This window comes from Acinetobacter sp. 24-47-47 (assembly GCF_057737035.1).
Genome location: NZ_CM173216.1, coordinates 57672 through 173014 on the forward strand (window position 1 = coordinate 57672; position 115343 = coordinate 173014).

Consider the following 115343-nt stretch of genomic DNA (forward strand, 5'->3'; position numbering starts at 1 on the left):
CTGGTGATTGCTGTCCGAGCTCAAGGAGTAGTGTCGAATTGTTTAAGCCAATTGGCGATAGGTTCTGTTGTGGAAATTTCTCAAGCGCAAGGTGAATTTACGCTTGAGCCGACTCAACAGCCAATTGTGTTGTTGGCATCGGGGAGTGGCATTACCGCCATTTATGCATTGCTTACGAAGGCTTTAAACACATTATCTGTACCTATCTATTTGATTTATTTCTGTCGAGATGACGCGTTCCACGTGAAACTACAACACCTCGCTTCAAAACATGATCATTTTAATTATCACTATTTTAATACACGCCAACATAAACAATATCTGACAGTGGCGTTGTTAGAGCAGTTAATGTCAAGTTTTAGGCAAGCACAGATTTATGCATGCGGTGCAACTTCGATGATGCAAGCTGTAAATCAAATTTGTCATGAAGAGGGGATCAGCAATCAGCTCAAACAAGAGTTTTTTCAAATCCGTGTAGATGAAGAAATTGAAAAACAATCTGTCACGTTTATCCGCAGTCAGAAATCGTTTGAAGCTCAAAAAAGTTTATTGGTGAGTGCTGAAGAGGCTGGATTAAGACCAGCTCATGGATGCCGAATGGGTATTTGTAATGCATGTGTCTGTAACAAAGTCAGTGGCGCTACTAAAAATATGCTCACAGGTGAAATTGAACATGAGCCAAATCGACAAATTAAATTATGTATTAGTCAGGCAGTAAGCCCTGTTGTGATTAATTTGTAATTTAACGGTATCGTATAAGACTGGAGAAAAATAATGAATATGTCACTTAATACAACATGGCAATCAAAATCTAAACATCTGACCGCTGAGCAAATTGAAGCATTTGGACAACGCGTTGAGCAGATTCGACTCAGTATTATGAATGATTTGGGTGAACAAGATGCCAAATATATATATAAGATTCGCAACTTTGTTCGCTATAGCGAGATTGGCTCACGTGCATTGCTGATGTTTGGTGGTTGGATTCCACCTGTTTGGTTGGTGGGTACAGGATTACTGGGCGTGTCCAAAATTGTTGAAAATATGGAGCTTGGACATAATGTGATGCATGGTCAATTTGACTGGTTGAATGATCCAAGTTTAAACGGTGCGACATATGACTGGGACACCATCTCAACAGGCGATGACTGGAAATATACCCATAACTATGTACATCACACCTATACCAATATTGTGGGTATGGATCATGATGTAGGTTATGGTCTACTTCGTGTTTCAGCATCTCAACCGTGGGAACCAAGATTTTTGTTTAATATTCCATTAGCAATTCAATTGATGGTGTTTTTTGAATGGTATGTCGGTGTTCAAAACCTACACTTGGAAGACGCGCTTGTTTATAAAACCAAATCTTGGAAACAAGTGTGGAAAGATGCTGAAAAATTAAGAAAAAAAGTACGACGTCAGGTGGTAAAAGATTATGTCTTTTTCCCGATTATAGCTGGTCCAAATGCGCTTCCTGTCTTCGTAGGCAATGCAGTTGCAAATGTGATTAGAAGTTTATGGTCATCTGCAGTGATTTTTAATGGTCATTTTACTGAAGATGCAGAAACATTTGAGATGGATAATACCGAAAATGAAACGCGAGCAGAATGGTATTTACGTCAAATTCGAGGTTCAAGTAACTTTACGGGAACATCATGGCTGCATATTTTGAGTGGTAATTTGAGTCATCAAATCGAGCATCATTTATTCCCTGATATGCCTGCAAATCGCTATGCAGAAGCTGCGCCAAAAATTAAAGCATTATGTGAGGAATATGGCATTCACTATAATGAAGCTAACTTTATGAAACAATTCTGGAGCGTTTGGGTTCGTTTAGCTAAATGTTCTTTACCAAATGATAAGACAGCTAAAATTTCTCAATCTATAAGAAAATTAAGAGGAATATTTGCTTGAGTACCACTATTTAGTTTAATTCATGAAAGGCATGGAGCATTGATCAAAGTTTTAAGCGTGGAACGTGAAGAGTCAACAAAAAAGCCCGATTGGTGAGGATCGGGCTTTTGAATCAAATAAAGGTACTTAAATTAAAAAATGGGTATTACGTTAATTGTAAGGAATCTAAAGTTACTCAGAAGACAAAAATATTATTCCAACATCTAGTTGTTCTAACTTACTAGGATCAGAATTAGAAACTTGTTCCTGAAGTTTTTCAGAATAATCATATATTTTCGTTCTATAACCAGGAAATTGAATATAAATATGTGCAGCACTCATATTCCAATCTTTTAAACTTGGTTTTATCAAATAATATTTTAGTGTTTCAGGAGAAATTTTAAACTTACCTTTGCTATCGGTTGTAATAGAATTATGACTATCTCTAGCTGTATCATATCCAATATAACCATGATAATTGGCAATAGGTTTTTTGCTTTCAATACTATATATATAGCCTGTAGTTTCAGGAGTTAAATATAAAGTCTTTTGAGTGCAAGCTACTAAAAAAGTGGATATAAATATTATAAGCAAATGACTAAAAAAAAATTTCATTTTGTAATTCCAGAAATAAATAAAAGCCCAGCTACGTCTTCTTGACTTGCTACAGATCGTTCATGAAATAGAGTTATATTATTTTCATTTTCATCTGCATATTTCATTAAATCAATTTCTCCACTTTTTGGATAAGTAGTACCTGCTTTTGGACTTTGATTAATAATTCCAGAGGTGGATTTATGCCCTTTTGAATGCTTTTGACCGCTATAAGCTAACAATAATTCATGTCCCATTTCATGTGCAAATGTAAGTCTAAATTGTTTATTTGCTTTTGATGCATCCCAAAATTGCCATATAGCCCCTCTCGATGTGTTAAATAACATATAACCAGTATTATAAAATGTACTCCTGTAAAGCTCCCAATTAGCACTTCTACTTGGACGCCAATTAGTAGCAAATATTAACTTCATCATAGGCATCATATTTACTGTTGACTCTTGAGCAGTTAGAAAAACCTCATAATTTTTTCCATCTAACAATATACTTTTTCCAACTGGATGAGAGCCATTTCGACTCCAGTAATATTTCATTCCATCTAAAGCCATTGTTTTTAATTGTTCATAGGAAACATTCCTTGACCGATATGGAGGTTTTCCTATGAGAATCTGATTTGGTGGGATATATTTCCAAGAATCAATACCTTGTTCCCCCCCATCTGACAGACCAACTCTTAATGTAATTGCTATCTTTAAGGTTTTTTTATTAATTAAAATGTCTATCCAATCTTTATCTTTATACTTAAATTTTACATTTTTAGTCTGACTACATTGCTCTTTATCAAAGGCATAGCCTTTTATTCTAAAATTAATGCCATCTTTTGAAGTAAATTTTTTGCTATCATAGATATCATTTACGAACCCGTCCCAATCAACTTTTATTTTTTTTCCTGGGTGATGTGGGCCTGAAATTCTTTTTATTAACTGATATTTCCCAGGTTCCATCTCTATCTCTAATTTTAGATATTCAAAAATTCCAGCCTTAATTTTGATTTCATAATCAATTTTATCATTTGATTTTTTTCCTTGATAAGAAGGAACACCACAAGGTATAAATAAATCTGTTTTAATACTGATTTTACTCAACTCAATATCGAAATTATTTTTGTCAGACAAAAAGTTATTAGTAAGTTGGTTATTAGTCGTTTGCAAATTAGAAATGGTCGAACTACTAGAACCATTTCCACTTGTCCCAACAACATGAACTTGTTTTGGCATCAAAGTAGCACCACACGTGAACTTATCACCGACATAAGCGACTGCTTTACCATCAAAAATTACATGGTCATTACTCTTAATCAAAGTTGACCACGTTTTACATTTTGGACAAGCAAAACCATCTCCCGCACGAAGAAATAGGTTTCCCATTTGAGAACTTCGCGATTGAGTGGATAACACTGTTCCGCCATGACTTGTTGTAGAACCATGTATGCCAAAGCCTTTAGACACTTTTTGATCCTCCAATCATCGAAATCATGAAATCTTTGGGTAAAGCGGCATCATGATACAAACGTAAGACATGAGCGGTTATTGGACTATCGATAATTTCATCACCATTTTCTAATAGGGAGCCAATAAGTGCTGCGGCTCGATTATGAACAGTGATGGCACTACCAGCACCAGAGATAATTTTTGCTGTTGAAGCATCAGTGTAGATCGCTTCATCACCTACTAAAGCTAAAGAAATACCTTTGACCTTATAGGTATCAGTAGAGGCTCTTACTAAACCACCTTTTTTCGTTTTAGAACCATTAAATGCAGCATAAACTTTGGTATACGGCTTATTATTCCAGTAGAGTTGCTCTGCTTGGTGAATCTTTTGAATATCATCTTGGGAAAGCTTTTTTAGCTGCTCTTCTGGCAGTTCATGCAAAAAAATAGGGCTAGTCATGCTAGATCCAATTATTCTAATTTAATAAAGAATAACAAAATACAGAATGAAGAAAAATTTCAAAATGTAATCGCACATTATCAAGAATAGTGATCATTATACATATGGGCGTTAAACGAAGTCTGATCATTTTTTATTTCAACTCAGTTCAAACCAATGTATGTTTTTAAATGAAACTGCAATTTTAAAACACGGACTTATAACAAAGTTAGATGCCATCAATCTGCTATAATGTGCCCAATCTTTTTTTAAGTAAAAATTAGGACGTATTATGCGTATTGACCAGCGTGCATTAGACCAGTTACGTGATGTTAAAATTACTCGAAACTATACACGTTATGCAGAAGGTTCAGTTTTAGTTGAATTTGGTCATACCAAAGTTCTTTGTACTGCCAGTGTTGATAATTCAGTACCGCGCTTCTTGAAAGGAAAAGGCCAAGGTTGGGTGACTGCTGAATATGGCATGTTGCCACGTTCAACCCATACACGCAGTGACCGTGAGGCAGCTCGTGGTAAACAAAGTGGACGTACTCAAGAAATTCAACGCTTAATCGGTCGTAGCTTACGTGCTATGGTGGATTTGAAGAAATTGGGTGAAAACACGATTACAATCGACTGTGATGTTATTCAAGCTGATGGTGGTACACGTACTGCGTCTATTACAGGTGCTGCGGTAGCCTTGATTGATGCTATGAATTCATTACTTGAGAAAAAGAAAATCAAACAAGATCCACTCAAAGGATTGGTGGCTGCAATTTCTGTTGGTATCTATCAAGACGAAGTACTACTCGACTTATGTTATGAAGAAGATTCAAACTGCCAAACAGACTTGAATGTGGTGATGACTCAGGCGGGTGAGTTTATTGAAATTCAAGGTACTGCGGAAGATAAACCGTTCACGCGTACGCAATGTAACGCAATGCTTGAAATGGCTGAGAAAGGCATTCAAGAGTTAATTCAAAAGCAACAACAAGCACTAGGCTGGTAATGCATTTGTTAGCATGCGTTGATTGTAAAAAAGCACCTTGATAGAGGTGCTTTTTTTATTTCATAGATTTGCAATTGAAGCTTCATTGCAGCGTCACGAAAAAAGCGTATCACTGAGTTCGCATAAAACGAGAAGGATAACTACATGCGAGCTTATTTTTTTATACTCATCCTTACACCGAGTATTTTGTTAACAGCTTGTGGGGGAGATGATGATAACCAAACATCCAAACCGCAACCTTCAGATCCAAGCTGTGAAATCCACTGTGCTCCATAACCATAACAAGAATAAAAACAGGATAATTGTATGAACCGTCGTGACTTTATTTTAAATTCGACCAAGACATTATTGGGTGCATCTGCATTAGCGAGTTTTCCGCTGAGTATTCAAAAAGCTTTAGCAATTGATGCAAAAGTGGAAACTGGCACTATTCAAGATGTGAAACATGTGGTGATTTTGACTCAAGAAAATCGTTCTTTTGATAACTATTTTGGAACATTCAAAGGAGTACGTGGTTTTGGTGATCGATTCACCATTCCATTGAGTGGTAAAAGAGCGGTGTGGGAACAGTATGATGCCAACAAAAATAAAATTTTGCCTTATCACCTAGACAGTTCATTGGGCAATGCTCAACGTGTTTCGGGCACACCTCATTCATGGAAGGATGGTCAAGCCGCTTGGGATTGTGGGCGTATGGGCAATTGGGTGGAACATAAACAACCTCAATCCATGGGTTATTTTAAGAAACAAGAACTCGAGTTCCAGTTTGCGCTGGCGGAAGCATTTACTTTATGTGATGCCTATCATTGTGCCATGCACGCGGGAACTAATCCTAATCGTAAATTTATTTGGACGGGGACCAATGGGCCAACTGCTGCAGGTGTCGCGAGTGTAGTCAATGAGTTTGATAGTATTGGCTCATCAATGATCGGTTACGACTGGACCACGTATCCTGAACGATTACAGCAGGCTGGGATTAGTTGGAAGGTTTATCAAAATATGCCCGATAATTTTACGGATAATCCTTTGGCTGGATTTAAGCAATATCGTAAAGCCAATGAATTATCTGGTAAGCCGGTTAGCCATGCCAATATTTTGTCGCCTGAATATGATGAGCGTATTGATCAACGGCAATCTCTCTATAAGGGTATTGCCAATACGATGCCTAAGGACGGCGGTTTATTAGGAAAATTTAAACAAGATATCTTAGAGGGTAAATTGCCACAGGTGAGCTGGGTGGTCGCACCAGCAGCGTATAGTGAACATCCGGGACCATCAAGTCCTGTTCAAGGCGCGTGGTACATTCAAGAACTGTTAAACACTTTAACGGCAGATCCAGAGTTATGGAGTCAGACGGTTTTACTGGTCAATTTTGATGAAAATGATGGTTTCTTTGATCATGTACCATCGCCATCTGCACCATCAAGAGAAATCAATGAAGCAGGTGATATCGTTAAAGTTCATGGTAAAACCACGTTATCAGAACAAGAGATATCATATGAATATTTCAATCACCCACGTGTATCAGGTTCGACAGCACAGCCTGAATTAAAATTTAAAAATGGTAAGAATGAAAACTTCTGGCATGGTGTGTATGGTCCAGGAGTACGTGTTCCTATGTATATCATTTCACCATGGAGTCGTGGGGGATGGGTCAACTCTCAGGTATTTGATCATACCTCAATTATTCAATTTCTTGAGCAACGTTTTGGCGTGCAAGAGCCTAATATTAGCCCTTATCGTAGAGCGGTCTGTGGTGACCTTACGTCGGCGTTTGACTTTAAGACACCTAACTTTAATATTCTGCCAACACTCAATGGGCAAAGAACAAAACAAGAAGCTGACAATACGCGTCATTCGCAAGAGCAACTGAGCAAGGTTCCAGTCCCAGCAAATCAACAATTTCCTGTGCAAGAATCTGGAATACGTCATTCTCGAGCATTACCTTATTTATTACATACCAGCGCGCGCGTACAGGTTGCAACCCGAAACATACAATTGATTTTCGCAAATGGTGGAGAACAAGGTGCGGTTTTCCATGTCTATGACAAACTAGATTTAAATGCCATTCCTCGACGTTTTATGGTGGAGGCAGGCAAACAGCTTGAGGATGTTTGGGAGCTAGTAGATGATCAATATGATCTTTGGGTACTTGGACCAAACGGTTATCATCGAGCATTTAAAGGAAATCTTCACCATCAAATTGAAAGAAATCATTTGCCAGAAATTCGAATTTGCTATGAAGCTTGTCAACCTAAAATAATTTTAAAAATACGGCATGATGGTACTGAAGCCGTGGAGATGATGGTCAAGGACAATGCGTACTACAATCAAAAAATGTGGACTGTCAAAACTCAATCGAATGAGGCTGAACTTCATCTCGATTTAACGGAGTCTTGGGGATGGTATGATTTTAATGTTGTGATCGCCCAACAGCAGAGAGAGCAGGCTTATGAACGTCGATTTGCTGGACGTATTGAAACAGGGCAGCACACATGTACTGATCCTATGATGGGATTATTGCAACCTAAACCTTAAACACGAAGTAAAAAAAGCCGTGAATGTTCACGGCTTTTTTCAGAATTGAAAAATTCAGGTATTAAGACAGTTGAAATGAATTAGAGATCCAACCCTTCGGAAGTTGAGGCATTATAAGCTCCTCAGGGCGATTTGGATCTTCATCCAGTTGCTTACCACCGTAAATGACATCATTGTTCTGTCCATTTTGATTTTGATACGTTAACCACGGATAGGTTTTACCAAACCCAACAGGATCTTGGGTGTAATCACAAACACCATCTGGAAAAACTTTTTGTAATCGAGTCCATTGCTCATCTGTAAAGTTAATATTGGGGTAAAGACGACGTGTGAGTGGTTGTAGTTTACATTTATTGGCGTAGGTACTAATTTGATCACCTGCTACCATTCGCGGTGTTTTATAGACCGGTACACGAAGGTTATTGCAGAACCCAGATCTTCGAATCGTTCCTAATGTGATACATGAGTCGTTAAGATTTACTTTATTGCGAGTGAGTTTCTGTGGCAGAGGTAAATTGCTTGTATCATTTTTTACGCGATCCAACCATTGGTTCATATCATCGAAACTGATTTCTAAACATTTAAGATCGCCAATCATAATGGTATCACCTCCATAAAGAAGCTGATTGTTATGATGTCCGTGTGCTTTGTCTAAACGTGCTCTAATCGCGAATGCTCGGTAAGCATCATGGAAGATCGCTGGATCTGGACCACGACAATCAATAATCGCCACTTGATCTAAATTATTGGCAACATTGATTAAACCAGTTCGATAAGCATTTTTTAAACCTTGCTCCGTGGCATATAACCGTTCGGGAATTGGATTAATATCAATATCAACTCCACCGAGGCGTTCATTTAATAAAACAAATTTTTCAGCATTGATCACACCATCAAATAAGGTTTGAAGCCCGTATTGCACACCGACATTATCAATTGGTAGGTTAGCAAACCCAATATTTCGCTGGTTTTCGACAGGACTCCAAATTTGTCTAAGCTGTTGTGTATTTGGATCAACTTCAGTTGGATTTCTGAGACCCAACAAATTTACAGCAGCCTCTTGAATTGAACAGCGTGTCCCATTCGGATTTGAGGTGGCATTGTACAGTTGTGTTTCTGATATTCCGCTACAAATTGTATTTGGTCGAGCAACATCGAATTGCGCAAGTTCACTGACATAACCATTAATCTCAGAAATATGACCTTGAATATGGTTAATTTGATGAGGGAGGAAAGAGCGGCCTTCTGCTGTTTTAAAATAATTGATCATAATATGATAATCAGCAAACTGAGACGCTGTACTCCATGCATCAGGGAAGGAGCACGTTACTAACAAACCTTGGTATACACCTGGATAAGCGTTAGCTACCCATTGAGATGCGAGCGCGCCACCTGAGCAGCCTTGTCCAATGGTGTAGTCTAAAGTGCCGTATTGTTCGATAAAACGTTCTTTGGCCATAATGATTGATTCAGCTTGAACAGCCAAATTACAGTTATGTCCACTGTTGGATAGCGCCGTAGACATGACGCCATAACCTTTGCCCAAAGCCTTAATGGTAATATCTGGCAAAATAGAAGTTGATGTCGCAACCACGGTAGGTGCAGTTGCAGACTGATAATCATTTCCGCAACTTTGCCCATGGGTTACTAACAGCTTATTATTAAATTGGGGTTGTGGATTCAGCGCAGTCCAAGGCTGATTAGGATTAAACAATACAGCAAACCGATATTCATCACGATTTTGATAGCCAACCTCCTCTCTAATGATAAATGGCACTTCTACGCCTGTATCGGTCTTAACTTTGGAAATTAGACCCGCCGAAGGTGGTTTCTCAGGATTATAGGTTTGTAAAGTTCCGACCAAATTCCGATAGTAGTAATTATATTGAACAGGTTTACGACAAAATAAATCAGTCGAGCCGTTGGTACAGGTCCATGGATTAATTTGAGGTCCAGATAAAAGAGGGCCTGTGGTACTGAAATTTTTTAAATATAAATTTTGAATTTCATTTGGTGTTTCAATTTTAAGTAGATTTTCCCCTAACTGTAATCCATCTAATAGCACTCTATTCTGAGCATTAGAAAAGCGAGATTTGATGTCCTGTCCATTTAAATGAATGCTTATATTTGAGTCATTAAAATTAATCGATGGGTCTAATTCGATTAATACATCATTATCTGTCACAAGATCGGGGCGAGTTGATAAAACAGTCACGAATTCTTTTTCAAGTTTATTCGTTGGATTGTCAGGATCAGTTGGATTGGTCGGAGTTGGCTGTGATCCATTACCACCGCCTGAATTCCCCCCAGATTCGCTGGAGCTTTTACAACCGACGAGTAAGCTGCTACTAATCGCGACGCTTAGAAGCGTATAGATCATTTGCGTTTTCATGTGATTTCCCTAATGTACAACATGGTGGATGCAATCGATCCGATGACTGCATTTCTTTTTATTTATTCACTGACATTCAGCATGGTCTATGCGTTGACATCCTCCTGTTATTTAGACAATGCGAACTCATGGGTTTAATTGTATTTATTGGCTTCACTATGAATGAAAATCGAGCTGCATTCCATGACAGAAAATTGAATAATTGTAAAATTAAGGCGAATAAATAGTTGAAATTTAATGATTTACTTTGCATTCTATGGATTTAGCATGATTTTGATTAAAAAATAATCTTAAAGCGTGGAAGGTATCAACTAGAACCATATAAATTCAAATTTTTTTGTATTCTTGCGATAAAGTTAATGTAGCATCACAGTTTTAAGCATATAAAAAAAGGAGCAAAGCCCCTTTTTTATTGAGAGATAGGATTGAATCAATTAAGCGTTAAAGCGCATAGATAAATCGATGGCTTTGACATCTTTAGTCAGTACACCCATGGAAATAAAGTCGACGCCTGAAGTAGCAACTTCACGTAAGTTGTCGATGGTAATATTACCTGATGCTTCTAATTTACAACGACCAGCTACATGCTTGACTGCCTCAATCATTTGTTGTTGGCTGAAATTGTCTAACATAACGATATCGGCACCAGCATCTAAAGCTTGGTTTAACTCATCCCAAGTTTCAACTTCGACTTCCACAGGTTTACCTGGTGCAATGGCATGTGCTTTGTCGATTGCTTGCTGAATGCCACCTGCAGCCATAATATGGTTTTCTTTAATTAAAAAAGCATCGAATAAACCTAAACGATGGTTTTGACCACCACCTACACCCACCGCATATTTTTGCGCAATACGTAAGCCTGGTAATGTTTTACGTGTATCCAGTAGTTTGGTATTTAAACCTTCTAAATGTTTCACATATTCAGCCGTTTTTGTAGCAACAGCAGAAAGGGTTTGTACAAAATTAAGTGCTGGGCGTTCAACGGTTAACAGACTGCGTGCTGAGCCTGCAAGTTTTACAAATACCTCATTGGCTTGAACTTGATCGCCATCTTGCTTTAACCAAATCACATCAACGCTTGGATCATAGGCTTTAATTAAAGCATTCACCCACGGTTGCCCTGCAAGAATCATCGTTTCGCGACTGATAATGGTTGCTGTTGCTTGTTCATCTTCAGGTGTCAGCAATGCGGTGATATCACGCTCACCAATATCCTCTTGCAATGCTTGTTGGATATTGATTTGAATTGATTGTTCAAGCAAAGATTGCGGTATGCTCATAAAATCCCTATTGTAGGCACCAGAAAAATGAGCAATATATTACCATTGCACTTAAAGTAATGGTGCTGTTTTTTTCGTCCAAAAGTAATGGTGCTGTTTTTTTCGTCCAAGTCTTTTTCAAAGATGAGCGTGGATGAATTGTCATAAGTTGCAAACACGGATTGAGATCACACATGTCGAATGTACCCAAGCTTCAAGTGGTAGATGGTTTATTACAAGGTGCAAGATTTATTGCTTCACCAAATTTTAATCAAAGACCAGACCATACTGACATTCAACTGGTGGTCATCCACAATATTAGCTTACCGCCCTCACAGTTTGGAGGAGGCTATATTGAGCAGTTTTTCCAAAATAAATTAGATTGGGATGCACATCCTTATTTTAAAACCATTGAAGGGATGCAGGTCTCAGCACATTTGTTGATTTTAAGGTCAGGCGAAATTTTACAGTTTGTTAATTTTAAAGACCGTGCTTGGCATGCAGGACGCTCTACGTACATGGCAAATCCAGAATGCAATGATTATTCGATTGGCATTGAACTCGAGGGTAGTGATGATCAAGATTTTACGGAACAACAATATCAAGCTTTAGTTGAGGTCGTGGCAACACTTCAACACGCTTATCCTAAAATTAAAAGTCATATCGCAGGGCATTCAGATATTGCACCTGGACGAAAGACCGATCCAGGACCGCATTTTCAATGGTCTTATTTTAGAGATCAATTAAAACAACGAAAAATATGATGCTTTGTCGAATGAAATAACAATTTAAAAGCGAAGTTTTATTACAATATCGTCAATCTTTTTAAGTGGTGAATATGATGGCGCTTTGGCGATCCACCTTTATTGTTAGTGCAATGACCATGTTGTCTCGTGTCATGGGACTTATTCGAGACATGGTGCTGTTAAATGTGTTCGGGGCAGGTAAAGACTTCGATACTTTTGTCGTAGCGTTTCGTATTCCCAACTTTTTTAGGCGTCTTTTTGCCGAAGGTGCATTTTCCCAAGCATTTATTCCTGTTCTCACAGAATATAAAACCACCAAACTCCATGCTGAAGTTCAGATCCTAATTAGTCGGGTATTTGGATGTTTGCTTACCGTGATGACTGCATTAACTTTGCTGTGTATGATTGTTGCACCTGCGATATTGTATGTTTATGCGCCAGGATTTCATGCCGATGCAGCCAAATTTGATTTATCAGTCGACTTATTCCGTCTCACCATTCCCTACCTGATGTTTATGTCGCTGACGGCATTTGCCAGCAGTATCTTAAACAGCTATGGCTCATTTACCACACCCGCATTTGCGCCAGTGTTGTTGAATATTGCTATGATTGCAGGGGCTTTGTGGTTATCTCCATATATGGAAACACCCATTATGGCATTGGGTTGGGCAGTGGTGTTTGCTGGCATTTTGCAATTAGCCCTACAAATTCCGGAACTGTGGCGCAAAAAACTCCTGATTCCACCCAAAGTTGATTTTAAGCACGAAGGTGTCGAGCGTATTTTAAAATTAATGTTGCCTGCACTGTTTGGGGTTTCAGTCACACAAATTAATTTGCTGCTCAATACCATTTGGGCGTCTTTTATGCAAAATGGTTCTGTGTCATGGCTTTATACTGCAGAACGGATGACCGAATTGCCTTTGGGCTTAATTGGTGTAGCCATCGGAACGGTGATTCTGCCTGCACTCTCTGCGCGTAAAGCCGAACAGGATCAAACTAAATTTAAGGCCATGTTAGATTGGGCTGCACGTGTCATCGTATTTGCTGGTATCCCAGCCAGTATCGCTTTATTTATGTTGTCTACACCGATTATTCAAGCCTTGTTCCAACACGGTGCTTTTGATGCAAGAGCGACAGAAATGACTGCTTTGGCATTACAATGTATGAGTGGTGGTGTATTGGCATTCATGTTGATTAAAGTCTTTGCTCCTGGATTTTATGCGATTCAAGATACCAAAACCCCAGTACGTGTCGGCTTAATGGCAGTTGCAGCCAATGCCATCCTTAATGTGGTTTTTATTGGTATCTTTAAATGGATGGGCTGGGAAGAACTCCATATGGCATTGGCGTTGTCATCTACAGGTTCTGCTTTAGTCAATGCAGGGATGCTATATTTCTATTTACACAAGCGTGAAATATTCCGATTCGGTCCGCATTGGAAAAAATTATTTTTCCAATTTATGGTCGGTAACGCCGTGATGATCGCAGCTTTATGGTATGGTCTAAGCTGGTATAACCCAGATGTAGCACCGTGGATGCGTGTATTTGAAGTGCTTGGTCTCTGTGTATTAGGTGTGGTTGCCTATGTAATGGGTTTATTTGCGACTGGCTTTAGACCAAGACAGTTAAAACACGGCTAATGCTTCAAACAGACTCTCAATAAAAACATAAAAAAACATCGCTTCCGCGATGTTTTTTATAAGTCATGTGAACATTAAGGCAAAACTTTTAAAAGTTCGACATCAAAGATTAAGGTGCTGTTCGGCTCTATCGCATCGCCTGAACCGATCTCACCATAGGCCAAATCAGCAGGAATAAAGAAGCGGTATTTAGCACCTTCCTTCATGAGTTGTAAGCCTTCAGTCCAACCCGGAATGACTTGACTCACTTGGAATTCCACCGCTTGATTACGTGCGATCGAACTATCGAATACCGTCCCATTGATCAAACGCCCTTCATAATGAACTTTCACTTTAGACGTCGCTTTAGGTGTTTTGCCTTGACCTTGCTGAATCACTTGATATTGCAGCCCTGTTGGTCGTGTGACAATACCTGCTTTTTTGGCATTCTCTTGTAAAAATTGCTGCCCAGATTTTAAATTTTCTGCAGCCAATTTTTGAAATTCAATCAGCTGTTTCGATTCGCTTTGCTTTTTGTATTTGGTTAAAGCCTGCGCCATTTCTTGATCGGTTAAACTCGATTTTTGACCGGTTGAGCCTTGTTTCAATCCTTCAATAAAGGCATCCAAATTAATATCTTTTAATGTATCCGCATTAGTGCGTCCCATCACATAGCCATAGCTATATCCGAGCTGATCTTTCTCAGTACTTTTATTGCTAATGTTTGCCGCAAATGAGACAGAGCTGAGGATCAGCAGACTGCTTAATATAGAGATTTTTTTCATCATTCAAATCCAAAAAAGGAGAGCTGAAGGCTCTCCTTTTGATTAATTTATTTGACTTCGATTAATTCAACATCAAAAATGAGCGTGCTGTTTGGTGGAATCGTACCAGGAACACCCTGTTCACCATAAGCCAGATTTGATGGAATATATAAGGTTGCTTTACCGCCTTCCTTCATCAATTGTAGTCCTTCGGTCCAACCAGGGATGACCTGATTCAACGGAAATTCAATCGGTTCACCACGTTCAACCGAGCTATCAAAGACTTTGCCATCAAGTAATTTACCGGTGTAATGCACTTTAACCACGGAGTTTGCAGCAGGTTGTTTGCCTGTACCTTCTTTGCTGATGAGATACTGCAAACCAGAAGCAGTTGTTTTAACATTCGGTTTTTTTGCATTCTCAGCAAGGAAGCTATTGCTTTGTGCATTGGCAGCTTTAGAGTCTTCGACTTTCTTTTCTTCTAATTCTTTTTGTAAAGCCACATAGGCAGTTTGTAGTTCTTCATCGGTATAAGCACGTTCTTTTTTAGCATGCGCTTCACGGACACCGACAATAAACGGATCAATGGCAACTTCAGGAGGAGTTTGGCTGGCAACTTCATAACCCAGTGCATAACTGATTTTATCAATCGGTTTTGCATCAGCAGTCATACTAGAAACTGTCGCAGATGTTGGATGTTGACTTGCATAATAAACAGGGACGAGCGCAGCACCGCCTAAAACGACAGCAACAGCGATGGGTAAAGCTTTACTCATGAGATTTCCAATTTTTTTCAATTATATGTGCGACATTCTAAAATCGCGGAACCAAAACAGCATAGCGTCAATTCACTTTCAGCGATATAGAATTTCAATGAAATCAACAAAATTTCACAAATATACAGTGCTTGATCGGCATAAAAAAAGCCTGAATAGATCAGGCCTTTATTCAACAATAATTAATCATTGTCCTTTGAGGCTTTATACGCATACGCATAGTTATAACCATAGCCATAACCCGCTGCATTACGTTGAATGTCATTTAAGATAAAGCCATTCACTTTCACACCGGCTTGTTCGAAACGATTGACTGTGATTTCGAGTTCTTTCATTTGTGTCTTCGCATAGCGAGCAATGACCAAATTCACACCTGCATATTGCGAAATGATAATACCGTCAGTCACCGCAAGTACAGGTGGCGTGTCAATGATCACATGATCAAACTGTGTTGAAAGCTGTTCAAGCAACTGTTTGAATTTTTCAGAACTCAACATCTCAGATGGATTGCTCGGACTCTTACCACGGGTGATCACACTTAAACCAGCGACTTCAGTGTCACGAATAATATTTTGTAGAGAGTGCTGATCTGTCATGTAATCAGTCAAACCTGGCTGTGTTTCAATATTGAAATATTTGTGTAGATAACCACGACGTAAGTCAGCATCAATAATTAAAACACGTTTGTCAGCTTGCGCTAATATCGTTGCTAAATTGGTTGAAATAAATGATTTACCCACTTCAGGTGCAGGACCCGAAATCATAATCACATTATTTCGAGCTGAACTCAGCGCAAAATGAATCGCCGTGCGCATACTGCGTAAACTTTCAATCGCAATATCATCGCTATTCTTAATGGCAAGAATTGGGATTTTCTTATGCTTTTTCAGCATCTTAATTCGGCTTTCTTGCACTGGAGAACGCGGTACCGTTGCATAAACCGGCAGATCTAATTCATTTTCAATTTGACTAGAATCTTTAATACCTGAACGCATCATATTACGTAACAGCGCCAGAAGCGTCCCGAGGAAACCGCCAAGGAAAATGGACAAAATTAAAATCTGTAATTTTTTAGGCTTAATTGGTTCAATCGGTTCTACGGCAGTATCAACAATACGAACATTACCAATTTCCCCCGCTTTCGCAATGCGAAGTTGTTGGTACGAATTGAGTAAAGCTGTATATAACTGTTGTTTGACTTCAACTTCACGGAATAACTGTAGATAGCGACGTTGCAAGTCAGGTAGTTGTTTTAATGTGCCATCTAACTCATTGATTTTTTTATTGATCGCGCCAAGTTGAGCGTTCATCTGTTGCATGATCGGATGTTCATTGGTGTATTTCGCACCCGCTTCAGCCACTTTTTGCTCAAGTTCTGCTTTTTGTGTTTCTAAGGCAACACTTTGCGTTAAATACAATTCGGATTCTTTGGTGACATCAACCGTATTAAAGCCTTGACGGAATTTGTTAAATTCACGTTCGGCGACATCCAATTGTTGTTTTAGTTCTGGGAGTTGTTCATCCAAGAATTTGAGCGTTTGCGCAGTTTCGGCAGAACGACGTTCTACATTTTGCTGACTATACGCATTTAGAATCGTATTCAGAACTTTGGTAATATGCTCTTTATCTTGACCTTGATAGTTTAATCCTAAAACACCCGTCATTTTCCCTTTTTCAGCCACTGAATAGTTGGCCAAAAGTGATTTCATTGCAGCAGGCAAAGACTGTTTGGTGATGAGATAGCGGTCATTCAATTGATCTTGTGTGCGAATCTCAACTTTCCATACGCCATCACGCGTAGAGATTTGATTGAGTTGGTTTATTGAACCTTTTAGCACCACTTCTTCGGTTTTTATATCCGTCAGGGTAAATTGTTTCTCAGTAAAATGAAGTTCTAATGCACGGTCACGAAATTTCTGAGGAACATGGAAATGTGGAATAGCAAAAGATTTTTCGTCATCGTTAAAAATCACAGATTGACGTGAATAACTGGTTGAATAGTCATGTGGTGAAAATAAACGATCAAAGAAAGAGTTTTGCGTACCGGACACTCTAAGATCTAGATTTAAATTCTCAATCACTGAACCGAGGACTAATCGAGATTTCAAGATTTCAATTTCTGCTTGAGCGGGTTGTTTCTGCTCAATCATACTTGAGAGATCGCCCAAAAGTGCAGCTGATGTACCTTTACTTTCTTCAACTTGGACCAAAGCATCAACAGAGTAGGTATCTGGTGTTGTACGCAAGTAGAGTAGGGCACAGACCAGACTCAAAATCACACACAAGGCAATCAGTTTCCATTGTGCGATTAATGAAAAAAATAATTCTTTTAAATCAATTGTATCTTCGGTATTCGCGGTTTGACTCATAATCTTTATTCAAAATATTAAAGGTGTTTTTTCCAATCAGCGATACAATCCTGAATCAACTGACAGGTGTCATTAAAGAATGCTTGATCGTGTTGGTAAGGATCCGCAATATTTTTTTCACGCCAGTGCCCCAAGCGAAAGGTTTTTCCTTTTGCGTATGGCCATGTTTGTTCGATATGCTTCTGTTGGTTCTGGCTCATGACAAGAATCAAATCCGCATTTTTGACCAATTCAGCATTCAGTTTGCGCGCCACATGATCTTGCATATTTATACCGAAATTTTGCATACATTGTAATGCTTTATCATCTGCAGGATGACCAACTAGACCAGAAATCCCAGCAGAGTGAATTTTTCGATTTGGGTATGCATCTTTTAGGAAATATTCTGCCATGGGGCTTCGACAGATATTTCCAATACATACCACTAAAATATTTTGAAAATTCATCAATTCCCCAAACGATCTAAATTATATAATGCATTTGAGAAAGGAATAACCTGGTTGACCACACGTTGCCAGCGCGTTAGACCCGTTGCATCGACATAGACAATATCATTACTTTGCATTTTAAACTGATTGGCGAGACCAAAATTGGCAATGCTAGACAGATCCATATGGAATATTTCAGTCATTGGAGAGTCAGCTTGACTTCTGACGACGTAAATTTTACTACTGCTTGCTGACAATGGATTCAGGCCTAAGCTCTCCCCAATCACATCACTCAAAGTCATGCCTTGATCACGCATCGGTAGGGACTGGTTTTTACCTGACTCACCCATGACATAGATTTTTTGGTTTTCGCGAGAGTTGACATAAATCGTATCGTTAGCTTGCACCAAAAGATTGTGTAGCGAAAACCCTGCTTTCTCAAGTTCAATCGAATTTAAATTATAAGTTTGACCATTTCGAACGAGGCTAATCGATGTATTCGCACCAAATTGTGTGTTGACGCCACCAGCTAAGCCAAGCGCCGTATAGATACTGGTGGGTTGATCATTTAGTGTATATTGACCACCTTTCATGACATTGCCCTGTACTGAATAACGTTGACCTTGGTAAGACAAAACTCGAGCGATGACATCAGGTGTTTTTAAATAACGGGCAAGTAACTGACGAAGTTCTTGATTCACTTGATCTAAACTTTTGCCAGCCGCTTTATAACGTCCAATAATCGGAAATTGAATATACCCACGAGAGTCGATTTGATAGCCATTGGATTTAATGGCTTCTTCATTATTAATGGTATTGGTGGGCGGTGTAATTTCTGGATATGCCCATAGATAAATGGATAATACGTCACCAGCACTGAGTAGATATTGTTTTTGATTTTGTAGAAACAAATGTCCCAAATCTTGGTGAACATTGACTTGTGCAGGTTGAACAGCAAAAAGGGACTCTTGAGTGAGTTTGATGACATTGACTTGAGTGCCCAAATCCGTCTGAAAAACACCTTCTTCAGGTAAGTCATAGGTTTGAAGACCTGAGGTAACAGCACATCCTGTAAAGCTTAAACTTAATGCCAACAGCAAACTATAACGATAGTGACTCACTCGTATTCCTATATTGTATACATTTATGATTATTCAAAAATTAATCTTAACTTAACTATATAAAGTTAAGCGACATTTTATACCAATTAAAACAATAAATATATCTTACCCAAGCTATCTTTATGTTTTAAATGCAGAAAGTATAACTTCTCTGACTTAAAGGAGTTTAATAAGAGTAATTTTTATCAAACTATTAATGATGTAGAATATCCATTTTAGAGCATATATAAGGCTTCAGAGATGTATGATCTCTATAATCTAAAAATTGCCATTATCGGATTGGGTTACGTCGGTTTACCGCTCGCTGTTGAGTTTGGTAAAAAAGTTCCTGTCGTGGGCTTTGATATCCATCAAAAACGCATTGATGAGTTGCGTAAGGGGCATGACTATACATTAGAGGTTTCATCAGAAGAGTTAGCGCAGTCTACGCAGTTGATTTATAGTGCGAATTTAGAAGATCTAAAAGACTGTAATTTATATATTGTCACAGTGCCCACACCAATTGATGAATATAAACAGCCAGATCTTATCCCACTTGTTAAAGCATCGCAAAGTATTGGGCAAGTTCTGAAAAAAGGCGATGTGGTGGTCTATGAATCTACGGTATACCCAGGTGCGACAGAAGAAATCTGTATTCCTGAACTAGAAAAAGCATCAGGTCTTAAATTTAACCAAGACTTCTTTGCAGGTTATAGTCCTGAGCGTATTAACCCAGGTGATAAATTGCACCGTGTCACCAATATTTTAAAAATCACTTCAGGTTCAACGCCAGAAGTCGCTGAATTTGTCGATGAAGTTTATAACTTGATTATTGAAGCTGGTACCCATAAAGCAGCGAGTATCAAAGTCGCTGAAGCAGCTAAAGTGATTGAAAACACCCAACGTGACGTGAACATCGCGCTGATCAATGAGCTTGCAGTGATCTTTAATAAAATGGGCATTGATACCGAAGCGGTGCTGCAAGCGGCTGGCACGAAATGGAATTTCTTACCTTTCCGTCCGGGTCTAGTGGGTGGTCACTGTATCGGTGTGGATCCGTACTATTTAACCCATAAAGCCCAAGCGATTGGCTATCATCCTGAAATTATTTTGGCAGGTCGTCGTCTCAACGATGGCATGGGTGCGTATGTGGTGACTCAGCTTGTGAAAGCCATGCTAAAAAAACGCATTCAGGTGGAAGATGCCAAAGTCCTGATTTTGGGTCTCAGCTTTAAAGAAAACTGCCCCGATATTCGCAATACCCGCATCATTGATATCGTGAATGAACTCAAAGAATATCATATTGATGCCGATGTCTATGACCCATGGATTGATGCTCAAGAAGCTAAGCATGAATATGGCATTCAGCCAATTTCGACTTTAGAAAATGGCAAATATGATGCCGTGATTTTAGCGGTGGCACATGATCAGTTTAAAGCGATGGGTGCAGATGCTATCCGTGCTTTGGGTAAATCTGAACATGTATTGTATGACTTGAAATATGTGTTATCTCAAGCCGAATCTGATTTGCGTTTGTAAGAGGACATATTTTTCATGAATCAATATCAACAGGTATGTGAGCAACTGAAAGTACAGCCAAAAACATGGCTGGTGACAGGCGTTGCAGGTTTTATCGGCTCAAACCTTTTAGAAACTTTACTCAAGCTTGATCAAACTGTGGTGGGTTTAGATAACTTTGCTACAGGTCATCAGTATAATTTAGATGAAGTGCAAGCATCTGTGACCACAGAGCAGTGGGCGAAATTCAGCTTTATTGAAGGTGACATCCGTCAATTTGCCGATTGTCAAAAAGCCTGTGCCGGTGTGGATTATGTTTTGCATCAAGCGGCTCTGGGTTCAGTACCACGTTCAATTGCAGACCCGATCACCACCAATGAAACCAATATCAGTGGTTTCCTCAATATGCTGACTGCGGCACGTGATGCCGCTGTTGCAAGCTTTACTTATGCGGCAAGTAGCTCAACCTATGGCGATCATCCTGCATTGCCAAAAGTCGAAGAAAATATTGGCAATCCATTGTCACCTTATGCGGTGACTAAATATGTGAATGAGCTGTATGCCGATGTATTTGCTCGGAGCTACGGCTTTAAAGCCATTGGTTTACGTTACTTCAACGTGTTTGGTAAACGCCAAGATCCAAACGGTGCTTATGCGGCAGTGATTCCAAAATGGACGGCATCGATGATTGATGGTGAAGATGTCTTCATCAATGGCGATGGTGAAACCAGTCGTGATTTCTGTTTTATCGACAATACAGTACAAGCCAATATTTTGGCAGCAACTGCATCCGATGAGGCGAAAAATCAGGTCTATAACGTGGCTGTGGGTGATCGTACTACGCTCAATGACTTGTACCGTGCGATTCAATTAGCACTTGCGGAAAATGATGTGCATTTTGAACGTGATCCGGTGTACCGTGATTTCCGTGCTGGTGATGTCCGTCATTCACAAGCGAGTATTGCCAAAATTCAGCAATATTTGGGCTATGCACCTGAATTTAAAATTGCCGAAGGCATTCAACTGGCGATGCGTTGGTACGTCAATAACTTAAAATGATCTTGAGCAGATGATTGCGAAACTATTCGCAAAGTATCAGTCGATTGGGCTGATCACCTTAAGTTTATTGGCAGGTGCGATAATGACATTTATCGCACTTCCTCTTTTAACGCGCCTATATTCTGTTGCGGACTTTGGTACATACGGCATTGCTTTAGCGATTGTTAGTGTTTTATCCACGGTGGCGAATTTACGTCTGGATCAAGCTTTATTGGTCGCTGAGGAACAGGATAAAAAAAGCCTGATTTTTGAAGGGGCGGTGTTCTCAACGGTCATTGCCATTATCAGTGGCATTGTCATTAGTTTTATTTTAAATGTTGAAATGGCCGGGGCTGTCGCGACTGGTGTGCTTGCCAATACCCTGATTCAAAGTATGTATAACTATCAATTTTCCGCACACAAAGAATATTTCTGTGCAGGTTTAAATATTTTCCGCAGTGCGATTGTGGTGGCGGTGCAACTGTCTTTACCGCTTGTGATGCAAATTAGTTTAGTAAATAGTTATAACATCAGCTCGATCATTATGATTGTGGCGGTGCTAATATATCTGTTGAAACATCAACTGTATCAAATCAGTTGGCAGACATTTAAAAATTATAAAGATTTTATATATGCTAGTACGCCACATGCGTTGTTAAATAGTTTCTCGCATAATTTACCCTACTATGTGTTGTCGCATTTTGTCGGTGTGCAGGCGATGGGTTTTTATGCCATTGTCGAGCGGACTTTACGTGTGCCGATCAATCTGATTTCGCAAACCTTGCGTCAGTTCTTTATTCTCAAATTTAAAACCACAGAATCCAATCAAAGTGCTTTAAAGGCGAGTGTACTGCTCAGTCTGGTTTCACTACCTTTATTTGCCATTTTCTTTATCTTGCCTGAATCTCTATATTTATGGGTTTTTGGCAGTGCATGGGTCGGGATCTCAAGCTATTTCCAAATTTTAGCCTTGGGCTATTGGGCGATTTTCTGTAATCCACCTAGCTCGGCTTTTTTAATTGCTAAGCGCAACAGCCAAGTTTTATTTAAACTGCAAATCGTTGAACTGATTATCAAGTTCGCATTATTTGTAGGCTTATATGTTTTATTTGACGATAAAATTTATATGCTGTTAGCGGTGCCTGTGGCACTGATTATCTATAACTTTGCCATTTTATATGTGGTGTGGAGAAGCAAAAACTGATGTTTTTTAAATTCTTAAAACTGATGAATTGGTTCACTGCACAATGTCGTCAGCAATTTTATAACGTGGCGTTTGGCACGAAGTTTCGCTATTTCGGCAAGGGCTGTACGGTTGATATCAGTGGAACAGTGAAGATCGGCAACAATGTTTATATTGGCGATCATGTCAGTCTCATTGTTGAAAATGGTGCAGTGCTTGAGATTGCCGACAATAGCTTTATTGGTGAAAACTGCTATATCAAATGCTTTGGTGGCAAAGTCATGATTGGCAAAGATGTCAGCATCAATTCTAAGTCCTATATCAATGGCTGTGGCGGTGTGACCATTGGCGATAACACCCGTATTGGCACGCAAAGTATTATAATTGCCAGTAATCATAAATTTGGTGAGCCTGATCTTTTGGTCAAAGATGCGATTACCAAACTCGGTGTCAGCCTTGGTGAAAATATTTGGCTAGGCGCGCGCGTGACCGTTTTAGATGGTGTCACCATTCCAAGCAACAGCGTCATTGGTGCCTGTAGTTTAGTGTCTAAACCATTGGATGATGCTGGGGTTTATGTCGGTAGCCCCGTCAAGAAAATCAAAGCGCTTTAAGGCAAGCTTCATGTGTCTTTGACACGCATATCTTCAAGTGCATTTTCAGCGTAAAATATTCAGAGATTTTTCCCTCTTGTGAAACCTGACATAGGTCATGTATATGGCATTTATTGTTTCTGCTTTTCGACAGCTGTTTGATTTGGCTTATTTTATGGCCAAAGGCAGTGTGGCATATGCACGTAAAAAAGGGGTCAAAGTGGGTGAAAACTGCCGAATTTATATTAAAAATTGGGGCTCAGAACCGTTTTTAGTCTCCATCGGTGATCATGTCACGGTCACTTCAGGCGTGAAGTTTATTACCCATGATGGCAGTACCTGTTTGGTCAAAGATGCTCAAGGTAAACGCTATCAACGTTTTGCTCCGATTCAGGTCGGCTCACACGTGTTTATTGGCGTGAATAGTATTATTATGCCGGGCGTGAGCATTGGCTCCAATGTGGTGATTGGCGCAGGTTCGGTGGTGACCAAAGATATTCCTGACAATAGCGTCGCCATTGGCGTGCCGGCCAAAGTGGTGTCGAGCTTTGCTGATTATCAAGCCAAAATTCAAAGCACTTGTGCCAGTGACAGTGAACTCGTTGGCATTATTGATTACCGCGCACGTGTTGAACGTGCCATGGTGATTCAAGCCTCAAAACTCTCAGATTAATACGTTCCCATTTCATGTTATTTAGGTCATATTATGTTGAATAAAGTCATGTTCTTTTTGCCAAGCTTAGGTGGTGGCGGTGCAGAACGTACAGTCATTCAACTCGCCAATAGTTTTGCTGAACAAGGGCTGAGGATCCATTTGGGTGTGTGTGATCTAAATGGTGAAAAAGGGAAGCTGTTGCCTGAAGTGAGCCCTAAAATTGAATTGGTGAATTTCAATTGTGGTCGGGTGATAAATAGCATCACTGCATTAAAAATCAAAATGAAAACCGAGCATTACGATTGCTTAGTGGCCACCCAAACCCATACCAATATTGTCGCCGGCATTGCCAAGAAGTTAGGAGGCGTCAAGACACGGTTGATCTTTCGTGAAGTGTCGACGCCGTCAAAAAATATAAAGTTGCAAGGCATCGCCAAATTTGTACTGAAAACCTTGGTGAATCGGACGTATCCGATGGCACAGCAAGTGGTCTGTGTCTCTAAAGGTGTCGAAACTGATTTTCGTGAATATTACAGCTATAAGAAAAATAACATCAACACCATTTATAATCCTGTTTTAGATGATGCTTATTTCGAAAAGCTCAAAGCACCTGTGACACATCATTTTTTTAATAACAGTAATCAAGTCATTCTGGCCGTTGGGCGTTTGACTGAAGCTAAGAACTTTGGCTTCCTGATTCGTTCCTTTAAAGCTTTACATGATCAGCATGCCGATACACGTCTGATTATTTTAGGTGAAGGTGGGCTACGTGGCGAGTTTGAAGCCTTGGTGGCTGAGTTAGGCTTAAATGATGTCGTAGATTTACCCGGTTTTGATGCCAATCCCTATGCTTATTTTAAATATTCATCGTTGTTTGTTTTGAGTTCAAATTGGGAAGGTTTGCCGGGCGTTTTGATTCAAGCCTTGGCATCCAAAGTCAAAGTGGTCAGTACGGATTGTCCAAGTGGTCCGATGGAAATTTTAGACCACGCCAAGTTTGGCTTATTGGTCGAATGTAATGATCAAACAGGTCTAACCCAAGCGATGCAAAAAGCGATTTTTGCGGAGTATGTACACTATTCTGATGTCGACTTTGATACACATATTCAGCAGTTCCATAAACAAACCGTGTTGAAGCAGTATTTGCGCATGATGGAGTCTGCATGATGAGCAAGCCATTAATGGTACATGTCATCACTAACTTTGCAGGCGTGGGCGGTGCTGAGATGATGTTGGCACGTCTGATTCAATATACGGAAGATCAGTATCAGCATGTCATTATTGCTTTAATGAAAACGTCCAAGGTCTATCAAAGCACTTTAGATCGTTGTCAGTCATATTATGCGCTCGGTTGGAATGGTTTAAATACCTTAGGTACGATTCAAAAATTACGTGGACTACTCAAACAATTACAACCCGAAACTGTGCAATGCTGGATGTATCATGCCAATGCATTGACCAGTCTCAGTGTCATCGGTTTAGCTGAAAAACCGAATATCGTGTGGGGGATTCATCATTCGCTTGCATCGCCTAAAGATGAGTCGATCAGCACCAAAATTGCGTTGGGTTTGAGTAAAGTTTTATCTAAACAACCGACTGCTATTGTTTATTGTGCGCATTCATCCAAACAGCAACATACAGATTTTGGCTTTAAAAATCCTCACCAGCATGTGATTCCTAACGGGGTGTTTTTGGATAAATTTCAGCCGAATTTAAAGTTAAATCAGCCGATCGTGATTGGTTTTGCAGGGACTTATCGACATGCTAAAGGTTATTCCTATCTGTTTGAATGCATGAGCTTACTGAAAGATGAAAATATCATTTTTAAAATTGCAGGGAGCGGTGCAAGTTTAGACAATCCTGAAATCAAAGCCTTATTTGAACAGTATCAATTAGATGCCGAAAAAGTGTATCTATTAGATCAAATTTCAGATATGCCTGCCTTTTATCAATCGATAGATGCTTTTCTGATGACCTCAATCACCGAAGGTTTTCCGAATGTATTGGTCGAAGCCATGGCATCAGGTTTGCCATGTATCAGTACCGATGTTGGCGATGCTAAATATATTGTGCAGGATTTAGGTAGTATTGTTCCGCCACGTAATGCCCAAGCTTTGGCAGAGGCAATTTTACAATATGCCCAAAAAACAGAAGCAGAAAAACAAGTCTTAAAACAAGCAACGCGTAAACGGGTCGAGCAAAATTTCAGTATTGCAACCGTCAGCCGTCAATATATGCAGGTGTGGAGCCAACAGGCATGAAATTTTTAATGATCAGTAGTTTTCTGCCGTCGGTGCTGAATTTTCGTGGCAAATTATTAGAAGCCATTGCTGCCCACGGCTATAAAATTCACATCATGGCACCTGAGTTTGCAAGCTTTCCTGAAGAACAGCGAAAACTGCAAGCGCTTGGCTATCACTTGCATGAAATTCCGATGCAACGCACTGGGACCAATCCACTGGCGGATTTAAAACTCCTCAAAAACCTGTATCAGCAAATTCGTCATATTCAGCCTGATTATGTATTGTCGTATACCATTAAACCGGTGATTTACGGCACGCTCGCATCATGGCTTGCCAAAGTCCCGCATCGTTTTGCGTTAATTACCGGTCTTGGTTATGCCTTTCAAAATGTGGAATCGGGCAAGCGCAGTCTGTTCCAAAAAATGGTGCATGGCTTATATGCCCAAGCCTTAAAACATAGCGACAAAGTCTTTTTCCAAAATCCTGATGATTTACAACTGTTCCAAGACATGCACTTGCTCGAAGCCAATAAACCCACTGTGGTGGTGAATGGGTCAGGCGTAAATGTGCAAGATTTTGATGTCATGCCATTACCGAAAAATGCACAGGGGCAGGTCAAAGCATCCTTCTTACTGATTGCTCGTTTATTGGGTGACAAAGGCGTACGTGAATATGCTGAATCGGCACGCATCATCAAAGAAAAGCATCCTGAAGCAGAATTTCATTTGGTCGGTTGGATTGACGATAATCCATCTGCGATTGCTCAAGCAGAACTCGATGAGTGGATCGCTGAAGGTCTCCTAAAATATTGGGGTAAACTCAGTGATGTGCGTCCTGTGATTGCGGAAAGCTCGGTCTATGTATTGCCCTCCTATCGTGAAGGTACACCTCGTACCGTATTAGAAGCCATGGCAATGGGGCGCGCAATCATTACCACCGATGCGCCAGGTTGTCGTGAAACGGTATCACACGGTATCAATGGCTATTTGGTCGGGGTAAAATCAGTCAATGATCTGGTACACAGCATGCAATATTTTATTGAAGATCCAAAACTCATTGAGCTCATGGGTCAACGTTCACGTGAAATTGCCCTGAATAAATATGATGTGCATCAAGTGAATGCCCACATGCTCCGTGAAATGGGAATCATCGATATCAATTTAGAGTCTGGCGCATGTTGATTAAATACATCAAAAGCGATTTATATCGTTATACGGGAAAAGTCAGTTTTAAATTGTTTGTTAAAAACTACCTATTTAATCGCGGCTTTAATTTTTCATTTTGGTTACGGATTGCCAGTTCAAAAACGTTTTTAGCAAAACTTGCTTATCCCATTTATTATTATAAAAGAAAGCAATATGGGATCGATATTCATACCACGACCAAAATTGGCTATGGCTTATATATTGGGCATGGTGGACCTTTAGTCATTAATCCCACAGCAGAGCTTGGGCATAACGTCAATTTATCTCAATTCACAACGATTGGTGCTAATGGTGGTCGTCGAGCGGCCAAAATTGGTAATAATGTTTATATTGGACCTCATGTCTGTATCGTGGAATCAATCACAATTGGTGATAATGCCACGATTGGCGCAGGCAGTGTGGTGACTAAAGATATTCCTGAAAATGCCACGGCTGTGGGAAATTATGCCAAAGTGATTCACATGAATAATGCAGGTCAATCTGTAAATAGACGTTGGACAGATCTTGACTAAGGGGCAGAGGAATTCAATGTTAAAACGTATTATTGATATCACGATTGCATCGACCGCTTTAATTCTGCTGTCGCCTGTGTATTTGATCGTGGCACATAAGGTGAAAAAGAATTTGGGTTCTCCGGTGCTGTTTCGTCAGGTGCGCCCGGGCTTAAATGGCAAGCCCTTTGAAATGATCAAGTTCCGCACCATGAAAGATGCGCTTGATCTTGATGGCAATCCATTACCCGACAGTGAGCGTCTCACACCGTTTGGGAAAATGCTTCGTGCAACCAGCTTGGATGAAATGCCTGAACTATGGAATGTGATTAAAGGCGATATGAGTATTGTCGGTCCACGTCCATTACTCATGGAATATCTACCTTTATATAACACTGATCAAGCCAAACGCCATAATGTGCGTCCGGGCATCACGGGTTATGCGCAAGTAAATGGTCGCAATGCCATTTCATGGGAAAAAAAATTCGAACTCGATACATGGTATGTTGAACATCAGTCACTGTGGCTCGATTTCAAAATCATGCTGAAAACCGTGAAAAAAGTCATTGCCAAGGATGATATCAGTGCCGAAGGAGAAGCGACCATGACGAAATTTACCGGCACACCGGAACAAAAATAATGACAGCACTCTATGCAATTTATGGCGCTTCAGGTTGTGGGCGTAGTTTAATGCCTGTCGCTCGGCAGCAATTGGCGCGTGAACAAGATCAATCTGAAATTGTCTTTATTGATGATGCTTTGACAGAGATTGGTGTCGTGAATGGTCATCGTGCCATGAACTATCAAGCTTTTTTAAATGAATCACCATCAAAAAAGTACGTACAAATTGCGATAGCCAATAGTCGTGTACGCGAAAAAATCGCCCAGCGTTTAGAAGCCGATGGGATTCAGCTTTGGTCAATCTCTGCCGATAACGTCATTTTCATGGATGAAGTGCAAATCGCGGAAGGTTCAGCCTTAAGCCCGTTTGTCACCATTACCTCCAATATTAAAATCGGCAAATGCTTCCATGCCAATTTATATAGCTATGTGGAGCATGATTGCGTGATTGGGGATTTCGTTACCTTTGCGCCAGGCGTAAAATGTAACGGTAATATTCATATTCATGACCATGCCTATATTGGCGCAGGTGCCATGATTAAGCAGGGCACTCCTGATCAGCCTTTGGTGATTGGCAAAGGTACGATTGTCGGCATGGGCGCCGTGGTCACCAAAAGTGTGCCGGCAGGTGCAACAGTGGTGGGTAATCCGGCGCGGATTGTCAGCACGTCACAGCAATAAGTTTTAGGAAAATTCCATGTTAAACAGTGCATTTGCGCCTTGGCCAAGCTTTACCCAAGCAGAAGCCGATGCGGTATCAAAAGTTCTTTTGTCCAATAAAGTCAATTATTGGACAGGTCAGGAATGCCGTGAATTTGAAAAGGAATTTGCACAGTTTGTTGGAACAAAACATGCTGTTGCCGTAGCGAATGGTACCGTGGCACTGGATTTAGCCCTCAAAGCTTTAGGTGTAGGTGAGGGGGATGATGTGATTGTCACTTCACGTACCTTTTTAGCGTCTGCAAGCTCGATTGTGACCGCAGGTGCCAATCCAATTTTTGCTGATGTTGAACTCGATTCGCAAAACATCTCACGTCGTACTATTGAAGCAGTGATTACCCCGAATACCAAAGCCATTATTTGTGTGCATTTGGCAGGTTGGATGTGTGATATGGATCCGATCATGCAACTCGCTGAGGAAAAAGGCATCTTCGTGATTGAAGACTGTGCCCAAGCGCATGGTGCGATGTATAAAGGCAAATCCGCAGGTTCAATCGGTCATATTGGCGCGTGGTCATTCTGCCAAGATAAGATTATGACCACTGGTGGTGAAGGTGGTATGGTCACCACCCATGATGAACATCTTTGGAAAACAATGTGGTCGTACAAAGATCATGGCAAAAACTTCGATAGCGTCTATAACAAACAACATCCACCGGGTTTCCGTTGGTTGCACGACTCCTTTGGCACCAACTGGCGCATGATGGAAATGCAAGCGGTGATTGGTCGTTTGCAACTCAAACAAATGCCTGAATGGACAGCAAAACGCAATGCCAATATGGCACTTATCCAAGCTGTATTTGAACATAGTCCTTATTTTACAGTCGCTCAACCATCGTTAGATTATGTACATGCAGCCTATAAATGTTATGTACAGGTCAATGTCGATGCTTTGCCTGAAGCTTGGTCACGTGATCGCATTATGGCGGAAATCAGTGCGCAAGCGGTGCCATGTTTTAGTGGCTCATGTTCAGAAGTCTATTTAGAAAAAGCCTTTGATGGAACGCCGTGGCGTCCTGCAACACGTTTAGCCAATGCGAAAGCTTTAGGTGAAAGCAGTCTGATGTTCTTGGTACATCCAACCTTATCTGAACAAAGCCTGCAAAAAACCGTAGATGCGATTCAAAGCGTGATTGCCAAGATTCAAGCCTAAAAAAGCGTATAATCACAGCGTGCTTTTTCAGCCCACATAACTGAGTCTCAATGAAAGATTTTATTCGTTCCATTGCATCTTTACCGCGTCGCCAAAAACAAGTGGTTTTGGTGACCGTGGACATGTGCATGTTGCCACTGATGATGTGGCTGGCTTATGCCATTCGTTTGGCACGTCCAAATGTGACTGTGATGCAAGGGCTTGAGGCTTGGTATATCTATGTGGCGATCGCAGGTGTACTGATTTTCGCCTTGCTCGGGATCTACCGTGCGATTGTACGGTCATTTAACGAAGATTATTTACTGCGTATTTCGATTGGGACATTTATTCAAATTGTGGCGTTGTATGCCATTAAAAAATTAGATGTGGCCTTTATCCCAATGAGTATTCCACTCATGTATGGCTTTATGCTGTTTTCCTACATGTGGTGGAGTCGCGCGGTGATTCGTTACGCGACCCTTAAAACTTTTGCCAAAAAACAAACCCGTAAACGTGTGGCGATTTATGGTGCAGGTTTAGCAGGACAGCAGATTGCGGCCGCTTTAAACCGTTCTGATGATTATCTACCTGTGTGTTTTATTGATGATAAAAAATCACTGAAAGGTCAGTCTTTAAGTGGCTTAAAGATTTATTCACCGAAAAAAGCACAGAAGAAACTCGGTAAATTTGGCATTGAAGAAGTGTTACTGGCCATGCCATCGGTGGGGCGTGCCCGTAAAAAGGAAATTATTGAATCTTTTGAAGCCACTGATGTCAAAATCATGGAATTGCCAGGAGTCACTCAACTAGTCGATGGCAAAGTTAAAGTGTCTGATATCCGTGAAGTGGATATTATTGATTTACTCGGTCGTGATCCTGTACCACCGAAGCCTGAATTACTAGAGAAGAATATTAAAGGTAAAGTCGTGATGGTGACTGGGGCAGGGGGGTCGATTGGTTCTGAACTGTGCCGTCAGATCGTCAAGTATCAGCCCAAACAGTTGATCCTATTTGAAATGACCGAATTTGCTTTATATAGCATAGATCGTGAATTACAAACTTCAGATGTTCATATTATTCCTGTTTTAGGTTCGGTAACCAATCAGTCTAAACTGGAACGCATTTTGCAGCAGTATAGTGTACAAACGGTCTATCACGCGGCAGCCTATAAGCATGTGCCTCTGGTAGAAGCAAATCCGTTTGAAGGTATTTACAATACTTCGATTGGCACACAGCGCAGTGTGGATGCTGCGGTGAACCAAGGTGTGGAGACGTTTGTCCTAATTTCAACCGATAAAGCAGTACGTCCGACCAATGTGATGGGTGCCTCAAAACGTATGGCTGAGTTGTATTGTCAGGGTTTGGCATCTACTCATCCAAAAACTCAAATCAGTATTGTGCGTTTTGGTAATGTACTCGGGTCATCAGGTTCGGTTGTTCCTCTGTTTAAAAAGCAAATTGCCGAAGGCGGTCCTGTGACGGTGACTCATCCTGAGGTCACTCGCTACTTTATGACTATTCCAGAAGCTGCACAGTTGGTGATTCAAGCAGGTGCAATGGGAACGGGTGGGGATATATTTTTATTAGATATGGGTGAATCAGTAAAGATTGTTGACCTAGCTCGACAAATGATTCGTTTAAGTGGTTTCCGTCCTATCGATGAAAATGGGGTAGGGGATATTGAGATTCAGTTTACAGGTTTACGTCCTGGTGAAAAACTGTATGAAGAGTTATTGATAGATCAGGACGGTGTTGAAAAAACAGGGCATGAGCGGATTTTAAAGTGTTTTGAGAAATTTTATAAACATGCTGAAATATCGAATGTTTATAATCAATTTAATGAAATCATGAGGGATGAAAATAAAGCTCAATTTATGAGGATATTACGAACTTATGTAGATGGATTTGTACATTCATAATATTAAAAAACAACACTAAAACATGGGTTTTGTCAAAAAACAAAGACAACAAAGATGGTTTTTACTATAATGTGTGGAAATCTGTAAGTGAACTCTTACTAATTATATAAGTAGATGAAATAAGCCATTAATAGGATTAGAAGTCTGAAATGCAAGTTTTTTCTAAAAATATATTTTCTAATTCCCTATGGATGATGCTTGAAAAAGTGATTTCCATTTTTGGTTTAATTTTTGTGAATGCATTGATGGCGAAATATATAGGGCCTGAAAATTTTGGTAAATTAGCTTTTACCACTTCTATTTTTTTATTTGTACAGACCTTGGCATGGTTTGGTGCTCAAAATATTCTATTTAAAAGATTTAGCCAAAATGCTCAATCTGGATTAAAGCTAGCTATATCCACTCAAAAAATGCGACAATTTTTGTGTATGTTAGTTTCTGCGATCGCTCTGGTATATTTATGGCTGTATACAGATCCGCTCACCTTTATATTTGGAATAGGCAATTTTATAGCAAGCTATTTTATAGTGAGTGATTTTTACACAACTTATAATAATAGTCAGTTAATTTCCTATGTAAACGCCATTTCAAACACCATTGGTTTAGCTGTAGCTTTAATTTTAAGATTTTTGCTTGTTTATTTTGAAGCAGAACCTTACACCATAGTCTATCCTATTATTATCATTGCATTGATTCCATATTTACTAAGAAAAATTTATTACCATCAAAAAAACAAGAAAATTTATGTCACGCATACGAAAAAATATAATAAGTATTTATTTTTAACAGGTAGTAGTTTAGTTTTTTCAACATTATCTATTGTGTTTTATACACAAATTTCAAATATATTTTTGGCGAAGTTTGTTTCCTTTTCAGAATTAGCTATTTATAACGTGGCACTAACTTTAGGTGGGGCTTGGGGCTTTGTAAACTTAGCTTTAATTACAAGTTTTTTTTCCAAAATTTATGAAGAAAAGCAATTTGAGGCTCAACAGAAGATTTTAAAGCAATTACATATCATTGTTCTTCTAATTTCAGGTTGTGCACTCTTAGGTATGTTGTGGTTAGGTGAGTGGGTTGTAATATGGCTATATGGGGCTGAATATAGAGCATCTTCGGATTTACTTCCTTATATCGTTATTGGTAATGCATTATCAGCACTAGGTACAATTAGCTATCGTTATATGATTGTATTTAATGCTTATAAATATTTAGCTATAAAAATGTCTATTATGGCTATTTTGAGTGCATTAATGTCATATTTTTTAATTTTTCAATATGGTGTTTTGGGCGCAGCAATTTGTTTTGTAATTGTTGAATTTATTTCTTTAACAATAGCGAATTATTTTTTTAAAAATGCAGGGATTTTAAAAATGCATGCAAATATTCTATCGGGTAAGTTATTCAAATGAAATATCTCAGATTTTTATCATTAATCTCTTCAAAATTACATGCAAAAATTCTTTTTTTATTTATTTTTAAGAGATGGTTGTTTTTATCAAAGAGTAAAGTTAAAACATTGAATGAAAAAATTCAATGGCTTAAGTTTAATGAATACCATAAAAAAATATATACTAAATGTGCAGATAAATATTTGGTTAGAGAGTATGTTGCTGAAAAAGGTTGTTCAGAAATTCTAAATCCTTTGATAGCTAATTATAATAATTTTGAAGAAATTGACTTTGATAAATTGCCTGAGAAATTCGCATTAAAATGTAATCACGGTGCAGGCTTTAACATTATTGTTGAAGATAAAAATCAATTAGATCGAAAAAATATTAAGTTAAAACTTGATAACTGGATGAAAACTGATTTTTCATTGTTTAGTGCAGAGCCACATTATAAAAAAATTCCTAGAAAAATTATTTGCGAGGAGTTCTTAGTTAATGAATTTGGGCAATTTCCAGATGACTACAAGTTTTACTGTTTTGATGGAGTACCAAAATATGTAATGCTTTGTCAAGGCCGTAAAAATGCTGAAACTAAATTTTATTACTTTGATATGGATTGGAATTTGGCTCCTTTAAGTAAGGACTCTTTAGATGCAATTAATCAAAACATAAAAATAGAAAAACCAATTGCGTTTGATGAGATGAAAAAATATGCATATAAGCTTTCATCAGACTTTAAATTCGTAAGAACTGATTTTTATCATGTAAATGGAAAGGTGATTTTTGGCGAGTTAACTTTCACTCCTTCTGCTGGATTAGATCGAGATAGGTTGGAAACAACAGATTTACTTTTAGGTGATTTATTAAATTTAGGTTAATGGAATATTTATGAATATTTTGATTATAGGTTCAGGGAATTGTGGTATTACATACGCTGCAGATTTAACATTGAAAGGTCATAAAGTTTCTTTGCTTAAAAGCTCATCTAGAGATTTCGATGTTAAAACAAAATATATTATTGAAAATAATAATACTTTATTATTTAAAGATGGCGGTAAGTCAAAAAAAGTAAAAATATCTAAAATCACTAATTCATATGATGAAGCATTTTTGGAAGAAAGAGATATTATTATTATATGTTCTCAAACAAATTATCATGAGGAAATAGTAAAAAAAATAAAACCTTATATTGTTAATACTGATGTGGTTTATATCCAACCTGGATATGCATCTACTGCATATTTTATAAAAAATAATATACAATGTACAATTGTAGAAGCGCAAAGTTCACCAATTGATTGTCGTGTTACAAGTAATGGTGAAGCTGAAGTATTGTTTAAAAATGTTAGAAATCCTATAGGCATCTATCCAAAACAAAATTTAGATACTGCTAAAATAAAACTTGATCAATTGAATTTTAATTTTGTTTATCTCAAAAATATTTTTGAAGCTGCTTTACATAACCCTAATCTGATTGTACATACTATTGGTGCAATTATGAGTATTCCGAGAATTGAATATTCTAAGGGGGATTATTGGATGTATAAAGAAGTTTTTACCCCTAGTGTTTGGAACTTAGTAGAAAATTTAGATCAAGAAAAAAATAATATACTTTTAAGTTTAGGACTTCCTAAACTAAGTTATGTAGATGCATGTAAATACAGGAATTTCCATGATCTATCAATTGACTCCAAATCAGCTTTTTTTGATTATGCAATGAATCATTCTCCAAAAGGCCCTGATATTAGTAATTCTAGATATATTACTGAAGATGTATCACAGGGCTTAGTTTTACTAGAATCTTTAGGGAAATTGTTAAGCGTAGAGACACCATTAGCTACATCACTAATTAATTTAGCTAATTTCTCATTGAACAGAGATTTTCGCGTAAATGGTAGAACAGTTCAAAATTTGGGATTAACAGCAGAATTAATAAACCTTCTGGTAAAGGAATAAATATTTTGAAAATTACAGTCGTTGGAACAGGCTACGTAGGATTGTCAAATGCTGTTCTTTTTGCGAAGCAGCATCACGTCATTAGTTTGGATATTAATTCTGCACGTATTGATTTAATTAATCAAAAAAAGTCACCCATAGCAGATGACTATATTGAACAAGCGTTAAGTGAACAAAAGTTGAATTTAACTGCAACCTTAAATGCTGAGCAAGCATATAAAGATGCCGATTACATTATTGTTGCAACACCAACCAATTACGATGCTGAAACCAACTATTTTGATACTTCATCTATTGAGAGTGTTATTGCGCAAATTTTGCCAATCAATAATACAGCAACAATCATTATTAAATCGACCATACCTGTCGGATATACGGCACAGTTAAAAGAAAAATTTAAAACCAATCAAATTGTATTCGCCCCAGAGTTTTTACGTGAAGGAAAAGCACTTTACGATAATTTGCATCCATCTCGAATTATTGTGGGTGAAAAATCTGAACGTGGAGAAGCAATTGCTCAACTTTATTTAGACGCAACGATTGAGCAAAATGCACCAACACTTTGCATGGATTCGACTGAAGCAGAAGCGGTAAAGTTATTTTCTAATACTTATTTAGCCATGCGTGTAGCTTATTTTAATGAGCTAGATACTTACTGTGAAAAAAACAATCTAAACAGTTTGGATATTGTACAAGGTGTAAGTTTAGACCCACGAATTGGAAATCATTATAACAATCCTTCTTTTGGCTATGGTGGATACTGTTTACCAAAAGATACTAAGCAGCTTTTAGCAAATTACAAGGGTGTACCTCAAAATTTAATTCAAGCGATTATTCATTCAAACCAAACACGTAAACAGTTTATTGTTAAAGAAATTTTAAAAAAACGTCCTAACGTAGTTGGTATATACCGTCTTACTATGAAAGCAGGTTCAGATAATTTCCGTGATTCTGCAATTCAAGATATTATGCGTGAATTAAATGAATACAATGTTGAGGTCATTGTATATGAGCCAACATTAACAGTTAAAACTTACGAAGGCTATTCAGTCCACAATAACTTAAATGAGTTTCTAAATGCTTCAGATGTGATTTTAGCAAATCGTATAAATGATGATTTAAAAGGTGTTCAGTCTAAGTTATATACACGTGATTTGTTTGGCGAGAATTAATTAGATGGATAATCAACCTTTAGTGACAGTGTACATACCGACGTTTAATAGAGTTGAATTACTTAAACGAGCAGTTAAGTCTGTACAAAGTCAAACTTATAAAAACTTGGAAATTATTATTGTAGACGATTGTTCTACAGATGGTACGCAGTTGTATTTAGAGCAATTAGCTAAAGAAGATATCCGTGTTAGATATTTCTTAAAAGAGAACAACAGTGGTGCCTGTGTAAGCCGTAATATTGCAATTGAAAATGCTAAAGGTCAATTTATAACTGGGTTAGATGATGATGATTATTTTTTGGAGCGTAGAATTGAAGATTTTTTAAATAGATTTGTAACTTTGAATAAGTCCAACATAGCTTTGTATAGTCTATACTCTTATAAAATAAATAAAAATAAAATTATAACTCCAAAAATGGCATTTTTGATTAGAAAATCTTGTTGTACCCAAGAAGATATTTTAATTAATAATTATATAGGTAATCAGATTTTTATTGAGACGCATGTTTTAAAAAATAATGGACTATTTGATGTTAAATTAAAATCATGGCAAGATTTTGAGTTATGGTATAGATTATTAGGTAATATGGAGTTTTTTTTAGTTAGAGATGCAACTTATATTGTTGATATTAGCCATCCTTTTGAACGTATCAGTGGAAAGAAAATTCAAAATATAAAAATTTCTTTTCAATATTTTAAAAATAAGCATAATTTAAAGGGTGAAAAAGAAAATTTATTGTATGATCATTTGTATAATTATGACTTAGATTTACTTAAATTTAAAAGGTTAATTTATAGATTGTTTTATTATAGGGATCTTCGTTTATTGAAAAAATTTTTTATTTTTAAATTAAATAATATTAAAAGGAATTTTCTTTGATATGAGAATTTATTATATAAACTGTCTTGCATTTATTATTTTTTTTCTTAATCCTGTTTTAGGTTTTTTGACTTGTTTAGTCTCTATATACAAAAATAGTGGTACTAATATTTCTATTTTTATATATTCTCTTTTTGTTTCAATATCAGTGCTAAAAAATCAAATATATGCAGACTCTATTGTTTATAGAGATATGTATAATAATGTTACTTATGACTCGATAGGTGAGTTTGATGGTTATATAACTTATAAGTTGTTATCATTATTTTTTAAATCATTTGGAATACCGTATGAGTTTTTACCATTTTTTCATGTTTTCTTTATGGTTTATTTTATTGGAAAGTTATTAATGCTACTAAAAGATAAATATAATTTTTCTAATAGTCAGTTTTTATTCATGTTAATTGGATTAACTATTTTGAGTAATCCTGTTGTTGCATCTATGGGGCAAAGAAATAGTTTGGCAATAATTTTGATAATTTATGCAATAATTTTATATTTTAATAAAAATTATATAAAAGGATATTTGTTTTTAATATTTTCATTAATTACCCATTTTACAATGTTTTTTTTCTTGATCCCATTAATTTTAAGTAGTTTTTCTAAACTTAATAATTTATTTAGAATCTTATTATTATTATGTTCTATTGTCTTGGGCTTTTATTTTAATAAAGTTTCAGTTATATTTTTTAGTAATACTGGTGTTTCAGAATTTAATGAAAAATATCAAGAATTTACATATGAATTAGGAGGTGGTGGTCAATTATTATATAGTGTGATTAACTATTCTGTAAAATTTATTTTTCTTGCATTATTTTTGTTTTTTTTGAATAAAAGTACAAATAATGATAAATTTTTGGTTGATATTAAAAATTTTATTTTTTACGTTATATGTTTGTGTTTTATTTTTATGATGAACCCTATTGCTTTCGGTAGGTTTACAAATTATCTGTGTCTTATTATTTTTATTTATATCTCACTCATTAATGCAAATAATTCAAATAAGTTAAATTTATATAATTTGTTTATGTTCTTTTTTCTATTTTTCTATTTTTCTATTTTTAATGTGTTTCCATGGAAAGAACCAATATTGAATGGTAAAATGTTGGAGGCAATTTTTCTATCACCTTTAATTACTTTTTGGAATTTATTTATATGAAGATTTTGTATTTTATTACAAGTTTAAATTTAGGTGGTGCTGAAAAAGTTACATTAAATTTAGCTGAAAAGATGGTCGAAAAGGGACATACTGTAAAAATAATATATATGTTTGGTAATATGCAAATATTTTCTGATTCTGAAAAAATAGAAATCATCTCTCTGGGTTTGTCGTCTCATATTAGTTTAATTTTTGGTTTATTTAAACTTAGAAAATTAATATTATCATTTAATCCAGATGTAGTACACTCTCATATGTATCATGCTAATATTTATATGCGAATTTATAGATTGTTTTTTGGTTTAAAGAAAAATATTAATAGTGCTCATAGTTCAATTGAGGGCTCTAAGTTTGGGATGTTGTTATATCGTTATACAAATTTCTTATCTAACCTAAATACAAATGTTAGTCAAAATGCATTAAATGTTTTTATCGAAAAGGGTGCTTTTGATGTTCATAAGTCCAGAGTTGTTTATAATGGTGTAGATATAAATAGATTTTCTTATAATACTTATAATGTCGAAAAAAAATTAAATTTAATTGCTATTGGAAGATTTTCTCCAGAAAAGGATTATTTTAATTTAATAGATGCCATAAGTATAGTTAAGAATGAGTCTAAATATAATTTTAATTTATCTATTGTAGGTGATGGTGCTGATTTCTTATTAATTAAAAAATATATTAAGAAATTAGAATTAGAGTGTACTGTTCATTTACTGGGTCGAAGAGATGATATTTCTGACTTATTAAAAGCGTCTGGGTGTTTAATTTTGTCATCTAAATTTGAGGGGCTTCCTACTGTTATAATGGAAGCTATGTCATGTGGATGTTATGTAATATCTACTGATTGTGGTGGTAGTGCAGAAATTATGAAAAATGATTTTGGTACTTTAGTTCCTGTTAGTGACAGTTTTGCTTTAGCAAAGGCAATTATTCAGTATTTAGAGTCTTCAAATGACTTTTTATTACAATCTTCAGTGAATGCTAGAAAAATTATTATAGATCATTTTTCATTGGATTCCTCTGTAAATGTATGGGAAGAAATTTATAAATCATGAATCAGGTAAAAGAAAAAATTAAGTTACTTATAGATGCTTCTATAACTTCAGTAGGTGGAGGGATGCAGGTTGCTTTGGCTTTTATTGAAAATATAGCTAAAGATCCTGAATTTGAAGTCATTTGTATTGTAAATCCTCAGATTGATCAGCAATTATCTGCAGTAACCAAAACAAAACTTAAACATTATTATGTCGAAAGTACAGTATCAATGCCTTTTAAATTTCTACAAGGTTTTAAAATTTCAAAAATTGAAAAAAAACATAAACCTGATTTTGTATTTGTTGTTTTTGGACCTGCATATTGGAAGCCTCGAGCTCCTACATTACAGGGTTTTGCTTTAGGTAAAATGTTATATCAAAAAGAATTGAAATTGGGATTATTTGAAAAATTTCTAAATTTTGTAAAAGCTAAATTGTTTTTAATGTGTGATTCTTATTTGGTAGTTGAAACAGAACTTGTAAAGCAAAAATTATCATCTTTCTTAAATTATGATTCCTCAAAAATTTTTGTTATTGGAAATTCATTTAGCCCATCTTTTTTAGATTTTTTAGCCACATCTAAAGAAATTGAAGAAAGTGGAAGTGAGTATTTTCAAATTCTTGTTCCCTGTAGTTATTATCCACATAAAAATTTAGAAAGAGTGATTTTTTCTCTAGTTTTTTTAAAAGAAAAACATAGTGAATTAGTTTCAAAGTTAAAATTACTCTTTACTATTCCTAAAGAGAGTACGGAATGGCTGAAATTATATAATTTAGCCAAAAATAATGGAGTTGAAGAATATATAGATTCGGCAGGATTTATTCCTAATTCAAAATTTGCGGGACTATATCTAAGCAGTCATGCAGTGATTTGCGCAAGTATAGTTGAATCTTCAACCGCCGTATTTCCTGAGGCTTTCTTGTCAAAGCGACCACTATTAGCTAGCAAAAGGGATTTTGCAACAGAACTATGTGGGGATGCTGCACTTTATTTTGATCCATTAGATGAAGAAAATATTGCGGATGCAATTTTTGAAATTATGACAAATGCATCTTTGCGTGATGAATTAGTCAAACGTGGTATACAGGTATTGCATGATAATTATCCATCTGCTGTTAGCAAATGGGGTATGCAACGAAAATTAATTATTGAATTGGTAACCAAGTAGTAATGAAGATGTTTGAAAATAAAATTTTGTTAATCACTGGTGGTACAGGTTCATTTGGTAACGCAGTTCTAAAACGTTTTTTACAAACAGATATCAAAGAAATTCGTATCTTTAGTCGTGATGAAAAAAAACAAGATGATATGCGTAAAAAATACCAATCATCTAAGCTTAAATTCTATATTGGTGATGTACGTGATTATAACAGCATATTAAATGCCACGCGTGGAGTGGATTATATTTACCATGCAGCAGCACTTAAACAAGTTCCATCATGTGAATTTCATCCAATGGAAGCAGTTAAAACCAATGTTCTTGGTACAGAAAATGTTTTAGAAGCTGCGATTCAAAACAAAGTTAAACGCATTGTTTGCTTGAGTACTGATAAAGCGGTTTATCCAATTAACGCCATGGGGATTTCAAAAGCAATGATGGAAAAAGTCATTGTGGCGAAATCGCGCAATTTAGAAGAAACAGAAACGACAATCTGCTGTACACGCTATGGTAATGTCATGGCATCACGTGGTTCAGTAATTCCACTGTTTGTAGACCAAATTCGTGCAGGTAAACAAATTACCATTACAGATCCAAACATGACACGTTTCATGATGACTTTGGATGATGCAGTGGATTTGGTTCTGTACGCCTTTGAACATGGCGAAAATGGCGATATCTTTGTACAAAAAGCACCAGCCGCAACCATTCAAGTATTGGCTCAGGCATTAACAGAACTACTTTCTGTGCCTGAACATCCTATTTCAATCATGGGCACACGTCATGGTGAAAAAGCATTTGAAGCATTGTTAAGCCGTGAAGAAATGGCAGTTGCGTATGATCAGGGCAATTACTTCCGTGTACCAGCCGATCAGCGTGATTTGAACTATGCGAAATATGTTGAAAATGGTGATCATAAAATTAAACAATTTGAAGACTATAACTCAAATAATACTGAACGCTTAGATATAGAAGGCATGAAAAAGCTATTACTGAAACTCGATTTCATTCGTGCCCTCATTGATGGTCAATATATTGATCCCGAGGCATAACATGAAAATACTCGTCACAGGCTCAAATGGCTTTATTGCAAAAAATTTGATTCAATTTTTATCTGAAAAGAATGACATTGAAATTTTAAAGATTCATCGTCAATCCACTGATGCTGAATTAACCACTGCGGTCACTGCAGCCGATTGGATTATCCATTTGGCTGGGGTCAATCGACCAGTCAATGAACAAGAGTTTATTGATGGTAATGTGAGTTTGACGCAAAAAATTGCGCAATGCCTAATTGATGCTCAAAAACAAACGCCGATCATTTTGTCTTCTTCGATTCAGGCTGAGCGTGATAATGCCTATGGAAAAAGCAAACGGGGTGGAGAAGAAGCACTGTTTGATTTGCAACAAGCGAATGGAAATCCTGTCTACATTTGTCGTTTAGCCAATGTCTTTGGTAAATGGTCACGTCCGAATTATAACTCTGCTGTAGCGACCTTCTGCTATAACACTGCTAATGATCTGCCGATCCAAGTCAATGATGAAAATGCAGTGATAAGATTGGTGTATGTGGATGACGTGGTTGAAACTTTCTGGAATATTATCCAAGGAAGTATGGATGTTGCGCCAACATTTGAAATCACACCTGAGTATCAAATCACAGTCGGTGATCTCGCAAAGACATTGCAAGGCTTTAAAAAGTCGCGTAACACACTCATTAGTGATCGTGTCGGCACTGGGCTGACGCGTGCTTTGTATTCCACCTATTTAAGCTTCTTACAACCACATCAGTTTGATTACACTGTTCCTAAATATGGCGATCAACGCGGTGTATTTGTTGAAATGCTGAAAACACCTGATGCAGGACAATTTTCCTATTTTACTGCACATCCAGGCATTACCCGTGGTGGACACTATCATCATAGTAAAACCGAAAAGTTCTTGGTGATTAAAGGTAAAGCACTGTTCAAGTTTAAGCATGTCATCACAGGTGAATTCTATCAATTAGAAACCACGGGTGAAGAACCTCGTATTGTAGAAACGGTACCAGGTTGGACACACGACATTACCAATATTGGTGAAGATGAAATGGTGGTGATGCTGTGGGCCAATGAAATATTTGACCGTGAGAAACCTGATACTTTTGCTTTGCCATTAACAGATTAAGAGTTGATACTGTGAAAAAATTAAAATTAATGACCGTAGTTGGCACACGTCCTGAGATTATTCGTTTATCCCGTGTGATGTCTGCATGTGATCAATATTTTGATCATGTGCTGGTACACACTGGTCAGAATTACGACTATGAACTGAATGAAATTTTCTTTACCGACTTAGGTATTCGTAAGCCTGATTTCTTTTTGAATGCAGCGGGTGCGACAGGTGCAGAAACAATTGGTAATGTCATTATTGCTGTAGATAAGGTATTAGAAGATGTGCAGCCTCAAGCCTTGTTGGTCTTGGGTGATACCAATAGTTGTATGGCGGTGATCCCTGCCAAGCGTCGTAAAATTCCAACTTTCCATATGGAAGCAGGGAATCGTTGCTTTGATATGCGTGTACCTGAAGAAATTAATCGTCGTATTGTCGATCATACGGCGGATATTAATTTAACTTATAGTACGATTGCACGTGATTATTTAATTTCAGAGGGTTTGCCTGCAGATCAAGTGATTAAAACAGGCAGTCCAATGTTTGAGGTCTTGAAGCATTATCAAGCGAAAATTGAATCTTCAGATATTCTTCAGCGTTTAAATTTGAAAGAACATGAATATTTTATTGTCAGTGCACACCGCGAAGAAAATATTAATTCAGATCAGAATTTTTTAGATTTGGTTGAAATGTTGAATGCTATTGCAGAGAAATATCAATATCCTGTCATTGTTTCAACGCATCCAAGAACACGTAAACGTATTGAACAGATGAATATTGAATTTCATCCACTTGTGCAGTTATTAAAGCCACTTGGTTTTAGTGATTACAATAAACTTCAATTATCTGCGAAAGCCACGTTATCTGATAGTGGCACGATTAATGAAGAATCTTCTATTCTGAATTTCCCTGCTTTGAACTTACGTCAAGCCCATGAGCGTCCTGAAGGCATGGAAGAAGCGGCAGTGATGATGGTGGGATTAACAGCTGAACGTGTTTTACAAGGTTTAGCGATTTTAGAGCATCAACCACGTGGTGAAGATCGTTTATTACGTTTAGTCGCAGACTATAGTATGCCGAATGTGAGTGAGAAAGTGGTACGCATTATTTTGAGTTACACAGATTATGTGAATCGTGTTGTTTGGAAAAAATACTGAGTCAATGCAGGTTAACATGAAAAAGATTTTTTTAATTTCTGAATATATTCTGCCTGAGCAAAACACGACAGGATATTTATTCCATAAACTGCATGTGAACTTAAAAAAACATTATGGAGAGCAACTGCAATTAATTGTAAAAGAGGATCCTCAGCATAAAATTGAAGCAGATGCAATCCTTGTTAAAAATGTTAACCTGAATAAAAAAAAATTAGTTCAGAGATTAATCTTTGAACTAATTATTTCATTAAATTTTTTGTTAAAAATAATTTTTAATGTAAAAAAAGGAGATACCGTTTTTAGTGGTACGACACCAATTTTTTTGTTGCCTGTGATATATTTTGCTAAAAAAATTAAACGATTTAACTGGATCCTTTTGGTGCATGATGTGTTTCCTGAAAATTTAGTTCCAGCAAAAGTCCTCAAAAAAAACAATTTTTTTTATAAAATTTTAAAATATTTATTTGATCGATTTTATTCTGCGTCAGATAAGCGAATTGTCATTGGCATAGATATGAAAGATTTGATTGATCAGAAAGTTAACAAAAATGATGCCATTATTATTCAAAATTGGATTGATCATAATGATATTGAGGTTCAAACTAAAACTAATAACCCAATTCTAAAAAAAATTACTTGGGAAAATACACAACCTATATTTACTTTTTTTGGTAATATCGGACGCGTACAGGGCATTGATAATATTATTCAAGCATTAAATTTAATCCCAGTGGGTCAACGTCCTAAAGTCTTGTTTATTGGTTCTGGCGCTTATGAAGATGAATTAAAAGCCATGATTTCCAAACTTAATGATGAAAACGTAAAATATGTTGGGCATCTCGATCCTACACGTAAATCTGAAGGATTAAATGCATGTGATATTTCTATTGTAACGTTAGCTGATGGTATGTATGGCTTAGGTGTACCAAGTAAAGCATATTATGCTATGGCAGCGAATAAGCCATTACTTGCAATTATGGATGAAGATTCAGAAATATCTTGTATGATTAATCAATGGGGATTGGGTTGGACGGTTGCTCCTGGAAATCCGCAAAAGTTAGCGAATTTATTTCTGACTATTTCTAAAAATTTTGTAATTGATGAAATACCTTCGCCTAGAAAAGTGTTGATAGATAACTATGCAGAACAGATTGCGATGGAAAAAATCAGAAGAGTAATCAATGATGTCCATTAAAAACTATTTTCAAATGAGCATTCGGATGAAAAGATTAATTGATGTTGTTATTGCTTTCGTAGCAATGATTTTGTTATCACCAATCTTTGTACTTGTTGCACTTAAAGTTCGTCAAAACTTAGGGTCGCCTATTTTCTTTCTTCAAGAAAGACCAGGTAAAGATGCCAAAATATTTAAAATGATTAAATTTCGATCTATGAAAGATGCTTTTGATAAAAATGGAAATCCTTTGCCTGATGAAGCAAGAATTACTCCATTCGGTCAAAAGTTACGTTCTACTACGTTAGATGAAATGCCCCAACTGATTAATGTGTTAAAGGGTGATATGAGTATTGTGGGGCCACGACCTCAGATGAAAGAGTTTTTAGATCACTATACGCCTGAGCAAATGCGTCGTCATGATGTTAAGCCTGGTATGACGGGTTTGGCGCAGGTAAGTGGACGAAATAATCTTTCATGGGAAGAAAAATTTGAACTCGATGTGCAGTATGTAGAAACTCAATCTATTTGGCTAGATTTTAAAATTATGATTAAAACAGTGAAGGTCATGATTACTAAAGAGGGTATTAATGCACCGAACCAAGAGGTCGGCGCTGCTCGTTTTTCAAGTCAAGACTCTTCTAATATCAAAACTGGTTCTAAGTAAAATTTAATTTATTAGCGTAATTTATATGATCAAAAAAGCGATTCTTCCCGTAGCTGGTCTTGGCACACGTTTTTTACCTGCGAGCAAATCGATTCCTAAGGAAATGGTCACTGTAGTTGACCGCCCTGCAATTGAATATGTAGTCAAAGAAGCGATTGCTGCGGGTATTGAACAAATTATTTTAGTCACACATGCTTCAAAAGCATCCATTGAAAACTACTTCGACCGTAGTTTTGAGCTGGAAACGACTTTAGAACAAAAAAAGAAATTTGATTTATTGAAAGAAATTACCGAAATTTTGCCCGCGCATGTGAGTGTGATCAGTGTGCGTCAGCCACAGCCTTTAGGTTTAGGGCATGCTGTGCTCTGTGCAAAAGATGTGGTAGGCGATGATGATTTTGCAGTGCTACTCCCAGATGTGTTAGTAAAAGATACAGCTGAAACCAATGACTTGAGTTTGATGATTCAGCGTTATAACGAATCAAAAGCATCACAAATTATGGTTGAAGCTGTCCCTGACCAGATGGTCGATCAATACGGTATTGTTGATGTTGCATCTACACCTGCTGAAGGTCAAAGTATTCAAATGCAAGGCATTGTAGAAAAGCCAGCGATTGGTACAGCACCATCAAATTTATCAGTCGTTGGTCGTTATATTTTGCCTGCAAAAATCATGCAATTGCTTGAGCAAACACCAAAAGGTGCGGGCAATGAAATCCAATTGACTGATGCTATCGCGATGTTACAACAAACCGATACAGTTGAAGCGTATCGTATGAAAGGTCAAACTTTTGACTGTGGTAGCAAGTTGGGCTATTTAAAAGCTGTGCTGCATTATGGAGTAGATCATCCAAAATTAGGTGAGGAATTTAAAGCGCTGATTAAAGATCTAAAATTATAAAAAAGAGACAGATATGAAAGTTGCAGTATTTGGACAGACGCTGTATGCAGGTGTTTTTGCAGGGTTAATGGCTGAAAGTGGTCATCAGGTCTTTTGGTGTGATGTTTTAAAAAAACCAACATCGGAGCAAGCCTATACCCAAGATGAAGCGGTTAAGCGTTTGCTTGAGCAACAGAAAGCTAATGGCTTTTTAAAATATTGCAACTTTTCCCATATTCCTTTAGATATCGATGCTTATTTTTTTAGTTTTAATCCTACTGAAGAGATTCAAGCAATTGAGATTTTAAAAGAATTAAAATCTCGACCCATGATTCATCCTAAACTGATGATGAATGCTTCAACTCTAGGATTGCATGGCACTGATAAATTTGCACGCATTTTATCGGAAGATGATTGGATATATTTACCTAATAGCATTCAAGAGGGTAATGCTTTACCAAGTTTGATACAGACCAAGCAGCTCATTGTAGGCACTTCATCTGAACGCGCACAAACCAAAATTAAAGAGTTACTTAGACCATTATTCCCACGTACACAGCAATATTTATTTATGCCTGTACTGGATGCGGAATTTACCAAACTGAGTATTTCTGGCATGTTGGCGACACGTATTAGTTATATTAATGACTTGGCGGTAGTAGCTGAAAAATTGGGGATTGATATTGAACAAGTGCGTCAAGGCATGGCAGCGGATAGCCGTATTGGCGCATCTTATTTATATCCAGGTGCAGGTTTTGGTGGGGAAAACTTCTCCCATGATATTTTGACATTGACTCAAACAGTATTAGGTACGGGTGCAAAGAGTCAACTACTGGCACAAGTCTGGGATATTAACGAACAACAAAAAGAAATTTTATTCCGCAAACTATGGAACTATTACCATGGCGATTTAAACGGCAAAACTGTTGCGATTTGGGGTGCTGCATTTAAGGAAAATACCGCGCGTATTCAGCAATCTCCGATTCATACCATGTTAAAAGCACTTTGGGCGCAAGGGGTCACGGTAAAGTTACATGATCCTCAAGCTTTGCCTGAAATTGAAAAAGTCTACGGGCATCGTCCCGATTTAATCTACTGCACAGATCAATATGACGCAGTCAAAGATACACATGCGCTGTGTTTGCTGACCGCTTGGAAACAATATTGGAGCCCAGATTATCCTGAATTATTAAAAACCATGTCCCATCCACTGATTTTGGATGGGCGAAATATTTACGATCCAAGTTATGTGAAAGCGCAAGGATTTGCTTATATGGGGGTAGGTCGCTAATGAGCAGTCATGCAAAACCTTATGCTGTTGAAGATCGTGCGACAGTCATACAACAATTAAACACATTGAAAGCTGAATTTGCGCAATTACATTTAACTGAGTTATTTGCCAAAGATGCCACACGCTTTGAAAAATTTTCAGTGGCTGTTTCACCGATCGTATTTGATTTTAGTAAACATCGTATTCATGCAGAGGTTTTAAGTCGTTTGGTCGCATGGGCAAATGCACAAGAGCTCACGCCTTGGATCAAACGTTTATTCTCCACAGAACAGATCAACTATACGGAAAACCGCGCGGCCATGCATTGGGCGCTACGCTTACCGAAACATGATCAGTCTCATCCTGAATTGGCAAAGCAAGTGCATGCACAGCTTGATCGGATGTATGCCTTGGTCAATAAAATTCATGCAGGTCAATACCGCGGTGCCACCGGTGAAGTGATTCAAGATGTCGTGAATATCGGTGTCGGAGGATCAGACCTAGGGCCACTCATGGTCAGTCATGCACTGTCTGATTTTAAGAAAATCACTGAAAAGCCACTCAATGTGCATTTTGTATCCACAATGGATGGCAGTCAGCTTTCAGATTTATTGCATAAGCTCCGTCCGGAAACGACACTTTTTATTATTTCATCAAAATCGTTTGGGACGATTGATACCTTATCCAATGCACAAACCGTGCGTCTATGGTTGGAAAAAGCTTTAGGTCAGGAAGCGCAAATTTTAAAACACCATTTTATTGGGGTTTCGACCAAACCTGAAAAAATGACCGCTTGGGGAATTGCACCTGAAAATCAACTGCTCCTTTGGGATTGGGTCGGTGGTCGTTACTCTTTATGGTCCTGTATTGGTTTGCCGATTGCTTTAACCGTGGGTGTGGATGGTTTTAAGCAATTGTTGGCAGGGGCGTATGCCATAGATCAGCATTTTCAAACAGCGCCGTTTACCGAAAATTTGCCTGTGCTGATGGGGTTGCTGGGTGCTTGGAATACGAATTTCTTAGATATTCAAACCCATGCGGTATTGCCTTATGACGGCCGTTTAAAATATTTTGCCTCTTATCTGCAACAATTAGAAATGGAATCGAATGGTAAGTCGATTCAACGAGATGGTCGAAAGGTTGAGCTAGACACCTGTCCGATTGTGTGGGGCGAAGTAGGGCCCAATGCCCAGCATGCCTTTTATCAGCTATTGCATCAAGGTACGCAGTCTGTCAGTTGTGATTTTATTGCACCAGTTAAGCGTTATAACGGGCAACAATTTACTTATATCGATAATGCAGATGCGTTAATCGAACAACATCATTTAGCATTATCAAATTGTTTGGCACAGTCTCGTTTATTGGCATTTGGTAATCAGGTATTGGATCAACATGAAGTTGTAGATTTACCTGCATATAAACAATATGCAGGTAATCAACCGAGCACAACCATTTTAATGCAAGAGCTGAATCCTTATAGTTTGGGTATGCTGATCGCCATGTATGAGCACAAAGTCTTTGTTCAATCCGTGCTTTGGAATATCAACCCATTTGATCAGTGGGGTGTTGAAAAAGGCAAAGAAATTGCTAATCAACTATTGCCGATTTTAAGTGGAGAACAAACAGATGTATCGAATCTTGATGCGTCGACACAAGGTTTAATACAAATATTGATGGGGAAAGACAATGCCTAAAGTATTAGTGACGGGTGGTGCAGGTTATATTGGTTCGCATACCTGTGTTGAATTGTTAAATGCAGGACATGAAGTTGTTGTTCTTGATAATTTATCGAATAGCTCACCAGAATCTTTGAGTCGAGTTCAAGCTTTAACGTCTAAATCTTTAGAATTTATCGAGGGTGATATTCTTGATCAAGAGATTTTGGATCAAATTTTCCAAAATCATCAGATTGACGCTGTGATTCATTTTGCTGGTTTAAAAGCTGTCGGGGAAAGTCAGCAAATCCCATTGAAGTATTTCGAGAATAATATTTCTGGCTCGATTAGCTTAGTCAAAGCCATGGAACGTGCCCAAGTCTTTAAGTTGGTCTTTAGTTCTTCTGCAACCGTTTATGATGAAGCCAATGTCTCTCCACTCAATGAAGAAATGCCAACAGGGATGCCAAGCAATAACTATGGTTATACCAAACTGATTGTTGAGCAGTTATTGCAGAAACTCGCGCAAGCAGATGCACGTTGGTCGATTGCTTTGCTGCGTTATTTCAACCCTGTCGGTGCGCACAAAAGTGGTCAAATTGGTGAAGATCCACAAGGCATTCCAAATAACTTAATGCCGTATGTAACCCAAGTAGCTGTGGGTCGTCGTGAAAAACTATCCATTTTTGGTCATGATTACGATACCGTCGATGGCACGGGTGTGCGTGACTATATCCATGTGGTGGATTTGGCTAATGCTCATTTATGCGCACTGGAAAATCGTTTAAATTCACAAGGCTGTCGTGCTTGGAATATTGGGACAGGCAATGGCTGTTCGGTGCTAGAAATAAAAAATACCTTTGAGAAAGTGAATGGTATTGAGATTCCTTTCGAATTTGCACCGCGTCGTGCAGGGGATGTCGCAACATCATTTGCAGATAATGCGCGTGCAGTTGCTGAATTGGGTTGGACGCCAAAATTTAATCTGGAAGATATGTTGGCGGACAGTTGGAATTGGCAAAAACAAAACCCAAATGGTTATCGTGAATAAAAAAAGGAGCGTTTGAAACGCTCCTTTTTTATAAGATTTTAAGCCTGAATCAGTTGAGTGAGCTCATCGACATAAGCTTGCATCGGCTTCGGATTTTTGTCTTTACGGCTTTCAATATTTAAACGGAGTAACGGCTCTGTATTTGAAGCACGTACATTTAAACGCCATGCACCAAAATCCAAGCTGACGCCATCCGTTTCATCAATCGCTGGATTTTGATTTGCGAAATGATTAAAGATGTTCTGAATGGTTTCTTTTGTATCCGCAACTTTAAAGTTAATCTCGCCAGAACATGGGAATTTTTCAATCATTTCCTCAACCAGAGCAGAGAGTGGTTTTGCCTTTTCAGAGACAACCGAGATTGCCAATAACCATGGAATCATGCCACTGTCGCAATAGGCAAAATCACGGAAGTAGTGGTGCGCTGACATCTCACCACCATACACTGCATTGTGTTCACGCATTTTATCTTTAATGAAGGAATGGCCAGATTTCGATTGCACAGCTTCGCCTTGATATTGTTCAACGATATCGAAGGTATTCCACACCAAGCGCGGATCATGCACAATTTTTTCACCTTTTTGTTTCAGTAAAAAGGCTTGTGCCAAGAGACCGACGATGTAATACCCTTCAATAAATTGACCTTTTTCATCAAAAAGGAAACAACGATCAAAGTCACCATCCCAAGCGATGCCCATGTCAGCATGATGTTGCAGTACAGCATTGGAGGTACTTGCACGGTTTTCGACTAAGATGGGGTTGGGAATACCATTTGGGAAGTTGCCATCTGCTTCATGGTGAATTTTGATGAATTCAACTGGAATATTCAGGGTTTTAAATTTTTCTTCGATCGCATCGATCACATGACCTGCAGCACCATTCCCCGCATTGACCACGAGTTTTAAAGGTTTGATTTTTGTAGGGTCAATATAGGTCATCAAATGATCAATAAATTCGGGCAAGATATTATAATGCTGAGTTGTACCTTTGATTTCGACTGCTTTGAACTGATTTTTTTCAGCAAGAAGTTGGATATCATTTAAACCCGAGTCTGCACCAATCGGACGAGCATTTTCGCGTACAAGCTTCATGCCGTTATAGTCCATTGGGTTATGGCTGGCTGTTATTTCGATCCCGCCTTGCACATCAAGATGGAATGCACCGAAATAAACTTCCTCAGTCCCCGTCATGCCTAAATCTAAAACATCAACGCCGGCATCATTTAGACCACGAATGGTAGCTTGTTTTAGGTCTTCACTGGTTAAGCGAACATCACATCCAACCACTACTTTTTGAGGTTGATAAATTTCGCCATAAGCACGTCCAACACGGTATGCGATATCTTCATTGAGTTCTGTACCCAATTTTCCGCGGATATCATAGGCTTTGAAACAGGTTAATTTTTCCATGTTAAGGTTCTAATCTATTGAGCAAATTGAATACGAAAATTATAGCGATTTTATGTAAGTCAGGCATGGGCTGAGATGAAAAATTACATTTAAATTCAGTGGATTAATTTACTTTATGATCCTTATTTTTGATTGTAAATAAAGCAGTGCTCATAAGTGGATGAATTTTTTTAGAAAAAGTGCAGTAAAAGTTTATTGATTATAAAAAATTGAATTTATAAAAAATTTTAATAATAAAAAAAGCCCTGATCAATATCAGGGCTTTTTTGAATCTGGAGCGGGAAAGGAGACTCGAACTCCCGACCCCAACCTTGGCAAGGTTATGCTCTACCAACTGAGCTATTCCCGCGGAGTCTATCAATTTTTTAAATGAAAAAACTGAATGAAAAAATTTTGAGCGGGAAAGGAGACTCGAACTCCCGACCCCAACCTTGGCAAGGTTATGCTCTACCAACTGAGCTATTCCCGCATGCCGTGTATAATACAGCATGAAAAATCAGGGTCAACAACTTTATAAAAAAATATCGTGTGATTGAATAAAATTAAAGCATTTCAATGTATTTCGCTTAATTTTTGATAGGTCTTAAGCTCAACATCAAAGCGCATCTATCCAATGGCTGTGTGGTTTATTTACTTTTTATTCTAAAACTTCACGGTATACTGCTGGCAACCAATGAATGCGTGTGGAATGTAAGCATGACTTTAGAGCAACAATTAATTGAACGTTTACAACAATTGTCTCCTGTGCACTTGGACGTGGTGAATGAGTCATCAGGTCATGGTGGCTATTTCCCTGGTAAAGAATCGCATTTTAAAGTCACTGTTGTGAGTGAAGTGTTTCAAGGCTTACGTTTAGTTCAACGCCATCAAAAAGTATATGCACTGGCGGGTGACCTATTGAGTCCAGGAAAGATTCATGCTTTGGCGATTCATGCTTATGTGCCAACTGAATGGACTGGTCAAGCGCCAAATAGTCCTGAATGTGCACATGCACCGAAAGCTTAAATTTTAAAAGTAGGAGAGTGGCTGCAATGGATACACACTTAGTCATTAAAATCGTGCATATGTCGAGTTTGCTCTTGTTGATCATTGCTGTATTAGCACGTGCGACAACTTTATATTTTGGCGTCGAAAATCAACAACCCAATGCGAAAGGACGTAAGGCTTATGTTGCGCTTCAACATTTGGCATTTACTTTGGTCATTGGGACAGGCTTGATTTTATTGTTTTTGAATAATTTTCAAGTTCAGCCTTGGTTCTATGCCAAAGTGGTCTTGGTGATCGTGATGTTATCTTCATTAATTAAAGCCTATCGCCAAGATGCGTCTGTATTGTTAATTCAACGTCGTGCGGGGGTGCTGATTAGTTGTGTCGCATTTATGGCCATTATTGGCATCGTGATGATTAAGCCAACTTTTGGTTAATTGTTAGACACAATTGCTTAGGCTCTCACCCCTCTAGGTTAAACTTGATTCATAGAATGAATTGAGCCTAGAGGGAATGATGCGTACACGTGTGGTGTTTAATCAAAAAGGTGGCGTTGGTAAATCCAGTATTACAGTAAACTTGGCTGCACTCAGTGCACATCAGGGTTTTAAGACGCTTGTCATTGATCTCGATCCTCAGGCCAATTCTAGTCAGTATCTATTGGGTGATGATGCGACTTATAATGCCGATAAACCAGCACTAGAACCCAATATTGAAAATTTTTTCGAAGATGTATTGGCGAATCAATCGAGCAAAGGTTTGATTGGTCAAGCCATTGGAAATTTACTCAAAAATAAAAATAAAGGCTTAGAAGCCTATATACATCACTCACCATTCCCATCTCTCGATGTTTTGCCGGCAAGTCCCTCGCTTGGTGCTTTAGAGCATAGCCTCGAATCCAAACATAAAATCTATAAGCTACGTGACGCGATTCAGCATCTAGCTGGAACTTATGATCGGATCTATATCGATACACCGCCTGCATTTAATTTTTTTACGTTGTCGGCATTAATTGCAGCAGACCGAGTGTTGATTCCATTCGATTGTGATGTCTTTTCTAAGCGTGCCTTAAACACGTTGATTGAAAACATTATAGAAACCCAAGATGATCATAATGATCGATTGGAAATTGAAGGTATCGTCGTTAACCAGTTTCAAGCGCAAGCAAAACTTCCTCGTGAAGTGGTTCAGCAGCTCAGAGATGAACAACTACCTGTACTCAATGCGATGTTGCCACCGTCGGTATTGATGAAAGAATCTCATCATAAAAATAAGCCGTTAATCTATTTAAATACAGATCATAAATTGACGCAAGCCTACCAATCATTGTTCAATGAAATCGAGAATAAATAAGATTTGAGAAGAGTATGAACTCACGCGCGATGAAAATGGTCATGCAACTTAGTGCAGTCGGTACGGTTGCTGTATTGATGACTGCTTGTGCGACGACGGTTAAACCGAGTTATGTTTCTCCGACGCAATATCAAGCATTGAACTGTGTACAACTTGGTGCTGAATTCAATCGTATTCAGCAGTACATCAATAATGGTGTACAACCGCCTAAACGTACAGGTGTTGGCGTTGGTCTAGGTGTTGGTGGTGGCTGGGGTCGTGGCGGTTGGGGCTTTGGTCCTTCAGTTTCCGTCAATATGGGGCAGTCATCGAATACCAAAAATACTGAATTGTCGCGATTATATGGTGAGCAAGATGCGATCTCACAAGCGGCAACTTTTAAAAATTGTCCTTATGTCCCTAAACGTCAACAGCAAGCTCAGTAATTTAAAAGGGCTGCTCAATCTGAGCTTGAGCAGCTTTTTTTTTAGCAAAATGTTTCAATATAAATTTATTAAAATCAATATTTTATAAAATTATTAACTGAAAATAGACGTGACATTCATCATTCCTTCACTTTAAAAACTTGTCTTTAAATTCGTTTTTCGTTTAAGGTGTGCCTCCTCTAAATCTCCGATTTTAATCTATGGTAGAAAGTTGGCTTTATATTTTTGCAGTGTTCGCGGTATTACTTATTCCCGGTCCAACCAATGCATTATTGGCTAGCGCAGCACATCACCATGGCGTATTAAAAGCATTCTATTTCGTACCTCTTGAATTACTGGGTTATATCTACGGCATTAGTATTTGGGCACTGTTGGTGCATTTAACCCTACCAATTTGGCCGATGCTGATTCATATCTTACATTTGGTGAGTGCAGTTTATGTGATTTGGATGGCTTTTCATTTATGGAAAGCTTCACATCTTAAGCAATTGAGCCAAAAAAACATTCGAATGAGTCGCAGTCATCTTTTTAAATCTACACTGAAAAATCCAAAATCTATTTTGTTTGCAGTTGGTATTTTTCCAGCATGGACTTGGGATTCTTTTCAAAACTATTTTTTAGTTTTGGGTGTATTCACCTTATGTTTAATTCCATGTGCTTTATTTTGGATGTATTTTGGTCGTAAAGTCTTGGCAGGGAATCAGACGGTGGTCAGCGCAGATCGCTTATACAAAGGTTCTGCCATGTTACTTATGCTCAGTATGTTGCCTGTCATTATTGGATTTTTCTAAGCCATTCAATATTTTGTAGTAATAAAAAAAAGCAGATTCTTGGTGGAGAATCTGCTTTTTTTGAAGCCTAAGATCATTACATCATTTCGGGATTTTTCTTTGGGAAAAACTTGTGGCGAATAAAGCCAATGATCCCCGGCAATACGCTCAGAATAATGATTCCGAAAATTAAATGGGTGAAATTATCTTTCACGATCGGCATATTACCGAACAAATAACCCAAAGTGATAAACGAAGAAATCCACAAGAAAGCACCAACGACATTATAAGTAATGAAGTATTTATAATTCATGCTTCCTGCACCAGCGACAAAGGGTGCAAATGTACGCGCGAATGGAACAAAACGCGCAAAAATAATGGTTTTACCGCCGTGTTTTTCGAAGAATTTTTGCGTATAGACCAAATGTTTTTTATTGATAAATCGAGATTCAATTTCAAAAACGCGTGGTCCGATATATTTTCCAATATGATAATTTAAGGTATCACCCAATACTGCTGCCGTGAATAACAACAAGCCCAAAAGCCACGGATCCATTGCACCTGTTGAGGCTGCTAAAGCACCTGCTGCAAACAGTAAACTGTCCCCGGGTAGAAAAGGCATGACCACCAAGCCCGTTTCTACGAAAATAATCAGGAATAAAATTCCGTAAATCCAAATGCCATAATTGGTAATAAATTCAAGTAGATGATCATCTACATGCAGAATAAAATCGATTAAATCCATGAGGGGTGAACTGAGCAAAAATGTGTTCAAATGCTAACAGCCATCGGCGCTGATGTCAGTAGTCAATTGATTTAAATTATAGGTGAATTATTGTTCTGATTATGCAACGCTGATTCTTTATATTGATTATTTATCCTAAAAATAAAAGCTACTAATCTAAGGTCATTACCAAAAACAAAACCTAGATAGGTCAACCCAATGTTTAATCCAAATCAAGTGATTCAAAAAATTGTTGCTCAACCCACAGTGCATGCAACTTTAACCCTCGTCGCACGTGTCCTTTTAGCATATATCTTTATCGTGGCGGGGTGGGGCAAACTCGCAGGTTATAGCGCGACTGTTGGATATATGGAAGCGATGGGTGTGCCAGGTGCATTATTGCCAATAACCATTTTGGTTGAACTGGGTGGAGGCTTAGCACTGTTGTTTGGGGTGCAAGCACGATTATTCGCAGCAGCTTTAGCTGGTTTCAGTTTAGTTACCGCATTTCTTTTTCATGGTACACCTGAAGATTCGATACATTTCATGAAAAACTTTGCTATGGCGGGTGGTCTAATCTTTCTCGTATTGCATGGTGCAGGTCAATGGAGTGTCGATCAGCGTTTTGAAAAATAAATGACGAATAGCCAATGCAGGTGAAATGACAGCGTTATTCACCTGCTGCATCATGATCTGAATGGAACTCCAAGGCTTGTATGATCAAAGCAATCAACTGAAATTGTTGAATAAAAAGACAATATTTAATAATAATGTATTGAAATATAGAGAGATTTGAATAGTGTGCGTAAGCTTAATAAAAATGATAGAATAGCGCGCTAATCCTTCGTTAGCCTTTCATAGTTGTTATCATGACTACCAATACTCAAATTACCGAAGATCGTATCCTGATTTTGGATTTCGGCTCTCAATATAGCCAATTGATCGCACGTCGTGTACGTGAATCAGGCGTATATTCTGAAATGTATGCTTTTGATATGTCGGAAGAGGACATCCGCGCATTTAATCCAAAAGGGATTATTCTTTCAGGTGGTCCTGAGAGTGTTCACGTTGAAGGCAGCCCACGTGCGCCAGAAGTTGTGTTTAACTTAGGCGTACCAGTATTGGGTATTTGTTACGGTTTACAAACGATGTCTGCTCAGTTGGGCGGTAAAGTTGAACCGGGTACAGTTCATGAGTTTGGCTATGCTGAAGTCGATATTAAAGTACGTGATGCTTTAATTGGCGATCTTGAAGATTCAGCAGACAAATTGAAAGTATGGATGAGTCATGGCGATAAAGTGACTCAAATTCCAGAAGGTTTCCAAATTACTGCAAGTACACCAAGCTGCCCAGTGGCAATGGTGTCTGACGAAGCTCGTCGTTTCTACGGTATCCAGTTCCACCCTGAAGTAACCCATACTGCTAAAGGTAAAGAGTTACTTGAGAACTTTGTACAAAAGATCTGTGGTTGCCGTAGCCTATGGAACTCTGAAAACATCATTGATTTGCGTGTTGAACAATTACGTGAACAGATTGGTGATCAGAAGGTTCTTCTTGGTCTTTCAGGTGGTGTAGATTCATCTGTTGTGGCTGCATTGCTTCACAAAGCAATTGGCGATCAATTGACATGTGTATTCGTTGACAATGGTCTTCTTCGTTTAAATGAAGGGGATCAAGTGATGGAAATGTTTGCGAAAAACATGGGTATCCGTGTGATTCGTGCTGATGCTGAACAACGTTTCCTTGACGCTTTGGCAGGTGAAGTTGATCCTGAAGCAAAACGTAAAATCATTGGTCGTGAGTTCATTGAAGTATTTGCTGAAGAAGCACGTAAGCTTGATGGCGTGAACTTCCTTGCGCAAGGTACGATTTATCCTGATGTGATTGAATCTGCTGCAAGCAAACAAGGTAAAGCACATGTGATTAAATCACACCATAACGTGGGTGGTTTACCCGAAGATCTCGCTTTTGAATTGGTTGAGCCAATTCGTGATTTATTTAAAGATGAAGTACGTCGTTTGGGTACAACTTTAGGTTTACCATTTGAGATGCTTTATCGTCACCCATTCCCAGGACCAGGTCTTGGTGTTCGTATCTTGGGTGAAGTGAAGAAAGAGTATGCTGACATTCTTCGTTTAGCTGATGATATTTTCATGCAAGAACTTCGTGCAAGTGGTTGGTATGACAAAACTGCACAAGCATTCGCTGTATTCCAACCAGTGAAATCTGTGGGTGTAGTCGGTGATGGTCGTCGTTATGCATGGGTGATTGCACTTCGTGCGGTTGAAACAGTTGACTTTATGACGGCTCGTTTTGCGCATCTTCCTTATGATCTTGTTGATAAAATTTCGACGCGTATCATGAACGAGATTGCAGAAGTTTCACGTGTTGTTTATGACGTATCGTCTAAACCACCTGCTACGATTGAATGGGAATAATTTCCTGACGGAAATTATTTAAAAAAGGACGCAATTGCGTCCTTTTTTATAAATCGCATAATTCTAACTGGTCAAAATTTTCTAATTCACCATATTTAACTTGATTAAATTTTAAGTGTGATAATTCAGGATTTTTTTTGACAACTTGGATTATAGTATCGATTTCTTTTTCAGTAATATCCCATCCGAAGGTTAATGATTTAAAACATGGAAAGGGAATTTTTTTAAGATAAATATTATTGGGCTTAATTACATCATGATCTAATAACTTAAAAATTATCCTATATTCATTTTCAATTGCCCATCGCTCATTTTTTGTCAAAAGTAAGCGTTCAAAAAAATCTTGCTGATCAATATTGAGAAAATAATAATTTGATATTTCATCAAAATTTTTAAGTTTATCTGGAATGGTAATACCATTGATTCGTATGACTCCTTCATAATATGAAATAGAAGCTCTTCTAGAATTTTTATATACAATTTTTTGAGGATTGTACTTCTTAAAAAAGGGATGATTGGAATCAAATGAAACAGCCAAACCTTTACCATGTTGACCGTAGCGTATCCACATTTCTTGGTTTATTAGTGAGTTAGTCAGAGAAAAAATGCCTATATAGCTATTTAGTTTTCCCAATAAATTTGTATTTATTTGCTTAATAAAATTTATAGCTTGGGAGCGATCATATTCCTCCATCGTATTAAAACTATCAAACTCGTCAAAACTCCTCAAGCTTGGAGATTCATCAATGCTGTATCTTTGACCTGAAGGTAATAAGTAGTGTTTTATTAGAAATTCATCTGTTACATTTGGTCCATCATAAAATATTGAACCCTGATATTTTTTATAAGCAACCTTGAGATCAGCGTCAGAAAAGATGTTGAAAAATGGTGTAAAAACACCTTCACCTGACGGATCATTTAAGTATTGAGGTTGCGTAATTCTGAAAAGTCCATTTTCTAAAAACTCTATTCTATCCGTTGGTAGATATTTAACAAACATGAAGTTACGCCTGTAAAGTTACTTCTAAATTTTATAAATTATTTGAAAATATTAAAGTTTTTATATGTATAACATATCGATAGCTCATTTTTATTCCAAATTAATAGAACCTGCTAATAATAAAGCATTCTATTTTTAATACATACAAAACTCTAATTGTCCTACCTATAGTATTCAGCGTATTAAGTCTAAGGTGGTTCAATTTGCATGACCTTGTTAATATCTATAACAAAGATAGCCATTTGCCAAACTTTTAGGATAACAACATGACCAATAATACTTATACCGAATTGTCTCATTCAGAAGACTGTGAAAAGCACGCCAACCAATTTATTCAGGAATTTCCACTGCGCCGTGCAGAAATTGGTCAAGGGACAGTGATCAAACGCGCTTTACCAAGTCGCCATAAGCGTATGATTGGCGCATGGTGCTTCTTAGATCATGCAGGTCCTGTGACATTTGAAGCTGGACAAGGTCTAGATGTTGGGCCACATCCACATATTGGTCTTCAAACCTTTACTTGGATGATTGAAGGGACCATGTTGCATAGCGACAGCTTAGGGACAACAGATCAGCTGATTCAGCCCAAGCAAGTCAACCTCATGACCGCAGGTCGAGGTATTTCACATACTGAAGTCGCGCCAGAGAATGAAACAAAAATGCATGCGGCCCAACTTTGGATTGCATTGCCTGATGACAAACTTACCATCGATCCAGCTTTTAACCACTATCCAGAATTACCCGTCGTCAATCAGTCAGGTATCGAATTTACGGTATTGGTCGGTGAGTATCTAAATACCGTATCACCAGTCAAAGTACATACAGAGCTTTTAGGTGTTGATTTATTTGCGCAAGCAGCCACAAAAGCACGTTTACCTTTAAATCCAAAGTTTGAATATGGATTTATGGCGCTTGAAGGTACAGCAACCATCAATGGTCATCATTTAGATGAAGACAATATGGTAATTTTAGAACCAGGGCTAGAATATGTAGAAGTAGAGATCCATGACAAGAGTCGTGTACTGCTTTTGGGTGGTGAGCCATTTGAGTCGCCAATTTTATTATGGTGGAATTTCGTTGGACGTACGCAAGAAGAAATCAAAATTGCACGTGATCAATGGATAGCAGAAGATCCACGTTTTGGGTCAATTCCATCATACCAAGGCGAGCGTTTGAAAGCTCCGATATTGCCTGATAGCATGCGTCCATCTAAATAATAAGACAAAGAAGGAAAATAAAATGGCAACGATCGCAAATGCAAAGGTCACCACACTACCTGAAAAATGGGGTGGTGAGATTCAATCTGGTCAGCACACATTTCTCACCGATAAACCTGAATCATTCCAAGGTTTAGATCGTGGGCCTGCACCGTATGATTTTATTTGTTCAGGATTAATTTCCTGCACAATGATCACATTACGGATGTATGCAGAGCATAAAGGACTGGATTTAGGCGAATTTACTGTCGAGGCAGATTTTAAAGCCAATAAAGAAGGGCAGGAATGGATTGAGCGTCGTTTAAGTTTTAAAACTAACTTGGATGAAGCATTACAAGAAAAAGTTTTAAATGTGTGCCAAAAAACACCCGTCACTAAAACATTGCTCAGAAGCGTCGAAATTAAAACAACAATTGTTTAAATATAGACAATTTAATAGGCATCAACATTCTGTATTTTTGTAATTTACAGCTAAAAAGAAGACATTTTGTGTAAAGCAGGATGTCTTTTTTTTATTCAAAATGGCTATATAGAGAGAAATAAAATTAGGTGGTCTTATGCTGACATTACATCATTTAGAAAAATCACGTTCTTCAAGAATCATTTGGGCGCTAGAAGAGTTGGGTGCTGAATACCAAATTCAACATTATAAAAGATTGCCAACTTATGCCGCTCCACCAGAATTGAAGAAGGTTCATCCTTTGGGGAAATCACCAGTGATTACTGATGATAATTTAGTGATCGCAGAATCTGCGGTGATTTTAGACTATTTGGCAGATCGCTATGATACTCAGCATCAATTTAAACCCCAGTCACAGCCGGACTTAACACAATATCAGTATTGGATGCATTACGCTGAAGGCTCATTAATGCCACTTTTAGTGATGACCTTAGTTCTCTCGTTTGTACCTCCTAAAGTACCTTTTGTGATTCGACCAATTGCCAATAAAATTATTGATGGGGTGACTGATGGATTTATACAACCGCGTCTCGCTGAACATATTGAATTTTTAGAACAGCATTTGGCGCAACATGAATTTTTTATATCTCAGTTTTCATTTGCAGATATCCAAATGAGTTTTCCCTTGATCGCGATGGATGAGCGCTTAAATGGAAAATATCCGAACATTCATGCCTATGTAAAACGCATAAAACAAAGACCTGCTTATCAGCAAGCGGTCATCAAGGGGGGGTGATTAAGATGGCGGATCAGGCAGTGAAATTAATCTTCCTGCCCGGAGCATCTGGCAGTACTGCATTTTGGAAACCTGTTCAATCACATTTTGAATCTGAGTACGACACGCACATCATGGGTTATCCCAGTTTTGGTGAATATCCTGATCATCCACATGTAAATTCAATGTCAGATTTACAAGATTATGTATTTGATCATCTTCAACATCCAAGTATTCTGATCGCTCAATCTATGGGTGGGGTCATTGCTGTTCAAGCGGCGTTGAGGTATCCAAAATTGATTCAAGGTTTGGTGTTGGTCGCTACGTCAGGTGGCGTTGATTTAACACCATTTCATGTTAAAGATTGGCGTGCAGAATATCAAAATGAATATGAAGTGCCGCACTGGTTTATTGATGATGAAACCAAATTAGATGAACGGCTTGCTGAAATTGAATGTCCTGTACTATTAATCTGGGGCGGAGATGATGACATTAGTCCTGTCGCAGTAGGTGAGTATTTAAATCACGCTTTTAAGTATTCAGAGCTGAATGTGATCCCGAACGGACAACATGATTTAGCTAAAGTTTATGCGTCAGAGTGTATTTCTTTTATCCAACGCTACTTAGCAAAATTTTAGGTTTGCTCTAGACTAAAAAAGGATGCTAATCGCATCCTTTTTTATGATTATCGTTTTACAACGATTGAATCAATACCGCTGTGTTGTAGGGTTTGCTGAGCGATAACAGCTGCTTCTTGAGAGTCATAAGGTCCAGAGACAACCCGATACCAGGTTTGACCGCCTTCCGTGGTTTTAATGACATCTGCAGATAAGCCGTTGAGAATAATTTCAGCACGACGTGCATCAGCACTATCTGGATCTGGATAACTTCTGACTTGTAAAAGGTAGCTACTCGCCACGGGTTGAGGTTCTGCATTTTCAATCAGCTCACCCTCTGTCGTTGTAGCATCAGCAACCACAGGTGCTTCCACGATGACAGGTGCGGTGTTCACTTGCTGATTTTCAGGTACAGCTTGATCGGGGATTGGAGTCACTTGTTGTTGAGGCAATAAATCGTAGAAGCGATAATCTTTATTCGTATCTTCTTGATAATGTTCAGATTGAATATCATTGCTTTTTGGTTGGACTGGCGCCCACGGTTTCCATAGCATTAAGGCTACGGCAAAACTCAGTACAATTAAAATCAGAACAAGCATACCTAACCATTTTGGTATTAATGGTTGTTTAGGTTTGTTAGGTCTTTCTGATACACCACGCTGCGTTTTTCCAAACACTTGGAAACCTCTCTTATTTTAAGATCATGCAATGGAAAATTGGATTACCATCACATGGAGTTTTTATCTCATTTTTTTCAATAATAAAAGTCTAAAGAGGTGAATCTTTTAAAAAGATTCACCTTCGATGACTTACATGCTTTCAGGTGCAGAAACGCCTAAAAGCTCTAAACCATTTTTCAAGACTTGACGAACATTTACCGATAACAACAAACGTGCTTGGGTCAGATCAGCATCATCACCGAGTACTTTATTTTCGTTGTACCAACCATGGAACAATGCTGCAAGTTCTTTTAAGTAGTTACCTACTTGATGCGGTTCATGGCTGTTTGCAGCACGTGCAAGAATTTCAGGGTATGCTGCAAGTTTTGCTAAGATTTCAGTTTCAGCTTCTAATTCAAGCTTTGCGGCAAAACCACGCGCAGTGGTCGCATCGAAGTTGATGTTCAAGCTGCTTGCTTTTTCTAGCATACGACAAATACGTGCATGGGCATATTGAATGTAATACACCGCATTGTCTTTACTTTGAGAAACCGCGAGATCTAGATCAAAGTCGATGTGCTGTTCAGACTTACGCATGACATAGTAGAAGCGAGCAGCGTCGTTGCCGACTTCTTTACGTAGATCACGCAATGTGACGAATTGACCTGAACGAGATGACATTTGAACCATCTCACCACCGCGCCATAGGCTGACGAATTGTACTAATAACACAGTCAGTTTTTTTGAGTCATATCCCATCGCATCAATCGCTGCTTTTACACGTGCGATATAACCGTGGTGGTCTGAACCCCAAATATCAATAATGTCAGTATAACCACGCTGAAGTTTATTCAGATGGTAAGCAATGTCAGAAGCGAAATAAGTGGTTTGACCATTACGACGTTTTACAACACGGTCTTTTTCATCACCAAATTCTGTTGATTTGAACCAAATGTTGCCATCTTTCTCATAGAGGAAGCCGCGTTGATCAAGTGTTTGTAATGCTTCTTCAATTTTTTCAGTCAATGATGCTTCACTAAACCATTGGTTGAAAGTCACACCAAATTCACCAAGATCATCTTTAATATCATCAAGAATTGCTTTTAACGCAGCTTGATGAAAAACGCGATAACCTTCACCTATTAACGTCTGCGAGTTAAAAATTAGACCATCAATGTGTTTTTCTTTATCGCCAGTAATTACAACCTTGTTACCTTCGGTATCAAGTTCTTCAGCATACTGCACATCTTCTGGTACATCTTTATAAACATCAGCTACAGGGCGAACATATACATCGCCGTCTTGATCAATAATGCTTTGTGCGATTTCTTTGACATAGTCGCCTTGGTAAGCATTTTTAGGGAATACTAATGTTTGACCAGTTAACTCAAGGTAACGTAGATAAGTAGACGTCGCTAAAATATCCATTTGACGACCAGCGTCATTCACATAGTATTCACGATCCACTGTAGCACCAGTTGCTTCAAGTAAATTCGCAACCGTCATGCCATATGCTGCGCCACGACCGTGACCCACATGTAAGCTTGATGTCGGGTTCGCAGAGACAAACTCAACTTGGATTTTTTTCGTAGCATTTACTTGTGTACGACCAAAATCATTAGCTTGTGCCTGAATAGCATCAAGAACAGCAAAACGTTGGTCTGCATTCAAGAAAAAGTTGATAAAACCAGGACCAGCGATTTCCGCTTTACTGATATCCGCAACTTCTGGCAGTGCAGCAAGAATTTTTTCTGCTAAATCACGAGGCTTCATACCTGCAGCTTTAGACGCGATCATTGCGATATTCGAAGCGAAGTCACCATGGCTTCGGTCTTTGGTTCGCGTTAAGTTTCCGCTGTTGTTAAAGTCAGATGGGAGGACCCCTTCAGCTTGAAGAGATTGCACTGCATGATCGAGAGCTGCTTGTATTGCCGTATTCATAATTTATCGAAAAATTAATGTCGCAGAAAAACGACAAATATAGCAAATTTAGCGCTCATTAGCGAAGCACATTTGCGTTGAATAAAACTTATCCGACATAAAAAATAATAAAATCAGTTTTTTTAATCACTATGCGCTATTTGCAGAATTAACGATGATGAAATTAATCTTTTACATCTAATGCATATCGATGATTGAATTGAGCCTGATTGTCTTTATCTCATTTAATGTGAATTTAAATAGAAATCAGGCAATTTTATGACTCGAAATTAAGCCATACACGTGACAGGCTTATTTAGTAATTCTGCTTTACCATTTTGGAAAGTGTATAACTTAGATGCATGGAAGATTTTAATGGTTTTGGCCTTTTGAGCAGCAGTTTGAAATGTCGCTAATTTTTTTTGATTCGCCAAACTAAAAGGATTTCCGTAATTCTTATTGTCGAGTAGTACTTGGATCGTTCCAACTTCAGGCTGAAGACTATTTAAAATTTCTGATCCTTCCGCATTTTGTATGCTGAGACTTGGTTTTTGGACACTATTCTTACAATTTAAGCGCAGGAACAGCATGTGACCATCAACTGCTTTGTTTTGTAAGTCATAAATTCCTTGAAGGTCATTTTCGATATATACCCACTGACCAATCGGCATATTTTGTTTAAGTTTCTCAATTTGCTCGAGTGTTGTTTTACTAATATCGACAATGCCTTTTTTATCAATTTCAGGGGTCTTATCGGCGCGTGCTAAACCCACCATTGAAAGTGCTTTATCACCGACCTTTGAGGTCGTGTCAGTGATGGTTTGGCAACCCGTTACATTTAGCAGTGAAATAATAGTTAATGGCAAAATGGCAATTTTAGCTGTAATTTTCATGTGGATCTAATAATGAAGTAAAAATACGATTGAATCCGATATTAGCTGAATCGTTCAGATTAGTTTGCAAAAAAAAGTTAATAAACATGAATAATACATTTGAAATGTGACAGTTTTATCTAATTTTCTATCAATAGAATGATGGATTGAAGTTATAAAATTTAAAAATACTGCCAATATTATTATCAATTTTATAAATATACATTTGTCTTCATTTCGGCTTAAGCTATTTCTTAAATAAATGGTAAAAATGAAATGAAAAAGGTCTGAATTTAGGCCTGATCCATGAGATTAGAGATGACAACTGAACACACTGAAGTAAAACACCCTCTTTATACCCCTTATGCTGGCTTTACTTTGCTTGAACTACCTCTTCTTAATAAAGGCTCTGCGTTCACTGAGGAGGAGCGAGCGAGTTTTAATCTAAACGGTTTGCTGCCTCATGTGATTGAAACGATTGAAGAGCAACACCAACGTTCATATCAACAATTTACGTCATTTCATGACGACATTAATAAGCATATTTATCTGAGAAATATACAAGACACCAATGAGACTTTGTTTTATCACCTCATAGAAAATCATTTATCAGAGATGATGCCGATTATTTATACCCCAACGGTAGGTGAGGCTTGCCAACGATTTTCTGATATTTACCGCCGTCATCGTGGTGTATTTATTTCATATCCTGATCGTGCCAACATTGACGATATTTTACAAAATGTGAATAAGAACAACGTCAAAGTCATTGTAATCACAGATGGTGAACGCATTCTTGGTTTAGGTGACCAAGGGATTGGTGGGATGGGAATTCCAATCGGAAAATTATCTCTCTATACCGCATGTGGTGGTATTAGCCCAGCGTATACATTACCCATTACATTGGATGTAGGAACCAATAATGCACAGTTGCTAAATGATCCAATTTATTTAGGTTGGAATCAGCCTCGTATTAGTGGCGATGAATACTATGACTTTGTGGATGACGTACTTCGTGCGATTAAACGCCGTTGGCCAAAAGCTTTGATTCAATTTGAAGATTTTGCTCAAAAAAATGCAATGCCATTGCTGGAAAAATATCGTAATCAATATTGTTGTTTTAATGATGATATTCAAGGCACTGCTGCTGTTGCAGTCGGCAGCTTAATCGCAGCAAGTCGTGCTGCAGGAAAGCAATTACGTGACCAGAAAGTGGCATTCTTGGGTGCTGGTTCAGCGGGCTGTGGTATCGCTGAGCAAATCATTGCGCAAATGGTGGCTGAAGGTTTGAGTGATGCTGAGGCAAGATCAAGAATCTATATGGTCGATCGTTTTGGATTATTGACCGATAATCAACCAAACCTTTTAGATTTTCAGCGTAAACTGGTTCAAAGTTCAGAAAATGTATCCGCGTGGGCTGATGCGGAAGGCATCATTTCATTGCTAGATGTTGTAAAAAATGCACACCCGACTGTGTTGATTGGTGTTTCTGGACAACCGGGTCTGTTCACTGAAGAAATTATTCGAACTATGGCATCCAATTGCGAGCATCCTATTGTATTGCCATTGTCGAATCCAACGTCGCGTGTAGAAGCCGTACCAGCAGATATTATTCAGTGGACGGACGGTCGCGCTTTGATTGCAACTGGTAGTCCATTTATGCCAGTTAATTATCAAGATAAGCTACACAATATTTCTCAGTGTAATAACTCTTATATTTTCCCAGGGATTGGCTTAGGGGTGATTGCTGTGCAGGCAACGCGTGTTACAGACAATATGCTGATGGCATCAAGCATGGCGTTAGCAGATTGCTCTCCAAAATTGCAAAACCCTGACGACGACTTACTTCCTGATCTTAATGATTTGCAGAAAGTCTCCCGAATCATCGCGTTTAAGGTTGCAAAAGCGGCAATTGAGGATGGTGTTGCTTTGCCATTGAGTGATGAGCTGATCGAAAAAAGTATTGAAGATAATTTCTGGAAGCCTGAATATCGCCGTTATAAGCGAATTCCATTTTAAAAAAACTTGAATTTTCAATATAAATTCATTGGAAATAAATAGGAATCAATGCGTTGGTTCCTATTTTTTGTTTAGAATAATTACAATATTTAAAAGCAAGATTGAGCGGAATACGCTACAATTTTCAAAAATCATAATAATAGCTTTAATCATTCTATGCTCAATAATATCAATTCAATTATAGAAGGCTTGGGTCTTAGCCCGCAAAAGCGCGCCTTACATATTAAATTTTCTAATCCAATATTAGATAGCCAAGTTTTCATTCAACGAATTCAGGGTCAACACTTTATTAATCAAGGCTTAAAAGCTGAAGTATTATGCTTATCGACGAATGCGCATTTACAACTTAAGCAATTCATTGGTTGTTTAGTGGCTGTCGATCAAGTTACGGATCTTGGAAAATTAGCTCGGACTACTGGGATTGTGACAGGGGTGAGCCAAGGTCAAAGTGATGGAGCATTGACCTTATATAAGTTGACTGTTGAAGATGCAACTTCACTTTGGCACAAACGCCGTAACAGTCGCGTATTTATGAACAAATCCGTGGTTGATATCACTGAGATTATTTTTAAAGAGTGGCAGACGAAAAGCGTGTTATTTAGTGCCGCTTTGAGTCTGTCAACGGCGGGTTTAAAAGCATCATATGATATACGTCCATTTGTGATGCAAGCCAACGAATCAGACTATGATTTTCTAACACGCTTATGGCGGAGTGAAGGCATTAATTGGTTGATTGATGAGACAGATCAAACTGTGCCATTCTCAGTGAAAGAAATTCAATCACAAAAATTAAGGCTAATAGATGAAAATAGTCAGTACGAGCCTTTAGATCGACGCACGCTCAGATTCCATCGCAGTCATGCAACAGAACGTTTTGATACGATTACCAGCTTTATTGCTCAACGCTCAATACAATCTACAGCAATTCAGGTACAACGTTGGCAGGGCGATATACTTGCGCAAGATCAAGATGATTATCAACTCAGTGCTCATCAACATAGTGACCAGTTGGACAATGAAACCTTAAGTCTAGAACAAGCATGGACTGTGAGTCCTGCTTGGATTGCTGATTTAAAAGGTGAAGATCAAGCCACTCCATCAAACAATTCACAACTGCAAAAACTGAATACACAACTCAATCAATACCAAGATTTGCAGGCTAAATACTTTACTGCGGTGAGTAGCGTTCGAGATGCCCATGTTGGGTATTGGTTTGAATTTATGGGTCATCCAGAAATAGATCAACATCAAGGGGCAGATCGCCAATTTATTATTTTAGGAAAACATTTTTTTAATCAAAATAATTTACCTAAAGATTTAAATAATCAAATTGAAACATTAATTGATTTAAGTCGTTGGAAAAAGACAAAAACAGATGAGCGTTTATCTACAGAACTGAGTTTAGTGCGCCGAGCTATACCTATTGTTCCAGAATATGATCCATTGAAACATCGTCCAGTTGCTTATCCTCAACGGGCAAAAGTGGTTGGACCTGAAGGTGAAACGATCTATGTGGATCAATGGGGACGTATTAAGGTTCGCTTCGTATTTACACTTAATGATGACCATCAACATGATGGTGGGGCAGGGGCGAATGATAATGATACAGACTCTGCATGGGTTGATGTTTTAACCTCTTGGGCTGGGGAGGGTTATGGATCAAGATTCCATCCACGTATAGGTGAAATTGTAGTCATTGACTTCTTTGATGGAAATGTTGATCGACCTTTCGTTGTTGGGCGTTTACATGAGGCTGAACGTCATCAAACCATGTTTGATGTTAAGGGGCAGTTACCTGATACAAAAAAACTCAGTGGAATTCGCACGGCAGAAGTTGGTGGTTCTGGATTTAACCAACTCCGATTTGATGATACGACAGGACAAATTAGTACTCAGTTGCAAAGTAGTCATGCGGCAACTCAATTGAATTTGGGTAATTTGAGTCATCCTAAGGATAAGGAAAAAAGTGATGGACGTGGAGAAGGATTTGAGCTGAGAACTGATGCCTATGGTGCTGTTCGTGCAGGGAAAGGAATGCTCATTACGACTTATGCACAAGAAAAAGCAATTGCTGATCATCTTGAAGCTACACAGGCTCAATCTCTGTTGAGTCAGAGTGAGCAGAGTATGAAAATGCTCAGTGAGATTGCAGTAAAACAACAATCGGATGCATTAAATGTAATTAGTAGATTACCTAAATTTATTCAATCATTAGAAATCAAAAGTAGTGCTCAAGCTTTGCAGTCTACAGTGAGTTTATTTAAAGAGGGAATAGCGAAGGATCCAGTAAATGCATTGAAAGATTGTGGTGGCTTTATTAAGGATATTGGTACTTTAGGTGGTAATGCTGCTGGTATTGTAGATGAGTTTAATAGTTACTTTGAGCATGCTCAAGAAGCGGTTGATAATCTCAAGGAATTTATTGATAACGTACAAGAATATGGTTCTGAGGCGATAAAGAGGAAATTTGAAAGTATTAAAAATGGGATTAAAGATAACCCATTTCAAGCACTTCAAGATGTGAGTAAAGCAATTTCGAGCGTTGACTTGAATGTGGAAGATCAACTGGTGTTATGCACTAGTTTTGGTGGTGCAAACAAAAAAGATGATATTAATCCAGTAAAAGCCTTAAGCACACTGACAGGTTTTATGGAGGGATATACTCAAGGATTAGAAAATAGTTCTAATCAAAAAAAACAAGAGCAAGGACGTTTATTTAGACAGGCACTCATGCTTTTGGCTTCACCGAATGGGATTGCATTAACAACGCCTGAGGACATTATTCTTCAAGCATCACAAGATATTGCGGAGAGTGCACAGGGTTCAATTAATTTAAGTGCGCAAAAAAACATTGTGGGGCATGCTCAAGACAAGATCAGTTTGTTTGCTGCACAGAAAGGATTTCGAGCGTTCGCAGCTAAGGGTAAAGTTGAATTACAAGCGCAAGATGATGCGATTGAAGCAATTGCACGTAAGGTGATTAAGCTTATTTCAACCGAAGATAAAATTGAAATTACCAGCCCTAAAGAAATTGTACTGACCGCAGGTGGCTCGCAACTCAAGATTAATGCTAGTGGAGTATTTAGCACGACGGGTGGAAAATTTGAGAGTAAGGCAGGGCAACATTTGTTTACGGGTGGAGCCAATATTTCTTATGAGTTTCCGCAATTACCAAATACACCTTTATTCAGCAATAAGTTAGACATTTATGATTTATTTTGGGAAAGTGATTTTAGTAAACTGAGTTATAAAGCATTTATACCAGACACCAATTCTTTTGTTTCAGGTCAAATTGATGAGCACGGTCGAACTGGCAAGATAAACACAGCAGATCCCTCAAAAATACAAGTTCTTATTGGCCCTGATGAAGAATGGGGAATAACAATAGATGGCTTTGATGAAGAAGATTTTTTAGGTAGTTCAAATAGAGCAACCCTAAATTTTAAAGATAATAATAAATAATATACGGTCTAAGCTATGACAAACTCTAGGAAATCATTAGTAACTATTAAACTAGTAGATATATTTGGGAATCCTATTTCTAAAGTTCAATATCAGGTTAAAAATACAAAAACAGGTCAACTAATAGCTGCGGGAGCAACAAATTCGGCTGGTTGTATTGTTGAGATTAGTAGAGATAAAGGCACTAGCTTAGATGTATATATCAAAAGTATGTTTAATGGAATGATGCTGAATGTTAAAAGTTTTGTGATGTCAAAAGATCGTATGCTGGTCACTATCGCAAGTCCCAAAGTGCTATTGGATTTGAAAACACTCAATAATCAAGGTGCTGCTGGTGTATATAGAAGAAAAACTCATGTAGTACGAAAAGGTGAGACGCTAACTGCAATTGCTAAAGCAAATGGAACTACTGTTAGAGCATTGGAAAGATTAAATCAGTTAAAGAATCCAGATAGACTAAATATTGGGCAAATTTTAAAGCTGCCTGTTAATATACCAGCTACAGGTGATAGGAGTATTCAAGATAAACCCAAACCCATAACGCAATCTAAACCTTCTCCAAAAAAGCAACAAACAAGCACATCGACTACCGAAAGAAACGACGGCTTTAGTGGCTTAACGAATGAGGCAAAAGAGTGGCTGAACAAAGTTTACGAAGATGGAAAGAAGGCTATTACTGAAACGGTAGATTCAGCTGTCAAAATTTTGACGGTAGAGGATAGAAGTCAAGAAAGTGGGACCCCAAAAACATCAGCCCCCAATATGTGTAAAACTGATCCTCAATGTATTTCAAGTGGAAAGAGTGAATTAATACAAGAAATCAATATTCGTTTAGCTGGTTTTGGCGGGGCTTTACCAAGCGATGAATTCACTGAGTTAACTGCCAAATGTATTAGACAATTCCAAAAAGATTATATGGGCGTTCCTGAAACGGGCAAAATTTGTGGAAGTGTTTTAGCGGCACTTGATAAGTTTTACTATGAATATCCAGTAAGTAGTTTTATGAACAAAGCTTCATGCCCATGTGGTAGTTGTTCGGGTTATGGTAATAATAGAAGAGGTATTAAATCTGGAAGTAATATTGCTAACGAATATCCTGGGTTACATAGATCACTTATCTGGATTGTGAAAGCTTTGAATTTCTATTTAAAAAATGAATTTAAAACTAAAAACTTAGAAATTGCTTATATTGAATCTGGATATAGGTGCATTGAAAATAATAAGAAAAAAAGCAGGACTAGTGTTAATCATATGGGTTTAGCACTAGATTTGCATATCAATAAAAACGGAGTTCGAACCCGTGATTTGGCGGATATGGAATTTATACGTAAGAATATTATGGCGGTAAAAATGGATGCCACTGAACGGAGAGCTAGCAATAAAATTTACTTAGAACCTAAAGTATTTAATGATGGTTCTTCAGGAGCACAAACATGGGTACATTTTGATATTACTAGGTTATCAAACATATATTTTGAAGATGAGTTTTTTAAAAAAACGGTAACTGAATTGAATGGTGGTTCAATAGTTGATATAGCAAAATCGCTAAACTTGAACTCATTATTAAGTTGTGCAGGTTTTACTGCAACTTCTACACAACTCTCTAAAATTACAGACAAAACTATTGATCAATTAGTGATTGAATTGGGCGATGCTATAGCAAGTGGTGAGGGGAGTTATGAAGCATGGAATGCGGGTGCACCTGAAAATAAAAGAGTAAAGTTTGGAAAAATGAATGATTTGCCTGGGACAATAACAGGAAAAACAATTAATCAGCTATTGGATGCTTCAACCAAATATACTTGGCAAGATGAACGACGCCGGTTTGCAACTGGGAAATATCAAACAATACCTTCAACATTATCTGCAGCAAAATCGAGAATGAATCTTACTGGTGATGAACTTTACGATGCAGATATGCAAGAAAGAGTATTTAAAGAGCATTTATTGAGAGGAAGATCTGCAATTTACAATCTAATTTCAAATGGAAGCTCCACAGTTGAAATGGCCATGATTGATGCCTCTAAAGAGTGGGCTTCAATTGCATTGCCTAAAGGTCACAAAAATAAATCTAATGTGGTTTCTGACGGTACAATAGGTTATCACGAATCAAATACTAACAGAGCAAATAGTCATTCAACTGCTAAGGTTAAAATGATATTTGAAGAAATTAAACAATACCACTCTGCCAAATAGGTTGAAAAATGAATATGTTTAAATATTTAATAACATTAATATCTGGATTTTTAATTACGAGTTGTACTTATTCAAAAGAGCAGAGTGAAGATTCCTACTCTACAGCAACAGTTTTAACAAAAAACAATGTTTCTAATTGTTTTATTGAGGAGATAAATGTAGATTTTTGTAGTGAAGACAAACTCAGAAAATATAATATACATATTAAAGATCAACCTAATTTTTTTCATAATAAAATTATTTTAGTGGATGATGGAAAAAGAGATATAGGTAAAGGAGAGAGAAGGCACATAAAAAATATTATTCTTCTTGATCCGAAAACTAATAAAGTTATACCGTTGCCACAGAGTTTAGGGAACTTCGTTGATGAAAGATTACAAGTAATTTTTGATGAAAAACCCCAAATTAGGTTTTCAAAAAATGATAATAAAATTTGTCTTTCGGGAACGACATTTGCAAAAAGCGACAATAATATTAATGTTGAAAATGACTGTTATATATTTGAAAAAAATAATTTTAAAAAGATGGAAGTAGAAAAAAATGAAAATAAAAAAAGTTATAAAACATCAATAATTTACAATTCAGATTTACATTTTAAATGTATTAATGATATTAAAGTTAAAGAATGTGAGAATTTAAATCTATTTTCAACGAGTATTTTATTCAAGAAGTATGACTTTATAAATATTAATGATGGACCAAGTGCAATATTGGAGAAAGATAATTTTAAGATTATTATTTCACCATTTGAGGATGAGAGTGGTCCAAACTTAAGAATCATGAAGGTTAACAATAATCAAATGGTAGAAGAAAAATATATCTACGCAAATAAAAAGGTTTTAATCGACAGCGATTTCAAAGTTGAATATTCTGAAGGATTAGGAAAAAAAACTTATAACTTTAAATAAAATTAAAGAAAGCCGACTTACGTCGGCTTTCTATTGTTTAATCTTCGAATACCTTTTCTAGCAACTCTTCACTTGGGGCGAAGTAATAAGCTCCATCTAAAGGCGCAACAAAGTGCAATAAACGATCATGAATACCATCGCCACTAGTTCCAAACATACGTGTCAGCATGCGATCAATACGGGTTAAATCTTTCGTATAAGCGATAAAATACAAACCTTGATCACCACGTCCATCCCCATATGGTAAAGAGTGGCGAAGAATTTCAAGCTCCTCACCTTCATCATCTTCAACAACGGTGCGAGCCACATGTGCATTGTCGGGTTTAACATCGTCATCAAGCTCAATGCTTTCGAGTTTGGTGCGCCCAATCACTTGCTCTTGTGCATCAACTTTAAGTTTTTTCCATTTATCTAAATCATGACGATAACGTTGAGCAAAAACGAATGAGCCATCAGTGAAAATTCCTGCATCTTCACCTAATAAAGCTGTTTCAGCACGATCATCTGGAAATTGAGGATTTTCGGTGCCATCAATAAAACCAGTTAAATCTCGACCATCAAAATTTCGGAAGCACACGCGCTCATCTAAAACCTCAACTAAATCCTGAATGCCTTCAAAAAAAGCTTGGCTTAAGGCAAAACAAATATCAGTGCGCTGTGCTGCGATATGGATTAAAACATCAGCAGGGACCACAGGCATTGTGAAAGAGCCTTGAATTGGTTCAAGCTGTTTAAAACCTTTTGGTTGGTGAGGGTAAAGTTGTGACCAAAGTTCTGGTCCAAAAGCCACCGCAGTTTTAATTTGAGCATGAGGATGTTGAGTAATTAAGCGATCACGAGTCGTAAAGAGATCTTCAAGTTTTTCTTTTAGTTGATCTATTGATAAATCTTTTAAACGCAAAGTGATAAAGCGAGCATGATCTGAAGGTAATGGTAAGATTACGGATTGGGAAGTCATTCATGGCTCCTGAAATTATAATATCCTAATTTTGCTGATCACATTGTGCCTGATCATCATAGTGCTGAACAGACAGACGTTTAAAAAAACATTCAAATTTTAAATCTTAAAAAAGTCGAATTGTCATATAATCTCATCAAAATAAATCTCCCAAATCGTTATGTCTTATCAAATGTGGTTTGCCTACATGCTTGCATGTTGGGTTATTAGTATTTCGCCTGGTGCAGGTGCTATTGCATCTATGTCTAGTGGTTTGAATTATGGATTCAAACGAGGCTATTGGAATGCAATTGGTCTGCAACTTGCACTTTTGGTTCAAATTGGAGTTGTCGCTGCGGGAGCAGGCGTACTTTTTGCTACGACTCCTTTGGCATTTTTGATCGTCAAATGGTTTGGGGTTGGGTATTTATTATATTTGGCATATTTACAGTGGAAAGCCCCAGTGCAGTCCATAGAAATTCAGTCTGATTTAAAGCAAAAGTCAGCGATGAAGCTAGTAATCAGCGGTTTCTTTGTCAATATGAGTAATCCAAAAGCAATTGTATTCTTATTGGCAGTATTGCCACAGTTTCTGGATCTTTCAAAGCCTCAATGGCCACAATACCTCATCATGGCTTGTACAATGATTGCTATTGATCTTATCGTTATGGCTGGATATACAAGTCTTGCAGCGAAGGTATTGCGTTTACTTAAATCACCTCGTCAACAAAAAGTCATGAATCGTACCTTTGCAGGTTTATTTGCAGGTGCGGCTTTTTTATTGAGTTTAGTGCATCAATAAGACACAATAAAATAACGAATGAGGGTTATTTTGTTGAAAATTAAAATATTAATTTTGACTATTCTGTTGGGGCTCGGCTTAATTTCAACTCCCTATATCTGGGCGTATTTTTATTTACAGCCTGAAAGTGTGTGGGAATGGATCAAGTTTGTGATGTGGGGCGCGGGTGTTGGCATATGCGCCACATTTGGTCTTACAGTGATTTTAACTTTGATCACCACCCTTATAAAAAAAATGATTGTGGATGATACTTCGCAATATAAGATGTTTTTCAAACAAATGGTTTATTTTATGTGGATCAATGTGGTCTTATTTATCACGGCTGCAATCGGTTTACTATTCGAATGGTTGCCTTTCTATATTGTTGAATATTGGTTTATGCCTCAGACCTTTTTTGGCTTTTGGCATGTGATATGGATAAAAGGCCTCATTAATTTATTGGTTATGGTGGTTTTTTTATTCTCTTGTTATATCTTTCTCTGTCTTCATAAATATTTTATAAAGAAGCAAGATTAATGAATAGCCCAAATAAATCAGGCTATTTTTTTAAATTTTTGAATGATAAAAATCACAGCAAATACGATTGCCATGGTTAATACAATGCTTAAACCTGTCGCAATATTTAAACCTGCACTCGACCATAAGCCCACAGTCACACCAACTTGAGCCACAATAAAAGACCATAGCACCATGCGTTTAGGTGAATGTGCTAAAAGTCTTGCGGTTAATGCAGGTATAACCAATAAAGCACCCATGAGTAATGAACCTACTGCACGTAACGCTAGTACTGTAAATAAGGCAAGAAGCAGCATAAAAATAAGGCGCTGCCATTTCGCATTCACACCTTCACTTACCGCAATATCAGGATCAATCGCAATTTGAATCTGAGATTGCCAACTTTTATAGAGCACAGAGAGTGCAATGACAATCACCACTGCAAATGTCGGTAAGTCGGACCAAGATATTGTTAAAAGATCGCCAAATAAATAACTCAGCAACTCAGGTCTTAGCGCAGGGAGGTGTTGGATGACCAATAGTCCTGAGCAAAGCAGCGTTGCTGAACATAACGCAAGTAATGCATCGTTGGGCAGGCGAGGATCATGCAATACCCAAAGGACTGCGACCAAGAGTAACGCGGTAAACGTAACCCCCATCCATAAGGGGAGGGTGAGTAAGCCAGCAATCGCCACACCCAAGAGAGTTCCATGCGCCATTGTGTCTGCAAAGAATGACATACGGCGCCATAACATAAGACAACCGAGCGGTGCAGTTAGAAACACTAATAATGTTCCCATAATCCATGCGGGTAATAGAAGTTGTAACCATTCCATCATGATCTAAGCTTCCGGTTCTGGATGAATATGGGGACGAGGATCGTGTTGACATGGCGTTGCTGTATCACCATGTGCACAATGATCGTGATGATGTTGGTAGAACACTCGATTAGTGCCGAAAATAGCTTGATACTCAGGGTCTTGTTGAATATTTTCAGGCAAACCGCTACAACATATATGTTTATTGAGGCATACCACACGCTGTGTACCTTGCATCACCCACTGCAAATCATGAGAGACGATTAAGATCGAGCAACCGTAGCGCTCAGGTAGACTTCGAACATAATCATAAAGTTCAGCTTCAGATTGAATATCTAAACCTTGCATCGGTTCATCGAGTACCAATAAGTTGGGTTGACGCAGTAGAGCGCGTGCTAAAAGTACACGCTGGCGTTCCCCACCAGACAGCTGTTGGACTTTCGAATCTTGTAATTTTATGATCCCAGTATCTCGAATAATTTCTTGTTTAATCGCAAGATCACACTTTTCTAAATCAAGTAAATCTTTCACTCGAAGTGGCAAGCTGTGGGATGGATTGAACTTTTGAGGGACGTAAGCAAGCTTTAAGGCTTTATGATGTTTAATTTGACCAGAATTGGCCTTCACAATTCCGAGAATCACTTTGATAAGCGTAGATTTACCCGCCCCATTGGGACCAATGAGGGTAATAATTTCTTTGTCATGAATCTGAAAGTCAACATTCTTTAAAATGTCTCTTTCATCAATTCGCACATTAATTTGCTGCAGTTCAATTAATGGCAATGCAGAACTTACTGAGAGCACTGCTGACATAATCCTGAAATCTCAATAATGCTATGTTGAGCCTGAAAATGATCAGAGGAAGCCAATTGATCAAGTTGTTGAATCAAACCAAGAGCTGAAGCCTCTTTCACTGTATTGCATTTAGAGCAAATGAGAAAAGCGGCTTGATGTCCAGCACGAGGATGGCAACATGGAATATAGGCATTAATTGAAGTTAAACGATGAATAAAACCTTTTTCGAGCAAAAAATCGAGGGTGCGGTAAACAGTTGGAGGTGCTGCTGGACGTTCAGCATTACCTTTTAATTTCGCCAACAAGTCATAAGCGCCCATAGGCCCTGAGGCCGTTAAAATTAACTCTAAAACTTCTTTGCGAAGCGGAGTCAATTTAGCGCCTGAAGCAGCGCAGCTTGCTTCAGCTTCTAATAAACGAGCTTCAACATTCGGGTGATCATGCACACCGTGTAAAGTATCATGATGTTCGTGTGAACATGCGCTCATGGACTGACCTCAAGACTTCGAAAAGGGAAGGGGATATCTCATAAATAGTATCATGAGACCTTGCAACTTACGAACAGCATAGGCATTTTTAACTGTTTGTTATATTATAACGTCAAAATTCGAGTGGTAATTAATTTCATGTTGCGTCTGCTAGCACTATGCTTTACAGCATTATTCACAACCTTGGCTTGGGCACAAGCACCCTTGGTGGTTTCGACACACCCAGTGTATTTGATTGCAAAAGAAATCACTCAAGGTATTGAAGAACCAAAATTGTTGCTAGAAAATCAAACAGGGCATGATGTTCATCTGACCCCTGCGCACCGTAAATTAATTCAAGATGCAGGATTGGTTATTTGGCTTGGTAAAGCGCATGAAGCACCATTAGAGAGTATTTTGGCGAAAAACTCTAAAGCAGTTGCCTTATTGAATACAGGAATATTGCAAACATTGCCGCTTAGAAATAGTCGAGGGGACGTAGTAAAAGGAACTGTCGATACTCATGTATGGTTAGAACCAAATAATGCAGTTCGTATTGGCTTTTTTATAGCGGCATTACGCTCACAACAACAACCTGAGTTTAAAGACAAGTATTGGAGTAATGCTAAACTTTTTGCACATGAGATGCTGAAAACTTCACAAAGTGTAAAACTCAATCATGGTGTTCAGCCGTATTGGTCATTACATGATGCATACCAATACTTGGAGCGTGCGCTGTTGCTAAAATTCGCTGGTGCGATGACAGAAGACCCACATATGGCACCTACAATTGCTCAAATCAAATATTTAAAAGACAATCGCCCACAGCAAAAGATGTGTCTTTTGGCTGAAACTGTAGCTAATAAAAATCAATATAAGTCTCTAGGTCATGTGAATTTTCTCGCAGTTGATGAGAGTTTTGCTAAACACCAGAATTTTATAACAGCATGGCAGACTCTAGCGATACAAGTACGTGCATGTGTAGAAAAAGCACAAAAGTGATGTAAAAACAGCCGATAATTGTATAAGTGCTCAGCAATAAACGATCTAAAAATACCAGACTTAGGTCGGGAAAAGATTGCATGTTCAGGGGTGTAACTCTATAATGCCTGCGATTAAAAATAATCATCAGCTAAACTTGTCAAGCATTATTGCTGTGAGTGGATAATAAATGAGCCGAACTAGTCGCTTGATTGACCGACGATTAGCGAAAGCTTTAGTCATCTTGCAAGCATGTATGATACCTGTTTCAGCCTTGATAGCGTGGGTCTTGAAAGACTCGACTGCGGCTTTGAGTGCAGCATTAGGTGCATTCGTATGTTGGCTAGCCAGTTGTTATTTTTCATGGCAGTCGTTCAGAGCTGCAGGTGCAAGAGCTTCGAAACAGGTTCTATCGAATATGTATCGGGGGTTGCTCGGTAAGTTTGGAATTGTGATTGTTGGCTTCATTTTGATTTTAATCAATGTGAAACCGTTGTCAGCGGTCGCATTGTTTTGTGGTTTCATACTCGTTCAGACCATGTCGTGGGTCGCACCTTTTTGGGCGTCGCGTCTATCAAAATGAGTTGAATTGCAACGAAAAATTGAAAAGTTTTTTAGATGTTTAACGAGATATCAAGCAGCACGCGATATTCGTTAACTCTAATTTGTATTTGACATTAACCAGGTGTGATTTATGGCTGCTGAAGAACATACCCTTACCTCGTCTGAGTATATTCAGCATCACTTAACGAACATGACCTATGGTAAAGCACCAGATGGTACGTGGAAGTTAGCTGAGACTGCTGAAGAAGCGAAAGAGATGGGGTTCACTGCTATTCACTTGGATTCTATGGGTTGGTCAATCGGCCTTGGCGTCATTTTCTGTTTGTTGTTCTGGTTAGTAGCGAAAGCTGCAAACTCTGGTGTTCCGACCAAGTTCCAGGCTGCAATTGAAATGATCGTTGAGTTTGTTGACTCAAGTGTTCGTGATACCTTTCATGGTAAATCACGTTTAATCGCGCCTCTAGCTCTTACCATCTTCGTGTGGATTTTCCTCATGAACTTGATGGACCTTATCCCTGTTGACTGGATTCCTTATACAGCTCAACACATAATTGGTGGGCTATTCGGTATCGACCCGCATCATGTTTACTTCAAGATCGTTCCATCTACTGACCCTAACGTAACCCTTGGTATGGCGTTATCAGTATTTGCGTTAACTATTTTCTATAGTATCCGTGAAAAAGGTCTTGTCGGTTTCGGTGCAGAATTTGCGCTTAACCCATTCAATCCAAGTAACCCATTTTTAAAAGCATTATTAATTCCAGTAAATATTCTTCTTGAATTAGTAACTTTTATCGCGCGTCCAATTTCATTGGCTCTCCGTTTGTTCGGTAACATGTATGCGGGTGAATTGATCTTCATTTTGATCGCATTATTACCGTTCTGGATTCAATGGGCGTTGTCTGTGCCTTGGGCAATCTTCCATATTCTTGTTATCACGTTACAAGCATTCATCTTCATGATGTTAACGATCGTGTATATGAGTATGGCTAGCGAGAAGCATTAATTAATATTTGCTCGACTACACTATGTAGTTGGGCTAAAGTTTTTTTGTTTGATTTAAACTCAACCTCTGAGGATTTTTTCATGGATTTAGTAGTTGGCTTATCTGCTGTTGCAGCTGCTCTTTTAATCGCGTTCGGTGCTTTGGGTACTGCGATCGGTTTTGGTCTTTTAGGTGGTCGCTTCCTTGAAGCTGTTGCTCGTCAACCAGAATTGGCTCCACAACTTCAAACTCGTATGTTCTTAATCGCGGGTCTTCTTGATGCTGTGCCTATGATCGGTGTTGGTATTGGTTTGTTCATTATCTTTGCAAATCCGTTCATCGGCCTAGTAGGTTAATTAGCTAAATTCCGAAATCAACTATTTGAGGAATAGCAATGAATATTAACTATACTCTGTTTGGTCAAGCGATTGCGTTTGCGATCTTTGTCGCATTCTGTATGAAATTCGTTTGGCCTCCACTAATCAATGCGATTAGTGAGCGTCAGCGTAAAATTGCTGATGGCTTAAATGCAGCTGAAAAGGCGAAAGCTGATCTTGCAGATGCGCAAGCTCAAGTTAAAGCTGAATTAGATGCAGCGAAAGCACAAGCGGCTCAATTGATCGAACAAGCGAACCGTCGTGCGGCTCAATTGGTTGAAGAAGCTCGTACTCAAGCATCTGCTGAAGGTGAGCGTATTCGTCAACAAGCGAAAGAAGCTGTTGACACAGAGATCAATGCTGCTCGTGAAGAATTACGTCAACAAGTTGCAGCTCTTGCTGTTGCTGGTGCAGAGAAAATTCTGAACCAACAAGTTGATGAAGCAGCTCACAATGCCATGCTTACTCAGCTGGCTGCTAAACTTTAAGCGAGGCGATTATGGCTGAACTCTTGACGTTAGCACGCCCGTACGCTAAAGCAGCATTTGCTTTCGCTTCTGAGCAAGGTGCAACTGACAATTGGTCAAATGTGTTACAAGTGCTTAGTGCTGCGGTGCAAGATGAAGCATTTTCCGCTTACTTGAGTCGCCCTGAGCTTACTCCTGTGGAGCAAGTAAGTTTATTTGCTAAGGTTTTAGGTGCAGATCAAACTGCTGAAGTGTCTAACTTTTTGACACTTTTGGCTGAAAATGATCGTTTAACTTTGTTACCTGAGATTGAAGCAGAGTACGAACTTCTTAAATCACAAAATAACAATGTGGTAGATGTTGTGATTGAATCTGCATTACCACTTTCTGCTGAACAAGAGCAATTACTTGCATCTGCGTTAGAGAAACGTTTCAACGCAGCTGTAAATGTTTCAGTAGAAGTTAACCCAGCGTTAATCGCGGGTGTTGTTATTCGTGCAGGCGACCAAGTGATAGATGATTCTGCGCTTAATAAGCTTGAAAAAATGCGGACTCGTCTTCTTGCATAATTGCGTAAAAAGAAGACTGAACTTAATAAAGATTGAGGTATAGCGCAATGCAACAACTGAATCCATCCGAGATCAGTGCGCTCATTAAACAGCGTATCGGCGATCTGGACACCAGCGCGACCGCTAAGAACGAAGGAACCATTGTTATGGTTTCCGACGGTATTGTGCGTATTCACGGCCTTGCTGATGCAATGTACGGTGAAATGATCGAATTCGACGGCGGCTTATACGGTATGGCACTGAACCTAGAACAGGATTCAGTGGGCGTCGTTGTTTTAGGTAACTACTTAAGCCTTCAAGAAGGTCAAAAAGCGCGTTGCACAGGTCGTGTATTAGAAGTTCCGGTTGGTCCAGAACTTTTAGGCCGTGTAGTAGATGCTTTGGGTAACCCAATTGATGGTAAAGGCCCAATTGATGCAAAATTATCTGATGCAGTTGAAAAAGTTGCACCAGGCGTAATTTGGCGTCAATCGGTAGATGAGCCTGTACAAACTGGTTATAAATCAGTTGATACAATGATTCCAGTTGGTCGTGGCCAACGTGAATTAATCATCGGTGACCGTCAAACTGGTAAAACAGCAATGGCGATCGATGCGATCATCGCACAGAAGAATTCTGGCATTAAATGTATCTACGTTGCAGTTGGTCAAAAACAATCAACTATCGCAAACGTTGTACGTAAGTTAGAAGAAACTGGCGCTATGGCGTATACGACTGTTGTAGCAGCAGCGGCAGCGGATCCAGCAGCAATGCTTTTCCTTGCTCCGTACTCTGGCTGTACAATGGGCGAATACTTCCGTGACCGCGGTGAAGATGCGTTAATCATTTATGATGACTTATCTAAACAAGCAGTTGCGTATCGTCAAATTTCATTGCTTTTACGCCGTCCACCAGGTCGTGAAGCTTACCCAGGTGACGTATTCTATCTTCATAGTCGTCTACTTGAACGTGCTTCTCGTGTATCTGCTGACTATGTTGAGAAATTCACTAACGGTGAAGTTAAAGGCCAAACTGGTTCATTAACTGCATTACCGATTATTGAAACTCAAGCGGGTGACGTATCTGCATTCGTACCAACGAACGTAATTTCGATTACTGATGGTCAGATCTTCTTAGAAACATCATTATTCAACGCAGGTATTCGTCCTGCTGTGAACGCGGGTATCTCTGTATCTCGTGTTGGTGGTTCTGCTCAAACTAAGATCATCAAAAAATTGTCTGGTGGTATTCGTACTGCTTTAGCACAATATCGTGAATTGGCTGCGTTTGCTCAGTTCGCTTCTGACCTTGATGAAGCAACTCGTAAGCAACTTGAGCATGGTCAACGTGTAACTGAATTAATGAAGCAAAAACAGTATGCTCCATATTCAATTGCTGACCAAGCTGTTTCTGTATATGCATCTAACGAAGGCTACATGGCTGACGTAGAAGTGAAGAAAATTGTAGACTTTGATGCTGCATTAATTTCTTACTTCCGTTCTGAACATGCTGCGTTAATGCAACAGATCGATGAAACTGGTGATTGGAACAAAGACATCGAAGCAGCATTCAAAGCTGGTATTGAAAGCTTTAAAGCGACTCAAACTTACTAATTTTCAAACTGTTGAAATTTAGTGTCGGTTTGGTTCACGGAATCAACCTTCGAGGGCTCGAAAGGGCCTTCGAATACTAGGTTAAGCGTATGGCAAATTTAAAAGAAATTCGCGCCAAAGTAGCTAGTATCAAAAGCACGCAGAAAATTACTCGCGCGATGCAGATGGTAGCAGCTTCTAAGATGCGTCGTGCGCAAGAGCGCATGGCTCAGGGCCGTCCGTATGCCGAAAATATGCACCGTGTAATTGCTCATTTAGTACAAGCGAACCCTGAATATAAACATCGTTATATGGTTGAACGCCCAGTTAAGCGCGTTGGCTATATCATCGTGTCATCAGATCGCGGTCTTGCTGGTGGTTTGAACATTAACTTGTTCAAGAAAGTGGTAAAACACGTTCAACAGCAACAAGAGCAGTCAATTGAAGTTCAATTTGCTTTGATTGGTCAAAAAGCGGTTTCGTTTTTTAAAAACTACGGCGGTAAAGTACTTGGTGCAACCACTCAAGTGGGTGACACTCCAAGTCTTGAACAGTTGTCTGGTTCTGTACAAGTCATGTTGGATGCATACGATAAAGGCGAATTAGATCGCATTTATTTAGTGTCTAACGGCTTTGTGAATGCCATGACTCAAAATCAAAAAATCGAACAACTTGTTCCTTTAGCAGCTGCTGAAGATGACAAGACTCTTAACCGCCAATACGGTTGGGATTATATCTATGAACCAGAAGCTGAAGAGCTTTTAAATGGTTTATTGGTTCGTTATATCGAGTCTGTGGTATACCAAGGTGTGATCGAAAACATCGCGTGTGAGCAATCTGCTCGTATGGTTGCAATGAAAGCTGCAACGGATAACGCGGGTGAATTGATCAAGAACCTACAACTTATTTATAACAAGCTGCGTCAAGCCGCGATTACTCAGGAAATTTCTGAGATCGTTGGTGGTGCCGCTGCCGTTTAACATTATTTTGAATTGAGGAGACAGCAATGAGTAGCGGTCGTATCATTCAGATCATCGGCGCGGTTATCGACGTCGAGTTTGAACGCAACAGTGTTCCTAAGATCTATGACGCTCTTCAGGTTGATGGCACTGAAACTACATTAGAAGTTCAGCAACAACTTGGTGACGGCGTTGTACGTACAATTGCGATGGGATCTACAGAAGGTCTTAAGCGTGGTTTGAACGTAACTAACACTAACGCTCCGATCTCTGTACCAGTTGGTCCAGCGACGCTTGGTCGTATCATGGACGTTCTTGGTCGTCCGATCGATGAAGCTGGTCCTGTTGCAACTGAAGAGCGTTTACCGATTCACCGTCAAGCGCCTTCTTATGCAGAACAAGCTGCTTCTACTGACCTTTTAGAAACTGGTATTAAAGTCATTGACTTACTTTGCCCGTTCGCGAAAGGTGGTAAAGTTGGTCTGTTCGGTGGTGCCGGTGTTGGTAAAACTGTAAACATGATGGAGTTGATCAACAACATCGCTAAAGCGCACTCAGGTTTATCTGTATTCGCTGGTGTTGGTGAGCGTACTCGTGAAGGTAACGACTTCTATCACGAGATGAAAGACTCTAACGTTCTTGACAAAGTAGCAATGGTTTACGGTCAGATGAACGAGCCACCAGGTAACCGTTTACGCGTAGCGTTAACTGGTCTTACTATGGCTGAGTATTTCCGTGATCAAAAAGACGAAAACGGTAAAGGCCGTGACGTATTATTGTTCGTAGACAACATCTACCGTTATACACTAGCAGGTACTGAAGTATCAGCACTTCTAGGTCGTATGCCATCTGCAGTAGGTTACCAACCGACACTTGCAGAAGAGATGGGTGTTCTTCAAGAACGTATTACTTCTACTAAGTCTGGTTCGATTACATCTATCCAAGCTGTATACGTACCTGCCGATGACTTAACGGATCCATCTCCAGCGACTACGTTCGCTCACTTGGATGCGACAGTTGTATTGAGCCGTGACATCGCTTCACAAGGTATTTACCCTGCGATCGATCCACTTGACTCTACTTCACGTCAATTAGATCCATTAGTTGTTGGTACTGAGCATTACGAAATCGCTCGTTCAGTTCAAAACGTTCTTCAACGTTATAAAGAATTGAAAGACATTATCGCAATTCTTGGTATGGACGAATTGTCAGAAGAAGACAAACTTACTGTATACCGTGCACGTAAGATTCAACGTTTCTTCTCTCAACCGTTCCACGTAGCAGAAGTGTTTACTGGTGCTCCTGGTAAACTTGTACCGCTTAAAGAAACTATTCGTGGCTTTAAAGGTCTTCTAGCTGGTGAATACGATCACATCCCAGAACAAGCGTTCTATATGGTTGGTGGTATTGACGAAGTTATTGCTAAAGCCGAGAAACTTTAATTAGCTACCTAATTTAGGAGGTTCTCATGGCGACTATGCAATGTGACGTTGTAAGTGTTAAAGAGTCTTTGTACTCAGGCACTGTAACTATGCTAATTGCTAAAGGTGCTGGTGGTGAGTTAGGTATTATGCCTGGCCATGCTCCACTAGTAACTTTACTTCAACCGGGCGCGATTCGCGTTCAGTTGGAGAATGGTACAGAAGAATTAATCTATGTATCTGGTGGTGTTCTTGAAGTTCAACCGCATGTTGTTACGGTTCTTGCAGATACTGCAGTCCGTGCAGAAAACTTAGATGAAGCTGCAATCGTTGAAGCACGTAAAAATGCTGAAACTTTGTTAGCAAATCAAAAGAGCGATTTGGACGCTGCTGCTGCTTTGGCTGCGCTTGCAGAAACAGCTGCACAGTTGGAAACCATCCGCAAAATCAAAAACCGCGCTCAATAAGAGACGGTTTGAGATTGAAAAACCACCCGAAAGGGTGGTTTTTTTATTGGTTTAATTTTTCCCATATCTGTTTTGATAAAAATTTTCGAAGAAAAAAACTAGGTCTTTTGATCTTCCATAGTGATTACCAGATCCATAAGTCGCAACTACATATAAAAACCCAAACCTTTCTAATTCAGATAATGAAAAATTACATTCTTCATTTTTAAGATGATAATTTTTATTATTCTTATTTTTTTCAGTCAATGTGTAAGCTTGATCTAACCCTTTTAATAAAAAAGATGTTAATTGAGGGATGATATGAGCATATCTTAAAAAATTCTCACGATTTATTTCTTTGACATCATATAGAAGAGCTAAGCGAGCAAGCATCTTAGATTGATGGACTAAATATGTTTTATCCAAAGCATTAAGTAACTCACCACCAATTTCTAAATTATTTTGATCTTTGAATATTTTTAATAAACTTCCTGGTTCTAGGTTTTCACCTTCTTTTATGAACTCCAAGATATTCTTTATTTTTTGCTCCTCGTTATAACTTCTAAAAAGTCGGTAAATCGCCATGCCTGATGAAGCTAAAGGGAATGCTTTGAGAATTTCTTGAAAAATAGTATCAGTTGTTTTTAGAACTGTATTATCAAAATAATTTTCCGCTGTTTCAGCTAAAGTTTTTATTTTATCTATGTAATTATTCCTTATTATTAATCTTGATAAATAGAAAACTCGCGATTCCCCGAAAATCTTTATCTTGAGGATCTCATCAAAACATTCATCTAAAGTTAGCACTTCAAGCTTCTTATAAGTTACTCGAACGCCTATTTTAAGAATATTGGCTTTACCAATACGATGGCTATTTCGCTGTAAAGTAGAGTTTAAATCCGTTTCAAAATAATAAGAAATTACTTCAAAACTGCTTTTTTTTAAGCAAGTTGAGTATAACCCTTACTTTCTACTTTGATCGATATTTTTGATTACAATCTTACTAGTCGAGGTAAGAGTAGAAGTGATGTACATCTACTTATAACTTTACCAAGCACTACGTAACGATTTGCACCAAACTGTAAACGATGCCCGAGTTGCATAAAAATAATGCTAAGTTGATTGATGTAAACAAAATTTTTGAGCACTTTGAGCTTATCTAAAGTTTGCACAGCTAACGCGCACTTCAATGAATACGTTTAAATCAATACATAGCATTGAACTGTAAATTTTTATTGGCATGAAGGGAAGAATTATGAGTTATCAATCCATTAACCCATTTACCAATACTGTATACAAAGAATATCCATCACACCAACAACAAGATATTGATCGTGCTTTGGATTCAGCCGAATCTATTCTTAAATCGGATTGGGTCAAAAATGTAGATGAGCGCGTAAAAGTTTTACAACGTTTGGCAGAATTATTTAGAGAAAAAAAGAGTGAATTAGCCAAGCTCATTACTTTAGATATGGGTAAGCTCATTGAGCAAAGTGAAGGTGAAATAGAATCTTGTGCTCAAATTGCTGAGTACTATGCAAAAAATACCGAACAATTTCTGAAATCAGTCCCCTATAAAACTGATTTAGGTGAAGCTTGGGTGGAACATCATCCATTAGGTATTATCATGGCTGTCGAACCATGGAATTTCCCATTTTATCAATTGGTCCGTGTATTTGCACCAAACTGTGGTATTGGAAATCCTGTATTGGCCAAACATGCAGGTATCGTTCCGCAATGTGCAGAAGCATTTGAAAAACTTGTGTTAGAGGCAGGAGCACCTAAAGGTGTTTGGACCAATCTATTTATCAATACCGATCAAGTCGCAGATATTATTGCAGACAAACGTGTACGCGGTGTTGCATTAACTGGTTCAGAAGGAGCAGGTAGTGCGGTCGCTGCGCAAGCAGGCAAACACATTAAAAAGTCTACGCTTGAATTGGGTGGGAATGATGTCTTTATTGTGTTGGATGATGCGGACTTAAATAAAGCGATTGAGATTGGTTGTAAAGCGCGTGTAAATAATACAGGGCAGGTGTGTACTGCAGCAAAACGATTTATTTTGCATAAAGACATCGCTGATCAGTTTAGAATGGGTTTGGTTGAAGCATTTAAAGCACTCAAAATTGGCGACCCATTAGACCGTAGTACCACATTGGGACCACTCTCATCGGAAAGTGCGCTTAAAAACTTGATTAAACAAGTGGATAAAGCAGTTCAGCAGGGTGCAACTTTGGTTATCGGTGGCAAAGCAATTGAACATGATGGTTATTTCTATGAGCCGACAATTTTAGAAAATATTAGTCGAGATAATGAAGCTTGGTACGAAGAATTCTTTGGGCCAGTTGCTCAGATTTATGTTGCGGAAAATGAGGATGAGATCGTTGAAATCGCCAATGACTCTAATTATGGTCTTGGAGGTGTCATTCACTCTCAAGACATAGAGCGTGCAAAAAAATTAGCTTCGAGAATTGAAACAGGAATGGTGTGGATCAATTGGTTAACGGATACTGCTCCAGAATTACCATTTGGTGGCATAAAGAATTCTGGTTATGGTCATGAACTGGCAGATTTAGGTTTTCATGAATTTGTACAAAAAAAATTAGTGGTGGTGAAACAATAGAGTCTTTGAAATAAAGCGATCCTCGGGTCGCTTTATTATTTGGAGTCTAAAATTAAATGGTGATATTCACCTGCACCTTTTATTTTAATATGATGTATTTCATCAAACCCTTCCTCAAAATCAGGTACTTCTAACTTCTTATATGTTGCTCGAACACCGACTTCAGGAATATTGGTTTTACCGCTTCGTTGACCATTGCGTTCTAGCGTACTTTTCAAATCTGTTTCAAAGTAATATGAAATCACTTCAAAGCCTGCTGATTTAGCACGTTGAATATAACGAGCACGGTCTGCTTTGGTTGGGTTGGTATTGTCGATCACCGTTTTGGTTTTAGAGGCTAGACATGCTTCAAAGATCATGTTTTCCCGATGGCGAGTTTTTAGCATGTCTAAGTTAATTCTCAAATGTGAATGTGCCAAATGTAAAAGATAGTAGCTTGATTTGCCTGAAGCTTGAACTCCAGTGAAGATGATCAGTTGCATGGTTCAATTACATTAAAAGTATAAAGCTGAATTAAATCATGGCTTAGACTTTGCTACAATTCAGGTATAAGTCTAATAAATCCAAATAAAATAATGTATCGTCAAAGTCTAATTATCGCGCTAAGCATATTCACCTTCAGTCAGCTCACCGCATGTCAAAATTATTATTTAAGTCAGCCCAATGAACCTACTGAAGCAGCCTTGGTTGCCAACTCGTATAAAAATGGTTTAAGTGCTGAAATCGAGTTAGATTATCTCAGCGTATTTCAAAATCTGAGACAAGCATATCGTCGATGTATCGGTTTCACACGTGATGATGACCTAGTCTTTACTGAAAATAAGCTCGAAGAGCATATTGAAATGGCAACCCTATTTGCTCGAACAGAACGTGGTGAATATGTTCATAAGGCAACTGTAGAAAAGTTATCACCTACATTGACAAGATTTACCTTGTATTTGCCTCAACGTTATCCTTTTCCCAATGCGCGTTTTGAACAGGATATTAAACGAGCATTGGGCAATGATGAATACTGTAATATTTAAACCTTGTTAAGCCCCATCTGAACTCATTTGTTCAGGATATTCCTTGCGTTTACCACCTTCATAGCTGGCAAAACGAGGTGTTTCACGTGAAAACGTTGGAGCATCGCTTGGCCAAGGCCAGTCACCAAAATGGGTCTCACGATATCGTTTGAATGCAACATCAAGTTCTTCTTTGCTGTTCAATACAAAAGGCCCTCGCATTGCAACTGGTGCACCAATAGGTTCACCTTCTAACCATAAGATTCTCGCTTCTTGATCACCTGCTTCAAGTTGAATTTCGGTGTCAGCTTTAAGCTCTACAAGATGTTTGAATTGAATGGTTGAATCAGCAATATTTAAAGTTGAACCCTGATAGAAGTAAGCAAATCGAGTGGAGGTCGCGGTGGTAGCTGGAATTTCAAGATGTGCGCCAGCTTCTAAAGTAATTAAGTATATATTCACTTTATTTTCTGCTGCAGCTGCCCAAGAATGTGGTGGGCGACTTAATGCATTTTGATTTTGATATTGTCCTGAAATAACTCGTACAACAATGCTGCGAGACTGGTGATCAGTCACTTTCACATGAGGAATTTGTTCACGCCAAAACATTTTATAATCAGCAGGTTGTTTTTTTTGTTCTGGAGATGAGTTAAACCAAATTTGAAATAATTCAAAAGGATTCTCTCGATCCTGATGAATTAACGGGAACATTTCACAGTGTTCAACACCATTTCCCGTACTTAGCCATTGCACATCGCCTGCAGCATATCGTCCACCATTACCCAAGGAATCAAAATGATCGACATAACCTTGTTCCACTAAAGTAATGGTTTCAAAACCCGTGTGTGGATGTTCGGGAAAGCCGGGAACAACACTACCATAATACATATTGAATTCTTGATTGATTGCAGGATGAACTGGTCCCATTTCAGCATTCCCGGCAGGGTAGTGATCAATATGATGAGCAGTAAAGATGAAAGGATCTTTTAAATCTAAACGAAAAGTAATAGGAGTTATATTATAGATGGGTGAGGTAGACATGCCGACTCCATGATATTTGAATTATTTAAGATCCAAATTAAAGACAAATCACTCACTCCACCATCTCTATTTTGTGAGAATAATGTATATCAATCTTCGGCTTGATTATTTTCTGTAGATGATCCGGACTGAGTCAAAAGCATACTGGCTAATTTCACCATTTCGCCTTGGATATTACCCATTTGCTTTTCTAAAGCTGCAAAATCGATGTTGTTTAAATTCACTTGGCCGTTTAGTAATGGTGAAGCTAATACATTTTGATTTGCCGTTAAAATATTAGAACGAATCTGGGAAATTTCTTGGCTTTTTAGGTCAAGTCCTGTCAATGCCTCATTAAATCCTAGTAATTGAGATTTCAAACTTTGCACTGACTGATCTAACTTTTGTGGATCTTTATTATTTACAGCTTGTTCTAAATCAGATTGTAGCTGTTGAATTTGCTCAATATATCCACCTGCTTTCAGCTGTACATCTGCCACATCACGTACAATATAAAACATATTACCTGACTTTAAGTCAGCTGGATCAGTGACTTGGACAGGAGAAGATTCTTCAACATTAGCTGCTGTTGATTCCTTTGCTTGATCGGGTTGTGGTTGCGGTTGACAGCCTAGCATTACGAGACCGAAACCAAATAATGCAAAAGGGGTAATAATGCTTTGAAATACTTTCATTAATAAAACCAAATCGTTAATCACTTCATTTCAAGATACGATACAAATATGAGTTAAATCTGAATATTTGCAAAGCAATAACAAAAATTTTAATGTGAAAGAGTAACTTATGATTTTGACAGATTAATGAAGATATTTATTGAATTGAATAAGAAATAATCAAGTGACAAGATCGTCACTTGATCTTGATGAGATTATTTCGCCAGTTCAGCATTAATTGCATCAACAATACGCGCATCATCTGCAGTGATGTCTGGTGCAAAACGAGCAACGACTTCCCCTGTTTTTGAAACTAAGAATTTCTCAAAATTCCATAATACTTCAGGGGGATTATTAGGCGTTAAACCATAATCAACCAGATCTTTCCACCAAGGCCCCTCACCAATACGCTCTGGAATGGCATTTGTTAAAGTTTCATATAGCGGATGTTTATTCTCCCCAACCACTGGAATTTTCGCAAAAAGAGGGAAGTCCACTTGATAATTCACTGAACAAAATTGTTCAATCTCTTCATTGCTTCCTGGTTCTTGTTCAAGAAAGTCATTGGAAGGAAAGCCAAGAATTTCGAATCCTTGTTGTTTTTTTTCACTATAAAGTTTTTGCAGACCTTCGTACTGTGGCGTAAGGCCGCATTTAGACGCTACATTCACGATCAATAATACTTTGCCTTCGTATTGTGATAAATCAACAGGCTGCCCCTGAATTGTATTTACTGGAATGTTATAAACTGAAGCCATTTCAATGTCCTAATCATAAAGTACTTAAAATATGTAGATTGAAAATACCATGGCATATTGATCTCACCAAGGTGTCTACAGTGAAAAAAAACAGGCCTGACGGCCTGCTTTATGAGTTAAGATTTTGTCCCGACTTGGTTTTTAAGATTCTGCATGTCCTGTAACAAGCTTTGTTGTAACTCAACAGCTTTCTTTTGTAGTTCAGTGATTTCATTCATATCAGGCTTTTCTTTAACACCTGCTTCTGCGAGGTCCAATCCAAGCTCATTCGATTCTTTCATTTTATCTCGAAGAGATGCACCTTCAGTACTTTTGAGCGCAAGTTTGTCCAGATCATCATTAAATTGATCCACATAGTTATCCATCTTCTCAACCACTGCGTCTAATTCAGCTTTATTATTGTTTTGCGCAGCTTGTGTCACTTCGTTTTGAAATGCCAAAGCCTCTTGAGCTTTTGTATTTGAAATTTGATCCAGTAAATCTAAGTCATGTTGAATATCTGCATTTACATTGGTACTTAATGTATTGCTTTGAACCGTTTCAGCGGCAGTAGGTGAGGATTGATCGTTAGACTTTTTATCACAAGCGGTTAGAAAAACAGCTGTAGTGCATAGTGATGCAATGAGAAGTTTTTTCATAATTTATCCTTTTTATATGCTCGGTTCAATGCACTTACATTCACGATGAAGCACATTAAAAAATATTCAGTTAACCCGTAGATGGGAAAATTCAAGCATTTACGATCTCATAGCTCACACACAGCTTCTAGTGTTGTTTTGTAGAGGAATCCCTGTAAAAAAGTGAAAAGTGTTTTAAAATAGAACAGCACTCTACTTAATTTTTTAAGTAAAAATCTCAGACTTAGATGGCTGTTCTGCAGTCATTAACAATGAAGGGGGAGTGTGTTTCATGGAATGAAAAAGTCTAAAAATTGATGAAAACTTGATCTTAACGATTAAATAAAAATTAGGATGAAAATATGACATTTGAAAAAAAGCATTTGCTCTGGGCTTTATCATTGCCAGTCATTGCTGTATTGATTTGGTCGTTGAATATAGCCATTACACGATATGTTGCAGAGTATATTTCACCTGTCAGTATTAGTTTTTATCGTTGGATTATTGCCTTTTTGATTTTAACACCCTTTATCCTGCCTAAAGTCATCAAACAGCGTACTTTGGTACGACAAAATATAGTGAAATTAGCAGTGCTGAGTGCATTTGGTATGGTGCTTTATCAGGGGTTAGCTTACACCGCAGCACATTACACGACTGCAACCAATATGGGCATAATTAATGCCTTTATTCCAATTTTCACCATTTTTGTTTCACTGATGATTTTAAAAGAGTTTCCAACTCGATTTGCAGTGGTGGGTAGTATTTTATCATTTATCGGGCTGATTTATGTCATCGGTCAGGGGCGTCTAGATACACTGATGCATCTGGGTGGGCATTGGGGCGACATGATTATGATCGTCGCGGTATTCTTCTATGCTTTTTATGGTGTATTTCTCAAAAAGTGGCAACTCGAGCTCCCTTTAATGATTAGTCTTTATATTCAGATTGGTTTTGCAGTGTTGTACCACTTACCATTCGTTGCCGTATTGGGGCTCGATGCAATTGATCTGGATAACGGCTTGAGTGTGTTATATGCGGGAATTTTCCCTTCGATTATTGCGCCGTTAGTATGGATGTTGGCTGTTCAACATTTAGGCCCAAATCGAACCAGCATCTTTATGAACTTAATGCCAATCTTTACCGCCATTATTGCTTATGTTTGGTTGAAAGAAGCATGGACGATTTATCACAGTTTAGGCGGAATCGTGATTTTGATAGGTATTGCTTTAGCACAGAAAAAAACTTCATTCATAAAGGCTAAGAGTGTTTAAAAAACAGACAATCGATTTGTTTTTTTATTATACTTAAAATCTATAAAAGCTTATTGATCTAAATTAACTATCATTAGGCTTTTTAAAAAGTAAAATTAATAATTAAAAATAGGTACTTAATTATATCAATTGAACTAATAATTAATCTTTATAAGAAAAATGATGATTTGAAACTCTAAGTCTTAGTAATTGTGTAATATTTTTTTTTGTAGCATAATATGCGTACTGCAGAGAAAGCGATAATACACTCTTTTTCTGTACAGATGAATTTCTGAACCCTCTGGATGTGATTAGCACATCCTTTTATATGCTCAGTCAATACCTTTATGACTGAGCTTTTTTTTGTCTTAAATAATAAGTTTTAAGTCTCAGCATATCATGCTTTTTAAGCACGAATGACATCACCTGTTTCTGCATCTAATATTCGGCTAGGTTCTTGGCTCAGGCCTAAATCTCCATTTAAATAATTTAATTCAGCACCAAAGTACTGATTGACTTCTTGCAATGAGCGAGCGGGGTCTAAACCAGCAGGATTTGCACTGGTTGAAACAATGAACCCATCAAATGCGTTACACAGTGCGATGCAAAGAGGATGGTTGGTGACTCGGATAGCAACCTTAGGATGTTTGCCTCGAATCCAAAGTGGTATTTGCTCATCAGCTGGGAGAAGCCATGTGGTGGCGCGATCTTGATAAGATGTTTGTGACCAACTTTCAATCACCGCATCACGGCGGTCTTGAGGCAGCTTTGATAATAAATGTTCAACCTGACTGACTTGACCAGCCAGTAAGATCACCCCTTTTTCGATAGGGCGCTGTTTTAATCTTAAAATTTCTTTAAAAGCATTTTCATTAAAAGGGTCGCAACCTAAGCCCCATACTGCTTCTGTAGGATAAGCCAAAACATGACCTTGTTTTAGACATTGAGCAGCCTCAGCAACTGAGGTTGTTAACATAAGCGTTCACCATTCTCTTGATTGAAAAGACTATTGTGAACCTTAATTTTAATTACGGCAACGTAGGTATAACCCAGATTGTTGAATACAGCGTCCTAAAAGTTCTAACTCCATCAAGTGGCTGGTGAGTGTCGCTGTGTCTAAATCAAGGGTAGCTGCAATTTGATCGAGATCGCGTCCAACCCAATCTAATTGTTGAAATACAGCTAACAAATGTATAGGAATCGAATGCTCATCATCCTCATGCTTCTCTAGCTTTGGATGGACTACTGAATGAACTATTTCGTCATTTTGGAACTCATTAGGATTGTTTTTTCGTAACAGAGATGCTTGTTGATGCTGCCATTGAGTCGGCAGGGCTAAATCTTCAATGATCTGATCAGGATGATCAACTAAGATGGCACCTTCACGAATCAACTGATGGCAACCTTGATGAAATTCACTATAAATATGACCTGGAATCGCAAAGGTCGTTTTACCTTGATTTGCAGCAGCTTGGGCCGTAATTAATGAACCACTGCCCAATTGAGCTTCCGCTACCAATATCCCTAAACTTAAGCCACTTACAATTCTATTTCTGCGTGGAAAATTATGCTGAAGCGGTTTTGTCCCGGGTAAAAACTCAGAAATGATGGTCCCGTTCTGCTTCAAGATTTGATCATGTAATGGGCGATTTTGTGATGGGTAAATTAAATCTAACCCTGTGCCGATAACGGCGATTGTTCTGCCATGTTGCAAAGCACCCTGATGGGCTGCTTCATCAATGCCTTGTGCTAGGCCACTCGTGATATAAAAACCTTGATCACTCAGATAATACGCAAAATCATATGCGACTTGTTTGCCATGTGGACTTGGTTTACGGCTTCCAACAATGGCAATTTGTGCTTCAGATAAATGTTGTGCTTTACCTTTCCCAAATAAAATTGGGGGGCGGTCATGATAGGGCAACAATTGCTGAGGATAGTCTGGATCTTGCTCAGTGAGCATAAAATCAGAATGTTGATGAATTTGATGCAGAATTCGCTCAAATTCTTGTTGCTGTTGATCAGAGAAAAATTGAGATGCACGCTCGATATGGTTTTTATGTAAGTTGAGCTGATGCCATTGATTTAGATGATTTTTCTGTACAGCATCTTGAGCTGAACCAAAATGCTGAACAAGTTTTTGATAAGCACTGAGTGAATGTTGAACGAGGTACCAGAGTTTAATATAAGCCAACTGATGGTCGTTAATCTCGTTCAACATATCCGCACCTAATTTTAATTTTCAACCATTGGTGATGGTTCTAATACAGCACCTACTTTAATTGGAAGTGCGCTGTCTAGCACGTAAGCGTAACTTAATTGATCGAAAGTTTTAAAAATCATTAAATTGCCCACACGCTGATTAGGCAGTTGAATATTTTCTTTGGTCTTCGGGTCTTTAACCACTTCGCCTTGTTGGAAAATACTTAACACGTGACCATTTTTTGCACCGTGAACGTTTCCTCGGTTAATGGTGACAACACTATGTTGAGCTGCTGTACCAATAGAACCCATAACACGAATCACTTGACCGCCTGGCTGAATATCCGTTGTTGCCGTTGGATAGAAGAGACTTGGTAATTCATTTTGAAATTTAGGTAAAACGTAATCACCGCGACGAACTTCGGCATTAAAACTTTGTTTAAGCTCTAAAGTTGAAATTTCATTTTCGTTGGCAACAGCGACTGCAGTAGCTACCTCAATCAGTTCAAGTGCACCTGTGTATTTTTTCCCTTTTTCATCTAAGAAAACATACGGTTCAGCTTCACGATAAACACCGTAGCTTTGTCCAGGGTTAATCCCTTGACCACGTGCATAAACTGTTTGACCTTCCCCAGCAACGATACGACGATCTGCCGAACCGAGAATATAAGGTGTGCTTTGCAAAGAATCAAGCGCAACGATAATACTTCTTTCTAGCCAAGGTTGAATATCATCCAAGGGAATAATTGGAATGGTATTCCCTAAGCTTTCAACACGTACTTGAGGTTTTAGATTGATAGCACCAAGATGACGACGAATAACGCCTTCACAACCGTCACCTTCATCTTTACCAATCAGTGGACGCCCATCTAATGTACAGAGTAGTAAGCGATCACCCGGGTAGATCCAGTGTGGATTTTTGACATGTTTATTGGATGCCCAAATTTCTTTCCAACGCCAAGGTGAGCGCAAAAATTTACCTGAAATATCCCACAAAGTGTCGCCTTTTTTGACCACATAAACGTGAGGAGCACCGGCCTTAATCGATGGTGGGCTTACATTTGGACTGGCTTGTGTCATTTGCGCGGTAAACAAGCCCGCACTAATGCAAATTGCAAGTGAAAGGCAGTGTTTCTTTAACCCCAGAGCATGTGAAAAAGCCATGCCATTGAAAACCTTTTTCATTATCATAATTCCTAAAATTATGTATCTATTTGCGCTATAATACGCATATTACACGTATTATTTGATGAAGCATTAACTTCATTTAATTTTTAAGATCAATGGCATAGCCGGTGAGGAGCAGCATGGCCTTATTACCAATTTTAAGTTTTCCTGATCCCCGTTTGCGTACTATTGCCAAACCTGTAGAGGAAGTGACGGATGAAATTCGTCAACTTGCTGCAGACATGTTTGAAACCATGTATGAAGCACCAGGTATTGGTCTAGCTGCAACCCAAGTTGATCATCATATTCAGCTTATCGTCATGGACTTGTCTGAAGATAAAAATCAGCCGATGGTTTTTATTAATCCTAAAGTCACCCCATTAACTGAAGATACCCAACCTTATGAAGAGGGTTGTCTATCAGTTCCACAAATATACGATAAAGTTGAGCGTCCGTCACGCGTCAAAATTGACGCAATTAACTTAGAAGGGCAAGCTTTTGAATTAGAAGCTGATGGTCTTTTGGCAGTATGTATCCAGCACGAAATGGATCATCTGAACGGAAAATTATTTGTTGATTATTTATCTCCTTTAAAACGCCAAAGAGCGCGTGAAAAGGTAGAAAAAGTCGTTCGTCAGCGTCAAAAAGAAAAAGTTGCTGTAAAGCGTTAATTTTCTAAGAACTTTAAATATATTGATAAAGCCCAATTTCGATTGGGCTTTGTTATAATTGCTCAAATTTTATTTGGAATGACAATTTGTTCCGCAATGGGTTGCTGCTGAGTTTCGCAGCAGTATTATTACAGATCGCTGTTTTTCTTCAGCCTTTGCTTCCAGCGCAATATCAAATTGCGCCGGTCTGCGAAACGATCACCCGTGCCTTATTCGAACAGCCTAATCATTCTAGTATTACAACGCTCGTTCATCATGCTCATCATGTTTCCACTTCACATGCGTTACATGAACATCATGAGTCTAAGCGCTATGTTGAATCCTCGCATAGTGGGCACGATCATCATGATCCAAACCATCAATGCCAATACTGTACTGTATTTGGTAATTTGATTTTGCCACCTGAGCTGAATGTGAAAGAAGTTTTTGTACGTTTGAATATACGTTTGATCGCATTCCAAAAAGCGTTCAAACATATTTATTTCGACTTACAGCGTTTATTCCTTTTACCTCAAGGTCGGGCACCACCACTCTTTTCTTAAATATTGTCTTTATTTTTAGGGTCTTGAATGACTCTAGCATTGTCATATTTAAATTTTGAGTGAATATATCATGGCTCAGCCAAAATTCTATTTACAGCCACTAGCGGCTGCGATTTCTATTGCCTTTATTTCGCAAACTTCATTTGCTGAAGTCCAATCTACAACTTTAAATCCAACACCTGATACACACACGACGAACTTAGCGCCAATTGTTGCTACAGCTCTACAAGGTAATGATGCTAATGGCTTGATTGTACGTGCAAACCCGAAGCAACCCATTCAGCCTATTCCTGCGTCGGATGGCGCAGATTACTTACAAAGTATTGTAGGGTTTAGCAGCGTAAATAGTGGTGCAGGTACGAACGGTGATGTGACCTTTCGTGGAATGTTTGGATCACGAATCAAAATTCTAACAGATGGAACTGAAAATTTAGGCGCATGCCCGAGTCGTATGGATTCACCGACTTCGTATATCTCACCTGAGAGCTATGATCGAATCTCGGTGATTAAAGGTCCCCAAACTGTCCAGTACGCCAACACAGGTTCAGCAGCAACAGTGATTTTCGAGCGAGGCCCAGAACAATTGAATGATGAAAAAAATTATCGAGGTCAGGCAAGTGTATTAATGGGCTCTTTTGGGCGTTTAGACCAAAATATTGAGGCAGCGGTAGGAGATGAACAAAAATATATTCGAATCAATAGCAACCGATCAGTCTCAAATAGTTATCAAGATGGTAATGGGGCGACCGTACCATCAGATTGGAAACGATGGAATGCAGATTTAGCATTGGGCTGGACACCTAATGCAGATACATGGATCGAGTTAACTGGCGGTAAGGCTGATGGTGAGGCTGTATATGCTGGGCGAGATATGGATGGTTCTAAATTTGCCCGCGAGAGCTTGGGATTAAGATTTGAGAAAAAGAATCTCTCAGAGGTAGTTAAAAAAGTTGAGGCGCAAGTCAATTACAACTTTAATGATCATGTGATGGATAATTTTAGTTTGCGTGATGTTGATGGCGCGGATCGCGCTATGAATGTGACACGTCGTACTTTGAATGCACGTTTAGCCACAACGATGAAGTGGGATAAAGCAATATTCATTACGGGTGTTGATACTCAGAATAATCAACATGCTGGTGGAATGTATCATTCAAGCATGCCAATGATGAATACTCCACTGACAGAGGATATGAAGTTTCAATCTTATGGTGGGTTCACTGAATTATCATATCCATTGAATGATCATAATAAGTTGGTCACAGGTGTTCGGGTTGATCAAGTTAAGATTAAAAACTTAAAAATGGTTCAAGAACGTCAGGAAACATTACCAAGTGGTTTTATACGGTTTGAAAATCAGCATCCAGAGCATGATGCTAAAACCTATGTTGGTCTAGGCTATGTAGAGCGCGTACCAGATTATTGGGAGTTGTTTAAGACAGATTATCAAGGCAATGCTGTTGCTACCTTCAAGGATTTAGAAACAGAAAAAACCTTACAGTTGGATGTTGGATACCAACATAATCACGGGGCATTCAGTTCATGGGCATCAGCTTATGCTGGTTTGATCGATGATTTCATATTATTGAATTATGACCCAGCAAAAATGACTGGTCATGGTAAAAATGCTGCTGATTCTAGAAATGTCGATGCGACAATCGCAGGGGCAGAAGCTGGTGTAGGTTATCAATTTACCGATGCTGTTCAGGCAGATCTTAGTGCGATGTATGCTTGGGGAAAAAACACAACTGATCATCAACCTTTACCTCAAATATCACCGTTGGAAGCACGTGTAAATTTAAGATATGTGCAAGAGCGTTTTAACTTAGGTTTATTGTGGCGTGTGGTAGATGGGCAGGATCGTGTCAGTATTAATCAAGGTAATATTGTAGGTAAGGACTTTAAAACGAGTTCAGGTTTCTCGACGCTGTCTTTAAATGGTACTTATCAAATTCATCAAGGTGTTGATTTGAGTATTGGAATTGATAATGTTCTGGATAAAGTTTATACGGAACACTTAAATAAAGCAGGTAGTGCTGGATTTGGTTTTGCACAGAATGAGCAATTTAATAATATAGGACGTAATTATTGGGCGCGTGTGAGTATGAAGTTCTAGTCATATTCAGTTTATTTGACGTATTAAGCCTAACACCCATTTAGATCGCCGTCTGAATGGGTGTTTTCTTTAAAATTGTCAGACATAAAATATGAATGTCCTTAAATGATATTGTGATGAGGTTATCATTATTTTAAAAATAATAAAAAAAGAAGTAATGGATAATAAAATGACAACAATGAGTCAAGTTCATCAACTACATGGTCGTAAAGTAAAATTTGATTTCAATCATATTCCAAAGCATTGGATTGAAAATGACCCTGTTTCCACCCATATGTTGAATACAGCACATATGATTTTACCTGCGGGTGAGTTTTGGTTTTGCCGTGTATTTAATAAAGCTTTACCGTTCGTCAAAGACGAACAATTAAAAGCTGACGTGAAAGGTTTTATTCAGCAAGAAGCGATTCATGGTCGTACTCATCAACATGCACAAGTTTATTTTGATCAACATGGATTAGATGTAAAGCCGTTCATTCAACGCATGCATTATCTTTTTGAAATCCTTTTGGGAGAAAATCCAGTAGGTATCAAAATGATGAAAAAAGTGGTTGGTGAAAAACGTTGGTTAATCTTCCGACTGGGTGTGATTGCAGCCATTGAGCACTATACTGGTGTGGCAGGGCAGTGGAGCTTGGACAATACTTCATTGGATAAAGCCGATCCAATCATGGCTGATCTATTCCGTTGGCATCTTGCTGAAGAAGTTGAACATCGTACGGTTGCGTATGATTTGTTTAAACATATGTTTGAATCAGAGTTTAATTTCCAAATTTCAAAAAATGCTTTGATGACCTTTATCTTCCCTATTATGGCAGCGGTTTGGGTTGAAGGCGGCAAAACAATTTTGAAACAAGATAAAGATGCAGGTAAGTTTAGACATATGGGTACTTTAAGACTCATTATGCAAATGGAAAAAATTAGTCGTAAGACCGATCATATTCCTACCTTCAGTCATTTAACTTTAGCTACTATCCGTTGGTTTAGTCCAAAGTTTCATCCAGTGCAAGAAGGTAATACTCAACAAGCTTTGGATTATCTAGCACGCTCTCCATCAGCACTTCGAGCTGAGCAAGAGGCAACATTAAAAATGGCTTAAAAATATACATGCAAAAAACCGAGCCTTAGCTCGGTTTTTTATTTATTGATGCATACTTGCCAGCTGTTTTCCTGCATTTTGATATAAATCGAGAGCTTGTTCTTGTTGTGATCGCCCTTTACGCTGTAAATAAAGATCAAGCTTTGGTATTTTTTTTGCGCCAGCATAAATCACAGTATTTTTGGTCAGTAGATACAGTGGATACCACGGCAGTATTCGAGGCTTAAGCCCTAAATTTTTCATTTTTTTACGGCCCATAAAGATTTGGGTAACATCTAAGTGATTCTGGTAGGCTTTCTTCTGCATGAAACGTTTAAAATGTTTATATTCGCGTTCAAATGGTTCTTTGGATAGGCTTACTGCAAGCTGACGACTACTTTCATCCACTTGAGGGTGAGCATAATTCATCCATTGCAATAATTTCCAGCCTTCAGACTCTTTATCAATCAGCCAGTGTTCGTCAACACCCATCAACCAGCCTGTATATTTCCAAAAATGCATAATCGCATCGACTTCACTTTTAGTTGGAAAAATACCGATTGCTCGAATACCTAAAAGCATTACACCGCTGAAAGCAATATTTGTCATTGCCTGATCATATTGGTTAATCGGCATTCCCCAAATATCCCAGTCCCAATCTTTAGATTTTTTTAGATGGTAGCGAACTAAAGAATGGATGAAACGCACAAAAATTGTTGAAGTAAAGCCATCATTAAAGCGTTGAAATCCGTTCGGCTTAGTAACATCTAGCCACCATTTATGCGTTTCTGCTAAGCGCTTGCCTGCATATTTGCTTAGAGCACCTGTTAAAATTAAAGGTTGATTAAAGCCAGGGTATTGATATCCAGTCATTAGCGCGAGATCACGCATAATAAAAGTGACATTCGAGCCTAAACGATGTGTGAATTGAATTGCACGATCAATTTTTTCTTGATCGAACCAAACAGGCTGTTGTTCCACGAGATCAAAGAATGCTTTGATTTCAGGGACTGGTTTGGGAAGAGCATCTAAGCCTTGATATAAGGCTGTTTCAAAAAGCTTTCGATTTTCGCGTGGATTGGTCATCACCCAATCCATTAAGCGATCCATCGGCACATCACCCGTATGTAAACTTTCATTTAACTCTAAATATTCAGCATAAGTTGGAATGAAGTTTTGATCGGTCATTTTGTGTAGAAGCTTGGACAATAGATCGCTACGCTTCATTCGCTCATATGAAGCCATACGTTTTGGAATGCTAAAATTTGACATGGTGTAATTAATCTGGTTATTGTTTGATCAAAGATTAATATGAATATTTATTCGCATTCAATTCGCATTATTAGAATGGCAGCTATGAGAAAAAGACCACAACAACAAAGAGCAAAGCTGGTAGTCGATAGTATTTTGGAAGCGACTCTGATATGCATTTCTGAAATGGGCCTAGATCAAGTCACTACGCCAAAAATATCTGAAAAATCAGGGGTGAGCGTAGGCTCTATCTATCAATATTTCGAAAATAAAGATCAGATAATTTTAGAATTGTTACGCCGTAAGAGTGAAAACTTAGGTTTGTCACTTAAAGCGCTGGCGATGAATCAAGAAGAAATGGATTTAAAAACCTTAGTCGATGTTAGTCTTCAATTCGGATTTGATGTAATGAGAGAAGATAATGGTTTCTTCTTTGAAGTCCTCAAGCATTGGCATGGCTATAACAATTCAGAAGCAGCAAAGGTTTTAGAAAAGCATTTTTTTGAAGTTGGTTTATATGTATTTAATCGTTTTTATCGTCATTGGGACTTTGAAACACTCAAGCATAAATCTTTTGTGATTATTAATAGTACCTTGTTCACAATGATGAGGTTTGTAAGCAACAATGATTTTCTTATTTCAGAACAACAGCTTAAGCGGGAATTAAGTGCAATGATTTTGTCTTATTTAGACAGTGACAAGAGTTAAAGGTTTATACAAATAAAAATTGTATATAAAAAACATATAGTTAATGTGTCATTGGTTTATTAACTATACAAACAAATAGAAAAGATTGAAAAAGTAGTTGCGTAAGAAAATAAATAGCCTATAATGCACATCCATCGGCGGTGATGTTGATTAAAACTTGTTGAAAAACAAGGATTTAGCTGAATATGTTGGATCTAAGTTTTGAGAATGAGTTAGAAAATAAATTAACATTGCTAGTTGACTTTCTGAAAAGAAAGGGTAATATAGCCGACCTAGCTTGATGCTGACGAAGCATTAAGAAGATCATTAAGAGATTATGAAGAACAACTTGTGTGGATTTTTACTGGTTGATTGATCGATATATATTATCATTAATAATTGGTAGAAATTTCTCGAAGTTTATTTGAGCAAATTTTTTGTCAGTAATTGATGAGCCAAGATTGGTACCCTTTAGGTACTATTGATTTTAAACTGAAGAGTTTGATCATGGCTCAGATTGAACGCTGGCGGCAGGCTTAACACATGCAAGTCGAGCGGGGGAAGGTAGCTTGCTACTGGACCTAGCGGCGGACGGGTGAGTAATGCTTAGGAATCTGCCTATTAGTGGGGGACAACATCTCGAAAGGGATGCTAATACCGCATACGTCCTACGGGAGAAAGCAGGGGACCTTCGGGCCTTGCGCTAATAGATGAGCCTAAGTCGGATTAGCTAGTTGGTGGGGTAAAGGCCTACCAAGGCGACGATCTGTAGCGGGTCTGAGAGGATGATCCGCCACACTGGGACTGAGACACGGCCCAGACTCCTACGGGAGGCAGCAGTGGGGAATATTGGACAATGGGCGGAAGCCTGATCCAGCCATGCCGCGTGTGTGAAGAAGGCCTTTTGGTTGTAAAGCACTTTAAGCGAGGAGGAGGCTACTAAGATTAATACTCTTGGATAGTGGACGTTACTCGCAGAATAAGCACCGGCTAACTCTGTGCCAGCAGCCGCGGTAATACAGAGGGTGCGAGCGTTAATCGGATTTACTGGGCGTAAAGCGTGCGTAGGCGGCTTTTTAAGTCGGATGTGAAATCCCCGAGCTTAACTTGGGAATTGCATTCGATACTGGGAAGCTAGAGTATGGGAGAGGATGGTAGAATTCCAGGTGTAGCGGTGAAATGCGTAGAGATCTGGAGGAATACCGATGGCGAAGGCAGCCATCTGGCCTAATACTGACGCTGAGGTACGAAAGCATGGGGAGCAAACAGGATTAGATACCCTGGTAGTCCATGCCGTAAACGATGTCTACTAGCCGTTGGGGCCTTTGAGGCTTTAGTGGCGCAGCTAACGCGATAAGTAGACCGCCTGGGGAGTACGGTCGCAAGACTAAAACTCAAATGAATTGACGGGGGCCCGCACAAGCGGTGGAGCATGTGGTTTAATTCGATGCAACGCGAAGAACCTTACCTGGTCTTGACATAGTAAGAACTTTCCAGAGATGGATTGGTGCCTTCGGGAACTTACATACAGGTGCTGCATGGCTGTCGTCAGCTCGTGTCGTGAGATGTTGGGTTAAGTCCCGCAACGAGCGCAACCCTTTTCCTTATTTGCCAGCGGGTTAAGCCGGGAACTTTAAGGATACTGCCAGTGACAAACTGGAGGAAGGCGGGGACGACGTCAAGTCATCATGGCCCTTACGACCAGGGCTACACACGTGCTACAATGGTCGGTACAAAGGGTTGCTACCTAGCGATAGGATGCTAATCTCAAAAAGCCGATCGTAGTCCGGATTGGAGTCTGCAACTCGACTCCATGAAGTCGGAATCGCTAGTAATCGCGGATCAGAATGCCGCGGTGAATACGTTCCCGGGCCTTGTACACACCGCCCGTCACACCATGGGAGTTTGTTGCACCAGAAGTAGGTAGTCTAACCGTAAGGAGGACGCTTACCACGGTGTGGCCGATGACTGGGGTGAAGTCGTAACAAGGTAGCCGTAGGGGAACCTGCGGCTGGATCACCTCCTTAACGAAAGATTGACGATTGGTAAGAATCCACAACAAGTTGTTCTTCATGACGATGTATCTGAGGGTCTGTAGCTCAGTTGGTTAGAGCACACGCTTGATAAGCGTGGGGTCACAAGTTCAAGTCTTGTCAGACCCACCACTACTGACGAAGCAATTCATACAGAAGAAAGATACATTGATCTAAATGATAAGCTGGGGACTTAGCTTAGTTGGTAGAGCGCCTGCTTTGCACGCAGGAGGTCAGGAGTTCGACTCTCCTAGTCTCCACCACGTATTCATTCGAATACGTAGTAAGCAAACGAGTTGATAGCTTATAGAGCTTAGTAATAAAGCTGTGTATACTGCACGCCTTGATTATTAAGCTCTGTGATTTATCACAGTTGACTGCGATCTGACGAAGACGTAGTGAATCATTAACAGCATATATTTGAGTTGAAATAATTTGTTCATACTCATAGAAAGAGCGGAAACGAGATAACGTAAGTTATTGAGTTGAAGTGATTGAAATGAGAACTAGCGAAATTAACTGAATCAAGCGTTTTGGTATATGAATTTGAATTGAAGCTGTACAGTGTTTAGATACACAGTACTTCAAACTGTAATGTTGAACGATCTACTTGTAGGATCGAACGACTGTTTGGGGTTGTATAGTCAAGTAATTAAGTGCATGTGGTGGATGCCTTGGCAGTCAGAGGCGATGAAAGACGTGATAGCCTGCGAAAAGCTCCGGGGAGGCGGCAAATATCCTGTGATCCGGAGATATCTGAATGGGGGAACCCACCTATCATAAGATAGGTATTGCAACATGAATACATAGTGTTGCAAGGCAAACGCGGGGAAGTGAAACATCTCAGTACCCGTAGGAAAAGAAATCAATTGAGATTCCCTCAGTAGCGGCGAGCGAAAGGGGAAAAGCCCATTAAGTTATGTAAGCTTTAGTGGAATGCTCTGGGAAGTGCAACCATAGTAGGTGATAGTCCTGTACACGAAAGGGCTTACATGATGATGTCGAGTAGGGCGGGGCACGTGAAACCTTGTCTGAATATGGGGGGACCATCCTCCAAGGCTAAATACTCCTGACTGACCGATAGTGAACCAGTACCGTGAGGGAAAGGCGAAAAGAACCCCTGTGAGGGGAGTGAAATAGATCCTGAAACCGCATGCATACAAGCAGTGGGAGCATCTTCGTGATGTGACTGCGTACCTTTTGTATAATGGGTCAGCGACTTACATTCAGTAGCAAGGTTAACCGAATAGGGGAGCCGTAGAGAAATCGAGTCTTAATAGGGCGTTTAGTTGCTGGGTGTAGACCCGAAACCAGGCGATCTATCCATGAGCAGGTTGAAGGTGAGGTAACACTTACTGGAGGACCGAACCCACTGTCGTTGAAAAGCCAGGGGATGACTTGTGGATAGGGGTGAAAGGCTAATCAAGCCTGGTGATAGCTGGTTCTCCCCGAAAGCTATTTAGGTAGCGCCTCGGACGAATACCATTGGGGGTAGAGCACTGTTTCGGCTAGGGGGTCATCCCGACTTACCAAACCGATGCAAACTCCGAATACCAATGAGTACTATCCGGGAGACAGACTGCGGGTGCTAACGTCCGTAGTCAAGAGGAAAACAATCCAGACCGCCAGCTAAGGTCCCTAAATCATAGTTAAGTGGGAAACGATGTGGGAAGGCATAGACAGCTAGGAGGTTGGCTTAGAAGCAGCCACCCTTTAAAGAAAGCGTAATAGCTCACTAGTCGAGTCGGCCTGCGCGGAAGATGTAACGGGGCTAAAACTATGTACCGAAGCTGCGGATTTGCAATTTATTGCAAGTGGTAGGGGAGCGTTCTGTAAGCCGATGAAGGTGGATTGAGAAGTCTGCTGGAGGTATCAGAAGTGCGAATGCTGACGTGAGTAACGATAAAACGGGTGAAAAACCCGTTCGCTGAAAGACCAAGGGTTCCAGTCCAACGTTAATCGGGGCTGGGTGAGTCGACCCCTAAGGCGAGGCCGAGAGGCGTAGTCGATGGGAAATTGGTTAATATTCCAATACTTCTGTGTAATGCGATGAGAGGACGGAGAAGGTTAAGTCAGCCTGGCGTTGGTTGTCCAGGTGGAAGATTGTAGGCATGTATCTTAGGCAAATCCGGGGTACTCTATGCTGAGAATCGATAGCAAGCTAGTTTACTAGCGAAGTGGCTGATACCATACTTCCAGGAAAAGTCTCTAAGCTTCAGTTACACAGGAATCGTACCCGAAACCGACACAGGTGGTCAGGTCGAGTAGACCAAAGCGCTTGAGAGAACTCTGCTGAAGGAACTAGGCAAAATGGTACCGTAACTTCGGGAGAAGGTACGCTGCCGGCGGTGATAGGACTTGCTCCTTGAGCTACTGGCAGCCTCAGAAACCAGGCCGCTGCAACTGTTTATTAAAAACATAGCACTCTGCAAACACGAAAGTGGACGTATAGGGTGTGATGCCTGCCCGGTGCTGGAAGGTTAATTGATGGGGTTAGCGTAAGCGAAGCTCTTGATCGAAGCCCCAGTAAACGGCGGCCGTAACTATAACGGTCCTAAGGTAGCGAAATTCCTTGTCGGGTAAGTTCCGACCTGCACGAATGGCATAATGATGGCGGCGCTGTCTCCAGCAGAGGCTCAGTGAAATCGAATTCGCCGTGAAGATGCGGTGTACCCGCGGCTAGACGGAAAGACCCCGTGAACCTTTACTGCAGCTTGACATTGAACTTTGATCTTACTTGTGTAGGATAGGTGGGAGGCTTTGAAGTAGAAACGCCAGTTTCTATGGAGCCGTCCTTGAAATACCACCCTGGTAATATTGAGGTTCTAACTCTGCTCCATTATCTGGAGCGAGGACCATGTCTGGTGGGTAGTTTGACTGGGGCGGTCTCCTCCTAAAGAGTAACGGAGGAGTACGAAGGTGCGCTCAGCGTGGTCGGAAATCACGCGTAGAGTATAAAGGCAAAAGCGCGCTTAACTGCGAGACCCACAAGTCGAGCAGGTACGAAAGTAGGTCTTAGTGATCCGGTGGTTCTGTATGGAAGGGCCATCGCTCAACGGATAAAAGGTACTCTGGGGATAACAGGCTGATACCGCCCAAGAGTTCATATCGACGGCGGTGTTTGGCACCTCGATGTCGGCTCATCTCATCCTGGGGCTGAAGCAGGTCCCAAGGGTATGGCTGTTCGCCATTTAAAGAGGTACGCGAGCTGGGTTTAGAACGTCGTGAGACAGTTCGGTCCCTATCTACCGTGGGCGTTGGAAATTTGAGAGGATCTGCTCCTAGTACGAGAGGACCAGAGTGGACGAACCTCTGGTGTACCGGTTGTGACGCCAGTCGCATCGCCGGGTAGCTATGTTCGGAAGGGATAACCGCTGAAAGCATCTAAGCGGGAAGCCTACCTCAAGATTAGATTTCCCAAGGACTTTATGTCCTCTAAAGAGCCGTTGAAGACTACAACGTTGATAGGTTGGATGTGGAAGTACGGTGACGTATGAAGCTGACCAATACTAATTACTCGTGAGGCTTGACTATACAACACCCAAACAGTTGGTGTTGTGGTTCAAATCATGACAAATAACTTGATTTAGTTAGATAAAACGCTAAACTGCACAAACTAAAGCAACTCAAATAGCTGTTAATAACTTCTTTGACCAAGCAAAGGCACGCAAACAATATATGCGAATAAGACCCAAGCAAAGTCACAACAGTTGTGCTGGCGACAATAGCAAGAGTGAACCACCTGATCCCTTCCCGAACTCAGAAGTGAAACCTCTTAGCGCTGATGGTAGTGTGGGGTTACCCATGTGAGAGTAAGTCATCGCCAGCTCATTATTCTAAACACCTCCTTCATTCGAAGGGGGTGTTTTTTTATGTGGAAAAATTGAAATAAAGATATAAAAATAAATATAAAGGGAAATGTATTTTAGAACTCACTGATAAAGATTTTTATATAGTGAGGAACTAATAATAAAAGCCTTCATCAAATCTTCATTGATCTGTCAGAGGAATGACACCATCATGCCGTTTAATCATGAGTCCTTAATTAAGTGATACATATGGATTTATGAACAAGACACTTTTAAGCACAGTACTATTGTCATTTTTAGCCCTTAGCGGTTGTAATGATTCTGATGATAAGATCACCTCAGATCAACAAAATCAGATAAAGGAACCTACACTTGTTTCATTTGCAAAGCTTGATGTAGCTACCTATGCCGATGGACCAGATTCGGGACTTTATGTTAAAGGTGCAAATGGTATTTATCCACCATTTAAAGGTCAGCCAGTTCAAGGATTTTCTGGGGCATTAAAAAATGCTGATGGAACGTATCTTGTAATGTCTGATAATGGATTTGGGGCACAAGATAACTCAGCAGACTACCTATTACGTCTTTATAATATTTCAGTAGATTTTAGAACTGCTAAGACCAACTCAAATAACGTTAAAGTACTGTCTCATATACAGCTTCGTGATCCGAATAAGTTAGTACCGTTCAAAATTGTCAATGAGAGTACGCCAGAACGCCTTTTAACAGGTGCTGATTTTGATCCGGAATCTATACAGCGTGATAAAAATGGCGATATTTGGATAGGAGATGAATTCGGTCCATTTTTACTGCATTTTAGTGCTGATGGTGTTTTAAAGAGTGCTCCGATTGCATTGCCTCATCCTGAAAAAGAAGGAGAGGAGCTTCGATCTCCACAAAATCAACTTCATCAAAGTGCGGCTGAAATAGAAAATGCGCTCGTGCAAAGAAGTGGTGGATTTGAAGGCATGGCTATTTCTCCAGATGGTCAATATTTATATCCAATGCTGGAAAAACCATTAAGCAAGAATGTGCAAAGACATTTATTAATTTCAAAATTTGATATTGCTAAAAAAGCATATACAAATGACCATTACTATTTTGAGCTCGACCCTAAAGCAACAGCAATTGGTGATTTCCAGTTATTTAGTCAAAATGAAGGTGTTGTGATTGAGCGCGATGATTCTGAAAATAATATTGGTGGTTTCAAGAAATTAGTTCGCATACAACTGAATGAACCGAAGAGGTTGGTTAATAAGACTGACTTGGTCAATTTAATGGATATTCCGAATCCAAATCTATTATATGGTACGCCACGTGAGGGCGATATTATGACGGGTGAGCGTTTCGGTTTTCCATTCTTTACCATTGAAGATATTGTGATTGAAGGACCTGATTTAATCACAGTGTTGAATGACAATAATTTCCCTGGTTCGAGTGGACGTAATGCAAAACTTGCAGATGATAATGAAATTATTCAGATTAAATTAGACAAAAAGTTATATTAATTGTTCGAGACCTCATGGATTTTGATCTATGAGGTTTTTTATTAAATTAAGTGAAAAATATCATAATGAAATAAGTAATTTAATAAATTCGTATTTGAGCGAGATATCATCATTACTCACCAATAAAATGATGGAAACACTGATTTTCGTAAGTCAAACAAACTTTGGTCTAATGCGATATTTAGATAAAAAGCCTAATTTTGATTGGATTTTAGACTAACGTTCAATTTTTATTAACACAGAATTATGTGAAATTTACCTCACAGACTTTAAGCACACAATTTTGATGCGTGGCTCACAACAATTAAATTCAAAGTTGGTTGGATCGTGCTTAAAGATTATTGAAATACGATCTCTCACAGGAGGTGAGGAATGTCACAGCAAGCAATGAACGTCAATAAAATTATTGACCATGCTAAATTCACACCATTTCACTTCAATGTTGTCGCTTGGTGTTTACTCATTATCCTGTTTGATGGTTATGACTTAGCAATTAATGGCGTAGTTTTACCATTATTGATGGATGAATGGGGTTTAAGTGCTGTTCAAGCAGGCATGCTCGCAAGTACTGCACTTGCAGGGATGATGTTTGGCGCAATGATTTTTGGTTCTTTAGCAGATAAGATTGGCCGTAAAAAAGTCATTATGATCTGTATTATTTTATTCAGTGGATTAACCTTTGCGGGTGGTTTTGCATCCAATCCAACTGAGTTCGGTATTTTGCGTTTCTTGGCAGGTTTAGGGATTGGTGGTGTTATGCCAAACCTTGTGGCTTTGACCTCAGAATATGCACCTCAAAAAATGCGTAGCACCTTGGTAACTACTATGTTTAGTGGTTATGCGGTAGGTGGTGTGATGGCTGCATTATTAGGTTCATGGTTTACACCAAGTTTTGGTTGGGAAATCATGTTCTTTATCGCAGGTATTCCATTACTTTTACTTCCAATTATTTGGAAATTCTTACCTGAGTCTTTAACTTTCATCGTAAAAGAAAATCGTCAGGAAGAAGCTCGTCAAATTGTGGCGAAGATTGAACCTAAAGTAAAAGTTGAGAAAGATACAACTTTCGAGCTTGATCAAGTAGATGAGCCTGAATCGGCAACTGTTGTCAGCTTGTTCCGTCGCGGTCGCGCTGTAAATACATTGTTGTTCTGGGTTGCATTCTTTACATGCTTATTAACCATGTACGCACTCAGCAGCTGGTTACCGAAATTGATGATGGCTGCGGGCTACTCAATGGATAATAGCTTAATGTTCATGATGGTCATGAATGTTGGAGCGGTAGTGGGGATCGTTGGCGGTGGTATCTTGGCAGACCGTTACCATTTAAAACCTGTATTGATGTTCTTGGGTTTAATGGGTGCGATTGTGATGAGCTTAATGGGCTTCCAGTCGAATATGCTGTTACTTTACATCTTGGTGTTCTTGGCAGGTGCTGCATCGATTGGTTCACAGATGTTGTTATACAGCTACGTAGCTCAGTACTATCCATTGGCAGTTCGTTCAACAGGGATTGGCTGGTCATCTGCGATTGGTCGTATGGGAGCAATTGTTGGTCCAATCTTGATTGGTGGCTTATTAGGGATGAACTTACCAGCGCATTTTAACTTTATGGCAGTAGGTTTACCTGTGTTGATTACCGCAATTGCAGTGGCTTTGATTATGAATGAAAGTGAATCTGAAAAGATTGGCTCAAGTCAGCCAAGTATTGCCAAAGCTTAAATAAATGAATGTTTTAAAAGCCTCCGTAAGGGGGCTTTTATTTTTTTAATTTTTCTATTTATGATTAATTGAAAAATTTTTTAAAGATATATGGAGGGGGAGTTGTGAAATTATTTTTGTCATGTATGGAGTGTTTAAAAGAACAAGGCTTCCCATCTAATAACTTTGCAGTTGTAGATTTTACCGAACAAGGTGCTTATTCAATAACTTGTCCCAAAGGCCATGAAACTATAACAGTACTTCAGCAAATGAAATTCGAGGTGTTATATGAAATAGGAGCAAATGCAATTTTAGATGGATATTATCGTGAAGCTGTATCTTCTTTTGCAGCTAGTTTAGAGCGATTTT

Annotated in this window: 102 protein-coding genes, 4 tRNA genes, 3 rRNA genes and 2 pseudogenes (2 of these 111 cut by a window edge); 79 read left to right on the forward strand and 32 right to left on the reverse strand. The window is 38.6% G+C overall.

Translation table 11 applies throughout. The annotated features are described in order from the left end of the window. On the forward strand, positions 1-741 hold the 3' portion of the coding sequence (locus tag AC1M9E_RS00240; protein WP_481587750.1) for a flavin reductase family protein. The gene continues 282 nt to the left of window position 1, outside the view; only the last 741 of its 1023 coding nucleotides appear in the window; its start codon lies off the left edge, out of view; it ends in the stop codon at positions 739-741. A gap of 33 nt (positions 742-774) precedes the next feature. Further along, positions 775-1917, forward strand: coding sequence for a fatty acid desaturase family protein (locus AC1M9E_RS00245; protein ID WP_481587749.1), 1143 nt, complete (start codon positions 775-777; stop codon positions 1915-1917). Positions 1918-2088: 171 nt separating this feature from the next. Here the strand turns inward: AC1M9E_RS00245 and AC1M9E_RS00250 are convergent, their stop codons facing one another. The 3 genes and pseudogenes from AC1M9E_RS00250 to AC1M9E_RS00260 all read right to left on the reverse strand — a co-directional run bounded on the left by AC1M9E_RS00250 (position 2089) and on the right by AC1M9E_RS00260 (position 4401). After that, a complete protein-coding gene (locus tag AC1M9E_RS00250; protein ID WP_180028922.1) occupies positions 2089-2511 on the reverse strand; it encodes a hypothetical protein in 423 nt (140 codons plus the stop codon). A gap of 1163 nt (positions 2512-3674) precedes the next feature. Then, a pseudogene (locus AC1M9E_RS00255) lies at positions 3675-3959 on the reverse strand (PAAR domain-containing protein); the annotation flags it as partial. Further along, a complete protein-coding gene (locus AC1M9E_RS00260) occupies positions 3952-4401 on the reverse strand; it encodes a PAAR domain-containing protein (protein ID WP_481587748.1) in 450 nt (149 codons plus the stop codon). The pseudogene AC1M9E_RS00255 and the gene AC1M9E_RS00260, both read right to left, overlap by 8 nt. A gap of 271 nt (positions 4402-4672) precedes the next feature. Between AC1M9E_RS00260 and rph the strand changes: the two genes are divergently transcribed. Further along, positions 4673-5389, forward strand: a complete 717-nt coding sequence (gene rph / locus AC1M9E_RS00265; protein ID WP_035270511.1) for a ribonuclease PH — start codon at positions 4673-4675, stop codon at positions 5387-5389. 306 nt (positions 5390-5695) lie between these two features. Then, on the forward strand, positions 5696-7927 hold the full coding sequence (locus AC1M9E_RS00270; protein WP_488224887.1) for a phosphocholine-specific phospholipase C: 2232 nt from the start codon (positions 5696-5698) through the stop codon (positions 7925-7927). A 61-nt stretch (positions 7928-7988) separates the two neighbouring features. Here AC1M9E_RS00270 and AC1M9E_RS00275 read toward each other — a convergent pair whose 3' ends face one another. Then, positions 7989-10319 carry a DUF6351 family protein gene (locus AC1M9E_RS00275; protein ID WP_488224888.1) on the reverse strand — a complete coding sequence of 777 codons (2331 nt, stop codon included), beginning with the start codon at positions 10317-10319 and terminating at the stop codon, positions 7989-7991. 434 nt (positions 10320-10753) lie between these two features. Beyond that, on the reverse strand, positions 10754-11599 hold the full coding sequence (gene nadC, locus AC1M9E_RS00280) for a carboxylating nicotinate-nucleotide diphosphorylase (protein ID WP_488224889.1): 846 nt from the start codon (positions 11597-11599) through the stop codon (positions 10754-10756). A gap of 173 nt (positions 11600-11772) precedes the next feature. On the opposite strand from nadC, the gene ampD reads away from it, so the two are divergent. Continuing rightward, entirely contained in the window at positions 11773-12342 is a 570-nt protein-coding gene (gene ampD, locus AC1M9E_RS00285; protein WP_488224890.1) for a 1,6-anhydro-N-acetylmuramyl-L-alanine amidase AmpD, read from the forward strand. 68 nt (positions 12343-12410) lie between these two features. After that, complete coding sequence (gene murJ, locus AC1M9E_RS00290) at positions 12411-13964, forward strand: murein biosynthesis integral membrane protein MurJ (protein ID WP_488225188.1); 1554 nt, start codon at positions 12411-12413, stop codon at positions 13962-13964. A 74-nt stretch (positions 13965-14038) separates the two neighbouring features. Here the strand turns inward: murJ and bamJ (AC1M9E_RS00295) are convergent, their stop codons facing one another. From bamJ (AC1M9E_RS00295) to AC1M9E_RS00315, 5 genes are all read right to left on the reverse strand, one after another. Beyond that, complete coding sequence (gene bamJ, locus AC1M9E_RS00295) at positions 14039-14728, reverse strand: BamJ family beta-barrel-assembly machinery protein (protein ID WP_488224891.1); 690 nt, start codon at positions 14726-14728, stop codon at positions 14039-14041. A gap of 47 nt (positions 14729-14775) precedes the next feature. Continuing rightward, positions 14776-15483 (reverse strand): BamJ family beta-barrel-assembly machinery protein, encoded by a 708-nt coding sequence (gene bamJ, locus AC1M9E_RS00300; RefSeq protein WP_481592145.1) that lies wholly within the window; start codon positions 15481-15483, stop codon positions 14776-14778. Positions 15484-15665: 182 nt separating this feature from the next. Next, positions 15666-17852: a polysaccharide biosynthesis tyrosine autokinase gene (locus tag AC1M9E_RS00305; protein WP_488224892.1), complete on the reverse strand. Its 2187-nt coding sequence runs from the start codon at positions 17850-17852 to the stop codon at positions 15666-15668. A gap of 17 nt (positions 17853-17869) precedes the next feature. Beyond that, entirely contained in the window at positions 17870-18298 is a 429-nt protein-coding gene (locus tag AC1M9E_RS00310) for a low molecular weight protein-tyrosine-phosphatase (protein WP_481587740.1), read from the reverse strand. Beyond that, the gene (locus AC1M9E_RS00315) at positions 18298-19401 is read right to left on the reverse strand and encodes a polysaccharide biosynthesis/export family protein (RefSeq protein WP_488224893.1); all 1104 of its coding nucleotides are present in this window, start codon (positions 19399-19401) and stop codon (positions 18298-18300) included. Before AC1M9E_RS00315 ends, AC1M9E_RS00310 begins: the two co-directional genes overlap by 1 nt. A gap of 240 nt (positions 19402-19641) precedes the next feature. On the opposite strand from AC1M9E_RS00315, the gene tviB reads away from it, so the two are divergent. From tviB to galE, 30 genes are all read left to right on the forward strand, one after another. Further along, a complete protein-coding gene (gene tviB / locus AC1M9E_RS00320) occupies positions 19642-20919 on the forward strand; it encodes a Vi polysaccharide biosynthesis UDP-N-acetylglucosamine C-6 dehydrogenase TviB (protein ID WP_481596466.1) in 1278 nt (425 codons plus the stop codon). Positions 20920-20934: 15 nt separating this feature from the next. Continuing rightward, positions 20935-21957 (forward strand): NAD-dependent epimerase/dehydratase family protein, encoded by a 1023-nt coding sequence (locus AC1M9E_RS00325; protein ID WP_481596465.1) that lies wholly within the window; start codon positions 20935-20937, stop codon positions 21955-21957. 10 nt (positions 21958-21967) lie between these two features. Continuing rightward, entirely contained in the window at positions 21968-23140 is a 1173-nt protein-coding gene (locus AC1M9E_RS00330; protein WP_488224894.1) for an oligosaccharide flippase family protein, read from the forward strand. Next, a complete protein-coding gene (locus AC1M9E_RS00335; RefSeq protein WP_481596463.1) occupies positions 23140-23733 on the forward strand; it encodes an acyltransferase in 594 nt (197 codons plus the stop codon). Before AC1M9E_RS00330 ends, AC1M9E_RS00335 begins: the two co-directional genes overlap by 1 nt. Before the next feature lie 103 nt (positions 23734-23836). Further along, entirely contained in the window at positions 23837-24385 is a 549-nt protein-coding gene (locus tag AC1M9E_RS00340; protein WP_488224895.1) for an acyltransferase, read from the forward strand. 33 nt (positions 24386-24418) lie between these two features. Continuing rightward, entirely contained in the window at positions 24419-25534 is a 1116-nt protein-coding gene (locus tag AC1M9E_RS00345) for a glycosyltransferase (RefSeq protein WP_488224896.1), read from the forward strand. Beyond that, the gene (locus tag AC1M9E_RS00350) at positions 25534-26628 is read left to right on the forward strand and encodes a glycosyltransferase (RefSeq protein WP_488224897.1); all 1095 of its coding nucleotides are present in this window, start codon (positions 25534-25536) and stop codon (positions 26626-26628) included. Before AC1M9E_RS00345 ends, AC1M9E_RS00350 begins: the two co-directional genes overlap by 1 nt. Beyond that, on the forward strand, positions 26625-27791 hold the full coding sequence (locus tag AC1M9E_RS00355) for a glycosyltransferase family 4 protein (protein ID WP_488224898.1): 1167 nt from the start codon (positions 26625-26627) through the stop codon (positions 27789-27791). Before AC1M9E_RS00350 ends, AC1M9E_RS00355 begins: the two co-directional genes overlap by 4 nt. Then, on the forward strand, positions 27785-28327 hold the full coding sequence (locus AC1M9E_RS00360) for a serine O-acetyltransferase (RefSeq protein ID WP_488224899.1): 543 nt from the start codon (positions 27785-27787) through the stop codon (positions 28325-28327). The genes AC1M9E_RS00355 and AC1M9E_RS00360 overlap by 7 nt, the downstream gene beginning before the upstream one ends. Before the next feature lie 16 nt (positions 28328-28343). Beyond that, positions 28344-28946, forward strand: a complete 603-nt coding sequence (locus tag AC1M9E_RS00365; RefSeq protein WP_488224900.1) for a sugar transferase — start codon at positions 28344-28346, stop codon at positions 28944-28946. Then, on the forward strand, positions 28946-29608 hold the full coding sequence (locus AC1M9E_RS00370; protein ID WP_488224901.1) for an acetyltransferase: 663 nt from the start codon (positions 28946-28948) through the stop codon (positions 29606-29608). Before AC1M9E_RS00365 ends, AC1M9E_RS00370 begins: the two co-directional genes overlap by 1 nt. Before the next feature lie 16 nt (positions 29609-29624). Then, the gene (locus tag AC1M9E_RS00375; protein WP_488224902.1) at positions 29625-30800 is read left to right on the forward strand and encodes a DegT/DnrJ/EryC1/StrS family aminotransferase; all 1176 of its coding nucleotides are present in this window, start codon (positions 29625-29627) and stop codon (positions 30798-30800) included. Between the two features lie 50 nt (positions 30801-30850). Beyond that, positions 30851-32698: a polysaccharide biosynthesis protein gene (locus AC1M9E_RS00380; protein WP_488224903.1), complete on the forward strand. Its 1848-nt coding sequence runs from the start codon at positions 30851-30853 to the stop codon at positions 32696-32698. 149 nt (positions 32699-32847) lie between these two features. Continuing rightward, on the forward strand, positions 32848-34110 hold the full coding sequence (locus tag AC1M9E_RS00385; protein WP_488224904.1) for an oligosaccharide flippase family protein: 1263 nt from the start codon (positions 32848-32850) through the stop codon (positions 34108-34110). Further along, positions 34107-34967, forward strand: a complete 861-nt coding sequence (locus tag AC1M9E_RS00390) for an ATP-grasp fold amidoligase family protein (RefSeq protein WP_488224905.1) — start codon at positions 34107-34109, stop codon at positions 34965-34967. The genes AC1M9E_RS00385 and AC1M9E_RS00390 overlap by 4 nt, the downstream gene beginning before the upstream one ends. A gap of 10 nt (positions 34968-34977) precedes the next feature. Beyond that, positions 34978-36045, forward strand: a complete 1068-nt coding sequence (locus tag AC1M9E_RS00395; protein ID WP_481597729.1) for an NAD/NADP octopine/nopaline dehydrogenase family protein — start codon at positions 34978-34980, stop codon at positions 36043-36045. A 5-nt stretch (positions 36046-36050) separates the two neighbouring features. Beyond that, entirely contained in the window at positions 36051-37217 is a 1167-nt protein-coding gene (locus tag AC1M9E_RS00400; protein ID WP_488224906.1) for a nucleotide sugar dehydrogenase, read from the forward strand. 4 nt (positions 37218-37221) lie between these two features. Next, on the forward strand, positions 37222-38097 hold the full coding sequence (locus AC1M9E_RS00405; protein ID WP_488224907.1) for a glycosyltransferase: 876 nt from the start codon (positions 37222-37224) through the stop codon (positions 38095-38097). Position 38098: 1 nt separating this feature from the next. Next, positions 38099-39256 carry an EpsG family protein gene (locus AC1M9E_RS00410; RefSeq protein ID WP_488224908.1) on the forward strand — a complete coding sequence of 386 codons (1158 nt, stop codon included), beginning with the start codon at positions 38099-38101 and terminating at the stop codon, positions 39254-39256. Next, complete coding sequence (locus tag AC1M9E_RS00415; protein WP_488224909.1) at positions 39253-40314, forward strand: glycosyltransferase; 1062 nt, start codon at positions 39253-39255, stop codon at positions 40312-40314. The genes AC1M9E_RS00410 and AC1M9E_RS00415 overlap by 4 nt, the downstream gene beginning before the upstream one ends. Next, positions 40311-41462: a glycosyltransferase gene (locus AC1M9E_RS00420; RefSeq protein ID WP_488224910.1), complete on the forward strand. Its 1152-nt coding sequence runs from the start codon at positions 40311-40313 to the stop codon at positions 41460-41462. The genes AC1M9E_RS00415 and AC1M9E_RS00420 overlap by 4 nt, the downstream gene beginning before the upstream one ends. 8 nt (positions 41463-41470) lie before the next feature. Continuing rightward, positions 41471-42505, forward strand: coding sequence for a polysaccharide biosynthesis protein (locus tag AC1M9E_RS00425; protein WP_488224911.1), 1035 nt, complete (start codon positions 41471-41473; stop codon positions 42503-42505). 1 nt (position 42506) lies between these two features. Next, positions 42507-43619, forward strand: a complete 1113-nt coding sequence (gene wbjC / locus AC1M9E_RS00430; RefSeq protein ID WP_488224912.1) for a UDP-2-acetamido-2,6-beta-L-arabino-hexul-4-ose reductase — start codon at positions 42507-42509, stop codon at positions 43617-43619. An 11-nt stretch (positions 43620-43630) separates the two neighbouring features. Then, complete coding sequence (wecB, locus tag AC1M9E_RS00435; RefSeq protein ID WP_488224913.1) at positions 43631-44761, forward strand: non-hydrolyzing UDP-N-acetylglucosamine 2-epimerase; 1131 nt, start codon at positions 43631-43633, stop codon at positions 44759-44761. 16 nt (positions 44762-44777) lie between these two features. Continuing rightward, positions 44778-45956 (forward strand): glycosyltransferase family 4 protein, encoded by a 1179-nt coding sequence (locus AC1M9E_RS00440; protein WP_488224914.1) that lies wholly within the window; start codon positions 44778-44780, stop codon positions 45954-45956. 25 nt (positions 45957-45981) lie between these two features. After that, on the forward strand, positions 45982-46602 hold the full coding sequence (locus AC1M9E_RS00445; protein WP_488224915.1) for a sugar transferase: 621 nt from the start codon (positions 45982-45984) through the stop codon (positions 46600-46602). Between the two features lie 25 nt (positions 46603-46627). Continuing rightward, a complete protein-coding gene (gene galU / locus AC1M9E_RS00450) occupies positions 46628-47503 on the forward strand; it encodes a UTP--glucose-1-phosphate uridylyltransferase GalU (protein WP_488224916.1) in 876 nt (291 codons plus the stop codon). Positions 47504-47516: 13 nt separating this feature from the next. Beyond that, positions 47517-48773 (forward strand): nucleotide sugar dehydrogenase, encoded by a 1257-nt coding sequence (locus AC1M9E_RS00455; RefSeq protein ID WP_488224917.1) that lies wholly within the window; start codon positions 47517-47519, stop codon positions 48771-48773. Next, the gene (gene pgi / locus AC1M9E_RS00460; protein WP_488224918.1) at positions 48773-50446 is read left to right on the forward strand and encodes a glucose-6-phosphate isomerase; all 1674 of its coding nucleotides are present in this window, start codon (positions 48773-48775) and stop codon (positions 50444-50446) included. The genes AC1M9E_RS00455 and pgi overlap by 1 nt, the downstream gene beginning before the upstream one ends. After that, positions 50439-51458: a UDP-glucose 4-epimerase GalE gene (galE, locus tag AC1M9E_RS00465; protein WP_488224919.1), complete on the forward strand. Its 1020-nt coding sequence runs from the start codon at positions 50439-50441 to the stop codon at positions 51456-51458. Before pgi ends, galE begins: the two co-directional genes overlap by 8 nt. 38 nt (positions 51459-51496) lie before the next feature. Here galE and AC1M9E_RS00470 read toward each other — a convergent pair whose 3' ends face one another. From AC1M9E_RS00470 to AC1M9E_RS00480, 3 genes are all read right to left on the reverse strand, one after another. Next, the gene (locus tag AC1M9E_RS00470) at positions 51497-52867 is read right to left on the reverse strand and encodes a phosphohexomutase domain-containing protein (RefSeq protein WP_488224920.1); all 1371 of its coding nucleotides are present in this window, start codon (positions 52865-52867) and stop codon (positions 51497-51499) included. Between the two features lie 273 nt (positions 52868-53140). Then, positions 53141-53216, reverse strand: a tRNA-Gly gene (locus AC1M9E_RS00475). A gap of 47 nt (positions 53217-53263) precedes the next feature. After that, positions 53264-53336: transfer RNA gene (locus tag AC1M9E_RS00480), tRNA-Gly, on the reverse strand. A 227-nt stretch (positions 53337-53563) separates the two neighbouring features. Here AC1M9E_RS00480 and AC1M9E_RS00485 point away from each other — a divergent pair. The 5 genes from AC1M9E_RS00485 (at position 53564) to AC1M9E_RS00505 (ending at position 56423) form a co-directional block, all read left to right on the forward strand. After that, positions 53564-53872 (forward strand): BolA family protein, encoded by a 309-nt coding sequence (locus AC1M9E_RS00485; RefSeq protein ID WP_035268950.1) that lies wholly within the window; start codon positions 53564-53566, stop codon positions 53870-53872. Positions 53873-53898: 26 nt separating this feature from the next. Continuing rightward, positions 53899-54291 carry a SirB2 family protein gene (locus AC1M9E_RS00490; RefSeq protein WP_488224921.1) on the forward strand — a complete coding sequence of 131 codons (393 nt, stop codon included), beginning with the start codon at positions 53899-53901 and terminating at the stop codon, positions 54289-54291. A 79-nt stretch (positions 54292-54370) separates the two neighbouring features. After that, positions 54371-55207, forward strand: coding sequence for a ParA family protein (locus AC1M9E_RS00495; RefSeq protein WP_488225189.1), 837 nt, complete (start codon positions 54371-54373; stop codon positions 55205-55207). Positions 55208-55242: 35 nt separating this feature from the next. Continuing rightward, positions 55243-55632, forward strand: coding sequence for a hypothetical protein (locus AC1M9E_RS00500; protein ID WP_416224328.1), 390 nt, complete (start codon positions 55243-55245; stop codon positions 55630-55632). Positions 55633-55832: 200 nt separating this feature from the next. Further along, positions 55833-56423, forward strand: coding sequence for a LysE family translocator (locus AC1M9E_RS00505; RefSeq protein WP_092767920.1), 591 nt, complete (start codon positions 55833-55835; stop codon positions 56421-56423). Positions 56424-56499: 76 nt separating this feature from the next. Here AC1M9E_RS00505 and AC1M9E_RS00510 read toward each other — a convergent pair whose 3' ends face one another. Further along, a complete protein-coding gene (locus tag AC1M9E_RS00510; protein ID WP_488224922.1) occupies positions 56500-57147 on the reverse strand; it encodes a DedA family protein in 648 nt (215 codons plus the stop codon). A 198-nt stretch (positions 57148-57345) separates the two neighbouring features. Here AC1M9E_RS00510 and AC1M9E_RS00515 point away from each other — a divergent pair, with 198 nt between their 5' ends. Both AC1M9E_RS00515 and guaA read left to right on the forward strand, forming a co-directional pair. Next, complete coding sequence (locus tag AC1M9E_RS00515; protein WP_481592180.1) at positions 57346-57762, forward strand: DoxX family protein; 417 nt, start codon at positions 57346-57348, stop codon at positions 57760-57762. A 233-nt stretch (positions 57763-57995) separates the two neighbouring features. Continuing rightward, complete coding sequence (gene guaA, locus AC1M9E_RS00520; RefSeq protein WP_481589363.1) at positions 57996-59564, forward strand: glutamine-hydrolyzing GMP synthase; 1569 nt, start codon at positions 57996-57998, stop codon at positions 59562-59564. A 46-nt stretch (positions 59565-59610) separates the two neighbouring features. Here guaA and AC1M9E_RS00525 read toward each other — a convergent pair whose 3' ends face one another. Beyond that, positions 59611-60564, reverse strand: coding sequence for a DUF2971 domain-containing protein (locus AC1M9E_RS00525; RefSeq protein ID WP_488224923.1), 954 nt, complete (start codon positions 60562-60564; stop codon positions 59611-59613). A gap of 266 nt (positions 60565-60830) precedes the next feature. Here AC1M9E_RS00525 and AC1M9E_RS00530 point away from each other — a divergent pair, with 266 nt between their 5' ends. The 4 genes from AC1M9E_RS00530 (at position 60831) to AC1M9E_RS00545 (ending at position 63594) form a co-directional block, all read left to right on the forward strand. Then, on the forward strand, positions 60831-61781 hold the full coding sequence (locus AC1M9E_RS00530) for a pirin family protein (RefSeq protein ID WP_488224924.1): 951 nt from the start codon (positions 60831-60833) through the stop codon (positions 61779-61781). Between the two features lie 22 nt (positions 61782-61803). Then, positions 61804-62202, forward strand: a complete 399-nt coding sequence (locus tag AC1M9E_RS00535) for an OsmC family protein (RefSeq protein WP_481587720.1) — start codon at positions 61804-61806, stop codon at positions 62200-62202. Between the two features lie 136 nt (positions 62203-62338). Then, positions 62339-62977 (forward strand): glutathione S-transferase family protein, encoded by a 639-nt coding sequence (locus AC1M9E_RS00540; protein WP_481954771.1) that lies wholly within the window; start codon positions 62339-62341, stop codon positions 62975-62977. Between the two features lie 5 nt (positions 62978-62982). Then, positions 62983-63594 carry an alpha/beta fold hydrolase gene (locus AC1M9E_RS00545; protein WP_488224925.1) on the forward strand — a complete coding sequence of 204 codons (612 nt, stop codon included), beginning with the start codon at positions 62983-62985 and terminating at the stop codon, positions 63592-63594. A 47-nt stretch (positions 63595-63641) separates the two neighbouring features. On the opposite strand, the gene AC1M9E_RS00550 is transcribed toward AC1M9E_RS00545, so the two are convergent. The 3 genes from AC1M9E_RS00550 to AC1M9E_RS00560 form a co-directional block, all read right to left on the reverse strand. After that, positions 63642-64250 (reverse strand): SPOR domain-containing protein, encoded by a 609-nt coding sequence (locus AC1M9E_RS00550; RefSeq protein ID WP_035268975.1) that lies wholly within the window; start codon positions 64248-64250, stop codon positions 63642-63644. Positions 64251-64382: 132 nt separating this feature from the next. Beyond that, positions 64383-66173, reverse strand: a complete 1791-nt coding sequence (argS, locus tag AC1M9E_RS00555) for an arginine--tRNA ligase (RefSeq protein ID WP_481608099.1) — start codon at positions 66171-66173, stop codon at positions 64383-64385. A gap of 269 nt (positions 66174-66442) precedes the next feature. Continuing rightward, positions 66443-67045, reverse strand: a complete 603-nt coding sequence (locus AC1M9E_RS00560; RefSeq protein WP_180028962.1) for a hypothetical protein — start codon at positions 67043-67045, stop codon at positions 66443-66445. Positions 67046-67342: 297 nt separating this feature from the next. On the opposite strand from AC1M9E_RS00560, the gene AC1M9E_RS00565 reads away from it, so the two are divergent. The 4 genes from AC1M9E_RS00565 (at position 67343) to AC1M9E_RS00580 (ending at position 75609) form a co-directional block, all read left to right on the forward strand. Next, the gene (locus AC1M9E_RS00565) at positions 67343-69043 is read left to right on the forward strand and encodes an NAD-dependent malic enzyme (RefSeq protein WP_035268988.1); all 1701 of its coding nucleotides are present in this window, start codon (positions 67343-67345) and stop codon (positions 69041-69043) included. A 156-nt stretch (positions 69044-69199) separates the two neighbouring features. Next, complete coding sequence (locus tag AC1M9E_RS00570) at positions 69200-72505, forward strand: type VI secretion system Vgr family protein (protein WP_488224926.1); 3306 nt, start codon at positions 69200-69202, stop codon at positions 72503-72505. A 15-nt stretch (positions 72506-72520) separates the two neighbouring features. After that, entirely contained in the window at positions 72521-74701 is a 2181-nt protein-coding gene (locus AC1M9E_RS00575) for a LysM peptidoglycan-binding domain-containing protein (protein WP_481590694.1), read from the forward strand. Positions 74702-74709: 8 nt separating this feature from the next. Continuing rightward, on the forward strand, positions 74710-75609 hold the full coding sequence (locus AC1M9E_RS00580; protein WP_481608097.1) for a hypothetical protein: 900 nt from the start codon (positions 74710-74712) through the stop codon (positions 75607-75609). A 37-nt stretch (positions 75610-75646) separates the two neighbouring features. Here the strand turns inward: AC1M9E_RS00580 and AC1M9E_RS00585 are convergent, their stop codons facing one another. Then, on the reverse strand, positions 75647-76567 hold the full coding sequence (locus AC1M9E_RS00585) for a Dyp-type peroxidase (protein ID WP_481608096.1): 921 nt from the start codon (positions 76565-76567) through the stop codon (positions 75647-75649). A gap of 160 nt (positions 76568-76727) precedes the next feature. Between AC1M9E_RS00585 and AC1M9E_RS00590 the strand changes: the two genes are divergently transcribed. Both AC1M9E_RS00590 and AC1M9E_RS00595 read left to right on the forward strand, forming a co-directional pair. Continuing rightward, positions 76728-77348: a LysE family transporter gene (locus tag AC1M9E_RS00590; protein ID WP_481596429.1), complete on the forward strand. Its 621-nt coding sequence runs from the start codon at positions 76728-76730 to the stop codon at positions 77346-77348. A gap of 30 nt (positions 77349-77378) precedes the next feature. Beyond that, positions 77379-77864 carry a hypothetical protein gene (locus AC1M9E_RS00595; RefSeq protein WP_481608095.1) on the forward strand — a complete coding sequence of 162 codons (486 nt, stop codon included), beginning with the start codon at positions 77379-77381 and terminating at the stop codon, positions 77862-77864. Positions 77865-77881: 17 nt separating this feature from the next. Here the strand turns inward: AC1M9E_RS00595 and znuB are convergent, their stop codons facing one another. Genes znuB through AC1M9E_RS00610 form a run of 3 tightly spaced genes read right to left on the reverse strand, consistent with a single transcriptional unit; the run spans position 77882 to position 79944 of the window. Continuing rightward, on the reverse strand, positions 77882-78682 hold the full coding sequence (gene znuB, locus AC1M9E_RS00600) for a zinc ABC transporter permease subunit ZnuB (protein ID WP_481608094.1): 801 nt from the start codon (positions 78680-78682) through the stop codon (positions 77882-77884). A 3-nt stretch (positions 78683-78685) separates the two neighbouring features. After that, entirely contained in the window at positions 78686-79474 is a 789-nt protein-coding gene (gene znuC, locus AC1M9E_RS00605) for a zinc ABC transporter ATP-binding protein ZnuC (protein WP_035268168.1), read from the reverse strand. Continuing rightward, a complete protein-coding gene (locus tag AC1M9E_RS00610; RefSeq protein WP_035268172.1) occupies positions 79453-79944 on the reverse strand; it encodes a transcriptional repressor in 492 nt (163 codons plus the stop codon). Before AC1M9E_RS00610 ends, znuC begins: the two co-directional genes overlap by 22 nt. Positions 79945-80082: 138 nt before the next feature. Between AC1M9E_RS00610 and AC1M9E_RS00615 the strand changes: the two genes are divergently transcribed. The 10 genes from AC1M9E_RS00615 to AC1M9E_RS00660 all read left to right on the forward strand — a co-directional run bounded on the left by AC1M9E_RS00615 (position 80083) and on the right by AC1M9E_RS00660 (position 88284). Beyond that, complete coding sequence (locus AC1M9E_RS00615; RefSeq protein WP_092767888.1) at positions 80083-80925, forward strand: metal ABC transporter solute-binding protein, Zn/Mn family; 843 nt, start codon at positions 80083-80085, stop codon at positions 80923-80925. 169 nt (positions 80926-81094) lie between these two features. Beyond that, a complete protein-coding gene (locus AC1M9E_RS00620) occupies positions 81095-81487 on the forward strand; it encodes an ATP synthase subunit I (RefSeq protein ID WP_035268179.1) in 393 nt (130 codons plus the stop codon). 111 nt (positions 81488-81598) lie between these two features. Further along, a complete protein-coding gene (gene atpB / locus AC1M9E_RS00625; RefSeq protein WP_035268181.1) occupies positions 81599-82474 on the forward strand; it encodes a F0F1 ATP synthase subunit A in 876 nt (291 codons plus the stop codon). Positions 82475-82554: 80 nt separating this feature from the next. After that, positions 82555-82809, forward strand: coding sequence for a F0F1 ATP synthase subunit C (gene atpE, locus AC1M9E_RS00630; protein WP_035268188.1), 255 nt, complete (start codon positions 82555-82557; stop codon positions 82807-82809). A 38-nt stretch (positions 82810-82847) separates the two neighbouring features. Then, positions 82848-83318 carry a F0F1 ATP synthase subunit B gene (locus AC1M9E_RS00635; protein WP_035268191.1) on the forward strand — a complete coding sequence of 157 codons (471 nt, stop codon included), beginning with the start codon at positions 82848-82850 and terminating at the stop codon, positions 83316-83318. 11 nt (positions 83319-83329) lie between these two features. Further along, complete coding sequence (locus AC1M9E_RS00640) at positions 83330-83866, forward strand: F0F1 ATP synthase subunit delta (protein WP_035268194.1); 537 nt, start codon at positions 83330-83332, stop codon at positions 83864-83866. A 47-nt stretch (positions 83867-83913) separates the two neighbouring features. Next, positions 83914-85458 (forward strand): F0F1 ATP synthase subunit alpha, encoded by a 1545-nt coding sequence (gene atpA, locus AC1M9E_RS00645; protein ID WP_035268197.1) that lies wholly within the window; start codon positions 83914-83916, stop codon positions 85456-85458. 89 nt (positions 85459-85547) lie between these two features. Continuing rightward, the gene (atpG, locus tag AC1M9E_RS00650) at positions 85548-86417 is read left to right on the forward strand and encodes a F0F1 ATP synthase subunit gamma (protein ID WP_035268202.1); all 870 of its coding nucleotides are present in this window, start codon (positions 85548-85550) and stop codon (positions 86415-86417) included. Positions 86418-86443: 26 nt separating this feature from the next. Further along, positions 86444-87838: a F0F1 ATP synthase subunit beta gene (atpD, locus tag AC1M9E_RS00655; RefSeq protein ID WP_035268203.1), complete on the forward strand. Its 1395-nt coding sequence runs from the start codon at positions 86444-86446 to the stop codon at positions 87836-87838. A 26-nt stretch (positions 87839-87864) separates the two neighbouring features. Then, positions 87865-88284: a F0F1 ATP synthase subunit epsilon gene (locus AC1M9E_RS00660; RefSeq protein ID WP_035268205.1), complete on the forward strand. Its 420-nt coding sequence runs from the start codon at positions 87865-87867 to the stop codon at positions 88282-88284. A gap of 51 nt (positions 88285-88335) precedes the next feature. On the opposite strand, the gene AC1M9E_RS00665 is transcribed toward AC1M9E_RS00660, so the two are convergent. Then, positions 88336-89070 carry a hypothetical protein gene (locus AC1M9E_RS00665; RefSeq protein WP_488224927.1) on the reverse strand — a complete coding sequence of 245 codons (735 nt, stop codon included), beginning with the start codon at positions 89068-89070 and terminating at the stop codon, positions 88336-88338. A gap of 448 nt (positions 89071-89518) precedes the next feature. On the opposite strand from AC1M9E_RS00665, the gene AC1M9E_RS00670 reads away from it, so the two are divergent. Beyond that, positions 89519-90886 carry an NAD-dependent succinate-semialdehyde dehydrogenase gene (locus AC1M9E_RS00670; RefSeq protein WP_481597759.1) on the forward strand — a complete coding sequence of 456 codons (1368 nt, stop codon included), beginning with the start codon at positions 89519-89521 and terminating at the stop codon, positions 90884-90886. A 35-nt stretch (positions 90887-90921) separates the two neighbouring features. Here AC1M9E_RS00670 and AC1M9E_RS00675 read toward each other — a convergent pair whose 3' ends face one another. Next, a complete protein-coding gene (locus tag AC1M9E_RS00675) occupies positions 90922-91368 on the reverse strand; it encodes an AAA family ATPase (RefSeq protein ID WP_488224928.1) in 447 nt (148 codons plus the stop codon). A gap of 93 nt (positions 91369-91461) precedes the next feature. Between AC1M9E_RS00675 and AC1M9E_RS00680 the strand changes: the two genes are divergently transcribed. Then, complete coding sequence (locus AC1M9E_RS00680; RefSeq protein ID WP_488224929.1) at positions 91462-91911, forward strand: hypothetical protein; 450 nt, start codon at positions 91462-91464, stop codon at positions 91909-91911. A gap of 6 nt (positions 91912-91917) precedes the next feature. On the opposite strand, the gene AC1M9E_RS00685 is transcribed toward AC1M9E_RS00680, so the two are convergent. From AC1M9E_RS00685 to AC1M9E_RS00700, 4 genes are all read right to left on the reverse strand, one after another. Beyond that, on the reverse strand, positions 91918-92931 hold the full coding sequence (locus AC1M9E_RS00685) for a pirin family protein (RefSeq protein WP_488224930.1): 1014 nt from the start codon (positions 92929-92931) through the stop codon (positions 91918-91920). An 89-nt stretch (positions 92932-93020) separates the two neighbouring features. Continuing rightward, complete coding sequence (locus tag AC1M9E_RS00690; protein ID WP_488224931.1) at positions 93021-93605, reverse strand: hypothetical protein; 585 nt, start codon at positions 93603-93605, stop codon at positions 93021-93023. Positions 93606-93799: 194 nt separating this feature from the next. Further along, complete coding sequence (locus AC1M9E_RS00695; protein ID WP_481590704.1) at positions 93800-94342, reverse strand: glutathione peroxidase; 543 nt, start codon at positions 94340-94342, stop codon at positions 93800-93802. 116 nt (positions 94343-94458) lie between these two features. Continuing rightward, complete coding sequence (locus tag AC1M9E_RS00700) at positions 94459-94980, reverse strand: hypothetical protein (RefSeq protein WP_092767874.1); 522 nt, start codon at positions 94978-94980, stop codon at positions 94459-94461. A gap of 341 nt (positions 94981-95321) precedes the next feature. Here AC1M9E_RS00700 and AC1M9E_RS00705 point away from each other — a divergent pair, with 341 nt between their 5' ends. Continuing rightward, positions 95322-96230 carry a DMT family transporter gene (locus AC1M9E_RS00705; RefSeq protein WP_035268220.1) on the forward strand — a complete coding sequence of 303 codons (909 nt, stop codon included), beginning with the start codon at positions 95322-95324 and terminating at the stop codon, positions 96228-96230. A 385-nt stretch (positions 96231-96615) separates the two neighbouring features. On the opposite strand, the gene tsaC is transcribed toward AC1M9E_RS00705, so the two are convergent. The 3 genes from tsaC to AC1M9E_RS00720 are packed head-to-tail and all read right to left on the reverse strand — an operon-like array spanning position 96616 to position 99596. Then, on the reverse strand, positions 96616-97185 hold the full coding sequence (gene tsaC, locus AC1M9E_RS00710; RefSeq protein WP_481592437.1) for an L-threonylcarbamoyladenylate synthase type 1 TsaC: 570 nt from the start codon (positions 97183-97185) through the stop codon (positions 96616-96618). Between the two features lie 48 nt (positions 97186-97233). Continuing rightward, complete coding sequence (gene dprA / locus AC1M9E_RS00715; protein ID WP_481608086.1) at positions 97234-98430, reverse strand: DNA-processing protein DprA; 1197 nt, start codon at positions 98428-98430, stop codon at positions 97234-97236. A gap of 14 nt (positions 98431-98444) precedes the next feature. Beyond that, positions 98445-99596, reverse strand: coding sequence for a LysM peptidoglycan-binding domain-containing protein (locus AC1M9E_RS00720; RefSeq protein WP_488224932.1), 1152 nt, complete (start codon positions 99594-99596; stop codon positions 98445-98447). 122 nt (positions 99597-99718) lie between these two features. On the opposite strand from AC1M9E_RS00720, the gene def reads away from it, so the two are divergent. The 4 genes and pseudogenes from def to AC1M9E_RS00740 all read left to right on the forward strand — a co-directional run bounded on the left by def (position 99719) and on the right by AC1M9E_RS00740 (position 104006). After that, on the forward strand, positions 99719-100249 hold the full coding sequence (gene def, locus AC1M9E_RS00725; RefSeq protein ID WP_035268228.1) for a peptide deformylase: 531 nt from the start codon (positions 99719-99721) through the stop codon (positions 100247-100249). A 335-nt stretch (positions 100250-100584) separates the two neighbouring features. Continuing rightward, positions 100585-100791: pseudogene (locus tag AC1M9E_RS00730) on the forward strand (DUF2946 domain-containing protein); the annotation flags it as partial. 70 nt (positions 100792-100861) lie between these two features. Further along, on the forward strand, positions 100862-102907 hold the full coding sequence (locus AC1M9E_RS00735; RefSeq protein ID WP_488224933.1) for a TonB-dependent copper receptor: 2046 nt from the start codon (positions 100862-100864) through the stop codon (positions 102905-102907). A 169-nt stretch (positions 102908-103076) separates the two neighbouring features. Beyond that, positions 103077-104006, forward strand: a complete 930-nt coding sequence (locus AC1M9E_RS00740; protein WP_092768017.1) for a metal-dependent hydrolase — start codon at positions 103077-103079, stop codon at positions 104004-104006. Positions 104007-104048: 42 nt separating this feature from the next. Here AC1M9E_RS00740 and AC1M9E_RS00745 read toward each other — a convergent pair whose 3' ends face one another. Further along, a complete protein-coding gene (locus AC1M9E_RS00745; RefSeq protein ID WP_481590710.1) occupies positions 104049-105257 on the reverse strand; it encodes an oxygenase MpaB family protein in 1209 nt (402 codons plus the stop codon). An 84-nt stretch (positions 105258-105341) separates the two neighbouring features. On the opposite strand from AC1M9E_RS00745, the gene AC1M9E_RS00750 reads away from it, so the two are divergent. The 9 genes from AC1M9E_RS00750 to AC1M9E_RS00790 form a co-directional block, all read left to right on the forward strand. Further along, positions 105342-105944 carry a TetR/AcrR family transcriptional regulator gene (locus tag AC1M9E_RS00750; RefSeq protein ID WP_035268244.1) on the forward strand — a complete coding sequence of 201 codons (603 nt, stop codon included), beginning with the start codon at positions 105342-105344 and terminating at the stop codon, positions 105942-105944. Between the two features lie 468 nt (positions 105945-106412). Continuing rightward, positions 106413-107950, forward strand: a 16S ribosomal RNA gene (locus tag AC1M9E_RS00755). A gap of 61 nt (positions 107951-108011) precedes the next feature. Then, a tRNA-Ile gene (locus tag AC1M9E_RS00760) sits at positions 108012-108088 on the forward strand. A gap of 55 nt (positions 108089-108143) precedes the next feature. After that, positions 108144-108219, forward strand: a tRNA-Ala gene (locus AC1M9E_RS00765). A 379-nt stretch (positions 108220-108598) separates the two neighbouring features. Next, positions 108599-111490: ribosomal RNA gene (locus AC1M9E_RS00770) — 23S ribosomal RNA — on the forward strand. A 180-nt stretch (positions 111491-111670) separates the two neighbouring features. After that, a 5S ribosomal RNA gene (rrf, locus tag AC1M9E_RS00775) occupies positions 111671-111785 on the forward strand. The 16S, 23S and 5S rRNA genes sit together here with 2 tRNA genes alongside, the layout of an rRNA operon. A gap of 237 nt (positions 111786-112022) precedes the next feature. Beyond that, complete coding sequence (locus tag AC1M9E_RS00780) at positions 112023-113273, forward strand: esterase-like activity of phytase family protein (protein ID WP_488224934.1); 1251 nt, start codon at positions 112023-112025, stop codon at positions 113271-113273. Positions 113274-113645: 372 nt separating this feature from the next. Next, entirely contained in the window at positions 113646-114995 is a 1350-nt protein-coding gene (locus AC1M9E_RS00785) for an aromatic acid/H+ symport family MFS transporter (protein ID WP_092767403.1), read from the forward strand. Positions 114996-115099: 104 nt separating this feature from the next. Continuing rightward, positions 115100-115343: the 5' end (the start) of a hypothetical protein gene (locus AC1M9E_RS00790; RefSeq protein ID WP_481589197.1), read on the forward strand. Its footprint extends 482 nt past the window's final position; 244 of the gene's 726 nt are visible here — the first part of the coding sequence; it begins with the start codon at positions 115100-115102; its stop codon lies beyond the right edge, outside the window.

Coding starts and splice junctions, on each gene's coding strand:
- AC1M9E_RS00245 (WP_481587749.1), top strand. CDS start 775: ATGAATATGTCACTTAATACAACATGGCAATCAAAATCTAAACATCTG.
- AC1M9E_RS00250 (WP_180028922.1), bottom strand. CDS start 2,511: ATGAAATTTTTTTTTAGTCATTTGCTTATAATATTTATATCCACTTTT.
- AC1M9E_RS00260 (WP_481587748.1), bottom strand. CDS start 4,401: ATGACTAGCCCTATTTTTTTGCATGAACTGCCAGAAGAGCAGCTAAAA.
- rph (WP_035270511.1), top strand. CDS start 4,673: ATGCGTATTGACCAGCGTGCATTAGACCAGTTACGTGATGTTAAAATT.
- AC1M9E_RS00270 (WP_488224887.1), top strand. CDS start 5,696: ATGAACCGTCGTGACTTTATTTTAAATTCGACCAAGACATTATTGGGT.
- AC1M9E_RS00275 (WP_488224888.1), bottom strand. CDS start 10,319: ATGAAAACGCAAATGATCTATACGCTTCTAAGCGTCGCGATTAGTAGC.
- nadC (WP_488224889.1), bottom strand. CDS start 11,599: ATGAGCATACCGCAATCTTTGCTTGAACAATCAATTCAAATCAATATC.
- ampD (WP_488224890.1), top strand. CDS start 11,773: ATGTCGAATGTACCCAAGCTTCAAGTGGTAGATGGTTTATTACAAGGT.
- bamJ (WP_488224891.1), bottom strand. CDS start 14,728: ATGAAAAAAATCTCTATATTAAGCAGTCTGCTGATCCTCAGCTCTGTC.
- bamJ (WP_481592145.1), bottom strand. CDS start 15,483: ATGAGTAAAGCTTTACCCATCGCTGTTGCTGTCGTTTTAGGCGGTGCT.
- AC1M9E_RS00305 (WP_488224892.1), bottom strand. CDS start 17,852: ATGAGTCAAACCGCGAATACCGAAGATACAATTGATTTAAAAGAATTA.
- AC1M9E_RS00310 (WP_481587740.1), bottom strand. CDS start 18,298: ATGAATTTTCAAAATATTTTAGTGGTATGTATTGGAAATATCTGTCGA.
- tviB (WP_481596466.1), top strand. CDS start 19,642: ATGTATGATCTCTATAATCTAAAAATTGCCATTATCGGATTGGGTTAC.
- AC1M9E_RS00325 (WP_481596465.1), top strand. CDS start 20,935: ATGAATCAATATCAACAGGTATGTGAGCAACTGAAAGTACAGCCAAAA.
- AC1M9E_RS00330 (WP_488224894.1), top strand. CDS start 21,968: ATGATTGCGAAACTATTCGCAAAGTATCAGTCGATTGGGCTGATCACC.
- AC1M9E_RS00335 (WP_481596463.1), top strand. CDS start 23,140: ATGTTTTTTAAATTCTTAAAACTGATGAATTGGTTCACTGCACAATGT.
- AC1M9E_RS00340 (WP_488224895.1), top strand. CDS start 23,837: ATGGCATTTATTGTTTCTGCTTTTCGACAGCTGTTTGATTTGGCTTAT.
- AC1M9E_RS00345 (WP_488224896.1), top strand. CDS start 24,419: ATGTTGAATAAAGTCATGTTCTTTTTGCCAAGCTTAGGTGGTGGCGGT.
- AC1M9E_RS00350 (WP_488224897.1), top strand. CDS start 25,534: ATGAGCAAGCCATTAATGGTACATGTCATCACTAACTTTGCAGGCGTG.
- AC1M9E_RS00355 (WP_488224898.1), top strand. CDS start 26,625: ATGAAATTTTTAATGATCAGTAGTTTTCTGCCGTCGGTGCTGAATTTT.
- AC1M9E_RS00360 (WP_488224899.1), top strand. CDS start 27,785: ATGTTGATTAAATACATCAAAAGCGATTTATATCGTTATACGGGAAAA.
- AC1M9E_RS00365 (WP_488224900.1), top strand. CDS start 28,344: ATGTTAAAACGTATTATTGATATCACGATTGCATCGACCGCTTTAATT.
- AC1M9E_RS00370 (WP_488224901.1), top strand. CDS start 28,946: ATGACAGCACTCTATGCAATTTATGGCGCTTCAGGTTGTGGGCGTAGT.
- AC1M9E_RS00375 (WP_488224902.1), top strand. CDS start 29,625: ATGTTAAACAGTGCATTTGCGCCTTGGCCAAGCTTTACCCAAGCAGAA.
- AC1M9E_RS00380 (WP_488224903.1), top strand. CDS start 30,851: ATGAAAGATTTTATTCGTTCCATTGCATCTTTACCGCGTCGCCAAAAA.
- AC1M9E_RS00385 (WP_488224904.1), top strand. CDS start 32,848: ATGCAAGTTTTTTCTAAAAATATATTTTCTAATTCCCTATGGATGATG.
- AC1M9E_RS00390 (WP_488224905.1), top strand. CDS start 34,107: ATGAAATATCTCAGATTTTTATCATTAATCTCTTCAAAATTACATGCA.
- AC1M9E_RS00395 (WP_481597729.1), top strand. CDS start 34,978: ATGAATATTTTGATTATAGGTTCAGGGAATTGTGGTATTACATACGCT.
- AC1M9E_RS00405 (WP_488224907.1), top strand. CDS start 37,222: ATGGATAATCAACCTTTAGTGACAGTGTACATACCGACGTTTAATAGA.
- AC1M9E_RS00410 (WP_488224908.1), top strand. CDS start 38,099: ATGAGAATTTATTATATAAACTGTCTTGCATTTATTATTTTTTTTCTT.
- AC1M9E_RS00415 (WP_488224909.1), top strand. CDS start 39,253: ATGAAGATTTTGTATTTTATTACAAGTTTAAATTTAGGTGGTGCTGAA.
- AC1M9E_RS00420 (WP_488224910.1), top strand. CDS start 40,311: ATGAATCAGGTAAAAGAAAAAATTAAGTTACTTATAGATGCTTCTATA.
- AC1M9E_RS00425 (WP_488224911.1), top strand. CDS start 41,471: ATGTTTGAAAATAAAATTTTGTTAATCACTGGTGGTACAGGTTCATTT.
- wbjC (WP_488224912.1), top strand. CDS start 42,507: ATGAAAATACTCGTCACAGGCTCAAATGGCTTTATTGCAAAAAATTTG.
- AC1M9E_RS00440 (WP_488224914.1), top strand. CDS start 44,778: ATGAAAAAGATTTTTTTAATTTCTGAATATATTCTGCCTGAGCAAAAC.
- AC1M9E_RS00445 (WP_488224915.1), top strand. CDS start 45,982: ATGAAAAGATTAATTGATGTTGTTATTGCTTTCGTAGCAATGATTTTG.
- galU (WP_488224916.1), top strand. CDS start 46,628: ATGATCAAAAAAGCGATTCTTCCCGTAGCTGGTCTTGGCACACGTTTT.
- AC1M9E_RS00455 (WP_488224917.1), top strand. CDS start 47,517: ATGAAAGTTGCAGTATTTGGACAGACGCTGTATGCAGGTGTTTTTGCA.
- pgi (WP_488224918.1), top strand. CDS start 48,773: ATGAGCAGTCATGCAAAACCTTATGCTGTTGAAGATCGTGCGACAGTC.
- galE (WP_488224919.1), top strand. CDS start 50,439: ATGCCTAAAGTATTAGTGACGGGTGGTGCAGGTTATATTGGTTCGCAT.
- AC1M9E_RS00470 (WP_488224920.1), bottom strand. CDS start 52,867: ATGGAAAAATTAACCTGTTTCAAAGCCTATGATATCCGCGGAAAATTG.
- AC1M9E_RS00485 (WP_035268950.1), top strand. CDS start 53,564: ATGACTTTAGAGCAACAATTAATTGAACGTTTACAACAATTGTCTCCT.
- AC1M9E_RS00490 (WP_488224921.1), top strand. CDS start 53,899: ATGGATACACACTTAGTCATTAAAATCGTGCATATGTCGAGTTTGCTC.
- AC1M9E_RS00495 (WP_488225189.1), top strand. CDS start 54,371: ATGCGTACACGTGTGGTGTTTAATCAAAAAGGTGGCGTTGGTAAATCC.
- AC1M9E_RS00500 (WP_416224328.1), top strand. CDS start 55,243: ATGGTCATGCAACTTAGTGCAGTCGGTACGGTTGCTGTATTGATGACT.
- AC1M9E_RS00505 (WP_092767920.1), top strand. CDS start 55,833: ATGGTAGAAAGTTGGCTTTATATTTTTGCAGTGTTCGCGGTATTACTT.
- AC1M9E_RS00510 (WP_488224922.1), bottom strand. CDS start 57,147: ATGGATTTAATCGATTTTATTCTGCATGTAGATGATCATCTACTTGAA.
- AC1M9E_RS00515 (WP_481592180.1), top strand. CDS start 57,346: ATGTTTAATCCAAATCAAGTGATTCAAAAAATTGTTGCTCAACCCACA.
- guaA (WP_481589363.1), top strand. CDS start 57,996: ATGACTACCAATACTCAAATTACCGAAGATCGTATCCTGATTTTGGAT.
- AC1M9E_RS00525 (WP_488224923.1), bottom strand. CDS start 60,564: ATGTTTGTTAAATATCTACCAACGGATAGAATAGAGTTTTTAGAAAAT.
- AC1M9E_RS00530 (WP_488224924.1), top strand. CDS start 60,831: ATGACCAATAATACTTATACCGAATTGTCTCATTCAGAAGACTGTGAA.
- AC1M9E_RS00535 (WP_481587720.1), top strand. CDS start 61,804: ATGGCAACGATCGCAAATGCAAAGGTCACCACACTACCTGAAAAATGG.
- AC1M9E_RS00540 (WP_481954771.1), top strand. CDS start 62,339: ATGCTGACATTACATCATTTAGAAAAATCACGTTCTTCAAGAATCATT.
- AC1M9E_RS00545 (WP_488224925.1), top strand. CDS start 62,983: ATGGCGGATCAGGCAGTGAAATTAATCTTCCTGCCCGGAGCATCTGGC.
- argS (WP_481608099.1), bottom strand. CDS start 66,173: ATGAATACGGCAATACAAGCAGCTCTCGATCATGCAGTGCAATCTCTT.
- AC1M9E_RS00560 (WP_180028962.1), bottom strand. CDS start 67,045: ATGAAAATTACAGCTAAAATTGCCATTTTGCCATTAACTATTATTTCA.
- AC1M9E_RS00565 (WP_035268988.1), top strand. CDS start 67,343: ATGACAACTGAACACACTGAAGTAAAACACCCTCTTTATACCCCTTAT.
- AC1M9E_RS00570 (WP_488224926.1), top strand. CDS start 69,200: ATGCTCAATAATATCAATTCAATTATAGAAGGCTTGGGTCTTAGCCCG.
- AC1M9E_RS00575 (WP_481590694.1), top strand. CDS start 72,521: ATGACAAACTCTAGGAAATCATTAGTAACTATTAAACTAGTAGATATA.
- AC1M9E_RS00580 (WP_481608097.1), top strand. CDS start 74,710: ATGAATATGTTTAAATATTTAATAACATTAATATCTGGATTTTTAATT.
- AC1M9E_RS00585 (WP_481608096.1), bottom strand. CDS start 76,567: ATGACTTCCCAATCCGTAATCTTACCATTACCTTCAGATCATGCTCGC.
- AC1M9E_RS00590 (WP_481596429.1), top strand. CDS start 76,728: ATGTCTTATCAAATGTGGTTTGCCTACATGCTTGCATGTTGGGTTATT.
- znuB (WP_481608094.1), bottom strand. CDS start 78,682: ATGATGGAATGGTTACAACTTCTATTACCCGCATGGATTATGGGAACA.
- znuC (WP_035268168.1), bottom strand. CDS start 79,474: ATGTCAGCAGTGCTCTCAGTAAGTTCTGCATTGCCATTAATTGAACTG.
- AC1M9E_RS00610 (WP_035268172.1), bottom strand. CDS start 79,944: ATGAGCGCATGTTCACACGAACATCATGATACTTTACACGGTGTGCAT.
- AC1M9E_RS00615 (WP_092767888.1), top strand. CDS start 80,083: ATGTTGCGTCTGCTAGCACTATGCTTTACAGCATTATTCACAACCTTG.
- AC1M9E_RS00620 (WP_035268179.1), top strand. CDS start 81,095: ATGAGCCGAACTAGTCGCTTGATTGACCGACGATTAGCGAAAGCTTTA.
- atpB (WP_035268181.1), top strand. CDS start 81,599: ATGGCTGCTGAAGAACATACCCTTACCTCGTCTGAGTATATTCAGCAT.
- atpE (WP_035268188.1), top strand. CDS start 82,555: ATGGATTTAGTAGTTGGCTTATCTGCTGTTGCAGCTGCTCTTTTAATC.
- AC1M9E_RS00635 (WP_035268191.1), top strand. CDS start 82,848: ATGAATATTAACTATACTCTGTTTGGTCAAGCGATTGCGTTTGCGATC.
- AC1M9E_RS00640 (WP_035268194.1), top strand. CDS start 83,330: ATGGCTGAACTCTTGACGTTAGCACGCCCGTACGCTAAAGCAGCATTT.
- atpA (WP_035268197.1), top strand. CDS start 83,914: ATGCAACAACTGAATCCATCCGAGATCAGTGCGCTCATTAAACAGCGT.
- atpG (WP_035268202.1), top strand. CDS start 85,548: ATGGCAAATTTAAAAGAAATTCGCGCCAAAGTAGCTAGTATCAAAAGC.
- atpD (WP_035268203.1), top strand. CDS start 86,444: ATGAGTAGCGGTCGTATCATTCAGATCATCGGCGCGGTTATCGACGTC.
- AC1M9E_RS00660 (WP_035268205.1), top strand. CDS start 87,865: ATGGCGACTATGCAATGTGACGTTGTAAGTGTTAAAGAGTCTTTGTAC.
- AC1M9E_RS00670 (WP_481597759.1), top strand. CDS start 89,519: ATGAGTTATCAATCCATTAACCCATTTACCAATACTGTATACAAAGAA.
- AC1M9E_RS00675 (WP_488224928.1), bottom strand. CDS start 91,368: ATGCAACTGATCATCTTCACTGGAGTTCAAGCTTCAGGCAAATCAAGC.
- AC1M9E_RS00680 (WP_488224929.1), top strand. CDS start 91,462: ATGTATCGTCAAAGTCTAATTATCGCGCTAAGCATATTCACCTTCAGT.
- AC1M9E_RS00685 (WP_488224930.1), bottom strand. CDS start 92,931: ATGTCTACCTCACCCATCTATAATATAACTCCTATTACTTTTCGTTTA.
- AC1M9E_RS00690 (WP_488224931.1), bottom strand. CDS start 93,605: ATGAAAGTATTTCAAAGCATTATTACCCCTTTTGCATTATTTGGTTTC.
- AC1M9E_RS00695 (WP_481590704.1), bottom strand. CDS start 94,342: ATGGCTTCAGTTTATAACATTCCAGTAAATACAATTCAGGGGCAGCCT.
- AC1M9E_RS00700 (WP_092767874.1), bottom strand. CDS start 94,980: ATGAAAAAACTTCTCATTGCATCACTATGCACTACAGCTGTTTTTCTA.
- AC1M9E_RS00705 (WP_035268220.1), top strand. CDS start 95,322: ATGACATTTGAAAAAAAGCATTTGCTCTGGGCTTTATCATTGCCAGTC.
- tsaC (WP_481592437.1), bottom strand. CDS start 97,185: ATGTTAACAACCTCAGTTGCTGAGGCTGCTCAATGTCTAAAACAAGGT.
- dprA (WP_481608086.1), bottom strand. CDS start 98,430: ATGTTGAACGAGATTAACGACCATCAGTTGGCTTATATTAAACTCTGG.
- AC1M9E_RS00720 (WP_488224932.1), bottom strand. CDS start 99,596: ATGAAAAAGGTTTTCAATGGCATGGCTTTTTCACATGCTCTGGGGTTA.
- def (WP_035268228.1), top strand. CDS start 99,719: ATGGCCTTATTACCAATTTTAAGTTTTCCTGATCCCCGTTTGCGTACT.
- AC1M9E_RS00735 (WP_488224933.1), top strand. CDS start 100,862: ATGGCTCAGCCAAAATTCTATTTACAGCCACTAGCGGCTGCGATTTCT.
- AC1M9E_RS00740 (WP_092768017.1), top strand. CDS start 103,077: ATGACAACAATGAGTCAAGTTCATCAACTACATGGTCGTAAAGTAAAA.
- AC1M9E_RS00745 (WP_481590710.1), bottom strand. CDS start 105,257: ATGTCAAATTTTAGCATTCCAAAACGTATGGCTTCATATGAGCGAATG.
- AC1M9E_RS00750 (WP_035268244.1), top strand. CDS start 105,342: ATGAGAAAAAGACCACAACAACAAAGAGCAAAGCTGGTAGTCGATAGT.
- AC1M9E_RS00780 (WP_488224934.1), top strand. CDS start 112,023: ATGAACAAGACACTTTTAAGCACAGTACTATTGTCATTTTTAGCCCTT.
- AC1M9E_RS00785 (WP_092767403.1), top strand. CDS start 113,646: ATGTCACAGCAAGCAATGAACGTCAATAAAATTATTGACCATGCTAAA.